Annotated in this window: 102 protein-coding genes and 3 pseudogenes (1 of these 105 running past the window's edge); 45 read left to right on the top strand and 60 right to left on the bottom strand. The window is 74.1% G+C overall.

All coding sequences use genetic code 11. The annotated features are described in order from the left end of the window. The 3 genes in view from AB0F71_RS22335 to AB0F71_RS22325 are tightly spaced (at most 27 nt apart) and all read left to right on the top strand, a layout consistent with a single transcriptional unit that may run on beyond the window. On the top strand, window positions 1–1,097 hold the 3' portion of the coding sequence (locus tag AB0F71_RS22335; RefSeq protein ID WP_360237189.1) for an extracellular solute-binding protein. Its footprint begins 214 nt before the window's first position; the window shows 1,097 of its 1,311 coding nt (coding positions 215–1,311); its start codon lies beyond the left edge, outside the window; the stop codon is at window positions 1,095–1,097. 27 nt (window positions 1,098–1,124) lie between these two features. Beyond that, complete coding sequence (locus AB0F71_RS22330) at window positions 1,125–2,105, top strand: sugar ABC transporter permease (protein ID WP_360237187.1); 981 nt, start codon at window positions 1,125–1,127, stop codon at window positions 2,103–2,105. After that, entirely contained in the window at window positions 2,102–2,962 is an 861-nt protein-coding gene (locus AB0F71_RS22325; RefSeq protein ID WP_360237185.1) for a carbohydrate ABC transporter permease, read from the top strand. Before AB0F71_RS22330 ends, AB0F71_RS22325 begins: the two co-directional genes overlap by 4 nt. Before the next feature lie 30 nt (window positions 2,963–2,992). Here AB0F71_RS22325 and AB0F71_RS22320 read toward each other — a convergent pair whose 3' ends face one another. Beyond that, complete coding sequence (locus AB0F71_RS22320) at window positions 2,993–3,628, bottom strand: alpha-ketoglutarate-dependent dioxygenase AlkB (RefSeq protein ID WP_360237183.1); 636 nt, start codon at window positions 3,626–3,628, stop codon at window positions 2,993–2,995. Between the two features lie 114 nt (window positions 3,629–3,742). Here AB0F71_RS22320 and AB0F71_RS22315 point away from each other — a divergent pair, with 114 nt between their 5' ends. The 4 genes from AB0F71_RS22315 to AB0F71_RS22300 all read left to right on the top strand — a co-directional run bounded on the left by AB0F71_RS22315 (window position 3,743) and on the right by AB0F71_RS22300 (window position 6,531). Beyond that, window positions 3,743–4,162 (top strand): ester cyclase, encoded by a 420-nt coding sequence (locus AB0F71_RS22315; RefSeq protein ID WP_360237181.1) that lies wholly within the window; start codon window positions 3,743–3,745, stop codon window positions 4,160–4,162. A gap of 36 nt (window positions 4,163–4,198) precedes the next feature. Beyond that, window positions 4,199–5,269 carry a LuxR C-terminal-related transcriptional regulator gene (locus AB0F71_RS22310; RefSeq protein WP_360237179.1) on the top strand — a complete coding sequence of 357 codons (1,071 nt, stop codon included), beginning with the start codon at window positions 4,199–4,201 and terminating at the stop codon, window positions 5,267–5,269. Between the two features lie 58 nt (window positions 5,270–5,327). Next, complete coding sequence (locus AB0F71_RS22305) at window positions 5,328–5,924, top strand: hypothetical protein (protein WP_360237177.1); 597 nt, start codon at window positions 5,328–5,330, stop codon at window positions 5,922–5,924. 85 nt (window positions 5,925–6,009) lie between these two features. Beyond that, window positions 6,010–6,531, top strand: a complete 522-nt coding sequence (locus AB0F71_RS22300) for a universal stress protein (RefSeq protein WP_360237175.1) — start codon at window positions 6,010–6,012, stop codon at window positions 6,529–6,531. A 32-nt stretch (window positions 6,532–6,563) separates the two neighbouring features. On the opposite strand, the gene AB0F71_RS22295 is transcribed toward AB0F71_RS22300, so the two are convergent. The 13 genes and pseudogenes from AB0F71_RS22295 to AB0F71_RS22235 all read right to left on the bottom strand — a co-directional run bounded on the left by AB0F71_RS22295 (window position 6,564) and on the right by AB0F71_RS22235 (window position 22,456). Continuing rightward, window positions 6,564–8,195 (bottom strand): amidohydrolase, encoded by a 1,632-nt coding sequence (locus AB0F71_RS22295; RefSeq protein ID WP_360237173.1) that lies wholly within the window; start codon window positions 8,193–8,195, stop codon window positions 6,564–6,566. Continuing rightward, on the bottom strand, window positions 8,192–9,034 hold the full coding sequence (locus AB0F71_RS22290) for a PaaX family transcriptional regulator C-terminal domain-containing protein (RefSeq protein WP_360237171.1): 843 nt from the start codon (window positions 9,032–9,034) through the stop codon (window positions 8,192–8,194). Before AB0F71_RS22290 ends, AB0F71_RS22295 begins: the two co-directional genes overlap by 4 nt. 288 nt (window positions 9,035–9,322) lie before the next feature. Next, complete coding sequence (locus AB0F71_RS22285; RefSeq protein WP_360237169.1) at window positions 9,323–10,075, bottom strand: Asp/Glu racemase; 753 nt, start codon at window positions 10,073–10,075, stop codon at window positions 9,323–9,325. A gap of 16 nt (window positions 10,076–10,091) precedes the next feature. Beyond that, a complete protein-coding gene (locus tag AB0F71_RS22280; protein ID WP_360237167.1) occupies window positions 10,092–10,985 on the bottom strand; it encodes a fumarylacetoacetate hydrolase family protein in 894 nt (297 codons plus the stop codon). Between the two features lie 16 nt (window positions 10,986–11,001). After that, on the bottom strand, window positions 11,002–12,135 hold the full coding sequence (locus AB0F71_RS22275) for a cupin domain-containing protein (protein WP_360237165.1): 1,134 nt from the start codon (window positions 12,133–12,135) through the stop codon (window positions 11,002–11,004). 13 nt (window positions 12,136–12,148) lie between these two features. After that, complete coding sequence (locus tag AB0F71_RS22270) at window positions 12,149–13,117, bottom strand: carbon-nitrogen hydrolase family protein (protein ID WP_360237163.1); 969 nt, start codon at window positions 13,115–13,117, stop codon at window positions 12,149–12,151. 9 nt (window positions 13,118–13,126) lie between these two features. Further along, window positions 13,127–15,532: an FAD-dependent monooxygenase gene (locus tag AB0F71_RS22265; RefSeq protein ID WP_360237161.1), complete on the bottom strand. Its 2,406-nt coding sequence runs from the start codon at window positions 15,530–15,532 to the stop codon at window positions 13,127–13,129. After that, window positions 15,529–16,071 carry a thioesterase family protein gene (locus tag AB0F71_RS22260; protein ID WP_360237219.1) on the bottom strand — a complete coding sequence of 181 codons (543 nt, stop codon included), beginning with the start codon at window positions 16,069–16,071 and terminating at the stop codon, window positions 15,529–15,531. Before AB0F71_RS22260 ends, AB0F71_RS22265 begins: the two co-directional genes overlap by 4 nt. Further along, window positions 16,051–17,649 (bottom strand): annotated as a pseudogene (locus AB0F71_RS22255) (AMP-binding protein); the annotation flags it as partial. The pseudogene AB0F71_RS22255 and the gene AB0F71_RS22260, both read right to left, overlap by 21 nt. A gap of 229 nt (window positions 17,650–17,878) precedes the next feature. After that, window positions 17,879–18,997, bottom strand: coding sequence for a hypothetical protein (locus AB0F71_RS22250; RefSeq protein WP_360237159.1), 1,119 nt, complete (start codon window positions 18,995–18,997; stop codon window positions 17,879–17,881). Window positions 18,998–19,139: 142 nt separating this feature from the next. After that, window positions 19,140–20,459 (bottom strand): hypothetical protein, encoded by a 1,320-nt coding sequence (locus tag AB0F71_RS22245; RefSeq protein ID WP_360237157.1) that lies wholly within the window; start codon window positions 20,457–20,459, stop codon window positions 19,140–19,142. 96 nt (window positions 20,460–20,555) lie between these two features. After that, complete coding sequence (locus AB0F71_RS22240; protein ID WP_360237155.1) at window positions 20,556–21,113, bottom strand: GNAT family N-acetyltransferase; 558 nt, start codon at window positions 21,111–21,113, stop codon at window positions 20,556–20,558. Further along, a complete protein-coding gene (locus AB0F71_RS22235; RefSeq protein WP_360237153.1) occupies window positions 21,110–22,456 on the bottom strand; it encodes a DUF6271 family protein in 1,347 nt (448 codons plus the stop codon). Before AB0F71_RS22235 ends, AB0F71_RS22240 begins: the two co-directional genes overlap by 4 nt. A gap of 392 nt (window positions 22,457–22,848) precedes the next feature. Here AB0F71_RS22235 and AB0F71_RS22230 point away from each other — a divergent pair, with 392 nt between their 5' ends. From AB0F71_RS22230 to AB0F71_RS22190, 9 genes are all read left to right on the top strand, one after another. Further along, window positions 22,849–24,048, top strand: a complete 1,200-nt coding sequence (locus tag AB0F71_RS22230; RefSeq protein WP_360237151.1) for a peptidoglycan-binding protein — start codon at window positions 22,849–22,851, stop codon at window positions 24,046–24,048. 212 nt (window positions 24,049–24,260) lie between these two features. Next, window positions 24,261–24,773 (top strand): DUF2269 domain-containing protein, encoded by a 513-nt coding sequence (locus AB0F71_RS22225; protein WP_360237149.1) that lies wholly within the window; start codon window positions 24,261–24,263, stop codon window positions 24,771–24,773. Between the two features lie 70 nt (window positions 24,774–24,843). Continuing rightward, a complete protein-coding gene (locus AB0F71_RS22220; protein ID WP_360237147.1) occupies window positions 24,844–26,028 on the top strand; it encodes an RNA-guided endonuclease TnpB family protein in 1,185 nt (394 codons plus the stop codon). A gap of 189 nt (window positions 26,029–26,217) precedes the next feature. After that, on the top strand, window positions 26,218–26,376 hold the full coding sequence (locus AB0F71_RS22215) for a hypothetical protein (RefSeq protein ID WP_360237145.1): 159 nt from the start codon (window positions 26,218–26,220) through the stop codon (window positions 26,374–26,376). A gap of 63 nt (window positions 26,377–26,439) precedes the next feature. After that, complete coding sequence (locus tag AB0F71_RS22210) at window positions 26,440–27,447, top strand: MsnO8 family LLM class oxidoreductase (RefSeq protein WP_360237143.1); 1,008 nt, start codon at window positions 26,440–26,442, stop codon at window positions 27,445–27,447. Window positions 27,448–28,082: 635 nt separating this feature from the next. Then, entirely contained in the window at window positions 28,083–28,466 is a 384-nt protein-coding gene (locus AB0F71_RS22205) for a hypothetical protein (RefSeq protein WP_360237141.1), read from the top strand. A gap of 79 nt (window positions 28,467–28,545) precedes the next feature. After that, window positions 28,546–29,592: a transcriptional regulator gene (locus tag AB0F71_RS22200; protein WP_360237139.1), complete on the top strand. Its 1,047-nt coding sequence runs from the start codon at window positions 28,546–28,548 to the stop codon at window positions 29,590–29,592. A gap of 82 nt (window positions 29,593–29,674) precedes the next feature. Continuing rightward, window positions 29,675–30,070 (top strand): roadblock/LC7 domain-containing protein, encoded by a 396-nt coding sequence (locus tag AB0F71_RS22195; RefSeq protein ID WP_360237138.1) that lies wholly within the window; start codon window positions 29,675–29,677, stop codon window positions 30,068–30,070. A gap of 123 nt (window positions 30,071–30,193) precedes the next feature. After that, window positions 30,194–30,568, top strand: coding sequence for a hypothetical protein (locus AB0F71_RS22190; protein ID WP_360237137.1), 375 nt, complete (start codon window positions 30,194–30,196; stop codon window positions 30,566–30,568). A 71-nt stretch (window positions 30,569–30,639) separates the two neighbouring features. Here AB0F71_RS22190 and AB0F71_RS22185 read toward each other — a convergent pair whose 3' ends face one another. From AB0F71_RS22185 to AB0F71_RS22155, 7 genes and pseudogenes are all read right to left on the bottom strand, one after another. Further along, complete coding sequence (locus AB0F71_RS22185) at window positions 30,640–31,056, bottom strand: DUF6188 family protein (protein WP_360237135.1); 417 nt, start codon at window positions 31,054–31,056, stop codon at window positions 30,640–30,642. Then, window positions 31,037–32,266: an NUDIX hydrolase gene (locus AB0F71_RS22180; protein ID WP_360237133.1), complete on the bottom strand. Its 1,230-nt coding sequence runs from the start codon at window positions 32,264–32,266 to the stop codon at window positions 31,037–31,039. Before AB0F71_RS22180 ends, AB0F71_RS22185 begins: the two co-directional genes overlap by 20 nt. A gap of 208 nt (window positions 32,267–32,474) precedes the next feature. Continuing rightward, a complete protein-coding gene (locus AB0F71_RS22175; RefSeq protein WP_360237131.1) occupies window positions 32,475–33,359 on the bottom strand; it encodes an SGNH/GDSL hydrolase family protein in 885 nt (294 codons plus the stop codon). Continuing rightward, window positions 33,334–34,530 (bottom strand): glycosyltransferase, encoded by a 1,197-nt coding sequence (locus AB0F71_RS22170; RefSeq protein ID WP_360237129.1) that lies wholly within the window; start codon window positions 34,528–34,530, stop codon window positions 33,334–33,336. The genes AB0F71_RS22175 and AB0F71_RS22170 overlap by 26 nt, the downstream gene beginning before the upstream one ends. Then, complete coding sequence (locus AB0F71_RS22165) at window positions 34,527–35,843, bottom strand: glycosyltransferase family 1 protein (RefSeq protein WP_360237127.1); 1,317 nt, start codon at window positions 35,841–35,843, stop codon at window positions 34,527–34,529. The genes AB0F71_RS22170 and AB0F71_RS22165 overlap by 4 nt, the downstream gene beginning before the upstream one ends. A 154-nt stretch (window positions 35,844–35,997) precedes the next feature. After that, a complete protein-coding gene (locus tag AB0F71_RS22160; protein ID WP_360237125.1) occupies window positions 35,998–36,186 on the bottom strand; it encodes a DUF1508 domain-containing protein in 189 nt (62 codons plus the stop codon). 177 nt (window positions 36,187–36,363) lie between these two features. After that, window positions 36,364–37,048: pseudogene (locus AB0F71_RS22155) on the bottom strand (helix-turn-helix transcriptional regulator); the annotation flags it as partial. Between AB0F71_RS22155 and AB0F71_RS22150 the strand changes: the two are divergent. From AB0F71_RS22150 to AB0F71_RS22140, 3 genes are all read left to right on the top strand, one after another. Further along, on the top strand, window positions 37,004–37,639 hold the full coding sequence (locus tag AB0F71_RS22150) for an SDR family oxidoreductase (protein WP_360237217.1): 636 nt from the start codon (window positions 37,004–37,006) through the stop codon (window positions 37,637–37,639). The pseudogene AB0F71_RS22155 and the gene AB0F71_RS22150 sit on opposite strands and share 45 nt — an antisense overlap. 241 nt (window positions 37,640–37,880) lie before the next feature. Next, on the top strand, window positions 37,881–39,293 hold the full coding sequence (locus AB0F71_RS22145) for a hypothetical protein (RefSeq protein WP_360237123.1): 1,413 nt from the start codon (window positions 37,881–37,883) through the stop codon (window positions 39,291–39,293). Window positions 39,294–39,388: 95 nt separating this feature from the next. Continuing rightward, window positions 39,389–40,738 (top strand): MFS transporter, encoded by a 1,350-nt coding sequence (locus AB0F71_RS22140; RefSeq protein ID WP_360237121.1) that lies wholly within the window; start codon window positions 39,389–39,391, stop codon window positions 40,736–40,738. On the opposite strand, the gene AB0F71_RS22135 is transcribed toward AB0F71_RS22140, so the two are convergent. Then, complete coding sequence (locus tag AB0F71_RS22135) at window positions 40,735–41,403, bottom strand: TetR family transcriptional regulator (protein ID WP_360237119.1); 669 nt, start codon at window positions 41,401–41,403, stop codon at window positions 40,735–40,737. The genes AB0F71_RS22140 and AB0F71_RS22135 overlap by 4 nt on opposite strands. A gap of 143 nt (window positions 41,404–41,546) precedes the next feature. Here AB0F71_RS22135 and AB0F71_RS22130 point away from each other — a divergent pair, with 143 nt between their 5' ends. Then, complete coding sequence (locus AB0F71_RS22130) at window positions 41,547–42,446, top strand: SDR family NAD(P)-dependent oxidoreductase (RefSeq protein ID WP_360237215.1); 900 nt, start codon at window positions 41,547–41,549, stop codon at window positions 42,444–42,446. 30 nt (window positions 42,447–42,476) lie between these two features. On the opposite strand, the gene AB0F71_RS22125 is transcribed toward AB0F71_RS22130, so the two are convergent. After that, window positions 42,477–43,982 carry an amino acid permease gene (locus AB0F71_RS22125; protein ID WP_360237117.1) on the bottom strand — a complete coding sequence of 502 codons (1,506 nt, stop codon included), beginning with the start codon at window positions 43,980–43,982 and terminating at the stop codon, window positions 42,477–42,479. Between the two features lie 349 nt (window positions 43,983–44,331). Here AB0F71_RS22125 and AB0F71_RS22120 point away from each other — a divergent pair, with 349 nt between their 5' ends. Next, a complete protein-coding gene (locus AB0F71_RS22120; protein ID WP_360237115.1) occupies window positions 44,332–44,556 on the top strand; it encodes a hypothetical protein in 225 nt (74 codons plus the stop codon). Between the two features lie 188 nt (window positions 44,557–44,744). Here the strand turns inward: AB0F71_RS22120 and AB0F71_RS22115 are convergent, their stop codons facing one another. Both AB0F71_RS22115 and AB0F71_RS22110 read right to left on the bottom strand, forming a co-directional pair. Beyond that, entirely contained in the window at window positions 44,745–46,835 is a 2,091-nt protein-coding gene (locus AB0F71_RS22115) for an MMPL family transporter (protein ID WP_360237113.1), read from the bottom strand. 169 nt (window positions 46,836–47,004) lie between these two features. Further along, window positions 47,005–47,946 (bottom strand): deoxyribonuclease IV, encoded by a 942-nt coding sequence (locus AB0F71_RS22110; protein WP_360237111.1) that lies wholly within the window; start codon window positions 47,944–47,946, stop codon window positions 47,005–47,007. Window positions 47,947–48,271: 325 nt separating this feature from the next. Between AB0F71_RS22110 and AB0F71_RS22105 the strand changes: the two genes are divergently transcribed. Together AB0F71_RS22105 and AB0F71_RS22100 are read left to right on the top strand one after the other, a co-directional pair. After that, a complete protein-coding gene (locus AB0F71_RS22105; RefSeq protein WP_360237109.1) occupies window positions 48,272–49,351 on the top strand; it encodes a right-handed parallel beta-helix repeat-containing protein in 1,080 nt (359 codons plus the stop codon). A 128-nt stretch (window positions 49,352–49,479) separates the two neighbouring features. Then, window positions 49,480–50,514 (top strand): methyltransferase, encoded by a 1,035-nt coding sequence (locus AB0F71_RS22100; protein WP_360237107.1) that lies wholly within the window; start codon window positions 49,480–49,482, stop codon window positions 50,512–50,514. Between the two features lie 63 nt (window positions 50,515–50,577). Here AB0F71_RS22100 and AB0F71_RS22095 read toward each other — a convergent pair whose 3' ends face one another. From AB0F71_RS22095 to AB0F71_RS22055, 9 genes are all read right to left on the bottom strand, one after another. Further along, complete coding sequence (locus AB0F71_RS22095; RefSeq protein WP_360237105.1) at window positions 50,578–51,279, bottom strand: class F sortase; 702 nt, start codon at window positions 51,277–51,279, stop codon at window positions 50,578–50,580. A 110-nt stretch (window positions 51,280–51,389) separates the two neighbouring features. Continuing rightward, window positions 51,390–51,854 (bottom strand): hypothetical protein, encoded by a 465-nt coding sequence (locus tag AB0F71_RS22090; RefSeq protein WP_360237103.1) that lies wholly within the window; start codon window positions 51,852–51,854, stop codon window positions 51,390–51,392. A 336-nt stretch (window positions 51,855–52,190) separates the two neighbouring features. Next, window positions 52,191–52,520: a TcmI family type II polyketide cyclase gene (locus tag AB0F71_RS22085; protein ID WP_223885896.1), complete on the bottom strand. Its 330-nt coding sequence runs from the start codon at window positions 52,518–52,520 to the stop codon at window positions 52,191–52,193. After that, on the bottom strand, window positions 52,517–52,972 hold the full coding sequence (locus tag AB0F71_RS22080; protein WP_360237101.1) for an SRPBCC family protein: 456 nt from the start codon (window positions 52,970–52,972) through the stop codon (window positions 52,517–52,519). Before AB0F71_RS22080 ends, AB0F71_RS22085 begins: the two co-directional genes overlap by 4 nt. Window position 52,973: 1 nt before the next feature. After that, the gene (locus AB0F71_RS22075; protein ID WP_360237099.1) at window positions 52,974–53,234 is read right to left on the bottom strand and encodes an acyl carrier protein; all 261 of its coding nucleotides are present in this window, start codon (window positions 53,232–53,234) and stop codon (window positions 52,974–52,976) included. 44 nt (window positions 53,235–53,278) lie between these two features. Next, window positions 53,279–54,520, bottom strand: coding sequence for a ketosynthase chain-length factor (locus AB0F71_RS22070; RefSeq protein WP_360237097.1), 1,242 nt, complete (start codon window positions 54,518–54,520; stop codon window positions 53,279–53,281). A 5-nt stretch (window positions 54,521–54,525) separates the two neighbouring features. Then, window positions 54,526–55,782, bottom strand: a complete 1,257-nt coding sequence (locus AB0F71_RS22065) for a beta-ketoacyl-[acyl-carrier-protein] synthase family protein (RefSeq protein ID WP_360237095.1) — start codon at window positions 55,780–55,782, stop codon at window positions 54,526–54,528. Further along, on the bottom strand, window positions 55,779–56,222 hold the full coding sequence (locus tag AB0F71_RS22060) for a cupin domain-containing protein (RefSeq protein WP_360237093.1): 444 nt from the start codon (window positions 56,220–56,222) through the stop codon (window positions 55,779–55,781). The genes AB0F71_RS22065 and AB0F71_RS22060 overlap by 4 nt, the downstream gene beginning before the upstream one ends. 32 nt (window positions 56,223–56,254) lie before the next feature. Next, the gene (locus AB0F71_RS22055) at window positions 56,255–57,421 is read right to left on the bottom strand and encodes a SchA/CurD-like domain-containing protein (RefSeq protein ID WP_360237091.1); all 1,167 of its coding nucleotides are present in this window, start codon (window positions 57,419–57,421) and stop codon (window positions 56,255–56,257) included. A 302-nt stretch (window positions 57,422–57,723) separates the two neighbouring features. On the opposite strand from AB0F71_RS22055, the gene AB0F71_RS22050 reads away from it, so the two are divergent. Continuing rightward, complete coding sequence (locus AB0F71_RS22050) at window positions 57,724–59,349, top strand: FAD-dependent monooxygenase (protein WP_360237089.1); 1,626 nt, start codon at window positions 57,724–57,726, stop codon at window positions 59,347–59,349. Between the two features lie 119 nt (window positions 59,350–59,468). Here the strand turns inward: AB0F71_RS22050 and AB0F71_RS22045 are convergent, their stop codons facing one another. Continuing rightward, window positions 59,469–61,127, bottom strand: coding sequence for an APC family permease (locus tag AB0F71_RS22045; RefSeq protein ID WP_360237087.1), 1,659 nt, complete (start codon window positions 61,125–61,127; stop codon window positions 59,469–59,471). Between the two features lie 455 nt (window positions 61,128–61,582). Between AB0F71_RS22045 and AB0F71_RS22040 the strand changes: the two genes are divergently transcribed. Together AB0F71_RS22040 and AB0F71_RS22035 are read left to right on the top strand one after the other, a co-directional pair. Continuing rightward, the gene (locus AB0F71_RS22040) at window positions 61,583–62,446 is read left to right on the top strand and encodes an EamA family transporter (protein WP_360237085.1); all 864 of its coding nucleotides are present in this window, start codon (window positions 61,583–61,585) and stop codon (window positions 62,444–62,446) included. A 78-nt stretch (window positions 62,447–62,524) separates the two neighbouring features. Continuing rightward, entirely contained in the window at window positions 62,525–62,776 is a 252-nt protein-coding gene (locus AB0F71_RS22035) for a hypothetical protein (RefSeq protein ID WP_360237083.1), read from the top strand. Window positions 62,777–62,800: 24 nt separating this feature from the next. Here the strand turns inward: AB0F71_RS22035 and AB0F71_RS22030 are convergent, their stop codons facing one another. Beyond that, on the bottom strand, window positions 62,801–63,130 hold the full coding sequence (locus AB0F71_RS22030) for a hypothetical protein (protein WP_360237081.1): 330 nt from the start codon (window positions 63,128–63,130) through the stop codon (window positions 62,801–62,803). Further along, the gene (locus AB0F71_RS22025; protein WP_360237078.1) at window positions 63,127–63,477 is read right to left on the bottom strand and encodes an SAV_915 family protein; all 351 of its coding nucleotides are present in this window, start codon (window positions 63,475–63,477) and stop codon (window positions 63,127–63,129) included. Before AB0F71_RS22025 ends, AB0F71_RS22030 begins: the two co-directional genes overlap by 4 nt. Before the next feature lie 413 nt (window positions 63,478–63,890). On the opposite strand from AB0F71_RS22025, the gene AB0F71_RS22020 reads away from it, so the two are divergent. Continuing rightward, window positions 63,891–66,110 (top strand): NADP-dependent isocitrate dehydrogenase, encoded by a 2,220-nt coding sequence (locus AB0F71_RS22020; protein ID WP_360237076.1) that lies wholly within the window; start codon window positions 63,891–63,893, stop codon window positions 66,108–66,110. Between the two features lie 69 nt (window positions 66,111–66,179). Here the strand turns inward: AB0F71_RS22020 and AB0F71_RS22015 are convergent, their stop codons facing one another. Both AB0F71_RS22015 and AB0F71_RS22010 read right to left on the bottom strand, forming a co-directional pair. Further along, entirely contained in the window at window positions 66,180–66,806 is a 627-nt protein-coding gene (locus AB0F71_RS22015; protein ID WP_360237073.1) for a YdcF family protein, read from the bottom strand. A 133-nt stretch (window positions 66,807–66,939) separates the two neighbouring features. Further along, window positions 66,940–67,956 carry a cytochrome c oxidase assembly protein gene (locus tag AB0F71_RS22010; RefSeq protein ID WP_360237070.1) on the bottom strand — a complete coding sequence of 339 codons (1,017 nt, stop codon included), beginning with the start codon at window positions 67,954–67,956 and terminating at the stop codon, window positions 66,940–66,942. Between the two features lie 208 nt (window positions 67,957–68,164). Between AB0F71_RS22010 and AB0F71_RS22005 the strand changes: the two genes are divergently transcribed. Beyond that, a complete protein-coding gene (locus AB0F71_RS22005; RefSeq protein ID WP_360237067.1) occupies window positions 68,165–69,118 on the top strand; it encodes an NAD-dependent epimerase/dehydratase family protein in 954 nt (317 codons plus the stop codon). A 16-nt stretch (window positions 69,119–69,134) separates the two neighbouring features. On the opposite strand, the gene AB0F71_RS22000 is transcribed toward AB0F71_RS22005, so the two are convergent. Together AB0F71_RS22000 and AB0F71_RS21995 are read right to left on the bottom strand one after the other, a co-directional pair. Beyond that, complete coding sequence (locus AB0F71_RS22000; protein WP_360237064.1) at window positions 69,135–70,349, bottom strand: sigma-70 family RNA polymerase sigma factor; 1,215 nt, start codon at window positions 70,347–70,349, stop codon at window positions 69,135–69,137. Then, window positions 70,346–70,717: a YciI family protein gene (locus AB0F71_RS21995; RefSeq protein ID WP_360237061.1), complete on the bottom strand. Its 372-nt coding sequence runs from the start codon at window positions 70,715–70,717 to the stop codon at window positions 70,346–70,348. The genes AB0F71_RS22000 and AB0F71_RS21995 overlap by 4 nt, the downstream gene beginning before the upstream one ends. 258 nt (window positions 70,718–70,975) lie before the next feature. Between AB0F71_RS21995 and AB0F71_RS21990 the strand changes: the two genes are divergently transcribed. Both AB0F71_RS21990 and AB0F71_RS21985 read left to right on the top strand, forming a co-directional pair. Beyond that, window positions 70,976–72,487, top strand: a complete 1,512-nt coding sequence (locus tag AB0F71_RS21990; RefSeq protein WP_360237058.1) for an MFS transporter — start codon at window positions 70,976–70,978, stop codon at window positions 72,485–72,487. Between the two features lie 134 nt (window positions 72,488–72,621). Then, on the top strand, window positions 72,622–73,524 hold the full coding sequence (locus AB0F71_RS21985) for a UTP--glucose-1-phosphate uridylyltransferase (protein WP_360237213.1): 903 nt from the start codon (window positions 72,622–72,624) through the stop codon (window positions 73,522–73,524). A 36-nt stretch (window positions 73,525–73,560) separates the two neighbouring features. Here AB0F71_RS21985 and AB0F71_RS21980 read toward each other — a convergent pair whose 3' ends face one another. The 6 genes from AB0F71_RS21980 to AB0F71_RS21955 form a co-directional block, all read right to left on the bottom strand. Continuing rightward, on the bottom strand, window positions 73,561–74,064 hold the full coding sequence (locus tag AB0F71_RS21980; protein WP_360237055.1) for a DinB family protein: 504 nt from the start codon (window positions 74,062–74,064) through the stop codon (window positions 73,561–73,563). 65 nt (window positions 74,065–74,129) lie between these two features. Continuing rightward, entirely contained in the window at window positions 74,130–75,125 is a 996-nt protein-coding gene (locus tag AB0F71_RS21975; protein ID WP_360237052.1) for a 2-hydroxyacid dehydrogenase, read from the bottom strand. 170 nt (window positions 75,126–75,295) lie between these two features. Then, on the bottom strand, window positions 75,296–76,321 hold the full coding sequence (locus tag AB0F71_RS21970; protein ID WP_360237049.1) for a 6-phosphofructokinase: 1,026 nt from the start codon (window positions 76,319–76,321) through the stop codon (window positions 75,296–75,298). A gap of 413 nt (window positions 76,322–76,734) precedes the next feature. Then, on the bottom strand, window positions 76,735–77,463 hold the full coding sequence (locus tag AB0F71_RS21965; protein WP_360237046.1) for a glutamine amidotransferase: 729 nt from the start codon (window positions 77,461–77,463) through the stop codon (window positions 76,735–76,737). Window positions 77,464–77,509: 46 nt separating this feature from the next. Beyond that, window positions 77,510–78,772 carry a MurT ligase domain-containing protein gene (locus tag AB0F71_RS21960; RefSeq protein ID WP_360237043.1) on the bottom strand — a complete coding sequence of 421 codons (1,263 nt, stop codon included), beginning with the start codon at window positions 78,770–78,772 and terminating at the stop codon, window positions 77,510–77,512. Window positions 78,773–79,034: 262 nt separating this feature from the next. After that, window positions 79,035–79,772 (bottom strand): GNAT family N-acetyltransferase, encoded by a 738-nt coding sequence (locus tag AB0F71_RS21955; RefSeq protein ID WP_360237040.1) that lies wholly within the window; start codon window positions 79,770–79,772, stop codon window positions 79,035–79,037. A 222-nt stretch (window positions 79,773–79,994) separates the two neighbouring features. Between AB0F71_RS21955 and AB0F71_RS21950 the strand changes: the two genes are divergently transcribed. From AB0F71_RS21950 to AB0F71_RS21940, 3 genes are all read left to right on the top strand, one after another. Next, window positions 79,995–83,945: an amino acid adenylation domain-containing protein gene (locus AB0F71_RS21950; protein WP_360237037.1), complete on the top strand. Its 3,951-nt coding sequence runs from the start codon at window positions 79,995–79,997 to the stop codon at window positions 83,943–83,945. A 121-nt stretch (window positions 83,946–84,066) separates the two neighbouring features. After that, window positions 84,067–84,330, top strand: a complete 264-nt coding sequence (locus tag AB0F71_RS21945) for a hypothetical protein (protein ID WP_360237034.1) — start codon at window positions 84,067–84,069, stop codon at window positions 84,328–84,330. A gap of 146 nt (window positions 84,331–84,476) precedes the next feature. After that, window positions 84,477–85,169: a hypothetical protein gene (locus AB0F71_RS21940; RefSeq protein ID WP_360237031.1), complete on the top strand. Its 693-nt coding sequence runs from the start codon at window positions 84,477–84,479 to the stop codon at window positions 85,167–85,169. Window positions 85,170–85,184: 15 nt separating this feature from the next. Here the strand turns inward: AB0F71_RS21940 and AB0F71_RS21935 are convergent, their stop codons facing one another. The 4 genes from AB0F71_RS21935 to asnB form a co-directional block, all read right to left on the bottom strand. Then, entirely contained in the window at window positions 85,185–85,610 is a 426-nt protein-coding gene (locus AB0F71_RS21935) for a hypothetical protein (protein WP_360237028.1), read from the bottom strand. A 77-nt stretch (window positions 85,611–85,687) separates the two neighbouring features. Continuing rightward, the gene (locus AB0F71_RS21930; RefSeq protein WP_360237025.1) at window positions 85,688–87,118 is read right to left on the bottom strand and encodes a pyridoxal-dependent decarboxylase; all 1,431 of its coding nucleotides are present in this window, start codon (window positions 87,116–87,118) and stop codon (window positions 85,688–85,690) included. Between the two features lie 140 nt (window positions 87,119–87,258). Next, window positions 87,259–88,377 (bottom strand): hypothetical protein, encoded by a 1,119-nt coding sequence (locus AB0F71_RS21925; protein WP_360237022.1) that lies wholly within the window; start codon window positions 88,375–88,377, stop codon window positions 87,259–87,261. 239 nt (window positions 88,378–88,616) lie between these two features. After that, window positions 88,617–90,473, bottom strand: coding sequence for an asparagine synthase (glutamine-hydrolyzing) (gene asnB, locus AB0F71_RS21920; RefSeq protein WP_360237019.1), 1,857 nt, complete (start codon window positions 90,471–90,473; stop codon window positions 88,617–88,619). Window positions 90,474–90,727: 254 nt separating this feature from the next. Between asnB and AB0F71_RS21915 the strand changes: the two genes are divergently transcribed. Together AB0F71_RS21915 and glmS are read left to right on the top strand one after the other, a co-directional pair. Beyond that, entirely contained in the window at window positions 90,728–91,003 is a 276-nt protein-coding gene (locus tag AB0F71_RS21915; RefSeq protein WP_360237016.1) for a hypothetical protein, read from the top strand. A 38-nt stretch (window positions 91,004–91,041) separates the two neighbouring features. Beyond that, a complete protein-coding gene (gene glmS / locus AB0F71_RS21910; protein ID WP_360237013.1) occupies window positions 91,042–92,868 on the top strand; it encodes a glutamine--fructose-6-phosphate transaminase (isomerizing) in 1,827 nt (608 codons plus the stop codon). 3 nt (window positions 92,869–92,871) lie between these two features. Here the strand turns inward: glmS and AB0F71_RS21905 are convergent, their stop codons facing one another. Further along, on the bottom strand, window positions 92,872–94,443 hold the full coding sequence (locus AB0F71_RS21905) for a serine/threonine-protein kinase (RefSeq protein ID WP_360237010.1): 1,572 nt from the start codon (window positions 94,441–94,443) through the stop codon (window positions 92,872–92,874). Window positions 94,444–94,880: 437 nt separating this feature from the next. Next, complete coding sequence (locus AB0F71_RS21900; protein WP_360237007.1) at window positions 94,881–96,227, bottom strand: DUF2254 domain-containing protein; 1,347 nt, start codon at window positions 96,225–96,227, stop codon at window positions 94,881–94,883. A gap of 196 nt (window positions 96,228–96,423) precedes the next feature. Here AB0F71_RS21900 and AB0F71_RS21895 point away from each other — a divergent pair, with 196 nt between their 5' ends. Both AB0F71_RS21895 and AB0F71_RS21890 read left to right on the top strand, forming a co-directional pair. Then, on the top strand, window positions 96,424–97,092 hold the full coding sequence (locus AB0F71_RS21895) for a HEAT repeat domain-containing protein (protein ID WP_360237004.1): 669 nt from the start codon (window positions 96,424–96,426) through the stop codon (window positions 97,090–97,092). 26 nt (window positions 97,093–97,118) lie between these two features. Beyond that, window positions 97,119–98,141 (top strand): MerR family transcriptional regulator, encoded by a 1,023-nt coding sequence (locus tag AB0F71_RS21890; protein WP_360237001.1) that lies wholly within the window; start codon window positions 97,119–97,121, stop codon window positions 98,139–98,141. Window positions 98,142–98,209: 68 nt separating this feature from the next. On the opposite strand, the gene AB0F71_RS21885 is transcribed toward AB0F71_RS21890, so the two are convergent. The 5 genes and pseudogenes from AB0F71_RS21885 to AB0F71_RS21865 all read right to left on the bottom strand — a co-directional run. Then, entirely contained in the window at window positions 98,210–99,685 is a 1,476-nt protein-coding gene (locus AB0F71_RS21885) for a hypothetical protein (RefSeq protein ID WP_360236998.1), read from the bottom strand. Window positions 99,686–99,972: 287 nt separating this feature from the next. After that, entirely contained in the window at window positions 99,973–100,878 is a 906-nt protein-coding gene (locus tag AB0F71_RS21880; RefSeq protein WP_360237211.1) for a glutaminase, read from the bottom strand. Window positions 100,879–101,144: 266 nt separating this feature from the next. After that, on the bottom strand, window positions 101,145–101,852 hold the full coding sequence (locus AB0F71_RS21875) for a DUF3152 domain-containing protein (RefSeq protein ID WP_360236995.1): 708 nt from the start codon (window positions 101,850–101,852) through the stop codon (window positions 101,145–101,147). Between the two features lie 159 nt (window positions 101,853–102,011). After that, window positions 102,012–102,644, bottom strand: coding sequence for an LLM class flavin-dependent oxidoreductase (locus AB0F71_RS21870; RefSeq protein WP_360237209.1), 633 nt, complete (start codon window positions 102,642–102,644; stop codon window positions 102,012–102,014). A 100-nt stretch (window positions 102,645–102,744) separates the two neighbouring features. Continuing rightward, window positions 102,745–102,963: pseudogene (locus tag AB0F71_RS21865) on the bottom strand (LLM class F420-dependent oxidoreductase); the annotation flags it as partial. 291 nt (window positions 102,964–103,254) lie between these two features. On the opposite strand from AB0F71_RS21865, the gene AB0F71_RS21860 reads away from it, so the two are divergent. After that, window positions 103,255–103,470: a heavy-metal-associated domain-containing protein gene (locus AB0F71_RS21860; protein ID WP_360236992.1), complete on the top strand. Its 216-nt coding sequence runs from the start codon at window positions 103,255–103,257 to the stop codon at window positions 103,468–103,470. 68 nt (window positions 103,471–103,538) lie between these two features. On the opposite strand, the gene AB0F71_RS21855 is transcribed toward AB0F71_RS21860, so the two are convergent. Further along, a complete protein-coding gene (locus AB0F71_RS21855) occupies window positions 103,539–104,102 on the bottom strand; it encodes a DinB family protein (protein ID WP_360236989.1) in 564 nt (187 codons plus the stop codon). 132 nt (window positions 104,103–104,234) lie between these two features. Between AB0F71_RS21855 and AB0F71_RS21850 the strand changes: the two genes are divergently transcribed. The 5 genes from AB0F71_RS21850 to AB0F71_RS21830 all read left to right on the top strand — a co-directional run bounded on the left by AB0F71_RS21850 (window position 104,235) and on the right by AB0F71_RS21830 (window position 108,811). After that, a complete protein-coding gene (locus AB0F71_RS21850) occupies window positions 104,235–105,209 on the top strand; it encodes a YafY family protein (protein WP_360236986.1) in 975 nt (324 codons plus the stop codon). Between the two features lie 350 nt (window positions 105,210–105,559). Then, on the top strand, window positions 105,560–105,997 hold the full coding sequence (locus AB0F71_RS21845; protein WP_360236983.1) for a DUF4240 domain-containing protein: 438 nt from the start codon (window positions 105,560–105,562) through the stop codon (window positions 105,995–105,997). A 355-nt stretch (window positions 105,998–106,352) separates the two neighbouring features. Next, a complete protein-coding gene (locus tag AB0F71_RS21840) occupies window positions 106,353–107,471 on the top strand; it encodes a hypothetical protein (protein ID WP_360236980.1) in 1,119 nt (372 codons plus the stop codon). A gap of 87 nt (window positions 107,472–107,558) precedes the next feature. Further along, entirely contained in the window at window positions 107,559–108,329 is a 771-nt protein-coding gene (locus tag AB0F71_RS21835; protein ID WP_360236977.1) for a GNAT family N-acetyltransferase, read from the top strand. A 77-nt stretch (window positions 108,330–108,406) separates the two neighbouring features. After that, complete coding sequence (locus AB0F71_RS21830) at window positions 108,407–108,811, top strand: hypothetical protein (protein ID WP_360236974.1); 405 nt, start codon at window positions 108,407–108,409, stop codon at window positions 108,809–108,811. 19 nt (window positions 108,812–108,830) lie between these two features. On the opposite strand, the gene AB0F71_RS21825 is transcribed toward AB0F71_RS21830, so the two are convergent. Continuing rightward, the gene (locus tag AB0F71_RS21825; protein ID WP_360236971.1) at window positions 108,831–109,763 is read right to left on the bottom strand and encodes a LysR family transcriptional regulator; all 933 of its coding nucleotides are present in this window, start codon (window positions 109,761–109,763) and stop codon (window positions 108,831–108,833) included. Window positions 109,764–110,074: 311 nt separating this feature from the next. Between AB0F71_RS21825 and AB0F71_RS21820 the strand changes: the two genes are divergently transcribed. Then, window positions 110,075–110,605, top strand: a complete 531-nt coding sequence (locus tag AB0F71_RS21820) for an SRPBCC family protein (protein WP_360236968.1) — start codon at window positions 110,075–110,077, stop codon at window positions 110,603–110,605. A gap of 1 nt (window position 110,606) precedes the next feature. Next, the gene (locus AB0F71_RS21815) at window positions 110,607–111,470 is read left to right on the top strand and encodes a maleylpyruvate isomerase family mycothiol-dependent enzyme (protein WP_360236965.1); all 864 of its coding nucleotides are present in this window, start codon (window positions 110,607–110,609) and stop codon (window positions 111,468–111,470) included. The last annotated feature ends 174 nt before the right edge of the window (window positions 111,471–111,644 follow it).

Here is a 111,644-nt window from a genome sequence, read left to right as displayed (position 1 = left end):
AGGGCGTCACCGTGAAGGTCGGCTACATCGACACCGACGCCTCGGCCCGCGCCGCCAAGATGAAGGGCGCCTTCAACGACCCCAACAGCGCCCCCGATCTGGTCGAGTTCGGCAACACCGACCTGCCCGGCTACGTCGCCGCCGGCGGACTGGCCGAGATCGGCGCCGAGTTGGACCGGTGGCAGGCCAAGGGTGACCTCGACCCGGCGATCGCCGGGACCGCGGTGGTCGACGGCAGGACCTACGGCCTGCCGTGGTGGGTCGGCGTGCGCGCCCTGTACTACCGCACCGACCTGTTCACCGAGGCCGGGCTCAACCCGCCCGCCTCGTACGCCGAACTGGTCGCGGCCGGGCAGCGGATCCACGCCGCGCACCCGGACACCTTCGGCATCGCGGTCGGCGGCAAGTACACCTACGGTGCGCTGCCCTTCGTCTGGGACGCGGGCGGCGACATCGCCGCGAAGGACGGCACGGCCTTCAAGGCCGCCATCGACTCGCCCGCCGCGCAGGCCGGGATCAAGCGCTACACCGACCTGTTCGGGCCGGACGGCTGCCCCGCCCAGCAGTGCGCGGACCTGACCGGCGGTAAGACCGTCGACCTGTTCGCGGCCGGGAAGGCGGCGATGGCGATCCTGGTCAACTCCAACCGCAGCAAGGTGGACGCGGGCGCGGTCAAGGGCAGGTACGGCGTGGTGCCGCTGCCCGGGGAGAAGGCCGGCTCGATCGCCCCCGCCTTCGCCGGCGGCAACCACCTCGGGGTGATGAAGGCGGCCAAGCACCGCACGCTGGCGGTGGAGTTCGCCGAGCTGCTGGCGAGCCCGGCGTACCAGGAGCAGATGTACGACGCGATGGGCAACCTGCCGACGCTCAGGTCGGTCAGCGCCGAGGTCGGGGCGAAGGACGCCTTCCTCAAGCCGTTCACCGACACCATCGCGGCCGGCACCCGCTTCGTGCCGCTGGACCAGGCGTGGGCGCAGATCGACGCCCAGGCGGTGATCCCGACCATGCTGCAGCAGGTGGTCACGGGCAAGGCGGACGTGGCCAAGGCCTCCGCCGACGCCGCGACGCAGATCAACTCGGCCTTCGCCGCGCACTGACCCGCCGACAGAGAGCAGGTCCCGCACGTGTCCGCATCCACCACGACCGCCCCGTCGGCGCCGGCCTCCCCGCAGCGGCGCCGTGGGGGCAGGGCGCCGGCCGCACCCCCGGGCGGCCGGCGCCGACGGCCCCCGCTGCTGCTGCTCCTGCCGGCCGCGGTCATCCTGGTCCCGCTGGTGGCCTACCCGATCTACCAGCTCGGGCTGTTGTCCGTGCTGGACTTCGGGCAGGCCCAGGCCTCCGGCGGCGCCCCGACCTCCTTCGTCGGCCTCGGCAACTACGCGAAGATCCTGGCGGACGGCCAGTTCTGGACGGTGCTGGTGCAGACCGTCGGCTTCGCCGCCTTCTGCGTGGTCGCCACCCTGGCCGTCGGCGCGACCCTCGCGGTGCTGCTGACCAGGGTCGGCCGCTGGCCGCGGCTGGTGCTGACCACGGCGGCGACGGCCGCCTGGGCGGCGCCCGCGATGACCGGTTCGACGGTGTGGAGCTTCCTGTTCGACACCAACCTGGGGCTGGTCAACCACACCCTGGTGAGGCTCGGGCTGAGCGGCTTCCACGAGTTCAACTGGTTCTACGACAAGTGGACGGCGTTCCTGATCGTCGGCGCCGTGGTGGTGTGGCACTCCTACCCGTTCGTGATGGTCACCCTCTACGCGGGCATCCGGGCCATCCCGGAGGAGGTGACGGAGGCCGCCGCCCTGGACGGCGCCGGCACCTGGACCACCTTCCGCCGGATCACCGCGCCGATGCTGCGGCCGATCCTGACCATCGTGGTGATCCAGTCGGTGATCTGGGACTTCAAGGTCTTCACCCAGATCTACGTGATGACCGAGGGCGGCGGCATCGCCGGCCAGAACCTGGTGCTCAACGTGTACGCGTACCAGAAGGCCTTCGCCTCCTCGCAGTACGGGCTGGGCGCGGCGATCGGCGTGATCATGCTGCTGATCCTGGCGGTCCCGACGGTCCTGTACATCCGCAGCCTGCGACGGACGGGGAACGAGCTGTGAACGCCCTGCGCAACCCCCGCGGCCGGTGGCGGCTCGCGGCGAACGGCGGTGCCGTGCTGCTGGCAGTGGTCACCGCCTTCCCGATCTTCTGGATGGTGCTCTCGGCCTTCAAGCCCAAGGGCGAGGTGCAGTCGCTGGACCCGCGGCCGTGGACCGCCCACCCGACGCTGGACAGCTTCCGGCAGGTGCTCAGCGTGGACGGCTTCGGCCGGTACTTCGTGAACAGCCTGGTGGTCGCGCTGTCGGTGGTGGTGCTGTCGGCGGTGGTGGTCTTCCTGGCCGCCGTGGCGGTGACCCGGTTCAGGTTCCGGTTCCGCACCACGATCATGGTGATGTTCCTGATCGCCCAGATGATCCCGGTCGAGGCGCTGACCATCCCGCTGTTCTTCATGTTCCGCGACGCCGGCCGGTTCGCGCCGGGCATCGGGCTGAACACCCTGGCCTCGCTGGTGCTGGTGCAGTTGGCGTTCTCGCTGCCGTTCGGGATCTGGATGATGCGCGGCTTCGTCGCGGCCGTGCCGGTCTCGATCGAGGAGGCCGCGCAGCTCGACGGCGCGAGCCGGACCCGCATCCTGTGGCGGATCCTGCTGCCGCTGGTGGCCCCGGGGCTCGCCGCGACCAGCGTGTTCTCCTTCATCGCGGCGTGGAACGACTTCGTCTTCGCGAAGACCTTCATCATCAGCGCCACCCAGAACCAGACGCTGCCCTCCGCGCTGCTGGTGTTCTTCAAGCCGGACGAGAACGACTGGGGCGGGATCATGGCGGCGTCCACGCTGATGACGGTGCCGGTGCTGGTGTTCTTCGTCGCGGTGCAGCGCAGGCTGGTGTCCGGGCTGGCGGGTGCGGTCAAGGACTGACGGGCGAGGGGTGGCTCGCCGGGGCGGTGCTCAGGCGACCCCGTACGGGCGGAACTGGATGCTGATCCGCGGGCCGACCGGGCGGGCGGTCTTCGGGATCGCGTGCTCCCAGGTGCGCTGGCAGGAGCCGCCCATCACCACCAGGTCCCCGTGGCCGAGCGGCCGGCGGACGACGGCGCCGCCTCCGTTGCGTGGCCGCAGCGCGAGGACGCGCGGCTCGCCCACGGAGAGGATCGCCACCATGGTGTCCTCCCGGGCGCCGCGCCCGATCCGGTCGCCGTGCCAGGCCACGCTGTCCCGGCCGTCCCGGTAGTAGCAGAGCCCGAGGGTGCGGAAGGGCTCGCCCAGCTCTGCCGCGTAGTGCCGGCTCAGCTCCGCCCGGGCCAGGCCGAGGACGGGGTGCGGCGGTTCGGCGTCGGCGCCGTAGGAGGCGAGCAGCCGGGGGACGTCGACGGTGCGCTCGTACATCTCGCGCCGCTCGGCCCGCCAGGGGACGTCCGCGGCCAGCTGTTCGAACAGCCGGTCGGCGCCGTGCAGCCAGCCGGGCAGCACGTCCAGCCAGGCGCCGGCGCCGAGGAGCAGGCGCTGGACGCCGTCGAGCGGGCCGAGCCGGGGGTCGGCGGCTTCTTCGAACAGCGAGGGCTGGAGGTGGACGGTGCCGTGCATGGGACCAGCGTACGCCGTGAATCGAACAGGTGCTCGAATATGTCGGGCGTGGTCTTCGGAGAACCCCAGGGTTCTGGGGTACCGGACGGCCCCGGCCGGTCGAAGACTGCCGGTATGGACACCATCGAACAGAACAAGAGCACGGTCACCGCGTTCATCGACGCGCTCTTCACCAAGGGTGACCTGGGGGCTGTCGACGAGTACCTCGCCGAGGACTTCGTCAACCACGACCCGCCGTTCGGCGGCGACGCCGGCCGGGAGGGGATGCGGAGGGCCGGAGCGCTGTTCCGGGCCGCCTGCCCCGACTGGCACAGCGATCAGGACCTGGTGCTCGGGGAGGGCGACCTCGTGGTCGAGCACTTCACCGCGACCGGCACCCACCGGGGCGAGCTGATGGGGGTGGCGCCCACCGGTCGGCCGCTCACGCTGCGCGGGATCAACATCTTCCGGCTCCGCGGCGGTCGGATCGTCGAGCGGTGGGGCCGCCTGGACGAGCTCGGGCTGCTCCGGCAGCTCGGGCTGGCACCGGTCTGACGGCAGGTTCACCGCCCGGGGAGTAGCGTCGGTCCCATGGCGGCATCGTTGGTGGAACGCCGGACGGCCGGACTCGTCGACCGCTGCTACGCCGGGTCCGACCCGGCCCGGCTGCGGGCGGACGTGGTCCCCCGGCTGCTGCGGCTGGTCCCCGCCGACGCGGTGTTCTTCGCCACCGCCGACCCCGCCTCCCTGCTGTTCACATCGGCTGCGGCGGACGAACCGCTGATCGGCCAGACCACCCGCTTCCTCGACAACGAGTTCGGCCGGGCGGACGTCAACAAGTTCGCCGAGCTGGCGCGGTCCGCCGATCCGGTGGCCACCCTCGGCCGGGCGACCCGGGGCGACCTCGCGGCCAGCCCCCGCTACCGGGAGATCATGGCGCCACTCGGGCTCGGCGACGAGCTCCGGGTGGCGCTTCGGGTCGGCGGGAACTGCTGGGGGTTCCTCTGCCTGCACCGGGAGCAGGCGGAAGCCGGCTTCGAGGAGGCGGATCTCGCGGTGCTGCGGGCCGTCGGTCCGCACCTGGCCGAGGGGCTCCGGCGCGCGGTCGCGCGCGGGCTGACCGGTGCCGCGTCCGGCCGGGTGGTGGCCCCCGGGGTGCTGGTGCTCGACGCCGAGTCCGTCCTGCTGTCCGCCAGCGAGGAGGCCCGTGACTGGCTCGCCCGGCTGGACCCGGCGGACTTCCCGGCCGGCTCCCGGCTTCCGGTCGCGGTCAGCGCGGTGGCCGCACGGCTGGGTCGGCTGGGCGGGCAGCCGGCCGACCGGGTGCCGCCGCCGACCGTGCGGGTGCGGGACCGGTTCGGCCAGTGGTGGAGCGTGCAGGCCACCCGGCTCACCGGGCCGCCCCGGCCGCAGACCGCGGTGATCATCGAGCCCGCGCCGCCACGGCAGCGGTCCTCGCTGCTGCTCAGCGCCTACGGCCTGAGCCCGGCACAGTCCAGGGTCGCCACCCTCGTGCTGCGCGGCCGCTCCACCCGCGAGATCTCGGCCGAGCTGTGTATCTCGGCCAATACCGTGCAGGAGCACCTCACCGCGGTCTTCGACCGGCTGGGCGTCCGCAGCCGCCGGGAGCTGGTCGCGCTGGCGCTGGCGGGGAACGGCTGAGCAACGCCGCCGGGGCCGGTCCCGTGTCGCGCGCGGCGGCGGGATCTAGCCTGTCGTCATGGCGATCAACGGGTTCGGGGTCACCGAGTTCCAGCTCTTCCTGCTGCGACGGATGGCCGACTACCACCCCGAGTTGGTCGAGGATGCGGTGCGGCGGCTCGGCGCCACCCGGGCCTCGATGCGGGAGGCGAACAAGCGCTGGCAGGCGATGGTCCGGGCGCCCCGGTTCCCACGCGGCGGCGCCCGGTACGCCGCCGTGCTGGGGCCGGCGGAGGCGAGCCTGCCCCGGCGGATCGGCGACCTCGCCTGCACGGCCCGGCAGTGGGTGCTGCCGCTCTGGCCGGAGCTGCGCTTCGAGGTGCTGCTCGGTCCGGCCGAGATCGGTGCGCCGGTGCTGAACGAGTGGCTGGTCCGCGCGCCGGGCGCTCCCGGGCCCGAACTGCGGACGGTGGCCGACCTGGCCCCCTGGGGCTGCGTGGTGGGCGATGTGGGGGAGGCGTTCCCGGGGGCCGTGCCGCGCGAGGGGAGTGCGCCGACCCGCTTCCGGCTGGACTTCGCGGCGCCGGGCGCGGACGGGCGGGCGGGCTCCTGGACGGCCGACTTCACCTGGGGGCTGCTCCAGGAAGTCCGAGCGATGCAAGGCGATATTCAGTGAATGCCTTTGATTTGCAGGTATGCGCGGCGATGTGGCAGCATAATCGCAGACACTGGATAGGCTTCACATCGGAAAGCGAAGGATCATGTCGGACGGCGCCCGCGTCATCGTCGGAGTCAGCGGCTCCCTGCACAGCCTGACCGCCCTGCACCGGGCGGCGGAGGAGGCCCGGGCCCGACAGGCCGTCCTGGTCCCGGTGCTGGCCTGGACCCCGGTCGGCGGCGAGCGCAGCTACCGCGCCCGGCCCTGCCCGCCGCTGCTCCGCGCCTGGCAGGACGCCGCCGGGGCCCGGCTGGAGAGCGCGCTCGGCCAGGCCTTCGGCGGCCTGCCGATCGGCCTGCCGGTGCAGCCGCTGGTGATGCGCGGCGAGGCCGGCCCGGTGCTGACCGCGCTGGCCGACCGGCCCGGCGACCTGCTGGTGGTCAGCACCGGCCGGCACGGCTCACTGCGCGGCCGCCTGCGCCGACTGCTGCGCGGCTCGGTCGCCCGCTACTGCCTCGACCATGCGCGCGGCGGCGTGCTCGTCGTCCCGCCGTCCACCCTGCACGACGACCTGCGCGCCCTGCACCGCGGCGACATCGACCTGCGGGAGCTCATCGCGGCCTGACGGTCCATCAACTACCGTGCACGGTCGGGCCGTCATCCCCCGTGCACGGTACAGCCGCCGACCACCGTACGCAGCGGCAGCAGCCCGCGCAGTTCCGCCGTCGGGCAGTGCAGCGGATCGACCGGCCACAGCGTCAGGTCAGCGAACGCCCCCGGCCGCAGGCTGCCGCGCTCGGCCTCCTCGCCGGTCAGCCGGGCGGCGTTCACGGTGTGCAGCGCGATCGCCTCGGCCCGTCCGATCGCGTGCTCGGGGCCGACCACCCCGGCCGTGGTGCCACGGGTCGTCATGCCCCACACCGACAGCATCGCGCCGTACGGGCCGACCGGGAAGTCCGAGCCGGCCGAGAGCTGCGCTCCCTCGTCCAGCCACTCGCGCAGCGGGAACAGCGCGGCGGTGCGCTCCGCGCCCCAGGCCCGCTGCTGGGTGAGCGCGCCGTCGTGCAGCAGCGGGTGCTGCACCGTCACCGGGATCCCCAGCGCGACCGCCCGGGCCCGCTGGTCGGCCCGGGCCAGCCCGCCGTGCTCGACCACGAGCGTTCCCGGCGGCAGCCCCGGGTGGCGCTTCACCGCCTGCTCGAAGACGTCCAGCAGCACCCGCAGCCCGCGGTCGCCCCAGGCGTGCACGCCCACCCGCCAGCCGCGCCCGACCACCCGCTCCACCGCGGCCAGCAGCTCGGCCGGCTCCCAGAGCAGCCGCCCGTGGTAGCAGGGCTGTCCCTGGTACGGCTGCTCCAGGGCGCCCGCCTCGAAGCCGCCGTCGATGCCGAACTTGACGCCCCACAGCCGCAGTCGGGCGTCGTCCCGGCCGTCCGCGCGCCAGTCGTCCATCCGGTCCAGTAGGGCGTCCACCTGCTCGGGGGTGCGGGCCGCGAAGCCGGAGACCAGGGCCCGGACCCGGACGGCGAGCGCCCCCGCGGCCCGGGCCGCGTCCAGTACGTCGAGGTCCTCGACCGGGACGAGGCAGTCGCGCACCGTCCCGATCCCGGTGGCCGCGTAGTCGGCGGCGGCCGCGCGCAGCCCCTCGATCCGCTCGGCGAGGGTCGGCCGCGGCAGTACCCGCTCGACCGCCTCGATCGCCCGGTTGATCAGCCGGCCGGTCAGCCGCCCCCGCTCGTCCCGCTCGATCACCCCGCCGTCCGGGGCCTCGGTGGACTCGTCGATCCCGGCCAGTCGCAGCGCGGCCGAGTTGAGCACCATGTTGTACGCGCCGCGGCGCACCAGCACCGGGTGGTCGGCGGTGGCGGCGTCCAACTCCTCGGTGGTGGGCAGCCGTTGCTCGGTGAGCAGCACCTCCTGCCAGTTGACCGTGGTGACGATCCACTCCCCGGCGGGGGTGCGGGCGGCCCGCTCGCGGATCAGCGCCAGGAAGCCGTCGAGGTCCCGGGCCCGGTGCACCGGGACGCCGTGGACGCTGTGCCCGGCCAGGATCAGATGGGTGTGGGTGTCGTCGAAGGCGGGCAGCACCGTCGCGCCCGGGGCGTCCACCACCTCGGTGTCCGGCCCGACCAGGCTGTCCAGGCCGGTCGGCTCGGCGGCGAGGGTGGTGATCCGGCCGCCGGTGACGGCGATCGCCTGCTGCGGCGCCTCGCCCGGGACGAGGGTGTGCACGGCGGCGGCGCGGATCAGCAGATCGGCGGGGGCGGGGGTCCGCTCCGGGGTGGTCATGGCAGCTCCTGAGGGTGGGACAGTCCGGTGACCTTCTCGACGTAGCGCAGGCTCGGCTCGGCGAGCAGCCCGTGCACCTCGCTGAACACCGCGCGGGCCGGCACGGCGTTCCAGTGCTCGGGCAGCAGCGGCGCGGGCAGCCCGGGGTCGAGGTACGGCAGCCGGCGCCACTGGGTGAGCATCGGCACGTAGTCCCGGAAGGCCTCGACCGGGTCGATTCGCTCCCGCCCGCGCACCTGCTCGGCGACCGGGCGCCAGGCGTCCGTGAACGCCGCGTACTGCGCCTCGATCGCCGGGAGGTCCCACCAAGTCGCCACCGCCGTACGGAGTTCGGCGAAGCCGGCGTACTCGGCGGAGAGGAAGAGGTGGACGTAGGCGCTCAGGCCGAGGCGTTCCAGCAGCCGGCGGGCGTCCGGCAGCAGCCGGGCGGGGGCCAGCCAGACGCCCGGGGCGGCGTTGCCGAAGCCGAGCCAGCTCAGCCGGGAGCGCAGCTGGTGGCGGTGGGCGCGCTCGGACTCCGGCACCGAGAAGACCGCCACCACCCAGCCGTCGGCGAGCTCGGCGGGCTCCAGGCTGTGGAAGATCCGGCGGTCGCCCTCGTCGAACACCGGGCCCATCGCGGGGGCCAGCCGGTAGCCGGTGCCCGAGCGGCGCTCCTGGAGCAGGGTGCCGGCCTTCTTCAGGCGGGAGATGGCCGAGCGGACGGCCGGGCCGTCGACGTCCAGCTCGGCCATCAGCGCGATCAGGTCGGCGATCGATATCCAGCCGCCGAGGCGGCGGACGAACTCGCCGTAGACGGTGTTGATCAGGGAGCTGGGCCGGGTCGTGCTCTCCGGCATCTGCGGGCCCTCCTCCCCGACGGCTGGTGGTGATCATAGCGACGCCACCGCGGGTCGGGTGGGCCGGTGGTGGGTCGGGCGTCCGGGTGGGGCGTGGGTGCGGGTGGGGCACGGGTGCGGTCGGGCTTAGGGCGTGTCTTGTGGATCAGGCCAGGCCCGCGACGCCAGGGCACGCACCTCGCCGCGTTGTCGTCGGTCGCCGATGCTCCGCATGGACTCCCTCCTCCGCCTTGCGATGCACGCACCCTGACGCCGCGGTCTGGTCCGACCTGATCCACAAGACGCGCCCTAGGCGTACGCGCCGGAGAGCAGGTGCCCGGCGCCGGGGGCGACGGCGGGCAGGCCGAGCGCCCGGAGCAACTGGTGGGTGGTGCAGATCGCCGCCGAGACCACCGGCTTGCCGAGCAGCTGCTCGGCCTCCTCGACGGCGGACAGCGAGGGCATCTGCACGCAGGCGGAGAGCACCACCGCGTCCGCGTCGCCGTGCGCCAGGCCCTTGGCGATCCCGGGCAGCCGGGCCGCGTCGTGGGCGGCCACGTCGAGGTTGTCGGCGATCTCCAGCGCGGCGTGGTCCAGCACCTCGATGCCCTCCCCGCCGAGGTAGTCGACCACTGTCGCGGCCAGCGGGCGCAGGTACGGGGTGACCATCGCGACCTTCCGCGCACCGAGCGCCCGCAGCCCGGCGACCAGGGCGCCGGCGCTGGTCACCACGGGCGCGGGCGCGCCGTTCTCGACGGTGCGGCGGTGCAGCCGCTGCTCGGCCTCGCGGTGGTAGCCGGGGCCGGTGGCCATCACCGCGACCAGGCAGGCGTAGCCGATCACGTCGACCCGGGCGTCCGAGAGCTCGGCGGCGCAGCGGTCGGACTCGCCGTCCATGGCGCGCAGTTGCTCGGGGGTGACCTTCGTCATCCGCATCCGGCTGGAGTGGAAGGTGAACCGTTCCGGGGCGACCGCCTCGCGGGCCCGCAGCAGGGCCGGGACTTCGGTCTCCATGGTGACGTTGGAGCTCGGGACGATCTGGCCGATCCGGTAGGTGGTCATCTGCGCCGGACTCCTCTCAGCGGGCGTCGATCACGGGGTTGGCGAGGGTGCCGATCCGCTCGATGGTGGCCTCGACCAGGTCGCCGGGCTGCAGGAACTGCGGCGGGACCATGCCGGCGCCGACCCCGGAGGGGGAGCCGGTGGCGATGACGTCGCCGGGTTCCAGGGTCATCCCGGCGGAGATGTCGGCGATCAGCCGGGCGATGCCGAACAGCATGTGGCGGGTGTTGGAGTCCTGCCGCAGTTCGCCGTTGACCCGCAGCGAGAGGTCGAGCTGCTGCGGGTCGGGGATCTCGTCGGCGGTGACCACGACCGGGCCGAACGGCGCGTAGCTGTCCTGGCCCTTGGAGAAGAACCACTGCCCGCTCCGGCGCTGGTCGCGGGCGCTGATGTCGTTGACGATGCTGTAGCCGAACACGTGCCGCCAGGCGTCCGCCTCGCTCACCCGGAACGCGGGTTCGCCGATCACCACGGCGAGTTCGCACTCCCAGTCGAGCTGCTTGGTGAGGTCGGCGTTGTGCAGGATGGGTTGGCCGGGGCCGGTGACGGCGGTGGCCGGCTTGCCGAACAGCACCGGGCGGTCCGGGAGTTCGCGCTCGGTGTCCAGGGTGCGGTGCGACTCGGCCACGTGCTCCACGTAGTTGAGGCCGACCCCGACGATCTTGCCGGGGCGCAGCGGGGCGCACAGCGAGACCTCGGCCAGCGGCCGGGTGGCCGGCGTCCCGGCGGTCAGGGCGCGGGCGGTGGCCAGGGCCGGTTCGCCCGCCCGGATCAACCCCAGGAGGTCGTCGGGGAGTTCGACGCCGGCGCCGGTGGCGAGGGCGGTCAGGTCGGCGACCCGGTCGCCGTCGGTGCGGGCGCCGAGCCGGGGGGTGGGGTCGCCGTCGGCGCGGTAGGTCAGCAGCTGCATCGGGTGGACTCTCCTGTTACGGGGTGGTGGGGTCGGTGGTGTCCTGGTGCCCGTCGTGGGCCGGGTGGGCCTCCTCGCGGTAGAGGCCGAGGGAGTGCATCACCGGGAAGTCGTTGAAGGAGAACAGGCAGGCGTCCTCGCCCTGGTCGAGGTTCTCGTGCTCGTGCCAGGCCCAGGACGGGACGACGAAGATGTCGCCCTGCTGCCACTCGAAGCGCTGCCCGGCGATCACCGAGACGCCCCGGCCCTTGGCGGCGGTGTAGACCACCGAGCCGGTGTGCCGGTGGGCGCGGGTGGCCTGGCCGGGGCGGAGCAGCTGGAGGTGGGCGGACATGGTGGGCATCACCGAGCCGCCGGTGACCGGGTTGGTGTACTCCATGATCACGCCGTCGTACGGGGATCCCTCGGTGGCACGGGCCAGTTGGCACAGCGCGTGGTAGCTGGGACCCCAGGGCCAGCCGAGCAGCGGCGAGTACGGGCGGGTCCACTTCTCCATGCCGTACGGGAGCAGGTTGCCGCCGTAGCTGAGCAGCGAGGAGTTCGGGACCGGGCCGGGGCGCTGGTAGAGGTCCGGGTGGACTTCGTAGAAGTTGGCGTCGAGGGTGTTGACCAGCGGGATGTCCAGGCCGTCCTGCCAGATCACCGGGTTGTCCTCGGCCTCGTTGCCGTGCTCGTGCCAGGTGCCGTTGGGGGTGATCGCGAAGTCGCGCGGGCCGACCCGGAGCTTCTGGCCGTCGACGATCGTCCAGGCGCCGAGGCCCTCGTGGACGAAGCGCAGGGCGGAGGCCTGGTGGCGGTGCGCGGTCATCGCCTCGCCGGGGCCCATGATCTGCAGGCCGGTGTACAACAGGCCGACGGCGGCGCTGAGTTCGCGGCGGCCGGGGTTGACCAGCATCACCACCCGGCGGCCCGCGTCGTCGGCCTTCACCAGCGGGAGGGCCTTGCGGACCAGCGGGCGCAGGTCGGCGTAGCGCCAGAGCACCGGGACGGACTTCGGCTGCGGGTACCAGGGTTCGATCTCGTTCGCCACCGTCCACAGGGCGCCGGCCTCGTGCTTGGCCAACTCCTCGTAGTAGGCCAGGAGTTCTGGGCTGTCGTGGACGCGGGCCCGGCCGATCCGGCCGTCGTCGTAGCTGCCTTCGGCGCTCATGGCTCCTCCTCGGTCAGGTGTCGTCGCGGGGGTACGTCAAGGGCCGCAGCGGGCGGTCGTTCACGTGCAGTTGAAAGACGTCGAAGCGGTTGTAGTGGCCGACGATGTCGTGCATCTGCTTGGGCTGGATGCAGCGGCCGAGGTCGATCTCGGCGTAGACGATGCCCTCCTCGTCCACCAGCGGCTCGGTGACCGCCCGGCCGTCCGGTCCGAAGATCCCGGACAACGCGCTGTGCGGGCGGGTGAGTTGTCTGCGCAGCTGCGGGTCGTCGCCGGCGATCAGGTCGACCATCTCCGGTGAGACGGTGGAGCAGGAGACCACGGTGAACAGCTTGCCCTCGAAGCAGTGGGCGGCGGCGCGCAGCGCGATCGCCTCCGCCATGTCGTAGTCCTCGGGGCCCACCGGCAGGGCGATGTAGGCCGCGGCGTGGACGAGTTCGCCCTGCGCCAGCAGGGTGAAGCGGGCCAGGGTGTTGGTGTTCTCCCCGCAGGCCAGGGCGCCGAGCGGGCCGACGGCGGTGTGGTGCACCTTCAACGAGCTGCCGTCGCCCTGGGTCCAGGTCAGCTTCTCGGCCCAGGTGGGCACCAGTTTGCGGTGCACACCGAGGAGTTCGCCGTCCGCGCCGATGATCAGCAGGGTGTTGTACAGCACCCCGAGGCTGTGCCGGCCGCGCTCGTTGACGCCGATCACCAGCACTACCCCGGCCTGCCGGGCGGCCGAGCACAGGGTTTCCACGTACGGCCCGGGGACGTCCACCGCGGCGCGGTACAGCCGTTCGTACCAGGGCGAGCCCTGCACCGGGGTCATCGTCCAGTTCCAGTACGGGTAGCCGGGTACGAAGACCTCGGGGAAGACCACGAGTTCCGCGCCGCGGCCGGCCGCCTCCCGGATCAGGGCGACGGCCTTGTCCACGGTGGCGGCCGGGTCCAGGTAGACCGGGGCGGCCTGGACGGCGGCGGCGGTGAAGCGCGGCAGGTCCATGGGTCTTCCTCACTCCTCGGTCGGAGTCGGCCGCCAGCGGCGGTGGACGGGCGGGGCGGCCTCCCGCAGCAGGTGCAGGCGCGGGGAGACCTTGTCGGCGCCCGGTCCCGGCGGCCTGCGGCGCCCGGCCAGCCAGGGCGCGGGCCAGGGGGCGCCCGGGCCGGTGTAGTCCTGGTCGGCGGCGGCGTGCAGGGTCCAGAACGGGTCGTGCAGCTGGGCCCGGCCGACCGCGACCAGGTCGGCGCGGCCCGCCAGCAGGACGGAGTTGGCGTCGTCGTGGCCGGAGATCGCGCCGACGGCGACGGTCGGCAGGCCGGTGGCGGCGCGGACCAGTTCGGCGAAGGGCGTCTGGAAGCCGCGCCCGTACGGCGGCCGCTGGTGCGCCACCACCTCGCCGGTGGAGACGTCCACCGCGTCCGCCCCGGCCTCGCCCAGCGCGCGGCAGATCGCCACCGCCTCGGCCTCGGTGGTCCCGCCGGGGGCCCAGTCGGCGGCCGAGATCCGGACCAGCAGCGGCCGCCCGGCGGGCCAGACGGCGCGGACGGCGGACAGCACCTCGACCGGCAGTCGCAGCCGGTGGGCGAGCGGCCCGCCGTAGCCGTCGGTGCGGTGGTTGGTGAGCGGGGAGAGGAAGGTGGAGAGCAGGTGCCCGTGGCCGAACTGGAGCTCCAGCACGTCGAACCCGGCCCGGGCGGCGCGTTCGGCGGCGGCCGCGAAGTCGGCGGTGACAGCGGCCAGTTGGACCTCGTTCGCCTCGTGCGGGACGGCACTGCCGGAATCCCAGGGCAGCGGCGAGGGGGCGAGCAGCGGCCAGCCGTCGGCGAGCGGGCGGCCGATGCCGTCCGGTCCGGGCGCGGCCGTGGCGCCCCGGCGACCGGCGTGGGTGAGCTGGATGCCGACCGGGGTGTCGCTCACCGCCGCGACGGCGCGCCGGAGTTCGGCCCAGGCGCCCTGCTGGCGGTCGGTCCACAGCCCGGGGCAGTGGTCGGTGGCCCGGCCCTCGGGGCCGACCGCCGTCATCCCGGCGATCACCAGCCCGGCGCCGCCGAGCGCGTGGGCGGTCAACTGGGCCCGGTCGAAGGCGCTGGGCAGCCCGTCGGGGGAGGTGAAGGTCGCCAGCGGGGGCACCACGATCCGGTTGCGCAGCTCCAGGGCGCCGAGTTTCAGCGGACGGAACATCGGCGGCACCCCGGGGGAGCCGCCGGTGGCGGCGTCCACGGCGGCGGTGAACTCCGGGTCGCGGGCCCGCAGGTTGCCGTAGGTGACCCGGCGGCTGCGGGTGAGCAGGTTGAAGGCGAACCGGTCCGGGTCCTGCCCGGTGCGGCGCCCCACCGTCTCGAACCACTCCAGGCTGGCCTGCGCGGCCCGCTGGGTGGACTCCACCACCGGCCGGCGTTCGGCCTCGTAGGCGGCCAGTGCGCCGTCCAGGGTGGGCTGTTCGCCCAGCGCGGCGGCCAGGGCGAGGGCGTCCTCCAGGGCCAGCTTGGTGCCCGAGCCGATTGAGAAGTGCGCGGAGTGCGCGGCGTCGCCGAGCAGCACGGTGTTGCCGTGGCGCCAACTGGCGTTGCGGACGGTGGTGAAGCGGATCCAACGGGAGGCGTTGGGGATCAGCCGGTGGCCGTCCAGGTGCCCGGCGAACAGCTCCGCGCAGCGCTCCACGCTCGCCAGATCGCTCTCGCCGCGTGCGAACTCCCGTGCCGCGAGGGCCTCGAAGCCCGCGCGGCGCCAGGCGTCGGCGGCGACCTCGACGATGAAGGTCGAGCGGGTGGCGCTGTACGGGTAGGCGTGCACCTGCACGGTGCCGAAGTCGAACTCCTCGACGATGAAGGTGAAGGCCTCGAAGACCTTGTCGGTGGCGAGCCAGATGTAGCGGCAGTGCCGCTCGTCCAGTTCGGTGCGGAAGGTCTCCGGATGGGCGGCCCGGGTGCCGGAGTTGATGCCGTCGGCGGCCACCACCAGGTCGTACTCGGCGGCGAGCCGGTCGGCCGGCGGGGCGGACGTGCGGTAGCGCACGTCCACCGCCAGCTCGGCGCAGCGGTCCTGGAGGACGGCGCGCAGCCGGTTGCGGTCCAGGGCGGCGAAGCCGTGCCCGCCGCTGGTGCGGACCTGGCCGGCGTAGCGGATGTCGATGTCGCTCCAGCGGGCGAACTCGGCGCTGATCGCGGCGAAGACCTTCGGGTCGGCCTGGGCGATGCCGTCCAGGGTCTCGTCGGAGAACACCACGCCGAAGCCGAACTCGTCCTCCCGGCCGTCCCGTTCGAACACGGTGATCTCGCGCTCGGGGTCCAACTGCTTGGCCAGGGCGGCGAAGTAGAGCCCGCCGGGGCCGGCGCCGATCACCGCGATCCGGCGCGGGCCGCCGGCCGTGTGCTGCTGCGGCGCGCCGGCCCCGGCGGGCTGCGGCTTGCCCGTCATGCGACCACCTCCGGCTGCTGCGGACCGGCCTCGGTGAGCGCCCGGCGGACCGGGGCGGGCCAGGGCTCGGCGCCCTTGACCCGCGGCGCCGCGTGCACCACCGACATCCGGCCGCTGGCGGCCAGTCCCTGCGGGCCGTGCACCTCGAAGGCGTAGTGCAGCGAGGAGCCGCCGACCCGGACCACCCGCAGCTCGGTGCGGACCACGTCCCCGAACCAGAGCCGCTCCCGGTAGTCGGCCTCGAAGTGCACCCGGGGGATCCGTCCGAACAGCTCGGCCAGTCCGAGCCGGCGCAGCAGCGCCGCCTCGGCGGCCTCGGCCCAGCGTTGCACGGCGGAGAAGTGGTAGTGCCCGGCGGCGTCGGTGTCCGACCACTCGACCCGGCGCTCGATGGTGATGGCGGCGGGGGCGGGCGCCGGTTCCGGTGTCGCGTGCTGCGGTGCGGCGCCCTGGGGCGCGGTGCCTTGCGGTGCCGCGTCCTGCGGTGCGGCGTTCTGAGGTGTCACGGCGGCCCTTCTGCGCAGCTCGGCGCGGAGCAGCTTGCCGGTCGCGGTGCGCGGCAGCTCGGGAACGAACTCGACGGCGCGCGGGTACTTGTACGGCGCGATGGTGCGTTTGACGTGCTCCTGGAGCTCCTTGACGGTCTCGGCGCCGCCCGAGGTGCCCCCGGTCAGCACCACGTACGCCTTGACCACCGTGCCGCGCCGCTCGTCCGGCGCGGCCACCACGGCGCAGTCGGCGACCGCCGGGTGGGCGGCCAGCGCCTGTTCCACCTCGGGGCCGGCGATGTTGTACCCGGCCGAGACGATCATGTCGTCGTTGCGGGCCTGGTACCAGAAGTAGCCGTCCCGGTCGCGCAGATAGGTGTCGCCGGTGAGGTTCCAGCCGCCGCGGACGTACTCGCGCTGGCGCTCGTCGTCCAGGTAGCGGCAGCCGGTGGGGCCCTTGACGGCGAGCAGTCCGGGTTGGCCGTCCGGTACCGGGTTGCCCTGCCGGTCGAGTATCGCCGCCCGGTAGCCGGGGACGGGGCGGCCGGTGGCACCGGGCCGGATGTCGTCGTCGGCGGCCGAGATGAACACGTGCAGCAGCTCGGTGGCGCCGATCCCGTCGATCAGCCGCTGGCCGGTGGCGGCGTGGAAGGCCCCCCAGACGGCGGCGGGCAGCGGCTCGCCGGCCGACACGCAGCGCCGTACGCCGGACAGCCGGTCGGCGAGCCCGGCGGCCAGGATCGCGCGGTAGGCGGTGGGCGCGGTGAACAGCACGCTCACCCCGTGCCGGGCGACCTCCTCGGCGAGCTGCTCGGGGGTGGCCTTCTCCAGCAGCAGGCTGGCGGCGCCGACCCGCAGCGGGAAGACCAGCAGGCCGCCGAGGCCGAAGGTGAAGCCGAGCGGCGGGGTGCCGGTGAAGAGGTCGTCGGGGGTGGGGCGGAGCAGGTGGCGGGAGAAGGTGTCGGCGTTGGCCAGCACGTCCCGGTGGAAGTGCAGGGTGGCCTTGGGCCGACCGGTGGTGCCGGAGGTGAAGGCGATCAGCGCGACGTCGTCGGCGGCGGTCGGTACGGCGGCGAAGCCGGGGCGCTGGGTGGCGCTGCGGGCGGTGAGGTCCTCGGGGCCGGGGCCGCCGAAGGAGAGGACCCGCAGCCCGGGGGTGTCGGCGAGGTCGAGCTCGGTGCGGAAGCGGTGGTCGCACAGGGCGACGGTGGGGCGGGCGATCCGGGCCAGTTCGGTCAGCTCGGCCGCGCGGAGCAGCGGCATGGTGGTGACGACCACACCGCCGGCTTTCAGCACCCCGAGCCAACAGGCTGCCAGCCAGGGGGTGTTGGGGCCGCGTAGCAGGACGCGGTTGCCGGGGACCAGGCCCAGTTCCTCGGTGAGCAGGCGGGCTGTCCGGTCGGCGTGGTCGCGCAGTTCGCCGTAGCTCCACCGGGTGGTGGGGGTGAGCAGGCAGCGCCGGTCGGGGCCCAGGCGGGTGATGGTGTCGTCGAGCAGGGCGGATGCGCAGTTCAGGCGGTCGGTGTAGGCCAACTCCGGTAGGTCGAAGAGGAGTTCTGGCCACTGGTCGAAGGGCGGGAGATGGTCTCGGCAGAACGTGTCCATGTGCGCCGAGGGGGAGAGCTCCATGGGCGGCACCTCGTCGGGCGAGCGGGAGTGAAGCCAGTATGGCGCGCTCGTGACGCCAGTCAAGAGAGCGATACATGCATTCGGGCGACGGGGGCGGTCGGCGCAGGTCGGGGGTGGGGCGGGGCACGCGTCACGCCCCGCGGGCCGGTGGGGCCCGCGGGGCGGATGGGGCGCATGGGTGTGGTGATGGGTGGTGGGGTTCCTGGGAGCAGCGGGCGGCGCCGGGCGTTCAGCCCCCGGTGGTGTGGAGGACGGCGTCCGGGGTCCGGCCGTCCTCGGCCTGCCGGGTGCGCTCGGCGAGCAGTCGGACGAACGGGGTGAGCCCGGGCAGTGCCACCGCGGCCCCCGGGCCGGCGTAGTGCACGTAGAGCAGCGCCGAGTCGACCCGGACCACCGTCTCCGCCGTCGAGTCGCCCCGGGTGCGGGCGGCGCTCTGGTCGCCGACCGCCTGGACCGCCGCCGGGGCCGCGTCGCCCCGGGCGTTGAGCAGGTCGAGCCGGGTGTCGAAGGCCCGGCCGGCCGCCTCGGCGGAGCTGAAGGTGACCACGGTGAACTGCACGGACGGCAGCGGAGGGGCACTGAACGAGACGGTCGCGTAGGCGAGTTGCTGGTCGCAGGCGCCCGGGAGCAGGCAGGGCGCGCCCGGCCCGCTGCCCGTGCCGGAGCGCGGTGCGCCCTGCTGCTGCCAGCCGCTCGGCATCGCGGCGGCGTCCGGCAGCACGCCCTGCACCCGCGCGGGATCGCGGATGGTCCGGGCGGCGTGGGCGAGGTCGGGCCCGGTGGGTTGCAGCAGCGGGCGCGAGCCGAGGTTGATCCCGAGGGCGACCAGCGCGGCGATCAGGACCAGGGCCAGGACGGTGAGGACGGCGGCGTTGCCGCGCCGGGCGGCCAGCGCCCGAGCGGCGCCGGCGGCCGCCGGGTCGACCCTCAGCTGGACGGTGCTCGGGCCGCCCGCGGGCGTGTCCGGGTCGACCCGGAGCTGGACGGTGGTCGGATCCGGACCCGGGCCGGTCCGCAGCTGGACGGTGCTCGGGCCCGGGTTCGGGTCCGTCCGCAGCTGGACGGTGTTCGGATCGGCCGTCCCGCCGAGGTCGGTGGTGGTCAGGTACTGCGCGAACCCCGGGTCGGTGGCGAGCAGTCGGGCGACGGCCGAGGCCAGCTCGGCCCGCGCAGCCGGAGCGTCCGGGTCCGCCTCGATCGCCGACAGCGCCCGGGCCCCCTCGGGCAGCAGCCGCAGCCGGGCCCGGACCACTTCGGCCACCGCCTGCCCCCGCCCGCCGGGCGTGCCCCGGGCCAGGCGCACCAGCGCTCCCACCGCACCCGCCACCAGCTCGCGGCCGTCCCCCATGGCAATTCCCCCCGCCGTACGAGTCGTTGCCTCCAGGCTCCCGGACCGGCCGTCGCGGCACACCCCCCTCCGGTCGAACGGAGACGCAACTGCAACCGGGTGCGGACCTGGCGGAAACCCGGCGGCCCGCCGGTCCCGCCCGTCATGGGTAGGCCAGCTCCGCCATCACCGCCACCGGCAGGGCGGGGTTGGCGGCCGCCGCCTCGGTGGCGCGGGGGTCCGGGGAGGTCAGGCAGGCGGCCAGGGCGGCGGGGGAGGCGTTGGGGTGGGCGGCGATGGCGCGCAGGGCCTTGACGGGGGTGGGCGAAGTGGTGGCGATCCGGTCCAGCAAAGCGGTGGGGGCGCCCGGGTTCCTGGCCACGGCGGTGGCCACCTTCGTTCCGAACCGGTCCAGCACGGTGGCGAGTTGGACACCGCCGAGGCCCGGATGCGGGGCCACCGACTTGACCACGCTCGCGTCCGCGTCCGCGGCGAGTCGGTCCCGGAGGTCCGTCGGCAGCGCCCGGTGCTCGGCGACCAGCATGCGGACCCTGGGCTCCGGCGCGGCCGCCAGGGCGCGGAGTTCGGCAGGAGCGGCGGCGGCGATCCGGGGGAGCAGGGTCGGGCCGATCCGGACGGCGGCCGCGAGCCGGGCGAGCAGGTCGAACGGGACGGCGGGGTGGTGGGCGAGCAAGCGCCGGACGTCGTGGCCGTCGTCCTCGGCCAGCCGGCTCATCAGTGCCGCGTCGATCCCCGGGTTCCGGGCCAGGTTGGACCGGACCCAGGGGATCTCGTCCCCGGCCAGCCGGTGGTACGTCCCGGCGGGTAGCCCGGGGTGGGTGGCGAGCGCCTGCCGGATCAGCATGTGGTCGGCCACCAGCCGGGCGGCGGCCGCCCCCGGGGTGGCCGGATTGGCTGCCGCCTGTTCGCGGACCGTCACCTCGGGATCGTCCAGCAGGGCCGTGAGCAGCTCCGCGGGCGTGGCCTCGTTGGCCGCGGCCGAGCGTCGGACCTGCGCCGCCGGGTGCGCGGCCAGCCGCGCCAGCAGGTCCGATCCGGTGGTGTGGAGGGCGAGTTCGGACACCACGTCGTCGGATCCGTCGGCCGCGAGGAGTGCCGCGACCTCCTCCGGCAGCCCGACCGCGGAGGCGAGCCGTGCCCGCACCGGCTCGTCCGGGTCGCGGGCGAACAGCGGGGCCCAGGCCGGGTCCCCGCGTCCCTCGTCCAGCAGGATGAGCGCGACCCGCGGCCGGGCGAGCGGGTCGACGTCCCCGACGGGCAGCAGGCCGCGCTCGGCCAGCCGTACGGCGGCGTCCTCGAACCGTTCGGCCAGCAGCCGTACCTGCCGCAGGTCGAGGTCCGTCCGCTCCGCGAGTGCGCACGCCAACTCCTCGTCGGTGTCGGTGAGTCGGGCGATCATCCGCCCGAGCAGCTCGGGCGGCAGGGCGGGGTTGCGGGCGACGGCGTGCAGCAGGGCGGGCATCCGCGCATTCTGCCCGCCGCCCGCCGGGGCCCGCCGCCGGTTTTCGTGCGAGCCCGGCCGGCTGCCGTCGTCCGCCCGCCGGGGCGTCGGGCCGGGTCAGCGCACGGGTGCCGACATCACGGGTGCCGACATGTAGACGGCCCGCCGCCCGTAGTACTCCGGCACCGTGACCTCCCGGTGCGCCCGGTAGCCGAGCAGCCGCAGCAGGATGTCCGCGCCGCGCACCGCGACCATCGAGATCCGCTCGAAGCCCTGCTCCTCGGCCCGTTCGCGGAAGTGCCGCATGAACCCCAGGGCGACCTCCCGGCCGCGCAGGTCCTCGGCGATCACCAGGTCGTGCACGTGCAGGTTGGCCGAGGCGTACGCGGTCCGCTCCGGCTGGGTGAGGTCCGGGCAGCGCAGCGGTGGGTACGGCAGGCTCAGCAGGTAGCCGCGGACGGCGCCCTGCTGCTCCAGCACGTAGCAGGTGTCCGGCGAGCTGCGGGCCCGGGACTGCAGCGCCTCCCGGCCCTCGGACAGGCCGTCGGCGGCGTAGGCGTCGTGTTCGAGCGCGACCACGGCGTCCCAGTCGCCGTCGGTCAGCGGCCGGATCCGGAGGTCCTCGCTCACCGGGTCGCCGCTTGCCGGGTTGCCGCTTGCCGGGTTGCCGCTCACCGGGCCGTCCCCTCCGCACCGGCGTCCGGGCCTTCCGGGCCGGTGCCCAGCCCCTGGGCGCGGGCGGCGGCCACCAGCGGCGCCCAGGCCTCGACCAGTACCGCCCAGCGCTCGGCGTCCTGCCGGGCCTCGTCCAGGAGCTGCCCGCGCCGCGCGGCCACCACGTCCGCCAGCTCGGCGTACTTGCCGCCCAGCTTGCGGTAGGAGCGGTCCAGGACGTCCAGGCAGTGCTCGTTCCCGGCCCGGTCCCAGTCGACGCTGCCGCGCACCAGGTCGATGATCGGCTCGACCCGCAGCCCGTGCCGCTCGTCCAGCAGCTCGCGGCCCAGGTCGATCATGCCGCCGTAGACCGGGTACAGGTACAGCATCGAGAGCAGGAACTTGACGAACCGCAGCTGGTAGTTGACGAAGCCGGTGCCGGTGCGGCGCTCGGGCGTGTAGTAGTTGACGATGTGCCGGTTGTGGACGACGCCGGGCAGCCGGGAGTGGACCAGGGCGTGCAGCAGGGCGTAGTCGCTGCCGATGGTCTCGATCGAGGGCAGCAGCGGGAGCACCTCGTAGGCCCGGTGGTCCAGGGCGATGTTGCACATGTAGACGTCCCAGATGTCGGGCACGCCGAGGACGGACTCGTCGGTGGTGAACGGCTCCGAGCCGGCGCCCTTGAACGAGACGTCGACCATCGCGTCCCGCTCCTCCTCCGGCCACACCGGCGGGGTCCACAGGCGCACCACGTCGCGGTAGACGGCCGGGTCCAGCTCGTGGATCTCGCTGATGTCCACGTTGAGTTCGCCGATGAAGGAGCCGCTGACCAGCATCACCGGCTTGTCCGCGTCGGCCGGGTCGAGTTCGGAGCGGGTCACCCCGGCCACCGCCTCGCCGGCCGGTCGGCCGATCGAGAGCAGTTCGTGGTGGATCGGGAAGACCTTTCGGCCGTCGACGACCTGGAAGTCGGCGTCGTCGTTGCGCAGGTGCGCCGAGGTGCAGCCGAGGGCGGCCGCGCCCAGGAAGAGCCGGTTGACGCAGGAGCCGTACGCGACGGCCGGCGGGAGCATCAGGTCGAGCAGCAGGTCGGGGTCGGCGGCGCCGGAGCGCTCGGCCACCCGGCGCAGGAACTCCCGCTGCCGCGCCTCGCCCAGGTGGTGGACGACCACGCCGGGGGTCGGCTCCAGCGCGGCCACGGCGCCCGCGTTCTGCGCGAAGGTGGCGGCGTCGGTGGTGTCGAGGATGAGCAGGTGCACCTCGGCCCCGAAGTTCGCGACGGCGTAGGCCGCCTCCTCGGCGAGTTCCGCGATGGTCTCGGGGCAGGAACGCATGGTGGGCAGGGCGAGGCAGACTCTCTGCATGGCGGTGGCTCTCCGTCGGTTCGTCAGAACGGTTGCGGCAGTGGCGCCGTGAGGGCTTGGAGCGCACCACCGTGGACTAGACCACTTCCCAAGTCAACGATTGACAGCGGGGCTGCGGCGGGGTGGAATGCGCCCCCGCCCGGCGATTCCGGGGGCCCTTCGGGGCCGTGTGGACCGAGCCCGGACCCGCTTCCGGACAGGGCGGAGTACGGACCCGGCGGCGCGCCCTGTCGCCGCCGGGTCCGCACGTGCGGACGAATTCCCCTCGTTGATCCGAACGGCCGTGCGGCATCGGGCGGTTCAAGCCCGTCGATTCCGCCGCTAGGGTCAATTCGTGACCGGTACCTGCCGATACCGGCAATGACGTCATTACGCCGTTCGGAGGAGCCAGCATGCCCGAACAGTGGCTGCCCGGTGCCGAGATCCACGACCTCGGCGACCACGCGCCGACCGACCACCAGTACCCCCCGAAGGCCATCGCGCACATCACCTGGGACCGCAACGCCACCGCCGCGGCGCCGCAGGACTGGTGCTCCTACGAGGACCTCGTCGGGTACTTCACCGGCGCCGGTGCCGGCAACGCCCCGCACCTGGTCTGGGACCCGTTCAGCGGCCGCACGGCCCAGCTCTTCCCCGCCGACTCCCGCTCCAAGAGCCTGCTCAGCCCCGACCGGAGCCCCACCCGCACCAACCGGGCCGGGCTGGTCGTGATCCAGATCGAGGCGGTGTTCTTCCCCTACTGCCGCTACCAGGGCACCGTCTACCCCCGGCTGGTCGACACCCCGTGCGCGGGCTGGGACCGGATCCACGCCTGGATCTCCTCCTGGGGCGTGCCCGACGTCTGGCCGATGGGGCGGCCGACCGACTTCACCGAGCACCGCGACGAGCGGGTCTGGGAGACCGCGGGCGGCTGGTACGCGCACGCCCACGTGCCGTACAACGACCACGTCGACCCCGGCTCCTGGCCCGCCTTCACCGCCGGCCCCGGCTCGCCCACCGGCCCGCCCTCCCAGCAGCACCCCGTCCCGCCCGCCGACCCGACCCCCGCCCGGTACCAGGTCACCGTCAACGGCCTGGCGTACGGCTACGGCGCCCAGGGCTACCAGGTGACCACCGTCGGACGGGCGCTGGTCGCGGCCGGCTTCGGCACCCACTACCACTCCGGGCCCGGACCGAACTGGACGGACGCCGACACCGAGAACTACGCCGACTACCAGGCGAGCCTGGGGTACTCCGGGCAGGCGGCGGACGGCGTCCCGGGCGAGGCCTCGCTGCGCCGGCTGCTCGGCTACCTGCCCGGCCCGCGGACCGTCTCGCTCGCCCACGTCGTCGCGGCGGCGCGCAGCGACCCGGGGGCGGAGCAGGGGCACCGGACGTACGGGGCGGAGGTGGCGATCGTCGAACAGGCGCTGGCGGACGAGGGGTTGCTCGAACAGCGCTGGGTGGACGGGTCGTACGGCAGCCTCACGGTGACGGCGTACGCGGGCTGGCAGCGTCGCTGCGGGTACTCGGCGGGCGCAGCGGACGGGATCCCTGGGCGGGACTCGCTGCACCGGCTCGGTGCGGCGCGGGGGTTCGCGGTGACGGACTGACGGGCTGACGGGCTGCCGGGCCGAGGGGCTGCCGGCCGACGGGTCGTCGGGGTCGGCGTGGGTACTCCCCGGGGAGGCGGTCGGCCGCGGCGACGCCGGGGCACGTACTCGCCAGGGAGTAGCCGAGGTTACTTCCGCCGTCAGATGCCCGATGAGGGGCGGGCGGGGGAGTCTGGGCGCGTCATCGTGACCCAGACTCGAAGGAGGTACCCGTGCCCCCGTCCACCGAAGCCGTCGCGGCCCCCGGCGCTGGGCGGCGGTCCGCCGGCCGCCGGCTGTCGCCGGGAGCGCGCAAGCGCCTGGTGGTGCTGCACGTCGTCGTCTCGGTGAGCTGGCTGGCCCTGATGCTCTGCCTGCTCACCCTGGCGGTGACGGCCCTCACCACCGACGACGCCGACCGGCTGAGAACGGCCTACCGGGCGATGGGCCTGCTCGGCGACGCGCTCGTCCTGCCGCTGAGCCTGCTCACCTTCCTGAGCGGGGTGGCGCTGGGGCTCGGCACGTCCTGGGGCCTGTTCCGGTACTACTGGGTGAGTACCAAGTTCTGGCTGACGCTCGGTGCGATGGTGGCCTCGGTCTTCGCCCTCACCGCCCGGCTGCACGACGCGGTCCGGGTGGCGGACGCCCACCCGACCGGCCCCGTCCCGGTGGCGGAGCTCGGGTCGTCCGCTACCGGATCGAATCGCAGTGCGCCGGGCTTCAGCCCGGTGGTGAAGCGATTCTGAACCCTGATCTGACCTGGGCGTTCGCTCCTTCCCGCACTGTTGTCAGTGCCACCCGATAGGTTGATCCATCGTGCAGCTCAGGTACCGGTTCCGGATTGACCCGACGACGGGTCAGCGCATCGCGCTGGCCCGCGCGTTCGGGTGTGCCCGGACCGTGTACAACGACGGGCTCAGGCTGTGTCTGGACGCGGACGAACGCGGGGAGAGGATCCCGAGCGTCGCGGCGCTGTCCAGGATGGTCGTGACCGAGGCGAAGAGGACACCGGGGCGCGTCTGGCTCGGTCAGGTGTCCGCGGTGGTGCTCCAGCAGGCCGTGCGGGACCTTGGTACCGCCTGGTCCAACCACTTCGCGTCCCGCAAGGGCACCCGCAAGGGGCCGAAGATCGAGCAGCCGTCGTTCAAGTCGAAGAAGGACCGGCGCGATGCGATCCGGTTCACCGCGAACGCCCGCTTCAAGATCACCGACGACGGTCGGCTGCGGCTCCCTGCGATCGGCGACGTGAAGGTGGTCTGGTCGCGTCGGCTCCCGTCGGATCCGTCGTCGGTCACCGTCATCAAGGACCTCGCCGGACGGTACTGGGCCAGCTTCGTCGTGGTCACCGATCCCGCCGCCGACCTCCTTCCCGAGGCCGACACGGACTGCGGGATCGATCTCGGACTCAAGCACTTCGCCGTCCTGGACGACGGCCGGAAGATCGACCACCCGAAGTGGCTGCGCCGCGCCGAGAAGAAACTCAAGAAGGCGCAGCGTCAGCTGTCCCGCAAGGTCAAGGGCAGCAGCAACCGCGACAAGGCCCGCATCAAGGTCGCCCGGCAGCACGCCCGCGTTGCGGACGCCCGCCGGGACTGGCAGCACAAGCTGAGCACTCGACTGATCGGCGAGAACCAAGCCGTGTACGTCGAAACGCTCGGCATCCACGCCATGGCCAGGACGAACAAGGCCAAGTCCGTCCACGACAGCGGCTGGGCGCAGTTCGTCAGCATGCTGGAGTACAAGGCCGCCAAGGCCGGACGGCTGCTGATCAAGGTGGACCGGGACTTCCCCTCCACCCAGCGCTGCTGCGCCTGCGGACACAGGACCGGACCCAAGGGGCTGCCCGGTCTCAGGATCCGCGAATGGACCTGCAGCAACTGTCAGGTCCACCACGACCGCGACACCAACGCGGGCATCAACATCAGGACCGAAGGCCGCCGCATCCGGGCGTCCCTGACCCAGCACCACATACCGGGGGACGTACCGGCCCTCACCGGGTAACCGAGTGAGGTAAACGCCTGCGGAGCCCTGGAAGACCACCGGTCGGTCATCGGCGGCATGGGCACAACCCCACCCCGAACGGGCGGGAGGAACCAGGAACCGACCGCCACACCCCGCGCAGCGATGCCGCGCGGAGCGTGGCAGGCAATCCCCGGCATTCATGCCGGGGAGATCGGGAGTCAAAACGCGGTGATCGTCCCGGCGGTGGCCCTGGCGCTCTACCTGTTCAACGTGATCCTCTCGGTGTACAAGCCCTGGGGCCGCCGCAAGGCCGCGGGCGCGCGTCCGGGCCGAATACCCGGCGCCTCGGGCGCGGCCGGGCCCGGCCCGGGGTCCGAGGGCCGGTGACGGCGTGCCCGGGCACACCGGCCCGGGGAATGCCCGTACGGCGGGTGGGCGTTGTCCACCCACGTGACCAGCGCTACGCCCGCGACCAGGCTCTCCGTCCTCGACCGCTCCCGGACCAGGCAGGGCGAGGAGCCGGCGCAGGCGCTGCGCGACACCGTGGCCTTCGCCCGTGAGATCGAGCGGCTGGGCTACCACCGCTTCTGGGTCTCCGAGCACCACGGCGTGCCCGGGGTGGCCGGGTCGGCGCCCACGGTCCTCGCGGCGGCGGTCGCGGCGGCCACCCGCCGGATCCGGGTCGGGACCGGCGGGGTGATGCTGCCCAATCACCAGCCCATGGTGGTGGCCGAGCAGTTCGGGGTGCTGGCGGCGCTGTTCCCGGGCCGGATCGACATGGGGCTCGGCCGCTCGGTGGGCTTCACCGACGGCGTCCGGCGGGCGCTCGGGCGGGAGAAGGACGCGGCCGACGACTTCGGCGGCCAGCTGACCGAGCTGCTCGGGTACTTCGACGGCACCCAGCAGGTGCACCGCGGCGTTCACGCCCGCCCGGCCGAGGGCCTGCACGTGCCGGCCTTCGTACTGGCCACCGGCGCGGGTGCCGAGCTGGCCGCCGAGGCCGGGCTGCCGCTGGTGATCGCCGCCGCGCGCGGGGAGGAGCGGATGCTCGCCGCCCTCGACGGCTACCGCAGCCGCTTCCGCCCCTCCGCGCAGTCCGCCGAACCGTATGTGGTGGTCTCGGGCACGGTCGCGGTGGCCGAGACCGAGGAGCAGGCCCGTGACCTCCTCCTCCCGGAGGCCTGGGCCGGCGCCTACTCCCGCACCCACGGGGAGTTCCCGCCGCTGGCCCCGGCCGCCGAGATCCGGGCGCGCACGATGAGCCCGCGTGAACGGGCGGCCTTCGAGCAGTCGCTCAAGGGCCACATCGCGGGCACCCCGGAGCAGGCGGCCGCCGAGCTGTCCGCCCTGGTGGCGCGCACCGGTGCGGACGAGGTCCTGATCGCCACCAGTACCTACGACCGGACCGCCCTGCTCGACTCGTACCGACTGCTCGCCGAGGCCGTCGGTCAGCTCTGACCCGCTGCGGCCCGGCGCCCGCCCCACCGTTGTCCGGGCGTCCGGGCGGATTTCTGACCAGCCCTGCTGACCTGCTACTGTTCTTCTCGTCGAGGGGAAATGATCTTCCGAAGCGGAGGATCCCAGGAACCCTCGAACATGCGTCAGCGGTGCTACCAGAGCACGTCCTACTTTCAGTAGGAAGAGTCCGTGCGACCCGGGCCTGGCGCTCCATCCGAAGGGGCCCGTTCCGTCAAGGAACGGGCCCCTTCGTCATGTACGGCTGCGCCCCGCTCGCCCGCACCCCGCCCGGCCGTACCCCGCCCTCGGCGCCGGCGTGCGCCGAGGCCTCTTATCGCACTTTCGCTTTCGAAACTCCGGGCCCCGATCCGGTATCGGTCAAGGTCCCGTGCCAGGTGGCCGACGAGTGACGGTCGGTGGCGGCTGACCGGCCAGCAGTTTTGCCGCTCCGGTAGGGGCGGCGCATCGTCGCACCTTGGCCGGAAGTCGCTGTAGCTGGTGTGAATATGCCATTGGAATGTTCGTCAGATGGAATCCGGCAGTAGCCTTCCGTGTCGAACCTGCCACTGCTGGTGGCGATCCGGCCGGATCTGCGCTGCGCCCGGCCACCCAGACCCCCCCTCGAAGGAGCCGGTGTGCCGGGTATCGACGAATGTCTCTCCGGAGCGATGGCGATCGCCGGAGCCCGCTCGGCGAGCCTGGTCGACTGGAGCAGCGGACTCGCCCTCGGCAGCCTGGGCGAAAGCCCGGTCGGCGAACACGAGACCGCCGCCGCCGAGGCAACCGACCTGGTGCGCGCGGCTGTTGAGAGCCAGACCTTCACCGCGGCGGAGGACCGGCGCTCGCCGTTGGAGGACATCATCGTCACCGCGGGCCGCAGCTACCATCTGATCCGCTTCATCGACACCGCCTTCGACAGCCGGCTCGTCCTGCACCTCTGGCTCGACCGCGAGTCGGGCAATCTCGCCGTCGCCCGGTTCCGCCTCCAGGCCCTCGTCGAGGACCTGGTGCTGGGGTGAACACGGGGCCAGCACCGAGCGTCGCATTCCGGCCAGCCCTCCGGCCAGCCCTCCGGCCAGCCCTCCGGCGGTGGCCCGCGTGACCGCCGCGCCGCCCCTGGCGGAACCCGCCGACCACCACGTCCAGCCCACCGCGCCGAGGTCCCCGGGCGAGGCCGTCGCCCTGCTCGCCGCCCGCCGCGCCACCGGGGCCCTGCGCGGCCCGCTCGGCATCCTGTGGCTGGTCGACGGGAAGGTGACCGCCGCGGAGTCCCCCCGCGCGCCCGGCCTGGCCGACCTGCTCACCGGCTGCGGTCGGCTCACCCCCGAGGCGTGGGCCGACCTCCTGCACCGCCACGGCCCGCACGGGCGGGTCGGCGAGGTACTGGTCGACCGGCAGCTGCTCACCCGCGGTGAACTCGAACTCGGCCAGCTGGGAACGCTGTTCGACGCCGCCTACTTCGTCCTCGCCGACCGGACCGGCGGCACCTGGTGGTTCGAGTCCGAGGCCCGGCACTGGCTGGGCACGGTGACGCCGGTCGACCCGGCGCGGCTCGGCCGCGAGGTCGAGCGCCGGCGCCAACTCCTCGACCGGATCTGGCCCTGGCCACAGCTCGACACCGCGCCGGTACGGCCGGTCGAGCACAGCAGGCGCCCCTCCCACCGCCCGCCCGGGCGTCGGCGGCGCGAACTGCTGGACCACGCCGACGGCCGAAGAACCCCGGCGGACCTGGCCCGGCTGCTCGGCCGCTCCGGCTTCGGCGTGACGGCGGACATCCGCCGCCTGGCCGCCGCCGGACTGCTCGACACCCCTCGGCACGCCGCTCCGATCGCCGAACCCGTCCCGTCGGCCGCCGAACCCGCCCGACCGGCCGCCGAACCGGGCCCGTCGGCCGCCGTGCCCGCCAGACCTGGCGGCGGCCTGCACCGCAGGGTCCCCGGCGCCACCCTCCGCGGCCTCCCGGGCCCCGGCCCCGTAGCCGCCGGAGACCTCGCGGTCCCCGTAGCCCCCGCCGTCCCCGTAGCCCCCGCCCCCACGCGCTCCGACCGACCGCCCACCACGGCAGCGGCCCACCCGCTGACCGTCCCCGACCCGGACATCGCGCTGCTGACCCGGGTCCGAGACCTTCTGGAGGCCCGACTTTGAGTCACTCCCCGCCCGCGACCCCGCCGTACCGGCCATGAGGCGGGCACTCAAGCAGCGTGTCGGAAGGAGACAACTGATCGCCTTGGAGACCGAGCTGCTCGCCGAACTCCGCGCCGTCAAACGTCGCGTCCCGCACCTCGCGGGCGGGCTGGTGGCCAGCGTGGACGGCCTGTTGGTCGCGCACGACACCCACGGGACCGAACCCTCGGGCCTGGCCGCGATGACGGCGGCCTCGCTCTCGCTCGCCCAGCGGCTCGCCGACACCACCGGGCAGGGGGAGTTCCGCGAGTCCGTGGTGCGCGGTGAGCACGGCTACGTCGCCACCTACGCGGCCGGCGGCAGCTGCGTGCTGACCCTGCTGGCACTTCCGGACGTCAACGTCGGCCGGCTCCACCTGGAGGCCCGCCGCAGCGCCCGGCACATCGCCGAACTGCTCAACGACGCCCTGGTGCCGAAGGATCCGCGCGACGCGCTCTGAGCTGTCCCGGACCGTCCCGGACCGTCCGGTCCCGGACCGGACCGGACCCTCGCCCACCCCTGTACCAGCCAACCGACCTACCCACCGACCCACCGACTCACCGACCCACAGGAGTTGATCAGAATGACCGACGCAGCCGGCGCGCTCAAGCAGGCCATGACCGTCATCGAGGGCGCCATCGGCGCGGCCCTGGTGGACTACAACAGCGGCATGGCGCTCGCCACCCTCGACGGCCCCGGCGGCCTGGACCTCAACGTCGCCGCGGCCGGGAACACCGACGTGGTGCGCGCCAAGATGCGCACCATGGACATGCTCGGCCTCCAGGACGGCATCGAGGACATCCTCATCACGCTGAGTAGCCAGTACCACCTGATCCGCCCGCTCACCGGTCGCACCGGCAAGGGCCTGTTCCTCTACCTGGCGCTGGACAGGAGCCGCGCCAACCTGGCGATGGCCCGCCACCAGCTGGTCAGGATCGAGGCCGACCTGGAGGTCTGACCGGGCACCGGCACGGCACCGGCACGGCCCCGGCGGCGGCTCACACCCCGCCGGGCCCCGCCCCGTCCGGCTCACACTTCGCCGGGCCCCGCTTCATCCTGCTCAGCCCACTGGACCTCCCCGCCGGCCAGCCCCGCGCAGACCGCCCCCTCGGCGGTCAGCACGCTCCACGGCGCGAGCACCGCGTGCGGCGGGACGGACAGTTCACCGCCCTCCGTGAAGCCCAGCTCCAGGCCGCCGGCCAGGGTGATCCGGGCGGTGCCGACGGTCCGGCCGACCAAGGCCTGCAGGGTGGGCGTCGGCCGGAAGGTGAGCTCGGGGAAGAAGTGCCCGACCTCCTCCGGCCTGGTGAAGGACGGCGCCGCGAAGCGGAACTCGTGCACCACCCGTACGGTCACCGGCCCGTCGAGCCGCAGGTCCAGCCGGTCGCCCCCGCTGACCGCCTCGACCGTCCGGCCGGCCAGCACCTCAGTGATCGTGTTCTGCATGCTCCCAGTCTTCACCCGCCGACGCGTTCCCAACCACGGGACCGACCGGCCGCCCGCGCACCAGCTCGACCGGCCCGCCCGCCCGCTCCCGGGCGGCGAGGGAGGCGGCCACCCGGTCCCAGGACGGTCCGGAGAGCAGCGTCCGCGCCTCGGCCGGGTCGCACAGCCGCCACTCCACCAGCTCCTGCTCCTGGAGTGCGATCGTGCCGAGCAGTTCCTCCGTCACCGCTCCGCCGTCGTAGACGTACACCAGCACGGCGGTGTCCAGGCCGGTCGCCGGATCGGCCCCGGGATCGGCCGTCGTCCCCGGCTGCCAGTCCAACGCCAGCAGCCGCCCGGGCTCGACCTCCCAGCCCAGTTCCTCGCGGATCTCCCGCTCCGCCGCCGTGCGGGGCGTCTCCCGGTCCGCCTCCACCCCGCCGCCCGGCAGCGTCCAGTACGGCACCATCCCGCGCGGCCCGTCCCACGGCCGCAGCCGCACCAGCAGCACCCGCCCGTCGCCGTCCGTGAACAGTGCCCGCGCCTTCGCCCGGATCCGGGGCCGGGTGGCGTAGTAGGTGTCCCGGTCCATCGGCGGTTCCGGCGGCTCCGGCGATTCAGGTGACTCCGGCGGCCCCGCCGACTCCGACGGCTGCCCCGCGCCCGGTACCAGCCCCGGCGCGGCGGCCAGCCCGGTGTACTCCGGTACGGGCCCCTCGGCGGGCAGCACCCCCAGGGTGTGCCCCACCGGCCGGCTGTCCTCCAGCTCCAGCGGCCCGGCCTCCCGCGGCGCCCGCAGGCAGGCCGCCACCCGGCGGGACAACCGCGGCGGCAGGGCGTGCCCGGCCTCCTCCGCCGTCAGCCAGACCCAACCGCCGACCTCCGCCGCGTCCGGCCGGATCGCCGACACCTGTTCCGGTGTCAAGGCCTCGGCCCAGTACAGGTACGCCACGATGGGCGGCCGACTCGGGGACATCGCCCAGTCGACGCACGCCAACGGTCCCAGTCGGGGTGTGAACCCCAGTTCCTCGGCGATCTCCCGCACGGCCGTCTCCCGCGGCGACCGGTCCGCGGGCTCCCACCCGCCACCCGGGATCGCCACCGGATGCTTCCGGTCGTACGGCAGCCGCACCACCAGCACCCGCCCCCGCCCGTCCGGGAACAGCACCCCGGCCGCCGCCATCGCCTCCCGCCCCGTCACACCCGACGCCTCCACCCCGACACCCTCCACCCCGACTCCCTTCACCCGCTCGTCTCCCGGGGGACGACATCCCCACGCGCCCGATGGTTCCCACCCACCCCCCACCTCGATCACCACCCAGGAGTGACACACCCCCCGTCGGGGCCGCACCGGCGAGCAGCCACCCAACCCCGTGTCCCGCCCGGCATCAGCGCCCCCGCGCCCCCGACGCCGACCAGCCACCCCGCCCGCTGGACCATCACCCCAGCGAGGCCAGGGCCTGGGCCGCCGCTCGGGCCATCTGCTCGTCGTGGCGGGCGCTCGATCCGCGGAGGCGGGCGGCGCCCTCGACCGCCGCGAGGGCGAGCAGTCCCGGGAGGAGGTCGGTGCTGCGGGCGGCGAGCCAGCGGGTGCCGCGGGTGGCCATCCACCACAGGTCGGCGGCGAGGCCGGGCGGGGGTTCGGCGGGGTCGGCGCCGGGTGGTGGGCCGAGCGGGTGGCCCCGGGTGTGGAGCAGTTCGTGGAAGCGGCGGGCGATCAGGTGGTGTCCTTCGGCACTGGGGTGGAGGCGGTCGACGCTGAGCAGGCCGCGTTGCTCGCACCAGGGCAGTTCGGCGATGTGCAGGTGGACGGCCCGGTGCCTGGCGGTGAGGGCGTGGACGACGGTGTTGACGGCGCGCATCCGCCGGGCCAGCGGTCGGGCGAGCGGGGCGGGGAGCCGGAGGAGGGTGCCGGGGTCGGGCAGGCAGGCGGTGAGCAGTACGGCGCCGTGGCCGGAGAGTTCGCCGAGGGTGGCGTCGAGTTCCCGGGTGGTGCGGTGGATGTCGAAGCCGGCCCGTAGGGTGTCGTTGCCGCCGACCAGGACGGCCGCCAGTTGGGGCCGCAGGGCGAGTGCTGCCGGTAGTTGACGGCTCGTCAGATCGGCGGTCAGTGCGCCGCTGTACGCCAGGTTGGTGAACTCGACGTCCTGCCCCTCGGGTGCCAGTGACCGGGCGAGGACGGCGGCCCAGCCGCGCCACTGTTCGCCGACCTGGTCCCCGACGCCCTCCGTGAGCGAGTCGCCGAGCGCGACGAAGCGCAGCAGTTCGCCTGCCGTGGGCCGGTCGTCGGCGGTCCGGTCAGGCCCCGCGTCGAGCACGCTCATCCCAACTCCTCTCCGTGGCCTCGGAGTTGCGGACTCCGTGCGCGGCCAGGAAGGCGGCCACCGCGGCCGGCCAGCCGTACCGTTCGGCCTGGGCCCGGGCGGCGGCCCGCCGGGCCTGCTCCGGGCGGCGGAGCAACTCCGTGACGGCGGCGGCGAATCCGGCCCCGGTGTCGGCGGCGGCCGCCCCGGCGAGCCCGATCAGGCCGGGCAGGGCGGAGGAGCGGCTGACCGCGACCGGGGTGCCGCAGGCCAGTGCCTCCAGCGCGGCCAGCCCGAAGGTCTCCACCGGTCCGGGGGCCAGCACCACGTCCGCGCAGCCCAGCAGCGCGGCCAGCTCGGCCCGCCCGTTCAGGTGCCCGAGGAAGCGTACGGGCAGCCGCAGTCGGGCGGCCCGGGCGGCGAGCCGTGGCCGCAGCGGTCCGGTCCCGGCCACCACCAGGACGGCGGGGAGCCCCCGCGCCCGCAGCCGGGCCAGTGCCTCGACGGCGCGTTCGGGGCGCTTCTCGGCGGAGAGCCGGGAGCAGAGCACCAGCAGGACGTCCTCGGGCGCCGCGTACCGGGCCCGTTCCACCACCCGTACGGCCGTGGGCAGCGGGCGCATCGCCGCCAGGTCGACCCCGAGCGGGGCCCGGACCAGGTTGGGCACGCCGATCCGGCGGAACTCCGCCGCCGCCCAGTCGGTGGTGCACAGCACCGAGTCGTAGCCGCGGGCGGTGGCCGCGTTGAGCCGGTCGGCGGCCGCCGCGGCGAGCGGGCCGGGCAGGCCCCAGGTCCGCAGCACCCCGGTGGCGCTCTCGTGCGAGACCATCACCGAGCGGACCCCGTGCCGACGGGCCCAGGCGCCGGTCCAGCGCAGGGTGGTGCGGTCGGAGACCTCCAGTCGGTCGGGGCCGAGCCGGGTCAGTTCGGCGGCGACCGCCCGTCGGTCGGCGAGCAGCCGGTAGCCGCCGCTGGCGGGGAGCACCGGGCCCGGCAGGGTGATCACCAGGCCCTGTTCGGTGTCCTCCTCGGTGCGCCGTTCGCCGGGCACGATCAGTACGGGCCGGTGTCCGGCGGCCCGGTACCCGGCGCCCAGGTGGCGCAGCGCGGTGCGCAGGCCGCCGGAGACCGGGGTGACGAAGTTGGCGAGCCGCACGATGGTCAGCGGCCCGCCGCGGGGCGGCGGGGTCATGCGGGCAGCTCCTCCGGCAGGACCGGCACCACCGTCCCGGCCGGTGTCCCCAGTGACCCGGGCCCGACCTCGGCCTCGGCCCCGGCTCCGCCTCCGCCGCCGACCCCGCCGCCGGCCCCGGCCCCGACTCCGATTCCCGCAGGCGAAGGCGAAGGAGCCACCCCCACCCCCCGGTGCTCCGCCAGCACCTCGGCGTAGTGCCGCAGCAGCAGGTCCCCGACCGCCTCCCAGGTCCGGGCGGTCACCTCGGCCCGCCCGGCCTGCCCGTACGCGGCCCGCCGGGCCGGGTCGGCGGCCAGTTCGGCGACGGCCCGGGCGACCGCCGCGCCGTCGCGGGGCGGCACCAGCAGTCCGGTCCGGTGATGGGCCACGAGGTCGAGCGGGCCACCGGCGGCCGGGCCGATCACGGGGACACCGCTGGCCATCGCCTCCTGGATGGTCTGGCAGAAGGTCTCCAGCGGCCCGGTGTGGACGAACACGTCGAGGGTGGCGAAACATCGCGCGAGTTCCTCGCCGGTGCGGCGCCCGAGGAACACCGCGCCGGGCATGGCGGCCCTGAGGCCGGGCGCCGAGGGGCCGTCCCCGACCACCACCACCCGCACCCCGGGCAGGGCGGACGCGGCGGCCAGCAGATCGACCCGCTTCTCGGGCGCGAGCCGCCCGACGTACCCGACCAGCACCTCCCCGCCGGGGGCGAGGGCCCGGTGCAGCGCCTCGTCCCGGTGCCGGGGGTGGAAGCGCGCCGAGTCCACGCCGCGCGGCCACAGCTGGACCCGGGGCACCCCGTGCGCGGTGAGGTCCTGGGCGGCGGGGGTGGACGGCGCCAGCGTGCGGGCGGCGGCCCGGTGCACGGCCCGGATGCGTCGCCAGGCGGCGGCCTCGCCGAGCCCGCGCCCGGCCCGGTAGGCGTGGGCGTACCCGGCGAGGTCGGTCTGGTAGACGGCGACGGCGGGTACGCCGAGCCGGGCCGCGACCTGCATGCCGCGCGCGCCCAGCACGAACGGGCTGGCCAGGTGGACGATGTCGGGCCGGTGCCCGGCCAGGGCGGCGGCCAGCTGCCGGCTCGGCAGGGCGATCCGCACCTGCGGGTACCCGGGCAGCGGCACCGACGGGATCCGCACGACGGGGATCCGCTCCGCGTCGGCGCCGGAGCCGAAGGTCTGCGGCGGGCACTGGGCGCCCCGAGCCGGTGCGGGGGTGACGACGAGGGGCCGGTGGCCCCGGCGGAGCAGGTGCTCGGCCGTCCGCAGCACGCTGTGGGCGACTCCGTTGACCTCGGGAGGGAAGGATTCGGTGACGATGGCGACGCGCATGCCTGTGTTGTGTCCGCGCACGGCGTGCACCCGGCCAAAGGGATCTGTCGTACAAGCGAACGCGGGTCGGCGATTTGCACCGCCGACCCGCGGGTCGTCCTACCGTGGTCCCTCGGCCGGCCCTCCGGGGTCCGCCGCGGACCCCGCCGCCGCCTCAGGCGGACCCGGCCGTCTCCTTGAGCTCCGCGTACGGCGCGAGCTTGCGGATCGACTCGATGCTCTTCAAGCAGTCGTCCTTGCTCTCCTGCGGGTCACTGGTCACCACGACGGACCCGTTGCTCGCCTTGAGCCGGAACCGGTGCATCCCGCTCTCGTCCGTGTACAGCTCGAACTTCCCAGCCATGCCGTCAACAGCCTTTCGCTCGACAACCCCCTGGCACCGCACCGTAGGCCCAAATCCATTGGAGCGCTCGCCAGTTGACCCAGCCGGGTGGCGACCGTTCGAGTCGCGGAGCCGGGTGCCGTCCGGCCGCCGGATGAGCTGGACGAGACGCCGATGCCGATGGAGCCGGCTTCCGGCCTACCCGGCGCCCCGGTCCGTGGTGGCGCGCAGGGACCCGAGCAGGCCGAGGGCCTGGGCGCTGGAACTGCCGGGCTCCGCCTGGTACACGACCAGCTGCTGGCCGGGGGGCGTCGCGCACGTCGAAGGCCTGGTAGGTGAGGGTCAGCCGGCCGACGTCCGGGTGGAGGAAGTGTTTGGCCTCCTGGGTCTTGCCGCGCACCGCGTGGGCGTTCCACAGCCGGGTGAACTCGGTGCTGCGGTCGGTGAGGGTGCGGACGAGCTCCCGCAGCCGGGGGCTGTCCGGGTCGAGCCCGGCGGCCTGCCGCAGGTGGCCGACGACGGCTTGGGCCGTGTGGCCCCACCGTTCGTGGAACTGCCGGCCCGCCGGGTCGAGGAAGGCCATCCGGGCGAGGTTGTCCATCCGCCCGAAGGGTGAGTGCAGGGCCTGGGCCAGGGCGTTGGCGGCCAGGACGTCCAACGTCCGGTTGATGACGAACGCCGGGGCGGTCGGGTAGCCGTCCAGCAGCTGCCGCAGGGCGGGGCCGACCAGGTCGGTGGTGTGGGCGAACCGGTTGCCCGGCACCGTCCCCGCCAGCTGGTGCAGGTGCGCGTGCCCGTCCGGGTCGAGCCGCAGGGCCCGGCCGAGCGCGTCGAGGACCTGGGCCGACGGGTGGCGTTCGCGCCCCTGTTCCAGGCGGGTGTATTCACCGCCGCGGGCGGCACCGCGGCGTTCCGGCGTCTCGACGTCACGGACGCCGCCGACGTCCGGGCCTTCGTGTCCGCCGCCCGTGAGCGCTACGGCCGGGTCGACGTCCTGGTCAACAACGCCGGCGTGATGCCGCTCTCGCCCCTGGCGGCGCTGAGGACGGACGAGTGGGACCGCATGATCGACGTGAACCTGCGGGGAGTCCTGCACGGCATCGCCGCCGCGCTGCCCGTGATGCGGGCCCAGGGCGGCGGGCACGTCGTGAACATCGCGTCCGTCGGCGCGTACGAGGTCTCGCCCACCGCCGCCGTCTACTGCGCCACCAAGTTCGCTGTCCGCGCGATCTCCGAAGGGCTGCGCCAGGAGTCGGCCGGAGACGTCCGGGTCACCCTCGTCTCTCCCGGTGTGACCGAGTCCGAACTCGCCGAAGGCATCTCCGACCCCGCCGCGAGGGAGGCCATGAAGGCGTACCGCGCGGTGGCCATCCCGGCCTCCGCGGTGGCGGAGGCCATCGCCTACGCCGTGTCCCAGCCCCGGCAGGTCGACGTCAACGAGCTCGTCGTCCGGCCTGCGGCGAGCGCCCAGTGACCCGAGTGACCGTGCACGTCGGCGGGCGGGCCGACGCAGAGGGACCGCCGCGGACGGACCGTTGCAGGCGGATCGGTGCAGGCGGACCCGTGCGCGTTCGGCCCCTCACTCGATCTGACGAACCGCGCGCTGCGCTCCACCGAGTCGTCCGCAGGGGGCTGGATACTCCGGGATCACGTGTGTGCACCGGCCGTGGCGGGGCGCGGGCACACGTCTCCCATCTGCGGAAGGACACCGGATCATGCAGTCGATTCCCGGCCCCGGCAGCCCCGGCGGCGAACAGGGCACGGTCGGCGGGCCGACCGGCGCGACCACCACCACGGTCATGCCGGCCCGCCCCCACGTGCCGTCCCCGGACGGGCCCAGGACCGGCGGGTACACCTGGCCCGGGCTGGACGAGGAGTTCACCCGGAAGGTCGTCGAGATCGCGCGGACGGCCGAGGGGCGCGAGCTGGCCGAGTCGCAGGTCTTCGAGATCGTCCGGGCGCAGCCGCAGCCGCAGGGACTGCCGCTGCGGGTGCGCCCGCAGCTGCGCCACGAGCTGGACGCGTTCGTCGCCTCGTACCACCGGGTGATCGAGGCGGTGGTGGCCGCCTGGGAGCACGACCGCCACCTGCGCGAGGTGCTGACGCTTCCCCAGGTGCTGCACGACCACGTGGCCGCCGCCCGCGATACCCGGGTGCACCTGCTGCGGATCGACCTGCTGCCCCAGGCCGACGGCACGCTGCGGGTGCTGGAGACCAACGCCAACTGCCCCGGCGGCCTGCCCGGGGCCGGCCGGGGCCGTTCGGCCTGGCGGCCGCTGCTGGCCCGGCACGGCGTCGAGGTGCCGGGCCCGCTGCCGGCCGACGACCCGCTCTGGCCGGGGAGTTGGCTGCTGCGCCTGGCGGAGCAGCACACCGGCACCCGTCCGGAGACGGTGGCCCTGCTCTGCCCGGACGGCAGCTACCGCGCCGACACCCGTGACTACGACACCGCCCTGACGGCCCTGGGCGTCCGGGTCCTGCACGCGGACCCGCGCGAACTCTCGCTCGACGGGCGCCAGGGCGTCGCCGTACGCGGGGAACCGGTGCGGCACGCGTTCGCCAAGGTCGGCATCCAGGACCTGCTGCGGATGGGCGACGACGCGGCGCCCTACCTGGAGGCCGTACGGGAGGGGCGGCTGTTCGTGCAGAACGGGCTGCGCGGGCGCCTGATCGGCGACAACAAGCTGTGCCTCGCCGTGCTCTCCGACCCGCACTTCGCCCACCTCTTCGACGCCGCCGACTACCGCCGGGTCCGCCCGGCGATCCCGTGGTCGCGCAACCTCGCGCACTGCGACGCCGCGACGCTGCGCGCCGTCCTCCGCGACCGCGACCGCTACGTCCTCAAGCGCCCGCTGGACACCCGCGGCAACGGCGTGGTGATCGGCCGGGAGGCCGCCGACGCACCGGCCTGGGAGGCCGCCGTCGACCTCGCGGGCACCGAGGGCTGGCTCGTCCAGGAGTACGTGACCAGCCCCCACCTCCTCGGTGTCGTGGACGGGCCGGCTCCCCGCCACGACGTGGCCCTGGGCGCCGTCGACGGCCGTCTGGTCTCGGCCTTCTCCCGCGCCGGCCACGGGGAGCGCCACAACGTCGCGGGCTCCGGACGGCCGCACCCGCTGTACCTGTGAACCGGCCGGGCGAGGTGGTGCCACCCACGGGTTCGCAGCGGGAGCTCCCCGCGCCCGGGCGGCCGGTGCCCGACCGGAGGCGAGGGAGCGTGGACGTGGACCTCGACGTGGGCGGGGCGATCGTAGGCTCCGACTCGGGCCCGGCCCCGGCTGCTCCCGCCCGGCGGCCCCGGCCCCGGCCCCGCCCGCCGGTCGGCGTCAGCGTCTGGCGGCAACGGAACTTCCAGGTCCTGTGGTCGGCGCACACCGTCAGCGAGTTCGGGACGCGGATCACGTTCTTCGTCATTCCCGTGCTCGCCCTGACGACCCTGTCCGCCTCGACCGGCCAGCTGGGGCTCGTCTCGGCGATGGAGTCCCTGCCGTTCCTCCTGGTCGGCCTGCCGGCGGGCGCGCTGCTCGACCGGTGGGACCGCCGGCGCGTGATGGTCGTGGCGGACGTCGGCCGGGCCGCGGCCATCGCCCTGCTGCCGGTCGCCCACCTGGCGCGGGTGCTGAGCGTGCCGCTGCTCTGCGCGGTCGGGTTCGCCATCGGGCTGTGCACGGTGTTCTTCGACATCGCCGACCAGGCGTTCCTGCCGACGGTCGTGGCGCGGCAGCAGACCCCGGACGGCAACAGCCGGCTCGAGTTCTCCCGCTCGACGGCGGAGCTGGCGGGCCCCAGCATCGGCGGCCTGCTGTTGCAGAGCGTCGCGGCGCCCCTGGTCCTGGTCGTCAACTCGGTGAGCTACCTGGTGTCCGCGCTGCTCCTCTGCCTCATCCGGACGCCCCGGGTGCCGCTGCCGCGGACGAGCACCAGGATGCGCACCCGGATCGCCGAGGGGCTGCGGTTCGTCTTCCGCCACCGGACCCTGCGCTCGCTGACCCTGGCCACGGGCATCAGCAACCTCGTCGGCCTGAGCGGCGCGCTGGGGGCCGTCCTGACCGCGTACGCGCTGCGCGACCTGCGGCTCTCGCCGGGGGAGCTCGGGCTGGCCCTGAGCGTGGGCAACTGCGGGGCGCTGCTGGGGGCCGCGCTCAGCGGCCGGGTCATCAGGCGCGTCGGCCTCGGCCCCGTCCTGGTCGCGGCCAAGTCCATGTCGGGGATCGCCGCGCTGGTGCTCGCGACCGCGGCGCCGGCCCGTGCCGTGCCGACCTTGGGCGTCGCGACCGGCATCATGGCCTGCGGCATCACCGTCTACAACATCGGCCAGGTGAGCCTGCGCCAGGCCATCACCCCCACCGGTCTGCAGGGCCGGATGAACGCCTCCGTCCGGTTCGCCATCTGGGGCACCCGCCCGCTCGGGGCACTGGCCGGCGGCTACCTCGGTTCGGTTCTCGGCACCCGCCCCACGCTGTGGACGATCGCCGGGATCGGCCTGCTCTCCTGCCTGCCCCTGATCGCGACCGAGGACCTCCGGAGGCTGCGGGTCTTCCCGTCCCGGCCCGAGCTACCGGACACTCCCTAGCCCTCGGACTTCCCGGCCAGCCCGGTGATCGTCGCGGTGAGGATGCGGGCGAGCCGGGGTTCGACCTCGACGACGGCGTGGGCGAGGCGGGGGTCGCTGCGGTAGAGGGCGGCGACCTCGGGGCCCGGGTTGGCGATCTGCCACATGGCGCCGGCGAGGGAGACGGCGGTGGCGATCAGGTCGAGGACGTCCTGGTCGTCCAGGGCGGGCAGCTGTTCCTGGACCGCCGCGGTGATCGGCTCGCGGGCGGCGACGGTGGCGAGTTTGAAGTCGCGGACGGCGGCGACGGAGACATGGCGTTCGAGGTTGAGCGGCGCGTGGGCGAGCAGGTCGCAGAAGCTTCCGCGGTCCGCGAGGGTGCCCGCGAACGCTTGGGCGACGGTCGCCGGGCTCGGGTCCCGGGTCTCCCGCAGCCGTGCGGTGAGGGCCTGCGACCACTCGGCCCAGCCCTCGGCGGTCAGCCGCAGGAAGATCTCCTCGCGGGTCTCGAAGTACCGCAGCAGCGCCGACTTGTGCATCCCGACGGCGGAGGCGATGTCGGTCAGGGTGATCTCCCTGATGCCGCGCTCACGGCCGAGTGCCGCGGCCGCCTCCAGGATCGACGCCTCGCGTCGGCGCTTGGCCTCGGGCGAGCGTGCGCGCTGGAACTCCGGTGCGTCTGCCATCCACCCATGGTAGAGCAACGCTGTTGCCGTAATACCGCAACGGCGTTGCACTATTAACGCAACAGTGTTCTACTAATGGCACGGAGCGGAACGCGACGGAGGGCGGGATGAGCGACATGAGCGAGATGAGCGACATGACCCACATGGAGAGCACAGACACCGTGGAGCACGGCAAGGAGCAGGTCTGGTTCATCACCGGCAGCTCGCGCGGCTTCGGCCGGAGCCTGGTGCGCGCGGCGCTGGCGGCCGGCGACCTGGTGGTCGCGACGGCCCGACGGCCGGAGCAGCTGGCCGACCTCGTCGAGGAGTTCGGCGAGCGCGTCCGCCCGGTGGCGCTCGACGTGACCGATCCGGCGGCGGCCCGGGCGGCCGTCGCGCAGGCGCGGGCCGCCTTCGGCCGGATCGACGTACTGGTCAACAACGCCGGGTACGCCAACGTCTCGCCGATCGAGACCACCGAGGACGCCGACTTCCGGGCCCAGTTCGAGACCAACTTCTGGGGCGTCTACCACGTCACCAAGGCCGCGCTGCCGTTGCTGCGCGAGCAGAAGGGCGGCCTGGTGATGCAGTTCTCCTCGGTGGGCGGCCGGGTCGGCGGTTCGCCGGGCATCGCCTCGTACCAGGCGGCGAAGTTCGCCATCGACGGGTTCAGCCGCGTCCTGCGGGCCGAGCTCGCGCCGTTCGGCGTCAAGGTGCTGGTCGTCGAGCCCAGCGGCTTCCGGACCGACTGGGCCGGCTCCTCGATGGTCGTCCACGACGTCCCGGAGGCCTACGCGGAGACGGTCGGCGCGATCAACGAGCGGCTGCGGCAGGGCGGCGACGGCGCCGCCGGGGATCCGGACCGGGCCGCCGGGATCCTGGTGCGGATGGCCAGGCGCCACGACGTCCCCGATCACCTGCCCCTCGGGGTGAACGCGGCCGAGGCCTCGATCGCGCAGGACCGCCGGCTCCTGGAGCAGGACACCAGGTGGCGCGAGGTCTCCCGCTCGGCCGACTTCTCGGAGCCCTACCCGGTCGCCTTCCCGCCGGACTCCGAGCGGTGAACCCCGAGCGGTGAACCCCGACGTCGGCGGTCAGTTCACCTGCTCCTGCTCCTGCTCCTGCCCCTGCCCCTGCCCCTGGCGGTGGCGGCGGCCGGCCAGCCAGACGTAGACCAGGATCCCGGCGAACAGGAACAGCACGCCCTGGTAGACGGCGGCGTAGCCGGCCCCGGCCAGCAGCCAGATCGAGAAGGCGAAGGCGCCGAGGCCGAGCACCGCGTCGCGGACCAGGCGGGTGCCGTCGACCTTGTCGGTGGCGCCGCGGACCAGCCAGTACAGCTGGGCCGCGGTGGACAGCAGGTAGGGCACCACGGCGGTGAAGGTGGTGATCAGGACCAGTACGTCGAACGCGCCCTTGGCGCCGCTGGCGAAGTTGACCACGGTCAGCACCGAGGCGAGCGCCACGCTGACCAGCACGCCGAAGGTCGGCACGCCGCGCTTCTCCTTGCCGAAGGCGGCCGGGAACAGTCCGTCCCCGGCGGCCGCGTACGGCGCCTGGGCGGCCAGCAGGGTCCAGCCGTTGAGTGCGCCGGTCATCGAGACCAGCGCGGCGACGGCGATCACCGTGCCGCCCCAGGTGCCGCCGAACATGGCGTTCACGGCGTCCGAGAACGGCGCGCTGGAGTCGACCAGTTGCCGGTGCGCGACGGTGCCGAACACCGCGAGGGTGCCCAGCAGGTAGACCACCGCGGCGCCGCTGGTGCCGAGCACGCTGGCCCGGCCGACGTTGCGCTCCGGGTCGCGGACCTGTCCGGCGCTCATCGCGGCCGACTCGACGCCGACGTAGCTGAACATCAGGATCGCCGCGGCGGCCGTCATGCCGCCCATCCAGCCCTGGCCGCTGGCCTCGAAGGGCCCGACGTTCTTCGGGTCGAAGAAGAACAGTCCACCCACCGAGATCAGCAGCAGCGGGATGAACTTCAGTACGGTGGAGACGAGTTGGACCGCCCCGACGTACCGGGTGCCGGCCAGGTTGGCCAGTGCGGGCAGCCACTGCAGCGCCAGCGCGGCGGTGATCTCCAGCACGACGTCGTGGTGGATCGGCAGCAGTACGTCCAGGTAGCCGACGGCGGCCACGGCGAGCGCGGCGTTGCTGACCACGGCGGTGATCCAGTACGACCACGCCGACAGGAAGCCGGCGAAGTCGCCGAAGGCCTCGCGGGCGTAGACGTACGGCCCGCCGGTGCGCGGGTTGCGGCGGGCCAGCTGCCCGAAGACCAGCGCCAGCGCGATCGAGCCCACGGTGATGACGGCGAAGGCGAGCAGGCTGACCGTCCCGAAGGGCGCCACGGCGGCCGGGATCATGAAGATGCCGCCGCCGATGATGTTGCCCATCACCAGGGCGGTGGCGACGGGCAGCCCGAAGCGGCCGTTCTTCGACGGTCCCGCATCGACGTGGTCCGGGGTCTCCGGGCTGTTCGGTGACGTCGTCTGCCGGGTCGTCTGCGGGCTCGCCTGCCGGGTTGCGGCGGGGCTGGTCTGCATGAGGGTGGTGCGCCTTTCGTGGTCCTGCCTGCGCTCGGTGGAGCGACCGTTCATGCTCGGACCGGGCGGTACCTTGCGCCAAATCGACGGGATTTGTTCATTTCGCCCGGCGGAACACCGCAAGACTTGCGGTCGCGCGCCCGTCGGACCGGCACTCGTCCGGTGCGCCCCCGCGAGCGCGTTCGACCCGGAACGCGGGCGTACGAGCGCGTTCGTCCGGCCGGGGGAGATGTGTCACCCGAATGCCTCAGCGCGGTTGCGGCGCGCGCGCCGCCTGCGGGTTCGTGTGCCAACCTTGGCCCGGCGCCTCCCCGGTGGAGCGCCGCCCGGCCCGTCGGACCGGCTCGAACTGGCCGTTCGGGGGCGTGGGTTGACGACCAGAGACCAACCAAGAGGACATCAGATGTCGCTTCGTGGGAACATCCGCAAGTTCGCCGTGATCACCGTCGTGACGGGCGCTGCCGCCCTCGCCGCGCCGGCTCCGGCGATGGCGGCGTGGCACGCGTCGGACTCCTCGTCCAGCGCGAGCCTGGAGTCGGGCTCGGCCGGTGTCGGCCTCTTCGGCCCGCACGCCAGCTGGCTGAACGCCCACTCGCACAGCGAGGACGCCTGCATCGGCGACTGCTGACCGGCAGATCCGCAGCTGAGCCCGGGGACCGCCCACAGCGGTCCCCGGGCTCACGGCCGTCCGGTCCCCGGGCTCACGGCCGTCCGGACACCGGGCTCACGGCCGTCCGGACACCGGGCTCACGGCCGTCCGGACACCGGGCTCACGGCCGTCCGGGCGCCAGGCTCACGGCCGTCCGGAGACCGAGCTCACGGCCGTCCGGACACCGGGGGTGGAGCCGTTGCGCGGGACAGCCGCCCCGGCCACCACAGGTGCCGGTCCAGGTCCATGGTCAGCGCGGTGACCAGCACCGAGCGCACCACCAGGGTGTCCAGCAGCACCCCCAGCGCCACCGCGAACCCGATCTCGGCCAGCCCCACCACCGGCAGCGTCCCGAGCACCGCGAAGGTGCCGGCCAGGATCAGCCCGGCCGAGGTGATCACCCCGCCGGTCGCGGACAGCCCGATCAGCGCGCCCTGCCGGGTGCCGTGCCGGGCGGACTCCTCTCGCACCCGGGTCATCAGGAAGATGTTGTAGTCGATCCCCAGCGCGACCAGGAAGACGAAGACGAACAGCGGGAACGCGTTGTCCTCACCCTGGAAGTGGAAGACGTGCGCGAAGAACAGCGCGCTGATCCCGAGCGCCGCCGCGTACGACAGCACCACGGTCGCGATCAGCACCAGCGGCGCGGTGACGGCCCGCAGCAGCACGGCCAGGACCAGCAGCACCACGCCGAGCACCAGCGGGATGATCGCCCGGTTGTCGTCCCCGGCGGCCCGCCCGGCGTCCAGGACGACGGCGGTGTTCCCGCCGACCTTGGCGTCCGCCCCCGGTACGGCGTGCACGGCGGCGCGCACCCGGTCGACGGTGGCCTTGGCGGCCCGGCTGTCCGGCGGGTCGGCCAGGGTGGCCCGGAACAGTGCCCGCCCGTCCCGCACCACCGGCGGCGAGGTGGCCGCGACCCCGGCGGTGGACTGCGCGGCGGCCCGTACGGCCGGGGCGCCGGCCGCGGCGGAGACCACGGTGAGCGGGGCGCCCGTCCCGCCCGGGAAGTGCTGCTCCAGCACCTGCTGGCCGACCACCGAGTCCGGCTTGCCGGTGAAGGAGGCGGCCGTGCCGAGCCCGTTGGCGTTCAGCGAGACCAGCCCCACGCAGCAGGCCGCGAGCGCCAGCGCCGTCCCGACCCACACCTTGCGCGGCCGCCGTCCGATCCAGGCGCCGACGTGCGCCCAGCGGCCGGTCCGGGTCGGCTCCGGGGTGCCGTAGGCCGGGCTGACCGGCCAGAACACCCAGCGGCCGACGATCACCAGCAGCGCGGGCAACAGGGTCAGCATCGCGGCCAGGGCCACCACGACACCGATCGCCAGGACCGGGCCGAGGCCGCGGGTGGAGTTCATCCGGGCGATCAGCAGGCACAGCATCGAGGCGACCACGGTCGCCGAGGAGGCCAGCACGGCGGGCCCGGCCCGGTGCAGGGCGTACGCCATCGCCTCGTGCCGGTCCTGGTGCCGGCGCAGTTCCTCCCGGTAGCGGGCGGTGAGCAGCAGGGCGTAGTCGGTGCCCGCGCCCAGCACCAGGACGATCAGGATCCCGGCGCTCTGCGCGTTGACGGTCAGCCCGGCGTGCTTCGCCAGCAGGTAGATGAAGGCCTGGGCGACGGTCAGCGCACCGGCGGCGGAGAGCAGCGGCAGCAGCCACAGCACCGGGCTGCGGTAGGTGAGCAGCAGCAGGACGATCACCACGCCGACGGTGGCGGCGAGCAGCGAGCCGTCGATGCCCGCGAAGGCCTTGGCCTGGTCGGCGGCGATCCCGCCGGGGCCGGTGACATGGGTGGTCATACCGGGGCTGTCGGCGGCCGCGGTCCGCCGCAGGGTGTCCACGGCGGGTTTGAGGTCGTTCCAGCCGTTGGTGCCGACGTCGATCGGCACGATGGTCTGCATCGCCTGCCCGTCGGCGGACACCACCGGGCCGATCACCGGCCCGACCACGTGCGGGACGGCGGCGAACCCGACGGCCTGCCGGGCGGCCTCGGCCCGGTCGGCGGGGGTGATGCCGGTGGTCCGCTGGTAGACGACGACGGCCTGGGCGGTGTCCACCGGCTGGAAGGCCCGCTGCTCGTTCAGCACCTGGGTGGACTCGGCGCTGCCCGGCAGCCAACTGGACGCCTGGTTGTCCTCGGCGCCCATCAGCTTCCCGGCCGGCGGGCCCAGCACGATCAGCAGCACCAGCCACAGGGCCAGCACCACCCACTTGCCCCGACGCCCGCAGGGCAGCGCGGCCAGCTTCCGAGTCGTGGACATCCGCCCACCCCCAGGTGGCGATGGATCGTGCAGGTGGCGTGAACCGTTCCAGCCTGCCACCGCCCCGCCCGACCGGCAGCTCCGGAGGTCGGGCACTGAGACGGGGACCGTCGGACGCGGGCCGCCACGACGGGCACGGTCAGGACGGACACGGTCAGGACCAGGACGGTCAGACGGGCACGGCCGCCCGCTCGCGCAGCTCCCGCAGCACCGCGATGTCCATCGCGTGCCCGGTGCCGTCCCCGCCGTGCTTGCGGTCCGGGGTCTCCACCAGCAGCGGAACCCCGGCCGTCTCCGGGTGCTCGAACAGCTCGCGGAACGGCTCCGCGCCGATCATCCCGGCGCCGATGTTGGCGTGCCGGTCCTTGCGGGCGCCGACCACGTCCTCCGAGTCGTTGGCGTGGATCAGCCGGAGCCGGCCCGGACCGGCGGCCGAGGCCAGGGCGTCCAGTGCGGCCGTCACCCCGCCGGGGGCGGCCAGGTCGTGCCCGGCGGCGAAGGCGTGGCAGGTGTCCAGGCAGACGCCGACCTTGGGGTGCCCGTCCAGCGCCTCCACGTACTCGGCCAGCTGCTCCAGCCGTGAGCAGAGCGAGCTGCCCTGGCCGGCGGTCGGCTCCAGCAGCAGCCAGGGCGCGTCGTCGCCGAGCGCGTCCAGCTCGTCCAGCAGCGGCCGGACGTCGGCGCGCACCTGCGCCATCGCCTCGGCCCGGCGCGAACCGCCGCCGGGCGCGGTGCCGACCGCCGAGCCGGTGTGCAGCACGACGCCGAGCGCGCCGATCGCGTGGCCGCGGTGCAGCGAGTGCCGCAGCGAGTCGGCCGAGCGCTCCCGGGTGGCCGGGTTGTCCGAGCCGAAGTTGATCAGGTACGGCGCGTGCACCCAGGCCGGGATGCCCTGCTCGGCGCAGGCCGTACGGAACTCCTCGTCCTGGGCCGGGTTGCCCGCGGGCGTGGCCCAGCCGCGCGGGTTGGCCACGAACACCTGCACCGTCTCGGCCCCGACCCGGCTCGCGTACGCCAGGCCCGTCCCGGCCAGGCCCCGGCCGGCCACCGGGACGTGGGCGCCGATCGGGTTCCGGCGGGCGGCGGGGGTCGGTCCGGTCGTGGTGCTCATGCCCCCGAGGATGTCACGGGCCCGGGTGGCGACGGCGCGCGGGCCCGTCCCCGCGCCGGGTGCGCACGACACGCCGGGTGCGCACGACACGCCGGGGCGCGCCCGGCGGGAACGGTCGGACCCGTCCCAATGGCCGACGGCCCGTCAGTCCGGCAGCCCAGCCCTGGTGGCGGGCCCCCGGGGGCGACCGTACCGTCGACTCGGCCCTACTCACCGAACGTCACCACCCGCACACGCCGGGTCGGACCGTCCCCTCAGCCCTCCCGCAGCCGACCAGCGCGCCCACCGTCCCACGGCGCGCGCGCCGAAAGACAGGTCACCACTGATGCCCACGCGCCGGGTCCACCACCTCGCCGCGGCCACCGCCGCCGCCACCGCCCTGACCACCGCTCTCGCCACCCTGGCCGCCGCCCCCGCGGCCCGCGCCGCCGACGGCGCCCTCCACCTCGTCCACCCCGGAGAATCGATCCAGCGGGCCGTCGACGCCGCCGCCCCCGGCGACACCGTCCAGGTGCTGCCCGGCAGCTACCGCGGCAGCGTCCGCATCACCACCCCCGGCCTCACCCTGCGCGGCGCCGGAGCGGCCACCGAGATCATCCCCGGGGACGGCACCGAGAACGCCTGCGCCACCGCCGGGCACGGCGTCTGCGTGGTCGGCACCGAGCAGGCCCCGCTGCCCGGCGTCACCGTCGAGGCCCTCGCCGTCACCGGCTTCCGCAAGAACGGCATCGACGCCAGCGGCACCACCGGCCTGACCGTCCGCGCCACCTACGTCCACGACAACGCCCAGCAGGGCATCAGCCAGGAGATGTCCACCAAGGCCACCATCGTGGGCAACCGCTCCGTCGACAACGGCCAGTCCGGCGTCTTCCTCGCCAACTACGCCTACCGCGAGGGCGGCGCGCCCGACACCGGGGGCACCCTCGTCGACGGCAATGTGCTCACCGGGAACCGGGTCGGCGTCACCGTGCGCCGGCTGCGCGTGCTCACCGTCCAGGGCAACGAGATCAGCGGCAACTGCAGCGGCGTCTTCGTGGTCGGCGACGAGGGCGTGCCCCGCGCCGGGGACCTCGACGTCCGGCGGAACCGGGTGGTCGCCAACAACCGGTTCTGCCCGGCCAATCCGCGCCTCGGCGCCATCCAGGGCGCGGGCATCGTGCTCACCGGCACCGAGAACACCCGGGTGACCGACAACGAGGTCCGCGACAACGTCGGATCCACCGACTTCTCCGGTGGCATCGTCCTGGTCAAGAGCGCCGTCGGCATCCCCAACACCCGGGCCACCGTCGCCGACAACCGGCTGAGCGGCAACGGCCCGGCCGACCTGGCCGACCGGGACACCGGCGCGGACAACTCCTTCACCCGCAACACCTGCGCGGTCTCCCAGCCGTCCGGCCGCTGCTGACCCGCCCGTCGACGCCCCGCCGAGCCGCCCGCCGACCCGCGCCCCGCCGACCCGCGCCCCGCCAAGCCGCGCGCCGACGCCCCCGCGCCCGACGCCCCGCCGAGCCCCCGACCGACAAGGACCAGCCCATGACCACCGCCCCCGTCAACCCCACCCCCCAGCCCGCGATGCGCCTGCGCGAACTCGTCTTCGGTGCCGCCTGCGCCGCCGCCGTCCGCGCCGCCGCCCGGCTCGGTGTCGCCGACGTGCTCGGCGACACCCCGACCGCCGTCACCGAGCTCGCCGCGCAGCTGGACACCGAACCCCGCCAGCTGCGCCGCCTGCTGCGCGCGCTCACCTGCTACGGGATCTTCGCGGAGACCGGCGACGACCGCTTCGAGCACACCGAGATGTCCCGTCTGCTGCGCGACGACGCCCCCAACTCCCTGCGCCACATCGCCCTCTGGTGCACCGAGCCGTGGACGTGGGAGGCCTGGCCGAAGCTCGACGAGGCGGTGCGCTCCGGCCGCAACGTGTTCCCCGAACTGTTCGGCAAGGAGTTCTTCGACTACCTGCACAGCGACGCCGGCGACTCGGCGAAGGTCTTCGACAAGGCGATGACCACCTCCAGCCGGCAGTCCGCCCGGGACTTCGCCGACTACCTGGACCTCACCGGCATCGACTCGGTCGCCGACATCGGCGGCGGCCAGGGCCACGTCCTCGCCAGCCTGCTGGAGAAGCACCCGGCCCTCCACGGCACCCTGCTCGACCTGCCCAAGGTGGTCGCCGGCGCCGACCCCCGCCTCCAGGACGGCGGCGCCTTCTCGGCCCGCGCCCGCCTCGTCCCCGGCGACTGCCGGGTGGAGATCCCGGTGCGCGCCGACCTCTACATCATCAAGAACATCCTGGAGTGGGACGACGACAGCACCCGCCGCACCCTCGCCAACGTGGTCGCCGTGGCCCGCCCCGGCGCCCGGGTCGTGGTGGTCGAGAACCTCGTCGACAACAGCCCCTCGATGCGCTTCACCACCGCGATGGACCTGATGCTGATGCTCAACGTCGGCGGCGCCAAGCACTCCGAGGAGAGCATGGTCCACCTCATGGAGGAGGCCGGCCTCGACGTCGCCGCGGTCCGCCCCGTCAACCCCTACCTCCACGCTTTCGAGTCCACCGTCCGCGGCTGACCCCCCGTAGACGCCCGACGGCCGCTGCTCCCCGACCCGGGGGAGCAGCGGCCGTCGGGGTGTTCAGGCCTTGTGGGAGGACTCCAGGTGGGCGAAGACCACCACGTTGTCCAGGTAGTCCCGGCGCTTCTTGTCGTAGGTGCCGCCGCAGGTGATCAGCCGGAGCTGGGCGTCCGGGGTCTTGCCGTAGACCTTCTGGTCGGGGAAGGCGTTCTTGGCGAAGGTCTCCACGTTGTCGACCGAGAAGACGGCGACGGTGCCGTCGGCGCGGCTCACCTCGACCTTGTTGCCGGGTAGCAGCAGGCTCAGCAGCAGGAAGACCGCCGGGCCCTTGGTGGTGTCGACGTGGCCGGCGACGACGGAGCTGCCGCGCTCGCCCGGGGTGACGCCGTCGCGGTACCAGCCGACCAGGTTCTTGTCGTCCGGCGGGGGCGCGTTGAGCTGTCCGGCCGGGCCCAGGGTGAGCTCCGTGAACGGGGCGTCGACGGCGATCTGCGGGATCCGCAGCCGGGTCGGCTTGGACCGCTTGAGCGCCGGTGCGCCCGGTGCGCCTGCTGCGCTGGGCGGTGCCGTGGCGCTGTTGGTGGCCGCCGCCGGGCCGGGGACGGCGGGGGCGGCCGCGGCCGGGGGAGCGGCCTGCCCGGCCGCCTGGCCCTCGCCGGGCCCGGTGTCCACCGAGTTGTAGATCAGCAGCAGGCCGACCGCTGCCGCGCCCATCCCGCCGCGCAGCAGCCGGGGCATTCCGTACCCGGGACCGCCGGTCATTCCTGTCCTCCGCTCGAAGTCCTTCGTCGGGAGCCTGTTCCGCAACGGTCCGCCGCCCCCGTGCGCCCCGCCCGGGAAGGGGGAGCGCCCAGAGGCGGCGGTGGCGGACGTCAGACGGCTGCGGCGCCGGAGGTGCGACGGCCGCGGCGCAGCGCGAACGCGCCGGCCCCGAGACCGCCGAGCAGCAGCACCGCGCCGGAGGCGAGGCCGCCGCCGGACAGGGCCAGGCCGCCGCCGCCGGTGTGCACGCCGCCGTGCGGGGTGTGCTCCTCCTCCCGGCCCTCGGAGCCCTTGCCCTCGTAGCCCTTGTGCTCGTCGGAGCCCTTGCTATCGGAGCCCTTGCTGTCGGAGCCCTTGTGCTCGCTGGAGCCCTTGTGCTCCTCGGAGGAGCCGCCGGACTTCTTGTCGTCGTAACCCTTCGAGCTGTCGGAGCCGCCCTTCTCGGGCTGCTTCTCCTGCCAGGTGAGGTTCTTGCCCTGGTCCGAGGAGGAGCCGTCGGCGAAGGCCATGGGGGTGCCGACGGTGAGGACGGCGGCGACGGCCGCTCCGGCGAGCAGCGTGCGTGCAGAACGCATGAGGATGATCCTTTCGGCGCGGGCCGCGACCGCCGGCACGGTGCCGGTCAGGGGACTCGCGAACAAGTGGCGCCTGATCCACCGTCAACCACGGTGGAGCCGCCTGCCACCCGAGCGTGGCAGCGCGGGTACGGAGAGTGCGCTCTTCGGGTGGAGTCCGGGGCGTGTTCACCCGGGTGGCCCGGCGATCCGGGTGATTCGGATTCGGGACGGGGTGGTAGGGGCCGCGCGCACGGGCCCGCCCCGGGCGCCGCGCACGGGCCCGCCCCCGATGCGCGCATGGGCCCGCCCCCGGCGCGGTGCCGGGGGCGGGCCCAGACGGAGCGGGGACGCGGCTCAGCGGTCCCAGCGGTAGAACTCGCGCGCCATGGCGTCCTTCGGCTCGCGCCAGGTGGCCGGATCGTAGGCCTGGACGAAGGCGGTCAGGCGGTCGCTGACGGTCCGGAACTCCGGGTGGCCGAGGACCTTGGCGACGGCCGGGCCCGGCGGGCGGTCGGCCTCGATCAGGTGCAGGTAGACGTCGCCGAACTGGAAGAGGCTGCGCCCGGTGACGCCGATCAGGTGCGGCAGCTCGCCGCGGTCGGAGTCGGCGAACACCTCGGCGATGTCCGGGGCGGCCTCGGGCTTCATCCGCGCCACGATCAGTGCGCGGTGGGTGCCGGTCACTGCTCCGCCGCCCGCTTCTCGACCTTCTCGCGGATCAGCTGCATCTGGATCCGCGAGTTCTTGTTGATGTGGTTGACCATGCCGTCGTCGTCGACCGGCGCGGTGGGCTTCATCGCGAAGTCCTGGATCCAGCGCATCCGGGTGCCGGCCGGGACCTCGGCGTACTCCCAGCGGATCTCCATGAACTCGAACGGTCCGGGCTCGACCCGGCGGGCGTTGACCTCCAGCGACGACCGGTCGGTGGTGCGCTCGGAGACCCAGCTCCACACCTGGCCGTTCTCGTCCGGGTGCATGGTGAGCCGGAACTGCACCCGGTCGCCGTCGCGCTCCAGCACCTCGACCGAGGCGTACTCGCTGAAGAGGTCCGGCCAGTTCTCCAGGTCGTTGGTCATCTCCCAGACCAGGTCGAGCGGGGCGTTGATGACGATCTCGTTGTCGGTGTGTCCGGGCATCTCAGGCACCGGCCTTCGCGGCGAGGGAGGTGTTGACCAGCTCCAGGAACTCGGCCGGGGTCTTGGCGGACTCGGCGCCGGAGGTGACCTTGAGGCTGTGCCGGTTCTCCAACTCGCCGACGACGCCGAGGAGTCCGAGCGAGTCGACGCCGAAGTCGTCGAACTGAGCGCCCGGCTGCTCCAGGTCGCCCGGGGTGACGGTGACGCCGGCCCGGGCCTGGAGCAGGGCGGCCAGTTCGGGATAGCTGAGGGTGTTGCTCACGGGGTTCCCTTCGAAGGAGGTCCAGTGGATCGGGGGTGCGGGGGTCAGGTCGGCTCCCCGCGGCGGAGCACCAGCGCGGAGTTGGAGCCCATCAGCCCGCGGCTGAGCACCAGGGCGGTGCGCAGTTCGGCCGGGCGGGCGCGGTCGGTCACCAGGGCGAGGTCGTGGCAGACCTCGGTGACGTTGGGGGTGGGCGGCAGCACGCCGTCCTCCATGGCGAGCACGGCGGCCGTGACGTCCAGCATCGGGGCGCCGCAGTAGGCCCGTCCGGTGCCGGACTTGGGGGCGGTGACCGGGACGCGCTCGGCGGCCGGGCCGAGCGCGTCGGCCAGCGCCAGGGCCTCGGCCCGGTCGGCGGCGGGGACACCGAGCGCGTCCGCGAAGACCACGTCGACCTCCTCGGGCGCGATCCGGGCCTCGTCCAGTGCGATCCGGATCGCCGCGGCCAGTCCCTCCCGGGACTCCTCCCAGCGGGAGGCCCCGGTGAAGGTGGCGCCGTGTCCGGCCAGGTGGGCCCGGACGCTGGCGCCGCGCCGGCGGGCCGCCGACTCCTCCTCCAGCAGCAGCATCGCGCCGCCCTCGGCGGGGGAGAAGCCGCAGGCCCGCGCGGTGAACGGCAGGTAGGCGGCGTCCGGCCGGTCGGCCAGGCTCAGCTCGGGGTAGCCGAGCTGGCAGACCATGGAGTACGGCGCGAGCGGGGCCTCGGCGGCGCCGACCACCACGGCGTCGGTGCCGCGCTCGACCGAGCGGGCGGCGTGCGCGAGCGCGTCCAGGCCGCCGGCCTCGTCGCTGGCGACCACCCCGCACGGGCCCTTGTAGCCGCCGCGGATCGAGATCTGGCCGGTGCTGGCCGCGTAGAACCAGGCGATGGACTGGTACGGGCCGACGAACCGCGGCCCCTGGCCCCAGAGTTGCTGGAGCTCGCGCTGGCCGAACTCGCCGCCGCCGGAGCCGGCCGCGGTCACCACGCCGACCGCGAAGGGCCGTTCGGGGTCGGGCCGGAACCCCGCGTCCTCCACCGCCAGGTCGGCGGCGGCCATCGCGTAGTGGGTGAAGCGGTCGGTCTGCACGAGGTAGCGGCTGTCGATCAGCGACTGCGGCTCGAAGTCCCGCACCTCGCCCGCGACCTTGAGCGGCAGCTCCGTGCAGCCCTCACGGGATATCCGGTCGAGGACGCTCACGCCCTGCCTGGTGGCCTTCCAGAAGGCGTCGGCCCCGACACCGTTCGGCGCCACCACGCCGAGACCGGTGATGACCGCCCGGCGGCCCTGCTGACGTGACGTCATGGAACTCACCCCGTTCTGTTGAGCACGACGGCGGACTGGAATCCGCCGAATCCGCTGCCGACCGAGAGGATGTGGCTCAGCGGCAGCTCGCGCGCGGTGCGCGGCACGTAGTCGAGGTCGCACTCCGGGTCCGGAGTCTCGTAGTTGGCGGTCGGCGGCACCACGCCGTGGGCCAGTGCCAGGGTGCAGGCGACCACCTCGATCGCGCCGATCGCGCCCAGCGAGTGGCCGACCATCGACTTGATCGAGCTCATCGGCGTCTCGAAGGCGTGGCTGCCCAGCGAGCGCTTGACCGCGGCGGTCTCGTGCCGGTCGTTCTGCTTGGTGCCCGAGCCGTGCGCGTTGACGTAGTCGACGTCGCCGCGGTCGACCTTGGCGTGGTCGAGCGCGTGGTCGATCGCCCGGGACATCTCCAGCCCCTCCTTGGTGAGGCCGGTCATGTGGTAGGCGTTGCCGAAGGTGGCGAAGCCGCCGATCTCGCCGTAGATCCGGGCGCCGCGGCGGCGGGCGTGCTCCAGCTCCTCCAGCACCAGGACGGCGCCGCCCTCGCCGAGGACGAAGCCGTCCCGGTGGGCGTCGAAGGGGCGGGAGGCGTGCTCCGGGTCGTCGTTGCGCTCGCTGGTGGCCTTGATGGCGTCGAAGCAGGCGACGGTGATCGGCGAGATCGGGGAGTCGGAGGCGCCGGCGACGCAGATGTCGGCGCGTCCCTCCTCGACCGCCTGGAAGCCGTAGCCGATCGCGTCCAGGCCGGAGGTGCAGCCGGTGGAGACGGTCTGCACCGGGCCGTGCGCGCCGACCCGCTCGGCCACCGCGGAGGCCAGGGTGCTGGGCGCGAAGGCCCGGTGCAGCTGGGGCTCGGCGTGCCGGTGGTCCACGTCCCAGCGCGCGCCGGAGGCGCTGACCAGGGCGTAGTCGTGCTCCAGCCGGGTGGTGCCGCCGACGGCGGTGCCGAGCGAGACGGCGATCCGCCACGGGTCCTCGGCGGCCAGGTCCAGTCCGGCGTCGGCGACCGCCTCGGCGGCCGCGACCATCGCGAACTGCACGTAGCGGTCGGCCCGTTGGACCTCCTCGGGGCTCAGCCCGTGGGCGGCCGGGTCGAAGTCGCACTCGGCCGCGATCCGGGAGCGGAACCCGGCCGGGTCGAAGAGCGTGATGCCCCGGGTGGCGGTGCGGCCGGCCGTCAGGAGGTCCCAGAACGCGGGGATCCCGATTCCTCCGGGCGCGACCACACCGATCCCCGTGACGGCGACGCGCCGTGTCACGAGGCCACCTTGGCGTGTTCCGGGGGGCCGGCGGCGGCGGACTCCCCGGCGCCGGCGGTCTCCTCGGTGCTCACGTGGCCCAGGTCGGGGCGCGGCGCGAGCGGGCCGCAGTGGAAGACCATCCGGGCCTCGGTGTCGCCGACGTTGCGGAAGCGGTGGCGCATGTTGATCGGGATCATCAGGCCCTGGTCGGGCTTGAGCGGCCGGGTCTCCCCGTCCAGGTCGACCTCCAGGTCGCCGGAGACGACGAACACGAACTCCTCGGAGTACGGGTGGTAGTGCTCGTTGATCCGTTCCCCGGGCTTGATGATGGCCAGGCCCATGAAGCCGCTGGTCGCCCCGCAGCTGGGAGGGGTGAGCATGGTGCGCAACAGGGCGCCGTGGCGGCGGTTCTCCGGGGCGTCGTCGACGTTGATGATCGGCGGGAACTGCGTGGTCATGATGGCTTTCCTCCGGGAGGGCTGGCCGGGTGTCAGTCGTTCTGCGAGCTGCGGTCGGTGACCGGGCTCATGGCGCGGGCGGCGAGGAACGCGCCCAGGCCCGCGGCGGTGCGCAGGTCCCCGGCGGGGCCGAGGTCCAGCAGGGCGGCCAGCTCGGCGGCCTCCTGGTCGCCGGCCACGCCGAGCGCGGCGGCGGGCTCGGCCTCGGCCGGTACCCGCAGGTCCACCAGGCGCACCACGGTGTCCTCGCGCTGGAAGACGATGGCCGCGGCGACCGGGCCGGTCGGGTCGGCGGTGGCGAGGTTGTCGTGGTCGAAGAGCAGCTCGGCGACGGCCGGCCCCCGGCCCGGACGCACCGGGTAGAGCACGGCGTGCCGGTGCAGCCGCCCGGAGGACGGGGCGCTGGCGATCGCCTGGTGCCGGGCGGGCAGCGCGGCCTTGGCGAAGAAGGCCCGGGCCGACTGCGGGTCGCCCAGCTGCCGGGCCTCCTCCAGGTGCGGGTTGAGCTCCTCCTCGACCGCCCGCACCTCGGGCTGCATCGCCACGTGGCGCAGCGCGTCGCCGAGGTTGCCGACCACCTCGACCGCGCGCACCACCCGGTTGCCGTGCATGAACAGCGAGGTGCGGCGCAGCCGGGTGTGCTCGTCCACCTCGGCCCGGGGCGAGGCGTAGCCGGACAGGATGCGGGCCACCTCGGCCTCGCTGCCGGGCTTGACGGTGAAGGTCAGCGCGTGGCGCACCACGCCGTCCGGGCCCGGGTCGGCCCGGGGCGGGCCGACGTGCCCGGCGGGCTCGCTGCGCGGCAGGCCGGGCGGCACCTCCATCGGGGCCCTGGTGCCGGTGGACCCGGCCGCCGAGGTCTCGCGCAGCACCGCGTAGCGCAGCGAGCGGAAGTTGTCGCTGACGCAGCCGTGCATCGGCTTGACCATCTCGCGGTGGGCGGGGCTGTCGACCCACTGCAGGAAGGTCTCCTGGTCCTGCCACTCGCTGGTGATCAGCCACTGGCGGGGGTCGTTGATGGACTGGCACAGCTGGTCGCTGACATGGCCGGGTACCGAGGCCACCTGGTGGCGCAGTTGCTCGTAGACGTCGAGGAAACGCTGCTGGGCGCCGTCCTGGATCTCCAGCATCAGCACCACCCTCAGCCGGGTGTCGGATTCCTCGTGCTGCTTCGGCTGCGGTTCGGACAGAGTCGTCATGATCCACTTTCTGCTCTTGGCCGCACGCGGCGGGCCGTGGCGGCCGCGTCCGGCGGGTGCTCCCGGCTGGGGGGAGGGCGGTGCGGTGGCGGGCGGCCCGGGCGCTCGGCGCCAGGCCTGAGGTCGATCGTGAGCGGGCGACCGGGCGCGGCGCGAGATTTGCGGGCCATCCGGGCGAAGGGGCGGCACAGACCCCCTCGGGCGGGGGATGGAAGAGCGGGGCCCGGCTGAGCGGGCCCGCCCAGGGCGGCGCCGAGTCCAGTCGCCGGGCCGCGGAATCCCCTTACAGGGTGGAGCAATTGATGAATCCGAAGGTGGACGAACGGGTGCCGGTCCTGATCGTGGGCGGCTCCCTGGTCGGGCTGTCGGCCTCGCTGTTCCTCGGTCGGCTGGGTGTCCGGCACCTGCTGGTCGAGAAGCACGCCGACACCTCGCACCATCCGCGCGGGCGCGGCAACAACGTCCGCACGATGGAGCTGTACCGGGTGGCCGGGATCGAGCCGGCGATCCGCGAGGCGGCCTCGGTGCTGGCCCCGAACCACGGCATCCTGCAGGCGCCCTCGCTGACCGGCGAGGAGCAGGAGTGGCTGTTCCGGGAGATCGACCCGGGCGGGCGGCTGGCCCGGTTCAGCCCCAGCTCCTGGTGCCTGTGCAGCCAGAACGACCTGGAGCCGGTGCTGCTGCGCTCGGCCCGCGACCTCGGCGCGGACCTGCGGTTCAGCACCGAGCTGATGTCCTTCGAGCAGGACGCCGACGGCGTCACCTCGGTGCTGCGCAGCCGGGAGACCGGCGAGGAGCGGGTGGTGCGCTCGGAGTACCTGGTCGCCGCGGACGGCCCGCGCAGCCCGGTCCGGACCGGCCTGGGCATCGGCCAGACCGGCAAGGGCGAGCTGTTCCACAACGTCAGCATCACCTTCCGGTCCAAGCGGCTGGCCGACGTGGTCGGCGACCGGCACTTCATCGCGTGCTACCTGACCGACCCGGAGGCGGACGGCGCGCTGCTGCCGGTGGACAACCAGTCCGAGTGGGTCTTCCACGCGCCCTGGCACCCCGAGCACGGCGAGCCCCTGGAGGCCTTCACCGACGAGCGCTGCGAGCGGCACATCCGCACCGCCGTCGGCCTGCCCGAACTGGACGTCGAGGTGACCGGCAAGGCGCCCTGGCACGCCGCCGAACGGGTCGCCGAGCGGTACGGCGTCGGCCGGGTCCTGCTCGCCGGGGACTCCGCCCACGAGATGTCCCCGACCGGCGCGTTCGGCTCCAACACCGGCATCCAGGACGCCCACAACCTGGCCTGGAAGCTGGCCGCGGTGCTCTGCGGCTGGGCCGGGCCCGGCCTGCTGGAGACGTACGGGCAGGAGCGCCGACCGGTCGCCCAGGTCACCGGCGAGCGCGCCTCGGCCCGCTCCGCCGAGCACAGCCACCCCGGCTACGCGGTCGTCCCGGGCGTCGGGCGGCAGGCCGGGGTGCTGGCGGTGGCGCTCGGCTACCGCTACCCGCGGGGCGCGGTGGTCGGCACCGACCCGCAGGGCCCGGTCGTCCCGGAGCAGTTCGAGTCGGCGGGCGAGCCGGGCAGCCGGGCCCCGCACCAGTGGCTGCTGTGCGCGGGCGTGCGGCTGTCCACGCTGGACCTGTACGAGCAGGCGATGGTGCTGCTCACCGGCCCCGAGGGCGCGGCCTGGCAGCAGGGCGCCCGGCGGGCCGCGGACCGGCTGGCCGTCCCGCTGGACGCGTACCGGATCGGCGACGGCGCCGAGGACGACCTGGCGCCGGAGCCGGGTGGCGACTTCGCCGCCCTGCACGGGGTGGGCCCGGGCGGTGCGCTGCTGGTGCGCCCGGACGGCTTCGTCGCCTGGCGCTCGCCGGGGCCGGCGGCGGACCCGGAGGCCGAGGTGGAGGCCGTGCTGCGGGCGGTGCTGGACCTCTGACGCACGCGGACGGGCCCGCCGGTCGTCACGACCGGCGGGCCCGTTCTGTCAAGTCCCGGGTGTCAGGTCCCGGGTGTCATGCGTCAGGAGTCTCGGGGGTCAGGGGGGTGCTCAGGCGGTCAGTGACCGCCCGCGTCGACCACCTCGACGTCGGCCACCTCCCGTTCGATCTCCTCGGCGGGCAGCGCCACCCGGATCGCCCAGTAGTAGATGACCAGCGAGAACGCCGTGACCAGCCCGATGTCGTACCACATCGGGATCCGGCCGGTGCCGTTGCCGAAGCCGCCCTGCCAGGAGATCAGGCCGAGGCCCAGCAGGTAGACCGGCAGCCACTGGGCGGCCTTCCAGTTGAGCCGCGGGGCGTTGGGCAGGCGGTTCTTGATCGCGTACGCCGCGTAGCCGCCGAGCAGGGCGTAGCCGAGCACGATGGCGATGCCCAGGCGGGACAGGGTCTGCCAGCCGGCCCAGTAGATGATCAGGCTGGCGACCACGAAGGCGGCCGGGGAGACCACGCCGCCGAGCGGCAGCCGGTAGGAGCGCTCACGGTCGGGCAGCCGGCGGCGCAGGGCGCCGAAGGCCAGCGGTGCGCCGGCGTACATCAGCACGCTGGCGGAGGTGATGAAGCCGACCAGCTGCTGCCAGCTCGGGAAGGGCAGGAAGCAGATCACGCCGGTCACGAAGGACAGGATCAGGCCGAACCAGGGCACGCCGTTGCGGTCCAGCTGCTCGAACTTCTGCGGTGCGTAGCCGTTGCGGCTCAGGCCGTAGGAGATGCGCGAGGTGGAGGTGGTGTAGATCAGGCCGGTGCCGGCGGGGGAGATCACCGCGTCGACCTTGAGCACGTAGTAGAGCCAGCCGAGGCCGACCAGGGTGGCCAGGCCGGCGAACGGGCCGTCGATGCCGGGGAAGTCCAGCTTCGCCCAGCCGTTGGCGAAGGCGGTGACCGGCAGGGCGCCGATGAAGACGACCTGCAGCAGGGTGTAGATCAGGGTGCCGATGGCGACCGAGCCCAGCACGGCGCGGGGGATGTCGCGCTTGGGGTTGCGGCTCTCGCCGGCGATCTGGATGGCCTGCTCGAAGCCGAGCAGGGCGAAGATGATGCCGCTGGTGCTGATCGCGGCGAGCACGCCCTTGGCACCGAAGGGGGCGAATCCGTGCGAGGTGAAGTTGGAGGCGTGGAAGCTGGTGATCGCCAGCATGAAGATCGTGAGCAGAGGAACGAAGATCTTCAACCAGGTGGCGATGCTGTTGGTCCGGGCGAGGACCTTCACACCGAGGAAGTTGACCGCGACGAATACCGCCATCAGCAGGGTCGCGACAATGAATCCGCTGGTGGTCAGGGTGCCGTTGGCGTTCTGCAGTCCGCTGGCCCAGGGCACGTCCTTGGCGTACCCGATCATGGCCTCCACCTCGATCGGTGCCACGGTGGCCGCCTGGAGCCAGGAGAACCAGCCGAAGGACATGCCGGCCAGGCCGCCGAAGGCGTAGTGCGGGTAGCGCGCGGTGCCGCCCGAGACCGGGAAGAGCCCGCCGAGCTCGGCGTGCACGAGTGCGAGCAGCACGATCCCGACGGCGCCGATGCCCCAGGAGATGACGGCCGCCGGTCCGGCGGCGGTGACGGCGCTCTTCGCGCCGAAGAGCCAGCCGGAGCCGATGATCGAGCCGACCGAGGCCCACATGAGGCCGACGAGTCCGACGTGGCGCTTGAGCGACCGGTGTGCGGTCCCGGTGGTGCCGGAGCTCTGGCCGGGCGGCGAGATCTGGTTGAGGGAAGCCATGGATGATCTCTCTGTGTGTGGGGGCTCCGGGGTGGGCGGAGCGCGAGAGTTGCCACACAGTAGGGCTATTCATAGACCTCTGCACAGATTCCATTGCTGAATGTTTACTTTCTTTGCCAGATATCCGTGCAGGTAGGGGGCCATCTGTTCATGAGCGTGTTACGTGACTCGCGAGTAGGTTCAGTATTTGAGCGTGAATTGAGCTACGCCGTCCGGTCCGGCAATATGGACCGCCCCACTCATTCATGGGAATGACCTGAACCGCATAGCCATGCCGCTGGAGGCGCGGCGTAGGCTGGCTCCGTGCGTTTCGTGATCCTGCCGCCGCCGGTCCGCTAGCGGGCGGCGCACCGATCGGACCCGGCCCGGCGGGAGAGCCCTCCGCGCCGGGGCGATGACCGCCGTCCGCGTACCCCGTGGACCTGAACCGGCGAGCCATCGTGGAGTACCGACGCATGACCTCCTACGCCGCCGTGCCGTTCCGGCACGGCCTGTTGTCCATTTCCGCCGCCGCCGTCGCCTGGGGGGTGGGCGGAGCCGTGGCCGCGCTGCTGATGCGGACCAGCGGACTCGGCCCGGTGGCCGTCTCCTGCTGGCGCTTCGGCGTCGCGGCGCTCTGCCTGGCCCTGCTGCCCTCGGGGGCCCGGCGGGCCTCCGGCGGCGGGCGCGGCGCCGCCGTGCTGACCGGCCTCGGGCTGGCCGTCAGCCAGTGCGCCTACTTCGCCTCCGTGCACTACGCCGGACTGGGGCTGGGCACCCTGGTCACCATCGGGGCGGGGCCGGTGCTCACCGGCCTCGGCGGGCACCTGCTGCTCGGCGAACGCCTCACCGGGCGGGCGGTGGCCGCCGTCGCGCTCGCCCTCGGCGGGCTGGCCCTGCTGGTGGCGGCCCCGGCCGCCGGGCTGCGGCCGGTGCTGGGCGTCGGCCTGGCGGTGCTCGCGGGCGCGGGCCAGAGCGGGCTGACCCTCTGGGCCCGGGCCGGTGGTTCGGCCCGGGCCGGGCGGGGCGCCTTCGCCACCGGCCTGCTCTGCCTGCTGCCGTTCGCGGCGCTCCAGGGCGTGCTGCCCAGCACCGGGCAGCCGGCGCTGACCGGGGGAGCCCTGCTGTTCCTCGGGACGGTGCCCACGCTGCTCGCCTACCGGTGGTACTTCTCCGGGCTGACGGCCGTACCGGGCACCACCGCCTCGGTGCTGGTGCTGCTGGAGCCGGCCACGGCGGCGGCGATCGGCGTGCTCTTCCTCGGCGAGCCGGTCACCGCGGGCCTGGTGGCCGGTTCGGCGCTGCTGCTGGCCGCGATCGCGGCCCTGGCCCGGACGTAGGGCGTCGGCGCGGCGGCGTGCACCCGGGCGGGCGAGCTGTGGTCGCCGGGGGCGCGCCGCCGTGCTGTCGTGGGCCGCATGATGACCTCACGCGCGGCCCGGGTGGCCGTCACGACCGCGACCGCCGTCCTGCTCGCCGCCGGGGCCGCGGCCCCCACCGCCTCGGCGGCGGGGGCCGCTCGGCGCGACGTCACCGCCGCCACCTGCCGGGCCGCGGGCGGGCACGTCGAGGGCAGCGGCTACTGCGTGGACGCCGGCGGGGTGGACGCCTGGGGGGCGGAGATCGACGGCCAGGCGGTCAACCCGAACCCGCGCCCCGGGTTCGAGTGAGCCGGTCCGCCGCTGCCGCAGCTCTCAGGGCACCGGCCGGAGCGCCACCGGTGCCGGGGTGAGCGACCGCAGCACCAGGTCGATCCGGACCTTGGCGGCGCCCGACCGGTGCAGCGCGGCGGCCACCGCCCGCAGCTCCTCCGGGCCCGTGCAGGCGAGCCGCAGCTCCAGGTCGGCGTCCCCGGCGAGGGCGAGGCCGCTCTGGACCGCCGGGAACTCCGCCGCCAGCCGGTCGAAGTCCAGCGGTACCGGCCCGTGGCTGATCCGGGCGATGGCGTGCAGTGCCCGGGCCTGCTCCGGGTGGCCCGGAGCGGGGTCGAAGCCGTCCGGGACGAGTTGGAGCGGGGCCGTCACCGGTGCTGGAGGCGGGCGGTCGGGGTCGGGGACGGAGCCGTGGCGGTGGCGGCCCCGAGGGGGGCGGGGGTGGCGGCCCCGACGGTGGCGGGGGTGGTGACCGGCGGCGCGACCAGTCCCGGGTCGAGCACCAGGGTGTCGACGCCGAGCGGCCTGGTGAGGTTGCGCAGCGCGGCCTCACCGAGTTCGGTGTAGGCCTGGTCCGGCCCCAGGAGGGCGGCGAGGGCCTCGGGGCTGGAGAAGCCGACGGCGCAGCGGACGCCGTTGCGCATGCGGAAGAGGCGGAGGGCGGCGGTGCTTCCGGTGCCGGTGGTGGTGACCGGAACGTGCCAGACGACGCAGGCCATGCGGATGCTCCCGAGTGGGGTGGTGGTGACTGCCGGAACTGCTCGTCCCGACGCTAGGCCGGGTCCGGCCGGACGGCGCCGGTCCTGACGCAGCGTTGACCGAATGGGGTGGTGCGTTGACGCACTCCTGACACCCGGCTCACCCGATTGGACTACACCAGTTCCGCATCGGCCCGAATTCGGCCCGAACGGTGTCGTACGACCGCCCCAACCCCGCCCGTCCCGTACGGCTCCGGAGCGCTCCGCTTGCCGTGCGCCGCGCACCGGACCACGGTGGATCGGGCCCCCGGTCGCGCCCCGCGCGGGCTCCCCGATCCGACCGGCGCGCGCTCCGGAGCGGGGGGAGGTGGAGAGCGGGGCCCGGGACGAGATATCTTGACGTCAAGACGTTGGAGACGTGAAGCGGAGTTTCGATGACTGACTCGACCATCATCTATACGCACACCGACGAGGCTCCGGCCCTGGCGACCTACTCGTTCCTGCCGGTGGTCCAGGCGTACGCCTCGACGGCGGGCGTCCGGGTGGAGACCCGTGACATCTCCCTGGCCGGGCGGATCATCGCCAGCTTCCCGGAGCGTCTGACCGAGGCCCAGCGGATCGGCGACGCCCTGGCCGAGCTCGGCGAGCTCGCCAAGACCCCGAGCGCCAACATCATCAAGCTGCCGAACATCTCGGCCTCCGTGCCGCAGCTCAAGGCCGCCATCGCCGAGCTCCAGGCCCAGGGCTACGCCCTGCCGGACTACCCGGACGAGCCCCGCACGGCCGAGGACGAGGACGTCCGCGCCCGCTACGACAAGATCAAGGGCAGCGCCGTCAACCCGGTCCTGCGCGAGGGCAACTCGGACCGCCGGGCCCCGCTGTCGGTCAAGAACTACGCCAAGACCCACCCGCACCGGATGGGCGCCTGGACCGCCGAGTCCAGGACCAACGTCGCCACCATGGGCGAGAACGACTTCCGCTCCACCGAGAAGTCCACCGTGATCGCCGCCGACGGCGCCCTGCGCATCGAGCTGCTCGGCCAGGACGGCACCACCACGGTGCTGCGCGAGAAGGTCCCGGTGCTGGCCGGCGAGGTCGTCGACGCCTCGGTGATGCGCGCCGCCGCCCTGAACGACTTCCTGGCCGCCCAGGTCGCCCGCGCCAAGGCCGAGGGCGTGCTGTTCTCGGTGCACCTCAAGGCCACCATGATGAAGGTCTCCGACCCGATCATCTTCGGCCACGTCGTCCGCGTCTTCTTCCCGCAGACCTTCGCCCGCTTCGGCGACGCGCTGGCCGCCGCGGGCCTGAACCCGAACAACGGCCTCGGCGGCATCCTGGCCGGCCTGGACGCGCTGGAGAACGGCGCCGAGATCAAGGCCTCCTTCGAGGCCGAGCTGGCCGAGGGCCCGGCCCTGGCCATGGTCGACTCCGACAAGGGCATCACCAACCTGCACGTGCCGAGCGACGTCATCGTCGACGCCTCGATGCCGGCCATGATCCGCACCTCCGGCCACATGTGGGGCCCGGACGGCCAGGAGGCCGACACCCTCGCGGTGCTGCCGGACAGCAGCTACTCCGGCGTGTACCAGGCCGTCATCGACGACTGCCGCGCCCATGGCGCCCTGGACCCGGCCACCATCGGCTCGGTCCCGAACGTCGGCCTGATGGCCCAGAAGGCCGAGGAGTACGGCTCCCACGACAAGACCTTCGAGATCGCGGCCGCCGGCACCGTCCGCCTGGTCGACGCCGAGGGCAACGTGGTGCTGGAGCAGGCCGTCCAGCCCGGCGACATCTTCCGCGCCTGCCAGACCAAGGACCTGCCGATCCAGGACTGGGTCAAGCTGGCCGTCACCCGCGCCCGCGCCACCGGCGACCCGGCCGTGTTCTGGCTGGACGCCGAGCGCGCCCACGACGCCGTGCTGATCGAGAAGATCAAGGCGTACCTGCCGCAGCACGACACCACCGGCCTGCAGATCGAGATCATGTCCCCGGTCGAGGCCACCAAGTTCTCGCTGGAGCGCATCCGCCGCGGCGAGAACACCATCTCGGTCACCGGCAACGTGCTGCGCGACTACCTGACCGACCTGTTCCCGATCCTGGAGCTGGGCACCAGCGCCAAGATGCTGTCGGTCGTCCCGCTGATGGCGGGCGGCGGCCTGTTCGAGACCGGCGCCGGCGGCTCCGCCCCGAAGCACGTCCAGCAGCTGGTCAAGGAGAACTACCTGCGCTGGGACAGCCTGGGCGAGTTCTTCGCGCTGGCCGCCAGCTTCGAGCACCTGGCCACCAGCACCGGCAACGCCCGCGCGAAGGTGCTGGCCGACACCCTGGACCGCGCCACCGGCACCTTCCTCAACGAGGACAAGTCGCCGAGCCGCCGCCTCGGTGGCATCGACAACCGCGGCAGCCACTTCTACCTGGCCATGTACTGGGCCCAGGAGCTGGCCAAGCAGACCGCCGACGCCGAGCTGGCCCAGGCCTTCGACGCGCTGGCCAAGGCGCTCACCGAGCAGGAGAAGGCCATCGTGGACGAGCTGATCGCCGTCCAGGGCTCGGCCGTCGACCTCGGTGGCTACTACCAGCCGGACCCGGCCAAGGCCGCGGCCGTGATGCGCCCGTCGAAGACCTTCAACGAGGCGATCGCCAACCTCGGCTGACACCGGCCGGGTTGAGGCACCGGGAGGCCCCCGGGACCGCTGCGGCGGGCCCGGGGGCCTCCTCGCGTCTCAGGCCAGGCCGAGCACCACTCCCGCCCCGGTCAGCAGCAGGAGGGCGGCGCCGTTGGCCCGCGGCAGGGCGAGCGCGGTGCCGACCGCCTCGCGCAGCAGCTGGTACGGGCCGTGGGCGAGCGGGCCGTCCGCGCCGAGCACCCGGGCGGGGGCGCCGGCCCGGCGGGCCGCCAGGGCGGAGCGGACGGTGTGGAAGCCGCTGGTGATGACGGCGCAGCGGTAGCCGGGGCGCTCGGCGGCCATCAGGGCGGCGCTGAACCGCAGGTTCTCGGCGGTGTTCACGGCCCGCTCCTCGCGCCGGATCCGCTCGGCCGGGACGCCCCGGGCGAGCAGGTAGCGGGCCATCGCACCGGCCTCGGTGCACTCCTCGTGCGGGCCCTTGCCGCCCGTCACCAGCAGCAGCGGCGCGTGCCCGGCGGCCTCCTCGGCGGCGAATCGTTCCAGCGCGGCGTCCAGCCGGGCCGCCAGGGTCGGCGCGGGCTCGCAGCCGTCCAGCGCGGCCCCCAGGACCACCAGGTAGTCGGCCCCGGCGGGCACCGGGCGGCGGCACTGGAACAGCGCGCAGCCGAGGAAGCCGAGCAGCCAGAGCAGGACGTACCCGCCGAGCAGGACGGCGGGGAGCAACAGGGCGTGCATACCCCTCGAACGCGCCCGGTCGAACGGCCGTTCCACGACATGACGGAGCCCACGTCCTCCGGGGGCGTGGGCTCCGGGGAGGGCGTGGGCTCCGGGTGCTCCGGGCGGGCGGGCCGGGGGCTCAGCCGGCGTCGGCCGCCGGGGTGGGGGCCGGGGTGGCGGTGGGCGCGGCGGCCGGGGCGGCGGCCGGGCGCTGGCCCTTCCTGTGCAGCGAGGCCAGGTAGGCGTTGTACGCCTCCAGCTCGGCGTCGCCGGTGCGCTCCTCGGAGCGGTCCCGGCGGCGGGCCTGCCGCTGCTCGGAGCCCATCCACTGGTAGACCAGCGCGATCAGCACGAGCGCGGTCGGGATCTCGCCGAACGCCCAGGTGATGCCGCCGGCCAGCTTCTGGTCCTCCAGCAGGTCCGTCCCGGGTGGTGCGCCCTGGACGGTGAAGGTGGTCACCAGCGGGTGGCCGGCCATCATCACCGCCACGCCGAAGAAGGCGTGGAACGGCATCCCCATGAACAGCTCGATGATCCGCATCACGTGGCCGGGGCGGTGCGGGCCCGGGTCGACGCCCATGATCGGCCAGAAGAAGGTCAGACCGGTCATGAGGAAGTGCACCATCATGAAGATGTGCCCGAGGCGGTACTGCATCAGGAAGTCGAACGCGGGGGTGAAGTAGACCCCGTACAGGCTGGCGATGAACATCGGGATGGTGAACGCCGGGTGCGAGATCACCCGGACGTACCGGCTGTGCAGCAGTGCCACCAGCAGCTCGCGCGGACCGCGCGGCCGGCCCTTGCCCGCCGGGCGCAGCGCGCGCAGCGAGAGCGTGATCGGGGCGCCGAGCAGCAGCAGGATCGGCGTCAGCATGGACAGCACCATGTGCTGGATCATGTGCGCGCTGAACAGCACCATGCCGTAGTCGTTCAGCCCGCTGCAGGTGACCAGCAGCATGCTGGCGACGCCCGCGACCCAGCCGACGACCCGGGCGATCGGCCAGCGGTCGCCGCGCCGGTACAGCCGGACCACGCCGGTCAGGTACAGCGCCAGCGCAACCAGGCCGCCGAGCAGGAACACCCAGTCGGGGGACCAGGTCCAGACGTTGGAGAGGGTGAACGGGCCTAGCGGGGTCATCCCGCCGTGGTGGTGCATTCCTGACATTCCGTCGCCCATCGGCGGGTCCCGCTTTCCGTCATTGTGGTCCCCGCTGGGGGTCCGGTTCGCCCGTTTTGCTTGGCATACAGCCTAGGTGGGCCTTACCCCGGGCGTGCCGCCGCCCCCTCCGTACGGGTGGGCGGGCGGCCGGTGAGGGGTGGGGCATCGCTAGACTGACCGGCCGGTCGGCAGGGAGGAGCCAGGCATGGCGGCGGCACAGCGGCCCGGGGCGCGGCCCGTGGTCGCGCTCACCGGGGCCACCGGGTTCATCGGCTCGGCCGTACGGGAGGCCCTCGCGGCCCGCGGTGTGGAGGTGCGGGCCCTGGTGCGCGGGGAGCCCGTCGCGGACGGGCACACCGCCTGGGTGCCCGGCGACCTCGCCGACCGCTCCGCACTGGACGGGCTGTGCGCGGGCGCGGGGGTGCTGCTCCACCTCGCCTCCAGGGTCGCCGGCGGCGAGGAGGAGTGCGCGGCCGTGAACGACCGGGGCACGGCGGCCGTGATGGCGGCGGCCACCCGGGCCGGGGTCGGGCGGATCGTCCACCTGTCGACCACGGCGGTGTACGGCGAGGGCCCGCACACGGACCTCGGGGTCGGCGGGGTACCGGCCGCGCCGCTGTCGGCGGCCAGCCGCACCCGGCTGCTCGGCGAGGGGCACGCCCTGGCCGCCGGTGCCGCGGTGCTGCGCCCGGCCCTGGTCACCGGGACGGGCGACCGCTGGGTGGTGCCCGCCCTGGCCGAGCTGGCCCGCAGGGTCCCGGGCCGCTGGGCGGGCGGCACGGCCCGGCTCTCCCTGGTGGACCGGACCGACCTGGCCCGGCTGGTCACCGGGCTCGCCCTGGACGCCCCGGACCGGGTGACGGGCGTCCACCACGCGGCCCACCCGGAGCCGGTCCGCAGCGGCGACCTGCTCGACGCCCTCGCCGGGCTCGGCCTGCTGCCCGCCCAGGACGGCCCGGCGCTGCCCTGGGCGGAGTGCCGCCGACGGCTCGCCGCCGCGCCCGGCCTGGTCTCCGAACGGCAGTTCGCCATGGTCGCCCGGGACCACTGGTACCGCAGCGACGCGATCTGGCGCCTCGCCGCCTGCCCGCCCGGCCCGGGCCCGCTGGCCCGCCTCGCCGGGGCGGCGCCCTGGTACCGGACGGCGCTGGGGCTGTAGGGCCGCGTAGGGCCCGTCAGGGCTGCAGCCGGCGGGCCCGGGCTTCCAGGAAGCGCTGCTCGGCGAGGCTCGCGGTGGCCCTGGCCGCGCGGCGGTAGTGGTCGTAGGCGGCCGTCCGGTCGCCGGCGCGTTCCAGCAGGTGGGCCCGGACGGAGAGCAGCCGGTGGTGGTCGGCCAGGCGCCGGTCGGCGTCCAGGGTGGCGAGCAGGTCGAGGCCGGCCCGTGGGCCGTTCAGCTCGGCGAGGGCGACGGCGCGGTTGAGGGTGACCACCGGGTTGGGGGCGATCCGCTCCAGGATCAGGTAGAGCGCGTGCACCTGGGCCCAGTCGGTCCGGTCCGCGGTGGCGGCGTCGGCGTGGGTGGCGGCGATGGCGGCCTGGAGCTGGTACGGGCCCAGGGCCGGGCCGGCCAGGGCGGCCTTGGCGAGGTCGGTGCCCTCGTCGAGCAGCGGGCGGTCCCAGGCGGTGCGGTCCTGTTCGGCCAGCGGGACCAGGTCGCCGGTGGCGGTGGTGCGGGCGGCCCGGCGGGCGTGGGTGAGCAGCATCAGGGCGAGCAGCCCGGTCACCTCGGAGTCCCCGGGCAGCTGGGCGTGCACGATCCGGGCCAGCCGGACGGCCTCCTGGGCGAGGTCGGTGCGGTGCAGTTCGCTGCCCGAGGAGGCGGTGTACCCCTCGTTGAAGATCAGGTAGAGCACGTGCAGGACGACCCGCAGCCGTTCCTCACGCTCGGTGCCCTCGGGGAGGGCGAAGGAGCTGCCGGCGGCCCGGATCTTCTGCTTGGCCCGGCTGATCCGGGCCGCCATGGTGGCTTCCGGCACCAGGAAGGCGCGCGCGATCTCGGCGGTGGTCAGGCCGCCGACGGCGCGCAGGGTGAGCGCGGTCTGGGAGGCGGCGGTCAGCGCCGGGTGGCAGCACAGGAACAGCAGGACCAGGGTGTCGTCGGTGTCCGGCACGTCCTCGGGCAGCACCTCGGTGGCCGTGGTCGCGTACTCGCGCTCGCGGCGGGCGCGGTCGCTGCGGATCCGGTCGACCAGCCGCCGGGAGGCGACCGTCACCAGCCAGCCGCGCGGGTTGTCCGGTACGCCCTCCTCGGGCCACTGCACGGCGGCGGCGAGGACGGCCTCCTGAACGGCGTCCTCACAGCCCTCGAAGCGCTCGTACCGTCGTACCAAGGTGCCGAGGACCTGCGGCGTGAGCTCCCGCAGCAGGTCCTCGAAGTCCGGTGCTGTCATGCCTCCAAGTGTCCGTCGGAGAACATCACCTGGCGCACCTCGACGCCCAGCCCCTCGATCGCGGCGTCCGGGATCCGCGCGGCCAGCTCGATGGCCCGCTCCTTGTCCTCGCAGTCGAGCAGGTAGAAGCCGCCCAGGAACTCCTTGGCCTCCAGGAACGGGCCGTCGGTCACCACCGGCTGGCCGTCCCGGACGGTGACCACGGCCGCCTGCGACGGGTCCACCAGCGCCTGGGTGACGATCAGTTCGCCGGAGGCCTTCAACTCCTCGATGAACGCGCCGTGCCCGGCGCCGATCGCCGCCTTCTCCTCGTCGGTCAGCGCGTCCAGCACGGCCGGGTTGATGTGCAGGCTGATCAGGAACTTCATCGCGTACTCCTCGTGGTGGGCGGGCCCCGTGGGGGCCCCTCGACCGGGTGGTCGGAGCCGGGGCCGCCGTCTTGACATCCCCGTCGGAGAAATCTTCCACGGGTTTCGTCCCGGCCCTCGGGTTTCGTCGCAGCCCTTGGGTCTCCTCCGGTCCCTTGGGTCTCATCAGGTCCTCGGTGCTCCGATGTCGAGAAGTCCCCGGCCGCTCCGACCGACCGGTGTGCGGAACCCGATCCGAGAGACGATGAGGAGCACGCGATGAGAGCGAACCGGGCCCGGCTGGGGCTGGCCCTGCTGATGCTGCCGACCCTGGTGGTCGCGATGGACGTGACGGCGCTGCTGCTCGCCCTGCCGAGGCTGAGCGCCGACCTGGGCGCCTCCGCCGTCGAACAGCTGTGGATCAGCGACGGCTACGGGCTGATGGTGGCCGGGCTGGTGATCACCATGGGCACGCTGGGCGACCGGATCGGCCGTCGACGCCTGCTGCTGACCGGCGCGGCGGCCTTCGCGGTGCTGTCGGTGGTCGCCGCCCTCGCGGTCGACCCGCTGATGCTGATCGTGGTCCGGGCCCTGCTGGGCGTGGCCGGGGCGACGCTGGCGCCGTCCACGCTGGCGCTGATCACCAACATGTTCCGGGACGAGCGCGAACGCGGGCGGGCCGTCGCCGTCTGGGCGACCTGCCAGTTCGCCGGCGGCGCGCTGGGGCCCGTGCTGGCCGGGCTGCTGCTCCAGCACTTCTGGTGGGGGTCGGTGTTCCTGGCCGCCGTCCCGGCGATGGCGCTGCTGCTGGCGGCCGGGCCGTGGCTGCTGCCCGAGTTCCGCGGCGGGGCGGCCGGGCGGCCGGACCTGGCCGGGGTCGGGTTGTCGCTGGCGGCGGTGCTGCTGGTGCTGTACGGGGTCAAGCAGCTGCCGGTCGGGGGCGCGACCGGCATCCCGGTGGCCGCCCTGCTGCTCGGCGCCGGCCTCGGCTACCTCTTCGTCCGGCGTCAACTGGGTATGGAGCAGCCGTTGTTGGACCTGCGGCTGCTGCGCAACCGGCCGTTCGCGGCGGTGCTGGTCTCGCTGGTCCTGGCCGGGACGGCGATGGCCGGCACCGGGCTGCTGGTCACCCAGTACCTGCAGAGCGTGCTGGGCCACTCGCCGTTCGCCTCGGCCGTGCTGTTCGCGCCGATGGGCCTGGCGGTGGCGGCCGGCACCCTGGCCGCGCCGCGGCTGGTCGGCCGGGTGCGGCCGAACAGCGCGATCGCCGGCGGGCTGGCGCTCTCGGCGCTGGGCGCCCTGCTGCTGGTCGCCGTGGACGGGGACGCGGGCTCGCTGCCGCTGGTGATGACCGGCATCGCGCTGCTGGCGCTGGGCACCGGGCCGCTGTTCGCCCTGGGAACCGGGCTGGTCCTCGACGCGGTGCCGCCGGAGCGGGCGGGCTCGGCGGCGGCGATGTCGGAGACCGGCAACTACTTCGGCGGCTCGCTCGGCTTCGCGGTGCTCGGCACCGTCGCCGCGGCGGTCTACCACGACCGTACCGGCGGCGGCTCCGACTCGCCGGCCGCCGCGGTCGAGGCGGCCCGGCACCTGCCCGCCGAGCAGGGCGCCGAGCTGCTGCGCGGCGCGCGTTCGGCGTTCACGGCCGGGCTGCAGGTCAACGGGCTGATCGCCGCCGCGCTGTTCGCCGGGCTCGCGCTGCTGACCCTGGCGGTGCGGCGGACCGGGGGAGCGGCCGGGGAGACGGTCGCGGAAACGACCGGAGAGGCGGCCTTTACCCGGTCCGGGTGAACGGCCGGTGCGGGGGGCGGCGGTGGCGTCCGCCGCCCCCGACGGGCGGTGATGATCATGGCGTGATCCTTGGTAGCGTCGGTCGCGGTGCCGCTCAACTGCGGCTCAGCACCATCGACATGAGAGAGCATCACATGGCCCCCAGGACCATCCGCCGTGCCGTCATCCCCGCCGCCGGGCTGGGCTCCCGCCTGCTGCCGCTGACCAAGGCCACCCCGAAGGAGATGCTGCCGGTCGGCGACAAGCCGGTGATCGAGCACACCGTGCGCGAGCTGATCGAGAGCGGCATCACCGACATCACCATCGTCGTCAACGGCGACAAGGGCCTGATCCAGGAGCACTTCCGTCCCAACCCGGTGCTGGTCGAGCAGCTGCGCCGGGACGGCAAGGCGGCGTTCGCGGACGCGGTCGAGGAGGTCGGGGAGCTGTCCCGCAAGGGGCACATCAGCTACCTCTACCAGCACGGCCCGTACGGCAACGGCACCCCGGTGCTCAACGCCGCCCGGCACTTCGGCGACGAGCCCTGCCTGGTGCTGTGGCCGGACGACGTGTTCGTCGCCGAGGTGCCCCGCGCGCAGCAGCTGATCCGGGCCTTCGAGCAGACCAACGCGCCGGTGCTCGCGCTGATGCCGATGGCGCCCGAGGACTCCTACCGTTACGGCGTCCCGGTGGTGAAGGAGGACCTCGGCGGCGGCTCGCTGCGGATCACCGGCCTGGTCGAGAAGCCCAAGCCGGTCGACGCCCCCTCCGGGTACGCCGCCATCGGCGGGTACGTCATCACCCCCGGCATCGTCGACGAGCTGCGCGAACTCACCCGCCGCTGGCACGAGAAGCCCGAGGACGAGGTCTACCTGACCGACGCCATCAACGCCTACGCGGCCCGCCGGGCCGTCTACGGGCAGGTCATCGCCGGCACCTGGTACGACACCGGCAACCCCGCCGCCTACCTGCGGGCGCAGTTCGCGGCGGCCCTCGCCAACCCGGAGTACGGGCCCGAACTGCGGCAGCTGGCGGCGGAGTTGGCCCCGACCGAGTAGCCGTCGGCCGAGTAGCCGTCGGCCGAGGCCCCCGGGTCAGCTCCGGTCGTGGTCCCCGGTGGCGCCGTCGGTGAGTTCGCGCAGGATGTCCAGGTGCCCGGCGTGCCGGGCGGTCTCGGTGGCCATGTGGATGAGCACCCAGCGCAGCGAGACCGTCCGGCCCGACCAGGAGGTGCCGGTGGACTCCAGGTCGAGTTCCTCGATCACCTCGTCGGCGGCGGCCCGGGCGCGGGCGTAGAAGGCCAGCACCTCCGCCGTCGACTCGTGCGGCTCGATCCGCATGTCGGAGCTCTCGTCCGCGTCGAGGTCGAACGGCAGCGGCCCGGTCTCCCGGCCGAAGGTCTCCCGGAACCAGCCGAGTTCGGCGCCGGCCAGGTGCTTGACCAGGCCCAGCAGACTCGTCCCCGAGGGCGTCATCGGCCGCCGCAACTGCTCGTCGTCCAGGCCCTGGACCTTCCACACCACCACGTCACGGTGCCGGTCCAGGGCCGTGTGCAGGCTTTCCTTCTCGCCGCCGGTGAACGGCACGGTCTTGATCATGTGCGGGACGCTAGCAGATCGCCGGGCCGACGGTCCCGGCCCGGCGAACGACCTCGTCCGCCGGGTCAGCCGCGCGGGACGAGGGTGTTCTCGTTGGTACGGCCGGCGGCGAAGTCGTCGATGTTGCGGGCGGTTGCGTCGATGATCTGGCCGACGGCGGTCCGGGTGAAGTAGGCCTGGTGGCTGGTGACCAGGACCTGGGGGAAGGTGACGAGGCGGGCGAGGACGTCGTCGGTGATGCCCTGGATGGAGCGGTCGGTGAAGAAGACGCCGGTCTCCTCCTCGTAGACGTCCAGGCCGACGCCGGAGAGGCGGCCGGAGCGCAGGGTCTCGACCAGGGCGGCGCTGTCGACGAGGCCGCCGCGGCTGGAGTTGACGAGGATGGCGTCGTCCTTCATCCGGGCGAGGGCGGCGGTGTCGATCAGGTGGTGGGTGGCCGGGACCAGCGGGACGTGCAGGCTGATCAGGTCGGCGCGGGTGAGGAGTTCGGGCAACTCGGTGTAGTGCATGCCGAGTTCGCGGCAGGCCGGGTTCTCGGCGATGTCCCAGCCGAGGAGTTCGGTGCCGAAGCCGGCCGCGATCCGGGCGAAGCACTCGCCGATCTTGCCGGTGCCGATCACGCCGACGGTCATGCCGTGGACGTCCCGGCCGAGCAGTCCGTCGAGGCGGAAGTCGAACTCGCGGGTCCGGCCGGCGGCGCGGACGATCCGCCGGTTGACGGCCATCGCCAGGGCCCAGGCGTGTTCGGCGACGGCGTACGGGCTGTAGTGGGAGACCCGGGCGACGGTGAGGCCGAGGTCGGCGGCGGCGTCGAGGTCGATGTTGTTGAAGCCGGTGGAGCGCTGGGCGATCAGCCGGGTGCCGCCGGCGGCGAGGACGGCCAGGGTCTCGGCGTCGAGGACGGCGTTGACGCTGCTGCTGACGGCGGGGTGGCCGGCGGCGAGCGGGGCGGTGTCGCGGTTGAGGAACACGTCCAGGCAGCGCAGTTCGTGCCGGCCGGCGAAGGCCCGTTCCAGCAGCGGCCGTTCGTCGGCCTGCACTCCGTACGCCAGGATCTCCATGCGACGTCCTTCCGGGGAGGGCTCCTGCGGCCCACGCTAACGGGGCCGCCGCGGATGTGCCCGTCAGCTGCACGACGGCTGCCCGAAGGCCGCACGACGGCCCCCGGAGCCGCGGGGTGCGGTCCGGGGGCCGGGGGTCCGGTGTCGAGCCGGGGGAGGGGCGGCGGCGGTCAGAGGACCGTCTCGGCCTCCTGGTAGCGCTCCTGCGGGACGGTCTTGAGCTCGGCGACGGCCTCGGCCAGCGGCACCAGGTTGATGTTGGTGCCCTGGAGCGCGGTGATGTGCCCGAAGGCGCCCTTGTGGACGGCCTCGACGGCGTGCCAGCCGAAGCGGGTGGCGAGCACCCGGTCGTAGGCGGTGGGGGTGCCACCGCGCTGGGTGTGGCCGAGGATGACCGGGCGGGCCTCCTTGCCGAGGCGGTGCTCCAGTTCGCGGGAGAGCTGGGTGGCGATGCCGGTGAAGCGCTCGTGGCCGTAGATGTCCTTGGTGCCCTCCTCCCAGTGCATGGTGCCGGGCTCGGGCTTGGCGCCCTCGGCGCAGACCACGATGGCGAACTTCTTCTGCCGGTCGAAGCGCTCGCGGACCACGGCGGTGAGCTTCTCGATGTGGAACGGGCGTTCCGGGACGACGATGGCGTGCGCGCCGGCCGCCATGCCCGCGTTCAGCGCGATCCAGCCGGTGTGCCGGCCCATGACCTCGACGACCATGACCCGCTGGTGGGACTCGGCGGTGGTCTTCAAGCGGTCGAGGGCCTCGGTGGCGACCGAGACGGCGGTGTCGAAGCCGAAGGTCACGTCGGTGGCGGCGATGTCGTTGTCGATGGTCTTGGGCACGCCGACGATCGGCAGGCCCGCGTCGCTCATCAGCTTGGCGGCCTTGAGGGTGCCCTCGCCGCCGATCGGGATCACGGCGTCCAGGCCGAGGTCGGAGCAGTACTTCTTGGCCCGCTCGACGCCGTCCCGCAGGTGGCTCGGCTGCACCCGGGAGGACCCGAGGATGGTGCCGCCCTGGGCCAGGATGCCGCTCACCGAGTCGAGGGTCAGGGGGCGGTGGTGCCCTTCGAGGAAACCGCGCCAACCGTCCTCGAACCCGATGATCTCGTCGCCGTGGTCGACCACCCCCCGGTGGACCACGGAACGGATCACCGCGTTCAGGCCGGGGCAGTCACCGCCGCTGGTCAGCACTCCGATACGCATTAGCTTTGCAACTCCCGAGCAGAACCGAGGAAACGGCCGGACTACAGGCTGGGACGACGAGCCGTCACCGCGACGAGGCCTTCCCCACCGGGGTGACGGGGAGGTTGCCTCGGGGTGAAGCACCGGCCGGATCCGGACAGAGCATCCGAAAACGGCCGTGAAGTCGAGCATACGGCCCCTGGTCCGGCCGGGCAGGAGCCGACGCGGGAGCGGCGCCGTCGGCGCCCCCGCGCGGAATTGCAGCCTGCTGCCGAGGAGGGTGTGCAGCCGGCAGCCCCATTGTCGTACGTCCGGGGCCGCCCGCGGGCCGGGTGACCGCATCGCGGGCACCCGGGCGGGGCGTTCGGTCGTACGACGCGGGGTGCGTCGTGAGGGTGGGTACTACGGGGGTACTACGTGGGCACTACGGGGTACTACGCGGGGCGCGCCGTGGCGGCGATGCGCTCGGCGCGCAGCGCGTCGTACCAGGTGGTGTCGGCCGGCGGCAGGGCGTTGACGTCCAGGGCCAGCCTGATCAGCATGTCGGCGACGGCGGGGTTGCGGGCCAGCACCGGGCCGTGCAGGTAGGTGCCGAAGACGGTGTCCCGCCAGGCGCCCTCGGTGCCGTCGCCGGTGCCGTTGCCGCGGCCGACGGTGACGGTCGCGAACGGCTGGACGCCCTGGCCGAGGTGGGTGACGCCCTGGTGGTTCTCGAAGCCGGTCAGCTGCGGCAGGCCGAGCCGCGGGTCCACGTCGGCGAGCACGTCGCCGACGCAGCGGGCGCCCTCGCCCCGGGTGGTCCAGACGTCCAGCAGGCCGAGGCCGGGCTCGCGCTCGCCGAGGTCGTTGACGAACTCGTGGCCCATGATCTGGAAACCGGCGCAGACGCCGAAGATGATCGCGCCGTTCTCGGCGGCCCGCACCAGGCCGCTGTCGGCGCGCAGCCGCTCGGCGGCCAGTCGCTGCGGGCGGTCCTCGCCGCCGCCGATCAGGTAGATGTCCCCGCTGGTGGGGATCGCCTGGTCGGAGCGGACGTCGATCCGGGTCACGTTGAGATGGCGCTGGCGGGCCCGGCGCTCCACGACCAGGGCGTTGCCGCGGTCGCCGTAGGTGCTGAGCAGGTCCGGGTAGACCCAGACCACGCGCAGGCTGCTCTCACTCATCCTCGAAGGCCTTCCGTCACGAAAAGACTGGTGTGCGGGCGCGGCATCAGCCGGCCACGACCTTCCGCAGCTGCTGGAAGGCGGTGTAGTTGGCGATGGCCTCGATCCGGCCGGGCGGGGCCATCCGGACGGCCTGCTCCAGGGTGTCCACGACGTGGAACTGCAGCCCGGCGACCTCCAGGCGGACGGCCAGGTCCAGCTTGCGCTGGCCCATCACGAAGATCGGGTGCCCGGCGAGGCGCTCGTAGTCGACGTCCCACAGCCAGGAGGTGTCGGTGCCGTCGGCGTCGAGGGCGTTGACCGAGAGGATCACCGGGGCCGGCGGGCCGTCGATCAGCGAGAAGGTCTCCAGCCAGCCGGCCGGGTTCTTGGCGAGCAGCAGCCGGATGTCCCGGCCCTGGTACTGCACCACGTCGTAGCGGCCGGCCACGGCGGACACCGAGCGCATCCGCTCCAGGGCGACCTGCGGGGAGACGCCGAACACGGCGGCGACGGCGGCCGAGCTGGTGGCGTTGGCCAGGTTGGCCCGGCCGGGCAGCTGCAGCTGGATCGGCCAGGCGCCGCGCTGCGGGTCGATCACGTGGGTGCCCTGGAGCGCCCAGTGCGGGTTGGGGCGCCGGAAGCCGCAGTCCTGGCAGAACCAGTCGTCGCCGGGGCGCTGCATCACACCGCCGCACGCGGGGCAGGACCAGGCGTCCTCCTTCCAGGCCTGTCCGGCGGCCACCCAGACCACCTTCTTGCAGGAGGAGGCGGCCCAGGTCACCAGCGGGTCGTCGGCGTTGGCGATGACCACGGCCTCGGTGTCCTGGAGGCCCTCGCGCCACTTCTCCGCCATCATGCGGGTCTCGGCGGCGCGGTCGAGCTGGTCGCGGGAGAGGTTGAGCAGGGCGATCGCCTTGGGGTGGGTGTCGCGGGCGACCGTCGCCAGGTACTTCTCGTCGACCTCGATCACGCCGAAGCGGGCCTCCGTGCCACCGGCCAGGGCGGAGGTGATGCCGGCCGGCATGTTGGCGCCCAGGGCGTTGGAGACCACCGGGCCGGCGGCGCGCAGCGCCTCGGCGATCAGGCGGGTGGTGGTGGTCTTGCCGTTGGTGGCGCTGACCAGGACGACGTCGAGGTGGTCGGCGAGGGTGGCGAGCAGGTCGGGGTCGAGCCTGAGGGCGACCTTGCCGCCGATCACCGAGCCGCTCCCGCGACCGGCCTTGCGGGACACGGCGGCGGCGACCTTACCGGCCGTGACCGCGATCTTGGCGCGGGCCGGCAGCGAGGCGTCGCGTGCGCCTGTGGGCTCCGATTCGGTGCCTGCCATGCTCAGTGGTTCCTCCTTGCTGCGGCACCGCCTGTCGGCCGGATAACGGGCCGTCGGGCGGCGGGGACGGGGCCAGCCTACCGACTCCGTAGCCCGGCCGGACGATCCGGACCCCACGCCGCCAGCTGCGACGCCGCCGCCAGGGCTGCTGACGGCCCGTCAAGGAGGGCGGTGTACGGAGGGACCGCTGCCGCGGGGAAGGACGCTCCGTCGGCTGCCCCGGGTTCCCGGGACAGCCGGTAAGGATGTGGTGAAGAAATGATCAGCGGCCCGGAGCGGGTGCGGAGGCGGCGGCGGGCGCGGCTCCGGCGGCCAGGGTGGCGGTGATCACCAGGGTGCCGTCCTCGCAGTGGAAGTCCAGCGGCGCCGCCAGCCGGCGCATCGCGGTGATCAGCCCGGTGTTGGCGGCCTGGGTCACCGCGTACACCGTGCCGATCCCGGCCGCCCGGGCCACCGCGGTCAGCCGCCGGAGCAGCGCCAGGCCGAGCCCGTGCCGCTGCCAGGCGTCCTCGACCAGCACGGCCAGCTCCGCTTCGTCCCCGTCCCACATCAGGTGCCCGAGGGCGAGGACCCGCCCGTCGGGGGCGGCCACCACCAGGCTGCGGCCGTGCCGGGGGTCCAGCAGGTGCTCCAGGTAGCGGTCGGCGTCGCGGACCGGGCCGTGGTAGCGCAGCCGCAGCGCGGCGGGGGAGCAGCGCTCGTGCATCGCCAGGGCCGCCGCCTTGTCGGCCGGGCCGGCCGGGCGCAGCAGCAGCTCGGTCCCGTCCGGCAGGGACAGCCGGGACACGTCCAGGGCCGATGCGGCCGGTGTGGCCTGGGTGGCCTGGGTGGCTGAGGCGCCCGGTGCGGCCGGGGCGGAGTGGCCGCGGGGTGGCCGGTGCGGGCCGCCGGGGTGCGCGGGCGGCCGGTTGGACTGGGCTTCGGGCGCCGCGCACCTGCGGTTCGACCTGCGGAAGGGCCGGTGCCAGAGCCGTTCGAGGCGGGTGCGGGGTGCCGTCATGGGTCCGACGCTACCGAGGGCTCGCTTCCGGCCGGTTACGTGATCGTGAACGCACGAATGCCCGGCCGAGCACCGGCCTCCGGCCGGGACGGACCCGGCACAGGTCCAGACCGGTGCCTCATGCGGCCGGGACGGCGGGCGGCCGACGGTGGAGTCCGTACCCGGCGCTCCTGGTGAGCAGGGCCGCCGGGGTCCGTACGTCCACGCACCGAAGGCTCTCCCATGCGCAACACCGACCTCGCCGCCACCACCGCCGCCACCAGCGGCACCCACGTCACCCACCTCCCGCACGCCCGCCGGGCCCCGGTCGGCACCTCCCTCACCGGCCTGCTGGACCGGCAGGTCCGCACCCGGCCGGTGTCCCCGGCCGTCGTCGGCGAGCACGGCCACCTCACCTTCCTGGAGCTGTCCGAACGCGCCCGCGGGCTGGCCGCGCGGCTGCGCGCGCTGGGCGCGGGCGCGGGCCCGGACGACTGCGTGGGCCTGTACGTCGAGCCCTCGGTGGAACTGGTCGCCGGGGCCTGGGGCGTCCTGTACGCCGGGGCCGGCTACCTGCCGCTGTCGCCCGAGTACCCGGAGGACCGGCTGCGCTACATGATCGAGGACAGCGGCACCCGGATCGTCCTCACCCAGGAGCACCTGCGCGAGCGGCTGGCCGCGCTGCTGCCGGCCGGCACCGCGGTCCTCACCGTCGAGGAGGCGCCGGCGGCGCACGGGCGGCCCGAGGAGTGGGCGCGGCCGGAGTCGACGGCCTACGTGATCTACACCTCCGGCAGCACCGGCCGCCCCAAGGGCGTGCAGATCGAGCACCGGGCGGTGGTCTCCCAACTGCGCTGGCTGCACACCGCCGGGCACCTCGACCCCGGGGTCACCGTGCTGCAGAAGACCCCGATGAGCTTCGACGCCGCCCAGTGGGAGATCCTCGCCCCGGCCGTCGGCGCCCGGGTGGTGGCCGGCACGCCCGGGCTCTACCGGGACCCGGAGGCGCTGGTGGCCGCCGTGCGCCGGTACGGCGTGACCGCCCTGCAGTGCGTGCCGACCCTGCTGCAGGCCCTGCTGGACACCGAGGGCTTCACCGACTGCACCGGCCTGACCGGCCTGTTCTCCGGCGGCGAGGCGCTCTCGCTGCGGCTGGCCCGCGACCTGGCCGCCGCCCTGCCGGGGGCCGCGCTGGTCAACCTGTACGGCCCGACCGAGTGCACCATCAACGCCACCGCCCATCTGGTCGACCCGGCCGCGCTGGGCGACGGCCCCGGCTCGGTGCCGATCGGCCGGCCGGTCGACAACACCCAGTGCTACGTCCTGGACGAACGGATGGCCCCGGTCGGCCTCGGGGACGTCGGCGAGCTGTACATCGGCGGCGTCCAGCTGGCCCGCGGCTACCTGCACCGGCCGGAGCTGACCGCCGAGCGGTTCGTGCCCTCCCCGTTCGCCCCGGCCGAGAAGCTCTACCGCACCGGCGACCTGGTGCACTGGAACCCGGACGGCACCCTCCAGTTCGCCGGCCGGGTCGACAACCAGGTCAAGCTGCGCGGCTACCGGGTCGAGCTGGACGAGATCGCCCGGGCGATCGAGGAGCACACCTGGGTCCGCCGCTCGGCCGCCGTGGTCACCGCCGACGGGCGCACCGGCCACCAGAACCTGGTCGCCTGCGTCGAACTGAACCCGCGCGAGGCCGCCCTGATGGACCAGGGCGACCACGGCGGCCACCACCAGTCCAAGGCCAGCCGGCTCCAGGTCAGGGCCCAGCTGTCCGACCCCGGGCTGCGGCCCCCGGCCCGGCTGGCCGGCCGGGAGAAGGTGGAACTGCCCGGCCGGCGCGAGACCGAGAGCCAGCGGCGGGCCGTCTTCGCCCGCAAGACCTACCGCTTCTACGACGGCGGCCCGGTCACCCGGGACGACCTCACCGCGCTGCTCGCCCCCCGCCCGGCCGGCCCCTTCGGCCGTGCGCTCGGCCTGCTGAGCCTCCCCGAACTCGGACGGATCCTGCGCTGGTTCGGCCAGTTCCACAGCGAGGAGCGGCTGCTGCCCAAGTACGCCTACGCCTCGCCCGGCGCGCTCTACGCGACCCAGCTGTACCTGGAGACCGGCGGCCTGGACGGGCTGGCCGCCGGGCTGTACTACTACCACCCGGTCGAGCACGCCCTGATCAGGGTCGGCGCCGCCGACGCCCGCCCGGAGCCGTACCTGACGCTGCACTTCTCCGGGAGGACCGGGGCGATCGAGCCGGTGTACAAGAACAACATCCGCGAGGTGCTGGAGTTCGAGACCGGGCACATGCTGGGCGTGCTGGAGGAGGTGCTGCCCGAGTACGGGCTGGAGGTGCGCCCGCAGGGCTTCGACCCGGCCGTCCGGCGGCGGCTGGACGTCGCCGAGGAGGACCACTACCTGGGCAGCTTCACCGTCGACCGCAACCGCGGCCTCGCCCCCGAGGAGCACACCGAGCTGTACGTCCAGGCCCACGCCGACCGGGTGGACGGCCTGCCGGCCGGCCTCTACCGCTACGCCGAGGGCGAGTTGACCAGGGTCGCGGACGAGGTGGTGGAGTCCCGGCAGGTGATCGCGATCAACCAGGCCGTGTACGCCCGGGCCGCGTTCGGCATCACCGCGGTCAGCCGGGCCGCCGAGGACTGGCTGGAGTACGTCGCGCTCGGCACGAAGCTGCACCACCTCCAGCGCAACGGCCTGGGCCTGGGCTTCATGTCCTCCGGCTACAGCTCCAAGTCCGGCCACCCGCTGCCGGCTTCGCGCCGGATCGACGAGATCCTCGACGCGGCGGGCATCGCCACCGGCGCCTCGTACTTCTTCCTCGGCGGGAAGGTGAGCGAGGAGCAGATCCGCAGCGAGGGCATGCACGAGGACACCGTGCACATGAAGGGCCCGGCCGAAATCATCAAGGACGAACTCGCCACCCTGCTGCCCGACTACATGCTGCCCAACCGGGTGCTGATCGTCGACGCCCTGCCGCTCACTGCGAACGGCAAGGTCGACCTCAAGGCGCTGGCCGACTCCGAGGCCGTCCGCGCGGACGGCGGGCGCGGCGAGTTCGTCGCCCCGCGCACCGCGCGGGAACGGTGGCTGGCCGAGGCCTGGGGGCAGGCCCTCAAGTACGAGGAGGTGTCGGTGACCGACGAGTTCTTCGCCGTCGGCGGCAACTCGCTGACCGCCGTGGCGCTGGTCCACCGGATCAACCGGGAGTTCGGGACCTCGCTGCCGCTCCAGGTGGTGTTCGAGTGCCCGAAGCTGGCGGACCTGGCGGCCCGGATCTCGGCCTCGGACGGCGGGCCGGCCTCGCGGCTGGTCCCGCTGGCGCCGGGGGAGCCGGGCGAGCACGGGGAGCCGGGTGAGCAGGGGCAGCCGGGCGGGCAGGGGCAGCCGGGCGAGCAGGGGGAGCAGCGTCGGCCGGTGTTCTGCTGGCCCGGGCTGGGCGGCTACCCGATGAACCTGCGGCTGCTCGGCCGGGAGGCGAGCGACGGCCGCCCGTTCTACGGCGTCCAGGCGCACGGCATCAACGAGGGCGAGACGCCGTACGCCACCATCCGGGAGACGGCGGCCGCCGACCTCGCCGAGCTGCGCCAGGTGCAGCCCGAGGGCCCGTACACCCTGTGGGGCTACTCCTTCGGCGCCCGGGTCGCCTTCGAGGCGGCCTGGCAGCTGGAGCAGGCCGGCGAGCGGGTGGAGCAGCTGCTGCTGATCTGCCCGGGCAACCCGGAGGTCCGGCAGGCCGACGGCCGGGAGTACGGCCGGAAGTCCTCGTACGCCAACCCGGCGTACGTGACCATCCTGTTCTCGGTGTTCGCCGGGGCGATCAGCGGGCCCGAGCTGGAGCGCTGCCTGGCCCGGACGGTCGACGAGTCCTCGTTCGTCGCCGAGGTGCACCGGATGCTGCCCGCGCTGGACGAGGAGGTGATCCGCCGGATCACCCGGATCGTCGGGGAGACCTACGAGTTCGAGTACAGCTTCCGCGAGCTGGCCGAGCGGCGGCTGGCGGCGCCGGTCACCGTCTTCAAGGCCTCGGGCGACGACTACTCCTTCATCGAGGGCAGCACCGGCTGGTCGGCCGCCCCGCCCACCGTGGTGGAGCTGGCCGGGGACCACTACGGGGTGCTCAAGGAGCACGGGGTGCTCGAACTCGCCGCCGCCATCCGGGCGGTGGAGCGGCTCACCCCGTGACGCCCGGGCGCTGACGCGGACACGCTCACGGATGGCCCAGGATCCGTGACCGCGGGAGCCCCTTCGGATAGGGATGGCTCGGCTTTCCGCCGAACCCGTCTCGATCCGAAGGGGCTCCATCATGCTTGCGAAGAACTCCGCACTGGCCACGGCCTGTTGCGCCCTGCTGCTGGCCGTGCCGCTCGCCCTCGCCCAGACGGCGGCCGCCGCCGGCAGCAACAACAACACCAGCAGCAACAACACCAGCATCAACACCAGCAGCAACAACGGCCCGAAGACCCCCCAGGAGGCGGCCGCCTGCAAGAGCGTCACCGGTGCGCTGCTCGGCGGCTTCGGCAGCATGCTGGGCAACGCGGTGTGCGTGGTGCAGCCCTCCCAGGGCTGACCCCCGGCCGCAGGACCGGCGGGCGCCCGATCGGGCGCCCGCCGCCGCCATTGACGTCGGCCCGGTTCCGAAAGGCGAGTGCGGGCCCTTCGCGTGCTGACGTATCATCCGGCGACCTGTTGAGCAGTTGATACAAGTGGGATGACATGGCGGACACGGCGGACACGGAGCACGAAGAACCGACCGGGAGACCCACCGGTCTCCAGGCGATCTGGGCCAACACCCTGGAGCCGGTGGCCCCGCTGCCCTGGTACCGCAGGATGTCCCGCGGCGTCTGGATCGGCGGCGCGGTGGTCGTCGCCCTGTTCGCCGGGCTCACCGTGGCCGCCGTCACCGGTGCGGGTGCCCCGCCCGCGCACCGGATCGTGCTGGCGGACCGGATCGGTGACCAGGAGCGGATGCCGGACACCAGCGAGGTCACCGCGGAGCGCAACCGCCTGCATCGGAACCTGACCGCGCTGAGCCGCTACCGGGACGTGTCGGTGGCGGGCTACGGCCCCGCGGGCTCGGGCCGCACCACCCTGCTGGTCGCCGCGATGACGGGGGGCTTCCCGGACGCCCGGGGGGAGTTGGACGCACAGTTCGGAGCGGTCTGGGGCGCCGATTCGACCAGTGACACCCAGGAGCCGGTGCGCAGCCGCCGGGACTACCCGGCCGGGCCGCTCGGCGGAGCGATGGACTGCGCGGTCCTGGGCGATTCCACCGACGCCCGGACCCTCTGCATCTGGGCGGACGGAACGACGGTCGGCGCCGTGATCGACACGTCAGGCACGGCCCGGCCGGACGACCTGGCGAAGCGGGCCCTGGAGATCCGGACCGCCGTCGAGGTCGAGGACTGAGCGGATCCGCGCCGCTCAGGCGATCCGGGTCGGGGTGTCCTCGACGGTGTGACCGGTGGTGGTGAGCAGGGCGGTGAGGGCCGCCGGGTCCAGGGAGTGGGGGGTTTGGAGGAAGAGCTCGTCCGCCGTGGGGTGGCGGTGGAGCGAGAGCAGGGTGATCCGGTGGTCGGCGAGCGTGCTGTGGGTGTGGGCGAGGGTGGTGGTGCGGACCCGCCAGACCGTCGTCGGGGGCGGGGCGTGCGGGGACCACCAGGCGTGCAGCAGGGTGACGGCGAGCAGTGCGAGGGCCGAGGTGGCGAGGACGAGCGCGCCGTCGGAGCCGTGCAGGACGACCTTCGCGATCAGGTCGGCCGCGGTGACGGAGAGGAAGGCGGCGGCCAGCTCGACGGTGTCGCGGCGCCAGCGGCGGGCACGGTGGGCGGAAGGCTGCGAGTTCTCCATGGCCTCCACCGTGCCCGACCGGTGTTTCCTGATCGCGACCCGTCCGTGACTCGGTGGTTAAGGTCGGCGCCGGTGTGTTACGACAACAGCGTGCGGGCGGCGGCCCGGACCTCGTCGACCAGCAGGCGCAGGTCCTCCTCGGTGGTCGCGGCGTTGAGCAGGCAGGCCCGGAGCATCTCGTGCCCGCCGAGCCGGGCGCCGGTGACGAAGACCCGGCCGCGCCGCTGGACGGCGGCCGGCAGCTCGCGGTTGAGGGCGTCGCGGGCCGCCGCGTCCAGCCCGGGCGCCCGGTGGCGGAACGCCACGATGGACGTCTGCACCTCCGCGAGCAGCTCCAACTCCCCGTCGGCCGCGACGAGTTCACCGAGCCGGCGGGCGAGTGCGGTGCACCGGGCGATGTCCTGGGCGAGGCCGGTGCGGCCGCGGTGGGCGATGGTGGCCCAGACCTTGAGGGCGCGGAACGGGCGGGTCTGCTCGGTGCCGTACTCGGAGAACCAGCCGAGCTCCCCGGCCGTCTCGTCGCGCAGGTAGGACGGGACGAGGCTGAACGTGCCGCGCAGTTCGCCGGTGTCCCGGACCAGGGCGCAGCCGCAGTCCACCGGGACGCCGAGCCACTTGTGCGGGTCGAGGGCGAGCGAGTCGGCGCGCTCCAGGCCCGCGTAGCGGTGGGCGATGGCGGGGTCGAGCCGGCCGAAGGCGCCGTACGCGCCGTCGACGTGCAGCCACAGGCCCTGCTCCTGGCAGAGGTCGGCGATCGGGTCGAAGGCGTCCACCGCGCCGGTGCCGACGGTGCCGGCCGAGGCGACCACCAGGAAGGGGAGCAGTCCGGCGGCGCGGTCGCGTTCGACGGCGGCGCGCAGTTCGGCGGGGTCGAGCAGCCCGTCGGGGCCGGTGGCGACGGTACGCAGGTGGCGGCTGCCGAGGCCGAGGAGCTCGGCGGCCTTGCGGACGCAGGAGTGGGTCTCGCCGGTGACGTAGCCGACCAGCGGCGGCAGCCCGGCCAGGCCCTCCTCGCGGAGGTCGTGGCCGGCCCGGCGGGCGGCCCGGTTGCGGGCGGCGGCCAGGCAGACGATGGTCGCCATCGAGGTGCCGGAGGTGAGCAGTCCGCCGCCGGCCGGGTGCGGGAAGCCGACCAGTTCGGCGATCCAGCGGACCACGGCGCGCTCCAGGTGGACATCGGCGTGGTCGCCGCCGGCCGAGCTGGGGTTCATCGCGGCGGCGGCGAGGGTGGCGAGCACCCCGGCGGGGGCGGGCGCGGAGTTCACCCAGCCGAAGAAGCGCGGGTTGCCGTTGCCCATGGGGTGGGGCAGGACGTCCCGGCCGATGGCCTCGACGAGTTCGGCGAGCGGGCGGCCCTCGGCGGGCAGCGGGGCGTCGAGCAGGGCGCCGCGTGCCGCGTCGTCCATGGGCTGCCAGACGGGACGGCCGGGGAGTTCGGCGAGGTAGTCGGAGACGAGGTCGGCGGTGGCGTGGGCGGCGGCGCGGAAGTCGGTCCTGCGGGTGTCCATCGGGCGTGCTCCGGCGGTGTGGGGGAGGCGCGGCGTCCTCGGCGCACCGGGTGGTCAGCCGATGGTACGGAACGGGCCCGCGCCGTGCGGCGCGGGCCCGGGGAGCGGGACGAGGCGGGAGCGGGACCGGTCGGTCGAGGTCAGTCGAGGGAGGAGGAGAGTCCGCCCGCGGAGCGGCAGTAGCCCTGCATCTCCTTGTTGGTGATCTTCGCGCAGAGCCGCCCGGCCGCGCCGCCGTCCGTGTAGTTGACCGTGTAGTAGCTGACCAGCCCCTCCGCGCAGGCCTTGCGCTGCCAGCCGTCGGCGGCGGTGGCGCACTGCTGGGCGGCCCAGTCCTCGCGGTCCAGGTTGTACTTCATGGTCCGGGAGCCGACCCCGCGGCTGCAGTCCACCGCCCCGCCGCTGGCCTTGCCGTTGAGGCACCACTTGAGGGCGTCGGCGTAGACCTCGGGGTGGTTCGGGTAGTCGTGCGAGGACAGGTAGAAGGTCGGGGCGTAGAAGTAGCAGGCGGACTGGAACAGCGAGGGCTGGTCCTTGCACGGGTACAGCGGGTCCTGGGCGAGCTTGTCGGCGGGCAGGTTGGCCTTGGCCTGCTCGTCCTCCTCGTCCGGGCCGAAGAGCTGCATGAAGAGGCCCTCGGAGCAGCGGATCCGGTTCTGGTCGGAGGTGAACTTGTTGCACAGGTCGCGCGCCTTGGCGACGTCCTGCTTGGCGACGAACATGGTGCCGTGGCCGACGCCGTGGATGCAGGGGCCGCTGTTCTTGGGGGCGCACAGCTTGAGCAGGTCCACCTCGGGCTGGGTGGAGGCGTTGAGCATCTCCTCGACCGCGCCGTGCAGGTAGCCGGCCGCGCAGGTCTCGTGCGGGAAGGAGATGACCTTCTGGAAGTCGGCGTTGAAGCGCTTGACCGCCGCGTGGCCGAGCTCGTGCGCGATCGGGTGGCAGAAGCGCACGGTGTACGGCTTCTCCTTGGTGATCCGGTCGAGGTCGGCGAGGGCGACACCGGGGTCGGTGGCGTCCATCTCGGCCATCATCTTGTTGCGCAGCGTCGAGCGGGTCCACACCGCCGGGTCGCCGGTGGGGGTGGCGCTCGCGGCGCCGACCGTGACCGGCTGGGCACCGGCACCAGCACCGGCGCCGCCACCCGCGCCCGGACCGGCGACGGCCGTGGCGGGCTTCCAGTCGGTGACGGCCACCGAGCCCAGGCCCAGGACGCCCAGGAGCACGGCGGTGAGAATCGCGAAGACTCGCGGCTGCATGACGGGATCCCCCGGCGGATCGAGGTGAACGGTTCGCTCCCATCCTGACGGCACCGGGAGCGCGATCCCGCGTTTTCGCCCGCCATTCGGGAGGTGTCGGCGACGCTACCGCATGGCCGGGAGGCCCCGGCGGGCCGGGACGGCTCCCGGCGGGCGGGGGCTCCCGGCGGACCACCCGTTCGGGGTGGTGCGCCGTGGGCCGGGTGCGCCTCGCGCCCTCCGTGCGGGGGGACGGTGCGTCAGAGCTCCAGCGTCACCCGGTACTCCGTCAGCCAGACGTCGAGGTCCAGCGCCAGGTCGACGCCCAGCCGCACCGACCCGGGGTCGGTGTCGGGGGCGAGCGCGTCGGCCAGCCGCCGCCGGTCCAGCAGCTCCAGCGCCGGGGAGGTCCGTTCGGCGGCGAGCCGGGCGAGGTCGGCGCGCAGCAGCTGCGGGTAGCGCGGGTCGGCGGTGATCGGGTACGGGCTCTTCACCCGGTCGGCGACCTCGGCCGGCAGCAGGTCCCGGACGGCGGCGCGCAGCAGGCTCTTCTGCTGCCCGTCGAAGGTCTTCACCGCCCACGGCGTGTTGAAGACGTACTGCACCAGCCGGTGGTCGCAGAACGGCACCCGCACCTCCAGTCCGTTGGCCCGGCTCATCCGCTCGTTGCGGTCGAGCAGCACGCCGGAGAAGCGGGTGAGGTTGAGGTACGACACCTCGCGCATCCGCCGTTCCACCGGGTCGGCGGAGGGCAGGTGCGGGACTTCGGCGAGCGCCGTCCGGTACTGGGCCCGGCGGTGGCCGGCCAGGTCGAGCTTGCGCAGCAGGTCGGCGTCGAGCAGCTGCTCGCGCGGGGCGGAGCCAGGTCCGGCCAGGCCGCCGTCGAGCCGGGCGGCCCAGGGGAAGTCGTCGGCGGCGATCGCGGCCGGGTCGTGGAACCAGGGGTAGCCGCCGAACAGCTCGTCCGCGGCCTCGCCGGACAGGGCGACGGCGGCCCGCTCCCGGACGCGGCGGAAGAGCAGCAGCAGGGCGGCGTCCAGGTCGGCGAGCCCGCCCGGGAGGTCCCGGGCGCGCAGCACGGCGTGGCCGCGGCGCAGCTCGGTGAGCTCGGCGGCGTCCAGCGCGATCACGTCGTGCTCGGCGCCGACGTGCCGGGCGAGCATCCGGGCGTACGGGCCGTCCGGCGTCGAGCGGGCCGGGTCGGGGTGGAGGTCCTCGTCCCGGCCGGTGAAGTCCACCGCGAGGGTGCGCAGCGGGCCGGCCCCCGTCCGGCGCAGCGCCGCCGCGGCGAGGGCGGTGAGGGCGCTGGAGTCCAGGCCGCCGGAGAGCAGCGAGCAGAGCGGCAGGTCCGAATCGAGCTGGCGGTGGACGATGTCCTCCAGCAGGGCCCGGACGGTGGCGATCGTGGACTCCAGGGAGTCGACGTGCTCGCGCGCCTCCAGCCCCCAGTAGCGGCGCTCCGTGACGCCGCCGCGGCGCACCCGGACCAGGTGCCCGGGACGGACCTCGTGGACGCCCCGGTACGGGGTGGCGCCCGGCGTGCGGGTGAGCGAGAGCAGTTCGCGCAGCCCGTCCAGGTCGACCACCGCGCGGACCGCGGGGTGGGCCAGCACCGCCCCGGCGCCGGAGCCGAACACCACGCCGTCCGGGGTGGGGTGGTAGTGCAGCGGTTTGACGCCCAGCCGGTCGCGGACCAGCAGCAGCTCCTCGTGCCGGGAGTCCCAGATCGCGAAGGCGTAGGCGCCGTTGAGCCGCTCGGCCAGGCCCTCGCCCCACTCCAGGTAGCCGAGCAGTACGACCTCGGCGGCGTCCCGGGTGCGGAAGCGGTGACCGGCCGCCTCCAGTTCCGCGCGCAGCTCGCGGTGGTTGTGGACCTCGCCGCCGAAGGCGAGCACGGCCAGTGGGCGGCCGTCGTGTTCGACGGACAGCGGCCGCGCCCCGCCGTCGGCGGCTCCGGCCGCTCCGGGGCGGCGGTGGCCGAGCGCGGCGTGCGGCTCCAGGTGGACGCCGCCGGCCTCCGGGCCGCGGCAGACCTGGGTGGCCGTCATGGCTTCGAGGACGTCGCGCTCGGCGGTGAGGTCGCGGTCGAAGGCGACCCATCCGGTGATCCCGCACATCAGCAAGCCCTCCGGTCTTCGGGTTGGTGTGCTTCGGGTTCGTGTGCCTCGGGTTCGTGTGCCTCGGGTTCGTGTGTTTCGGGCACGTGTGGCGGGGGTCACGGTACGGGCGCCCTCGGCGCGGCATCAAGAGCCTGTCCGGAAGGTGACGGCAGGGGGTCCGCGCGGTTACCCGGGCCGAAAGTCGCGAAGCCTGCCCGAATTCGGGCAAGATCTTTGGCTTCGGCGAGCCGGTCCACCTAGAGTTCTCATTCGTGCCGAGCTCACCCCACCCTCACGAAGACCTCCTCGCCCACCTCTCCCGGACCAGCCCGCTCGGGCCCCGGGAAGCGGCGCGGGTCGTGGCGGAGGTGCTGGCGTACTTCTCCGAGACCACCGAGGAGTACGTCCGTCGCCGCCACGGCGAGCTGCAGGCACGCGGCCTCACCAACGAACGGATCTTCGCCCGGCTCGCCGAGGAGCTGCCCGCCCGCCGCGTCGCGGCGCCGGAGCTCTCGGCCCGTCAGCTGCGCCGGATCGTCTACGGCTGAGCCCCGGGTTCATTCGCTATTTCTGGAGGAGTCCACGCATGTGCGGAATCGTGGCCTACATCGGCCCCAAGGACGCGACCCCCTTCCTGCTGGAAGGACTGGCCCGGCTGGAGTACCGCGGCTACGACTCGGCCGGCGTCGCCGTCGCCGGGCGCACCGGCGGCATCAAGCTCCGCAAGGTGAAGGGCCGGGTCGCCGACCTCGCCGCCGCCGTGCCGGCCCGCTTCAAGGGCGGCACCGGCATCGGCCACACCCGCTGGGCCACCCACGGCGTGCCCAGCGACGCCAACGCGCACCCGCACCTGGACAACGCCGAGCGGATCGCCGTCGTGCACAACGGCATCATCGAGAACGCCGACGAACTGCGCGCCAAGCTCACCGCCGACGGCGCGGTCTTCCGCTCCGAGACCGACACCGAGGTGCTCTCCCACCTGATCGCCGCGCACACCGCCGAGGGCGTCGAGCTGGAGGACGCCGTCCGCGCCGCGCTCGGCCGGGTCGTCGGCACCTACGGCATCGCGGTGCTCGACGCCGAGCAGCCCGACCGCATCGTGGTCGCCCGCAACGGCAGCCCGATCGTGCTCGGCATCGGCGAGAAGGAGATGTTCGCCGCCTCCGACGTCTCCGCCCTGGTCCGCTACACCCGCCAGGTGGTGCACCTGGAGGACGGCGAGCTCGCCACCGTCCGCGCCGACGGCTTCCGCACCTTCACCGCGGACGCCCGTACCACCCACCGCCAGCCGTCCACCGTCGACTGGGAGATCGACTCCTTCGACACCGGCGGCTACGACCACTACCTGCTCAAGGAGATCCACGAGCAGCCCACCTCCGTCGAGCGCACCCTCAGCGGCCGGCTCGACGAGCGGTTCAGCACCGCCCACCTCGGCGGCCTCAACCTGGACGCCCGGGAGCTGCGCGAGATCCGCCGGGTGAAGATCCTCGGCTGCGGATCCGCCTACTACGCGGGCGAGATGGGTGCCCAGCTGATCGAGGAGCTGGCCCGCATCCCCGCCCACAGCGAGCCCGCCTCGGAGTTCCGCTACCGCAACCCGGTGATCGAGGCCGACACCCTGTACGTCGCGGTCAGCCAGTCCGGCGAGACCTACGACACCCTCGCCGCCGTCCAGGAGATCAAGCGCAAGGGCGGCCGGGTCCTCGGCGTCGTGAACACCGTGGGCAGCGCGATCGCCCGCGAGTGCGACGGCGGCATCTACCTGCACGCCGGGCCCGAGGTCTCCGTCGCCTCCACCAAGGCGTTCACCTCCACCGTGGTCGCCTTCGCCCTGCTCGCCCTGCACTTCGGCCGGATCCACGACCTCTCGCCGGCCGACGGCCGCCGGATTGTCTCCGCCCTCCAGGCGCTGCCCGACCAGATCCGCGAGGTGCTCGACCAGTCCGACGCGATCGCGAAGCTGGCGGCCGAGTACGCCGACTCCGTCGGGATGATGTTCATCGGCCGGGTCCGCGGCTACCCGGTGGCCCGGGAAGGCGCGCAGAAGCTCAAGGAGATCTCCTACGTCCACGCCGAGGCCTACCCGGCGAGCGAGCTCAAGCACGGGCCGCTGGCCCTGATCAGCCCCGAGCTGCCGACCGTGGCCCTCGTCCCGGACGACGAGCTGCTGGACAAGAACCTCACCACCCTCGGCGAGATCAAGGCCCGCTCCGGCCGGGTCATCGCGGTCGCCCACCGCCGGCCCGAGGACAAGCTGGCCGACCACTGCATCCTGGTCCCCAAGAGCGAGCCCGAGCTGGACCCGCTGCTCCTCAACATCCCGCTCCAGCTGCTCGCCTACCACGCGGCGGTCGCCCTCGGCCGGGACGTGGACAAGCCGCGCAACCTGGCGAAGAGCGTGACGGTGGAGTAGCCGTCAGCTGTCGGATCCCCGGGCCCCGGTCGCTGTGCGGACGACCGGGGCCCGGTCCGCGCGCGCCGTCCGGACGTGCTGCCTGATCAGGGCGGCCAGGGTCAGCACGGCGGCGGCGTGCAGCAGCCACCAGCCGGCCCCGAAGGTCAGCGCGAGGTTCGCCTGCAGCGTGGGCGGCAGCCTGCGGGCGAGGTCGTCGGGGCCCACGGTGAAGTCCACGCCGATGAGAGCGCAGGGCAGCGGCAGGGCGCAGACGTACCCGAGGCGCCGCAGGGCCGGGTACGGGCGATGCGGCAGGGCGGCCGCGCAGACCAGGGCGAGCAGGGCGGGCACCAGCCACACCCAGGACAGGAAGCCGATGGCCCGCTCCGTGTCGGCGATCCCGAGCGCGGAGTACAGCGGGAAGCCCGATCCGGACGCGTGATTGATGGCGGCGACCGTCTGCGGGGTCACGTTCCCGCCGGCCTCGAGGCTGACGGTGCCGCCGGTCAGCAGTAGCGAGACGCCGTACACGGCGAGCAGCCCGGCCGGCACCAGGACGGACGCGAGCAGGCGCCCCCGGCGGCCGGTCGGTGCGGGCAGGCCCGGTTCTCCCGGCCGGCCCGGGAGGGTCGGCGGGGCGACCAGTGGTGCGACCGGCTGGGTGACCGCTGGGGAGACCGGTTGGGTGGCGAGCGCGGTCGGCGGGTGCGCGGGCCGGGCCGGCGGCAGCGGCTGGTGCGGTAGTGGTGGCCGGTGCTCGGCGAGCAGGGCGGCCGCCTGCGCGCCGCTGAGGCGGGCGTTCGGGTCCTTCGCCAGCAGGCCGTCGATCAGCGGGGCCAGCGGGCCGGCCAGGGCCATCGGCGGCGCCTGTTCGAACAGCACGGCGGTGAGCGTCGCCACCGGGGTGTCCCGGCGGAACGGCGGCCGGCCCTCGACGGCCTGGTAGAGCGTGGCACCGAGCGAGAACAGGTCGCCCGCCGGGGCCGCGGGGCTGCCGTGGGCGCGCTCGGGCGCGAGGTAGTCGACCGAGCCGATGAAGGCGCCCGAGGCGGTGAGAGCGGTCTGGTCCTGCTGCACGGCGATCCCGAAGTCGGCGAGCAGCACGCCGCCGTCGTCGGCCAGCATGATGTTCGCCGGCTTCACGTCGCGGTGCACGATCCCCGCCTGGTGCGCGGCGCCGAGCGCGGCGAGCACGGCCTCGGCGACCGTCACCGCTTCGGCGGTCGGGAGCGGGCCCTCCCGGGCGATCCGCTCCTCCAGGGACCGGCCGACGACCAGTTGCATCACCGTCCACGGCACGCCGCCGTCGATCACCACGTCGTGGACGCCGACGACGTTCGGGTGGTCGCGCAGCCGGGCCGCGTGCCGGGCCTCCCGCTGGGCGCGCAGCAGCCGCTCGGAGTGCTCCTCGGGCGAGGCGGCTGGCGGCAGTTGGACCTCCTTGACGGCCACGTCCACGCCGAGCACCTCGTCGTGGGCCTGCCAGACGCTGCCGAAACCGCCCGCCCCGAGCTGCCGCGCCAGCCGGTACCGGCCGCCGACCAGCCGCCCCGCCGAGGTCACGGCCGCAACGCCGTCCCCGCTGTCCGTCACCGTCGGTTCCCCCGTTCCCCGGCCTGTACGTCCGCCACAGTCTGGCAGAGCCGGTACGGCCGACGGAGGGGGAGGGTGGGGGAGGGTGGCGCGGTGGTGGTGCGGTTTTGAGATGCCGACGGGTTGTCATGACTGAAACACCGTCAGGCTGGGCATAACGACGTGGACCCACCGAAGGGCCCGGCTGACGCTCCCCCACGAGCGCAACCGGGCCCCGGGCCGGCGATCGGGCCTGGGCGTGACTCCCCCCACGGAGTGGCGACCAGGCCCGCAGCGTGTTCAACCAGCGATACGCAGAGTACATGTCATATCCACTTAGCGCTACCGAGTTCCGTGCTTCCGTTCCGGGCCCCCGGGCGGGCCCCCGGGCGGGCCCCCGGGCGGGCCCCCGGGCGGGCCCTGGGGCAGGGGTCAGGGGCAGGGCCCAGGGGCAGGGGTCAGCCCGACCGGCCGGCCCGGGCGTAGGCGGCCAGGACCGAGAGGTAGCGGCGTCGGACGTCGTCGCGGTCGGCGGCCTCCGGGACGGACTCCAGGTTGAGGCGTTCGATCATCTCCGCCTGTTCGAGCAGGACCCGGCGCTGCTGTTCGGTCCGGGTCTCCGCCATGATCTCGGCCAGCGCGTCCAGCTGGCGGATCAGCACGGCGGGCATGCCGTGGGCGGCCTGGCGGATCTTCTCGAACGACCGCTGGACCAGCCGCTCGTAGCTCACCGGGACGGTCATCACCCGGATGTACCCGGCCTCGTCGCGGTGGACGGGGTTCGGGTCCCAGCGGGCGGCGATCCGGCACAGGCCCTCGCCCAGCCAGTCGATGCAGGTCAGGGCGGTGAAGGTGTCGTTGACGGCGGTGGACAGGGCCCGGATGGCGATCTCCACCAACTGGTCGACGGCGAAGGCGATGTCCTGGGCGAGGGTGCGGGTCGAGCCGACGACATGGGCGCGGGCGAAGCTGCGGGCCACCTCGGGCGCGGCCGCGGGCGGCCAGACGGTGGCCAGCTGGTGGCCCTGGACGAGGAAGTGCCCCGGCCGGTGGTCCAGCCGGATGACGGCGTCGAGCTCCGTGGCCATCCGGACCAGCGTGCGGTGCCGGACGAACTGGAGGTAGCCGCTGGCGGGGGCCGGGACCGTCGCCCCCGAGGTGTCCAGCCGGACGTTCAGCTCCGCGGCCGTCGGCCCCGCGCCGCCCCCGGTCGGCCGGTCCGACCTGCCCGCGCCCGCTTCGATCGCCTCCGACAGCTCCGCCGCGATGCTCGCGATCACCCGGGGCAGCTGGATGGAGGTGGCGATGTGGTGGATGAAGTAGATCAGTACGGCGAGGTCGAGCATGACCAGCACCATGCACGCGGTGATCGACAGATGGGGGACGAAGTCACCCCTCGGGCCCGGTCCGATGACGACCAGCGAGAGGATCGCGAAGACGAACGTCCCGACGAAGGTGCCCAGGGTCATCTGGGTGGTCCGGTCCCGGATGAAGGTGCGCAGCATCCGCGGCCCGAACTGGGTGGAGGCCAGGGTGAGCGTCACGATCATGATCGAGAACACCACGCCGACCACGGTGATCAGCGCCGCCGCGATCGCCGCCAGGATCTGCCGCGCCGAGTCCGCCGTCCCGCTGATCACCCAGGACGGCAGGCCCAGCGTCCCGTCGTAGGCGCCCCGGTCCAGCGCGACCGTGACCGCGAACAGGGCCGCGGCGAACCCGACCTCCAGCACCGGGACGACCCACAGGTTGGTCCGCAGCGCCTCGCGCCGCCACTGTGCCTCCAGGTGGACACCGCGGATCACCTCGCCCACCTCCGTACGCCCGGCCCGTCGGCACACCCCCCTCGCTCACTCCCCGGACCCACCCTAGGTTCCCGGCGGCCTCCCGGCTCGGCGCCCGCTCGGCGGTGCCGGCCCGCTCGGCCCTGGCCGCTCAACCTCGTCCGCTTGACCTTGACACCGTGACAAGCCCTTCACTGGCGTCCAGGAGGTGGTCCTGATGACGACGACGTCGACCGAGGACGCGAACACGGTGCGGGTGCTGCGGGGGCTGGCGCACGACGACCCGTCGGTACGGCTGCGGGCCGCGCTGGCCGTCGGTACGAACCCCGACCCGGGGTTCGTCGACGGGCTGGTCGAGCGGTGCGCCGTCGAGCCCGACTTCCCGGTGCGGGAGATGCTCACCTGGGCGCTCACCCGCCATCCGGCGGCGGTGGCCGTCCCGCCGCTGCTCGAGGAGGTCCGCTCGGAGCGCGCCCAGGCGCGGAGCCAGGCGCTGCACACCCTGTCCAAGATCGGGGACCCCCTGGCGTGGCCGGCCGTCACCCCGGCGCTGCTGTCCGACCCCGACGAGGAGGTGGCCCGCAGCGCCTGGCGGGCCGCGGTCGTGCTGGCGCCCGAGGACGAGCGGCCCGCCCTGGCCGTAGGGTTGGCGACGCAGTTCGGGCGCGGCGGCCGGGAGGCGCAGCTGAGCCTCAGCCGGGCGCTGGTCGCGCTCGGGGAGGCGGCGGCGCCGGTCCTGACGGCCGCGACGGCGGATCCCGATCCCCGGGTGCGCGCCCACGCGCTCGCCACGGAGGCGCTGCGCCGCGACCCGGACGCCGGCTTCGAGTCGGCGATCGAGGAGGCGAAGCGGATCGCCGTCCTCGGGACCGACCGGGAGGGGTAGCAGGGCATGTCGATCGGTGGTGGACGGTGTTGATCGGTGAGGTCGCCCGGCGGTCCGGGGTCAGTGCCCGGATGCTCAGGCACTACGAGTCGCTCGGCCTGGTACGGCCGTCGGGCCGCACCGGCTCCGGCTACCGGGAGTACTCCGACGCGGACATCCGGCGGATCTTCCACATCGAGAGCCTGCGCTCCCTCGGCCTGTCGCTGCACGACGTCGGGCGGGCGCTGGACGACCCGGGCTTCACGCCCTCGGGGCTGGTCGACGACCTCGTCGCCCGCACGCTGGAGCGCATCGCGGCGGAGACCGAACTGCTGACGCGGCTGCGCCGGATCGGTGCGGCCGAGCCCGCCGGCTGGGAGGACGTCCTGCGGACCGTCGCGCTGCTCCACGGGCTGGAGTCGAAGAGCGCGGGGGCGCGCCAGCGCGCGGCCCTTGCCGCGGCCGAGGACGCCCCCGTCCCCTTGGAGGCGCTGGCCGAGGCGGTGCTGGCCGAGTCGGACCCGAACGCCGCCGGGGCCCTGCGGTGGGCGTTGGCGCAGGCCGGCGAGGCGGCGGTGGCCGTGTTGGCGCCGGGCCTCGGCTCGCCCTCGGCCGAGGTGCGGGAACGCGCCGTCCGGTCCGTCGCCGAGATCCCGGCCGACGCGGCGACTGCGCTGCTGCGGGACGCCCTGGCCGGCCCCGATCCGGTGGTCCGCCGGTACGCGGCCCTGGCGCTCGGGGCCAGGCGGGTGGCCGACGCCGTCCCGACGCTCATCGACATGATCGTCGAGGAGCGCAACGACGCCGACGCGGCGGATGCGCTGGCCGAGCTGGCCAACGGCGCCGCCGACGCCGGTGACCCCGCCCTGGCGGACCGGATCGCCGGGCGGCTCGTCGAGCGCCTGGCCCGGGACGGGGTCGACCAGCCCGCCCGGCGGCGGCTGACCCAGGCGCTCGCGGACATCCCGGGGAGCACGGCGGCGGGCGCGCTCGCCGGGCTGGCGCGGGACGGCGACCGGGTGGTCGCGCTCACGGCGGCGTACGTGCTCACGCTGCGCGGCGCGCGGTAGCGGCCTGCCGCGCGCCGCGTAGCCGCGTAACCGCATAGCCGCGCGGCCGAGCGGTGGCGGTGGGCCGGTCAGCCGGCGCTGCTGATCCGCAGGACGCCGGTGGTGGTGCCCTGGTAGACCACGCCGCCGGGGGCGATGGAGCCGACCATCTGGAGGGTGTCGAAGAGGAAGCCCGCGCCGAGGTAGTGGGTGCGGGTGACGCTGCCGGTGCGGGGGTCGATCTCGGCGTAGTCGTACGGATCGAGGATCGAGGTGGCGTCGGTGCCCGGGATGACCGGCCGGCGCAGCACGGTGTGGATCAGGCCGTCGCCGGTGGACAGCCTCGGCACGGCGGCGGAGCGCACGGTGGTGTCCCAGACGAGGTCGCAGCCGGAGCCGTCGGCGCGGACGTCGACCCGGCTGAGGCCGCCGGAGAAGCGGCCGGACGCGGGCACGCTGGGCCCGGCGTCGGCGGGCAGCTTGGGGTACGGGTAGCCGTAGGTGCTCGCGACGAAGACGGCGTTCCCGGCGCCGACCGGGGAGTTCTCGCTGCCGCTGCCGCCCGCCCTGAGGACCGGGACGGAGCAGACCTCGGAGCCGTCGGCGGTGCGCTGGACCAGCAGGTGCACGGTCGGCGCGGCGTTGTCGACGACGGTGACGTACTCGGTGCCGGTGCGCGGGCCGAAGAAGGTCGGCGTGGAGCCGGTGCCCCAGCTGAGCTGTCCGGGCTTGCGGCCCGGTCCGCGGTCGTACGGCCGGCGCCAGGCGATGCGCGGAGTGCCGTCGGCCTCGGCGGTCAGCAGGTAGGTGGCGTGGGTGGTGGCCACCAGGGTGCCGGCCGGGGCGGTGGAGATGGAGTTGGCGACCTTCTCCCCGGCCGGGAGGGCGAGGGTGCGGACGGTCCCGGTGCGGTCGTCGGCGGTGCCCACCACCCCGCCGCCGGTGGCGAACCAGACCCGGCCCTGCCAGTCCGGGGACAGGCCGGTCACGGCGTCGCCCTCGGGCACGGCGCCGGCCAGCGACAGCCGGCTGTCCACGGTCAGCGCCCAGGCGCCGGTGGCGGTGCGGTGGTGGCCGATCCGCAGCAGGTCGCGGTTGCCGTCCACCACGACCAGGCGGTCGTCCTGGTCCAGGTAGGCGTACACGCCGCCGAGCAACGAGCCCTTGGCGATGGGGAGTTCGGCGACGGAACCGCCGTCGGCCGGGTCGAGCAGGTGGACCGTCGGGACGAGGCCGAAGATCGTGGTGCAGAGCGCGACCGGGCGTCCGTCCGAGCCGACCAGCACCGTCGGGCAGGCGGACTGGAGGGCCACCCGCTCCGAGTCGAGCGGGCCGGGCCCCGGGCCGGGCAGCGGGGTGGCGTCGGAGGAGCCGGTGTCGCCGTGCATGGTGGCGGTACCGTCGGGCCCCGCGTACGGGTTGTGCGGGGGGAGCGGACCGAACGGTCCGGTGGCGGACGGGTCGGTGGCGGACGGGCCGGTGGCCTGGGTCGGGCCGGTGGCGTGGGCCGGGACGGCGAGGGTCAGCAGGGTGGCGGTCACGAGTGCGGGCAGCGCGAGGCGCATGGGAGTCCCCATCGGGAGGAGGAGTGGGCGGCGTGGTGGTGCACGTGATCGCCCGGATGGGGTTCCCGACGGCGCCGGGGGCGCCGGGCTGATCACCGCGTCAGAGCGCGCGGTGACAGATCGCCGAGCACGCGTGCCCGAGGTCGACGTCGAGTCGACGGCTCAGGTGCGTGTGGCGGTTCATGCGGCCAGCATGGACCACTGACGCTTTGTCGTACAAGCACCCGTCCGGCCCGTGGACCCCGCCGGGGTGGCGGGGTCGGGGCGGTGCGGACCCGCCCTGGTGGTCAGAACACCGAGCAGCCGGAGAGGGTGGTGAGGGTGTCCAGCGCGGTCACGGCAGCGACCGAGTTGCCGGCCTGGTCGAGGCGGGGGCCCCAGGCACAGACGGCCGCGCGGCCGGGGAGTATGGCGAGGACGCCGCCGCCGACGCCGCTCTTGCCGGGCAGGCCGACGCGGAAGGCGAACTCACCGGCGGCGTCGTAGGTGCCGCAGGTGAGCAGGACGGCGTTGAGGCGCTTGGCCTCGCCACGGCTCATCAGCCGGGTGCCGTCGGTGCGCACGCCGTAGCGGGCGAGGAAGGCGCCCGCGAGCACCAGGTCGCGGCAGCTGGCGGCGATGGCGCAGTGCGCGTAGTAGTGGTCCAGCACGGTGTCGACCGGGTTCCGCAGGTTGCCGTGGCTGGCGATGAAGTGGGCGAGCGCCGCGTTGCGGTGGCCGTGCTCGGCCTCGGAGACGGCGACCACCGGGTCGGTGTCCAGCAGCCGGTTGCCGGACTCGCGGCGCAGGAACTGCCGTACGGCGCCGGAGGCGTCGCCGGTCAGGGACTGCAGGCGGTCGGTGACCACCAGGGCGCCCGCGTTGATGAACGGATTGCGCGGAATGCCGTGCTCGGTCTCCAGCTGGACCAGCGAGTTGAAGGGGTTGCCGGAGGGCTCCCGGCCGACGCCCCGCCAGAGGTCCTCGCCGCCGTCGGTGCTGTAGGCGAGGGCGAGCGCGAGCGAGAACAGCTTGGAGACGCTCTGGATCGAGAACGGCTGCTCCCAGTCGCCGACGCCGTGCAGCTCGCCGTCGACGGTGGCCACGGCCATGCCGAAGGCCTCCGGGTCGGCCTCGGCGAGGGCCGGGATGTAGTCGGCGACGTGGCCCCGGCCCGTGGTCGCCCGGGCGGCCGCCTCGGCGGCGGCCAGCAGGACCGGGTAGTCCAGGTTCTCCACATCGAACAAGGTTCTTCACTCCACGCACGGACGGGTACGGACACGATCCGGCCGGGGGCGCCGTGCGGCGCCCCCCGGTCCGACCTGTGATTATCCGTGCTCGGGGGAGTGCTGTGCGCCAGGCGGGGGTGCCGGTGCGTGGCGTGCCGGGGGGAGGGCGGAAGGGGGGCGGGTGCGGGCTACGGCGCGTCGGTGGCGGGCTACGGCGCGTCGGTCGCAGGCTGCGGTGCGTCGGTCGCGGGCTACGGCGCGTCGGTCGGGGCCTGGACCGGCGGGCCGGTCAGCAGGGTGCCGGAGTCCGTGTAGGGCCAGCCGTTCGGGACGCAACCGTGCAGGCCCTTGATCTGCTGCATCATCACCGGCGCCGGGGCGCCCGGGCCCGGGCAGTCGACGTGGCCGTTGCCGAGGATGTGCCCGACCTCGTGGTTGATCGCCAGCGCGTGGTACAGCTCCGGCTGGTTCCGGTAGAAATCGGACAGCTCGGTCCAGCGCCGGAGGTTGATCACCACCTGGTGCTGGACGCCGCAGTTGACCCAGCCGCCGGTGTCCAGCCCGTACTGGCCGCAGATCCGGTCGGTGGAGCCCGGGGTCGCCAGGTAGACCGTGAAGTCCACCGGGTCGGCGGCCATCCGCTGGAAGGACGCGGTGTTCCCGGCCGCCCAGCCGCGCCGGGTGTTGCCGAGGACGGCGTCCACCTCGGCGGCGAACTGCGCCGGGCTCTCCGCGATCCCGTCCTCCACCCGCACCTTGTAGCGGTACAGGTGCGCCCCGGTGCCGAAGCGGGCGGAGCCGCCGGGGGCGGTGGTGAAGGCCAGCGGCGCGGGCTCGCTGCGCCAGGGCTGCCACCACAGCAGGCCGGCGGTCACCGCCGCGACCAGCGCCACGGCGAGTATGGCGTGCCAGGGCCGCCAGTGCTGCCAGCGGCGCGGGCGGGCGGCAGCCGCCGTCATCGGCCGCCGCCCGCCGCCGTACGGCCGTGCGGTCGGCGTATTCGGTGGGGCGGGGGCGCGGTGGTGTCGGCCATGGCGGTGGTGCAACTCCTGGGCGGGCTCAAAACGGGGTACATCAGGAGGAACGGTCCGGCTGCGGCGGCGGGTTCAGTCCGTCGCTCAGTCCGTCGCCGGGGGGCGGGCCGGAAGCGGCGGAACGGCCAGGGCGTCACGGAACTCCCGGGCGAGGGACAGGAATTCCTCCGGGGACCGCGCCGCGTGGTGCAGGTCGATCAGCGGCTCCGCGCCCAACTCCCGTACGGCGGCGGCCAGGTAGTCGGCGATCTGGGCGACCGTGCCGCGCTGGGGGACGTCCCCCGCGGGCGCCGGGGCGGCGGTGACCGCCGGGTTGACCCGCAGCACCAGGCGCAGCGCCGCCGGGTCCCGGCCGGCGGCCCGGGCGGAGTCCCGGACGCGCTCCCAGAGCGGGCGCAGGGCGGGTAGTGGCAGGCCGACGCCCAGCCAGCCGTCGGCGCGCCGCCCGACCCGCTCCAGCGCGGCCGGGCTCACCCCGCCCAACAGGACCGGCGGGCGCGGCCGTTGGGCCGGGCGGGCCAGGACGGTCGACGGCGGGACGGTCCAGAGCTCACCGGTGTGCCGGACGTCGGTGCCCCCGGTCCAGAACGCCTCCAGCACGTCCAGGGTCTCCTCCAGCCGGGCCGCCCGGCCCCGCCACGGGACACCGACCGCCTGGTACTCGTCCTCGGACCAGCCGAGCCCGAAGCCGACGTCGAGGCGGCCGGCGCTGAGCAGGTCGATCGTCGTCAGGGTGCGGGCGAGCAGGGCCGGGGGGGTACCAGGGCGCGTTGAGCGTGCTGGTACCCAGCCGGGCCCGACTGGTCGCGCCGGCGGCGGCGGTCAGCAGGGTGAGCGGGTCGAGGAAGGTCCGGTGGCTCTCCGGGAGGGCGCCGCTGCCGCCGGGGTACGGGGTCCGCGGGGCGTTGGCGACCAGGAGCCGGTCGGCCGTCCAGAGCCGGTCGTAGCCGAGCGCCTCGGCCGCGGCGGCGATCCGGACGGCCAGGGCGGGGTCGGCGAAGCGGCCGTACTGGGGGAGGGCGAGTCCGAGGGGCATGGGGTCCTTGCGCCTTCCGTGCGGGGGGCCGGAGCACCCAGTGTCGGCCGACGGGTGCCCGGAGCGCCAGGCGTCGGGGCTCCTGTCGGGGCTCCCGTCGGGCGGGCGGCGCCGCCGGTTCCCGGAACCACTCGATGGTGCCACCTGTGCGGCGTGTTCCTGGGGATCGCCGTCGGAATCGGCTGTTGTGGTGCGGGTCGATCACGATGCCCCGCACCACGGTCCGCATCATGATCCGCAGTGCAGCCCGCGCTGCAACCCGCACCACGACCCGTAACCGGAGGCACCGTCATGTCCATCACCACCGTCCTCACCGTCGACGGCATGAGCTGCGGCCACTGCGAGAGGACCGTCAGCGCCGGGCTCGCCGCCATCCCCGGGGTCACCGAGGTCGTCGCGGACGCGCCCAGCGGACGGGTCACCGTGGCCTCCGCCCAGCCGCTGGAGACCACTGCGGTGCGCAGCGCGGTCGACGCGGCCGGCTTCACCCTCGTCGACGAGGTCTGACCCCGGACGGAGGTCTGACCCCGGACGGGCCGGGGGCCCGTCGCCCGGGACGGCGGGCCCCACCCGGCTCAGCCCATGCTCTTCGCGCCGTCCAGGGACTCGCGAATGATGTCGGCGTGGCCCGCGTGCTGGGCGGTCTCGGCGATGATGTGCAGCAGCACCCGGCGGGCCGACCACTCGGCGTCCGCCTCGAACCAGGGCGCCTTCGGCAGCGGCTGGGTCGCGTCGAGGTCCGGCAGGGTGGCCACCAGCTCGTCCGTCCGGCGGGCCACCTCGGCGTACGCGGCGAGCACCCCGGCCAGGGTCTCGCCCGGCAGCAGCCGGAACTCGTCGGCGCGGCGGGCGAAGTCGGCCTCGGTCATGGCGGAGAAGTCGGGCATCGCGGACGGGCCCTGCACGATGAACTCCGCCCACAGCCGCTCCACCGTGCTCACGTGCTTGACCAGGCCGCCCAGGCACAGCTCGCTCGCACAGGTCCGCAGGCCGGCCTGCTCGTCGGTGAGGCCGCGGGTGGTGAAGCGCAGGAAGTGCCGCTGCTTCTCCAGTGCGATCAGGAGGTCGGCGCGCTCGCCGGTGACGGGGGCGGGGGTGCTGGGGGTGGTGGTGCTGCTGGGGGTGGTGGTCGCGGTCATGGCTCTGGCCTTCCGTTCGGGTCCTGATCGGTGCCTGCTCGGTGGTGGTCCGGGGCTCGCTCCCCCTGACGAGAACCACATTACGGAGCATTGCGGCCACTTCCTGTCCTGAATAGCGGCCAGAATCGGGACATGGCGAACACCAGCACCCGGACCCTGCGACTGCTCTCCCTGCTCCAGACCCACCGGTACTGGCCGGGCGAGGAACTCGCCGACCGGCTCGGCGTCTCCGTCCGCACCCTGCGCCGTGACATCGACCGGCTGCGCGAGCTCGGCTACCCCGTCGAGGCCCAGCGCGGCGTCGACGGCGGCTACCAGCTGGCCGCCGGCGCGGCCCTGCCCCCGCTGGTCATCGACGACGAGGAGGCGGTCGCCCTCGCGGTCGGGCTCCAGGCGGCCGCCGACAGCCCGGTGGAGGGGGTCGCCGAGGCCTCCGTCCGGGTCCTGGCCAAGGTCGTGCACGTGATGCCGGGCCGGCTGCGCCGCCGGGTCGAGGCGCTGCGCGCCGTCACCGTCCCGGTCGACTGGGGCACCGCCCCCGCCTCCCGCGTCGACCCGGACGCCCTCACCGCCGTCGCCCTGGCCTGCCGGGACGACGAACGGCTCCGCTTCTCGTACACCACCGCGTCCGCGCGGCGCACCGAGCGGCACGTCGAACCGCACCGGCTGGTCTGCCTTGACCGGCGCTGGTACCTGGTCGCCTACGACCTCGACCGCGGCGACTGGCGGACCTTCCGCCTGGACCGCCTCACCGCCGCCGAGGCCACCGGCGCCCGCTTCGCGCCCCGCACCCTCCCGGCCAGCGACGCCGCCGAGTTCGTCCGCGCGGGCCTCAGCGCCATGCCCCGCCCCAACCGGATCGAGGCCCTGGTGGAGGCCCCCGCCGAGCGCGTCCGCGCCCTCGTCGGCCGCTGGGGCGACGTCGAGGCGGTGGACGCCACCCGCTGCCGCCTGCGGATGACCGCCGACTCGCTGGACTGGCCCGCCATGGCCCTGGGCTCCCTGGGCGCCGAGTTCCGGATCGTCCACCCGCCGGAGCTGCGGGCACTGATCGCGGAGTGGTCCACCCGCTTCGGCCGGGCGGCGGAAGGCGGCGCGGAGGCGTAGGAAGTCGGCCGGCCGACTTCTGGTGCGGGGAGTCGTCCGCGCCGCGTCAGCTGTGGGTGGTTCTTGAGCGCCGGGGGCTGGGGCGCCCGTTGAGCCGGGCGAGGCTGGAGGCCGGGCGGCGTAGGAAGTCGGCCTGGTCGACTTCTGGTGCGGGGGTGATTTCTGGGGGCTCACGGCGCCAGGCATGGGGGAGTGGTCCGCGCGCCTCAGCTGTGGGCCGTTCTCGAACGCCGGGGGTCAGGGTGCCCGTTGAGCCGGGCGAGGCTGGGGGCTGGGCGGCGCAGGAAGTCGGCCCGGTCGACTTCTGGTGCGGGGTGGGGTTGTCGGCGTGGTGGTCCATGCTGCCGGGCATGAACGAGGACGATTTCTGGCGGCTCATCGACGAGTGCCGATTGGCCGGGCCCGACTCGGACCCCGATGCGGAACGGCTCGCCGTCGCTCTGGCGGCGCGGCTGACAGCGGCCGGGCTGCCCGCTGTCATCGGGTTCGCCGAACACCTGGCCGCCGCCCTGTTCCAGCTCGACCGCTGGGAGTACGGCGCCGACCTGTCGGGTGACGCGTTCCTGTACACCCGCGCGGCCGTCGTCGCAGCGGGCCGGGCCGAGTACGGGGCCGTGCTCGGCGATCCGACCCAGTTCCGCCCGTACGCCCGCGACCTGGTCTGGGCCGAAGCCCTGCTGTACGTCCCGGACCGGGCCTACCGGCGCCTCACCGGGCGCGAGTGGGAGCACCCCACTCGCCACAGCTATGAGTCGTTCTCGAATGCCGAAGGCTGGGCCGGCCGTTGAGCTGCGCGGCATAGGAAGTCGGCCTGGTCGACTTCCTATGGGGGTCTGTCGCTGTGGCGGTGGGCATGTCGCGGTTGGCCGGGGCTGTCCGGGGCCTTGATGCGGAACGGTTTGCTGCCCCCTTGGGGGCGTGGGCTTCGTTGATGTGGGCTGAGCTGGGAGGTCCGGGGGCACAGGAAGTCGGCCCGGTCGACTTCTGGTGTGGGGGTGTTGCTGTGGCGGCTCGGCGATCCGTGGTCGTGGTGGGCCCGGTTTTGGTGGGCTGGTGGTGGGGGGAGTGGGGGGCGCCGTAGGGGGTGGGGCCGGAACGGCCGGGCTTCGTAGGGGCGTTACGTTGGGAAGAGGAGGGATGGGGGTGGGTGTGGCACTGGTCAGGGTGTGGCGGATCAAGGGGCTGTTCCGGCAGGCGGACCGCAGGTACCGGGGGGCGGCCCTGAGGCTGGAGGGGGTGTCCCAACTCCTCGCCCTGCCCGGGCGGCGTCGGGTTCGGAGGCTGCGGCTCGCGCGTGCGCAGTGGCTGCGGGCGGTGGAGGAGGATCCGGACCGGGCGCTGAAGGCGCTCGCCGACGCCGTGGTGAACGGACTGGACGTGGCGACCGACGAGTTCGTCGAGGGTGCGCTGGCCCGGTGGATCCGTTCCGGTCGGTGGGGCCGCCTGGAGCAGGACACCTACGAGCGGTTGCGGGAGGCCCTGGCCACGACCGGCCGGTCCCTGGCCGTGCGGCTGACCGACCTGTACCGGGGGGAGCCGGGGCTGCGGGAGCACCGCAGTGCCCGGGAGGTGCGCGACATGCTGATGGAGTACCACCCGGAGCACCCGCCGATGGAACTGCTGATGGCGGTGGGCCCGCTGGGTTCGGAGGCGGACTGGTGGTGCGACCTCGGCTACCGGGCGATCCAGGACGGCGACCTGGAGCTGGCCGACCGGCACTTCACCCGGGCGCACGACCTCGGCTGTCAGCACGTGCGGAAGTGGGTGGTGTACCTCGCTCTGCTGCGGGTGGCGGAGGTCGGCGACCGGGTGCAGGTGCACGATGCCCTCAGGACGGCCCGTGAGCTGCATCCCGCCCTCGACCACGAGCAGTTGTTCTACCTCGGCTGTCGGGGCGTCCTCGCCGGTGTGGAGCCGGACGTGGAGGCGATGGTGCGGTTGCGGGTGGACCGGCCGGACCTGCGCCAGTTGTGGCTGGCCCAGCACTTCCTCCGGGTCGGGAACCCCGTCCTGGCCCGTGCCAGGCTGCGGTCGTGCGTGCGGAAGGCCAAGAAGCTGACCCAGGACCGGTACGGGTACCTGGACAGGCACGACGACGATCCCGATCCGTCCGACGTCCTGCGCATGGCCAAGGCCCAACTGGCCCAGCAGGACGGGCGTGTGCAGGACGGGCGTGAGTCGGCGCGCCCGGACGCGCGCCTGCTGCCTTCGGTGGACCGCTTCGACCCGGGCTATCTGCACGAGGCGCTGCCGAGCCCGTAGCAGCGAGCGGATCCGGCGGTTCCTCGGCCGTGCCTGAGGCTGGATATTCGCTTGGCCGACGGCCGCGCGCCGGGCGATCATGGCGGGATGTCCGATCTGCTCGAGCGGGTAGCCGCCTTCCACGTCGCCTTCGCCCGCCGCCAGGCGGCCGAGGTCGTCGAACTGCCCGAGTTCCCCGGGGTCTTCGCCGTGCGGAACCCGGAGTTCGTGCTCTCCCACGAGCACAACCACCTGATCGTCACCGGACCGGGCACCGACCCGGCGGCGCTGCCGGGGCTGGCGGTGCGCTGGCTCGGGCAGCGCTCGCAGTACGCGATCACCGTGCTGGACGAGGCGTGGGGCGAGCGGGCCGCGCCGGTGCTGGCCGGGGCCGGGTACGAGCGCAGCGCCGTGGTGGTCATGGCCAGGGACACGGCGGGTTGCACGCTGCCCGAACCGGTTGCTCTGCCGACGGAGTTCGCCGAACTGCGGGAGGCCGTCCTGCGGCAGCAGCGGGAGTGGTACGAGGACGCGGAACTGCTCCGGCAGCTCGCCGACCGTCGGCCGACCAGGCGGCGCGGTGCCGAGCAGGTGCACTTCCTGGCCGCCCGGGCGGCGGACGGCGAGGTCGCCGCCTGGGTCGACCTCTACCTCGAACCGGCGCTCGGGCTGGCCCAGTTGGAGGACCTGGTCACCGCGATCCCGTACCGCGGGGCCGGTCACGGTGACACCCTGCTGGCCAGTGGCCTGGCCCTGGCGGCGGCGGCCGGGATCCCGCAGCTGTTCCTGCTCGCGGACGCGGTCGACTGGCCGCGCACGTGGTACGCGCGCCGGGGCTTCGTGGAGATCGGCCGCAGCCTGTCCTTCCAGACGCGCTGACGGCCCGCCGACCGCCCTTTGACGGCCCTTTGACGGCCCGGGCGTTGGCGGTCGTACGGGTGCGCCAGGATGGGGGCATGAACACGGAACGGGCCCTGCCCCGTGACCTGATGGCCGTCGACACCCCGGCGCTGCTGCGACTGGAGGAGCGGGCCGCCGGCCTCGGCCTCTCCCAGCGGCTGGACCCGGCGTGGCTGACGGCGCACGCGGCGCCCGAGGGGCGGCACTACCTGCGGGCGGTGCTGTGGCACGGGCTGCCCCACCGCCCGGAGCTGCCGGCCCAGTTGCGCTGCGAACTGGTGCTGGAGCTGCGGACCGGCGAGCAGGTGCTGAGCCTGCTGGACGTCCTGGCCGAGGACTTCGAGCGACTGACGGCGGTGACGTCCCGGGACGAGGGACTGCCGGTGGCCAGGCTCCTGGGCGGTGGCGGGCTGCGGTCGGTCAGGGATTACGAGGCCGGGGAGTACTCGGCCGGGGGATAGTCGGCCGGGGAATGCTCGGTCAGGGGGCGCGACGAGGGGCTGCGGGGCTGACCGGCCCTGCCGCCGCCCGCCCGCAGTGGTCGGCGACGGTGTCCGCGAAGGCCCGGGCGAGCGGTCCCAGGGTGAGCCACTCGCGCGCGGCCCAGCCGACGGTGAGGCCCGGGAGGTCGGGCAGCGGCACCAGCCGGAGCCCGGGGTGGCCGGGGCCCTGCCACTCGGGGAGCGCGGGGACGACGGCGTGCCCGAGGCCGAGTTCGGCGAGCAGGATCGCGGTGTCCCAGTCGGTGACGCTGGTGTCGAAGACCGGGCGGATGCCCGACTTGCCGAGCCAGTCGTCCAGTTGGGAGCGGGAGACGGAGTTCTGCGGCAGTCCGATGAGCCGGGCGTCCTGGAGGTCGACGGGTTCGATGCGCTCCCGGGCGGCGAGCGGGTCGGCGGCCGCCACGGCGAGCACCCACGGCAGGTCGGCGACGGGACGCTGCTCGATGCCGCGGACGGGCGTGCCCAGGGTGATCCAGGCCAGGTCGACCTGGCCGGCGGTGAGCGCGTCCAGACAGCTACGGCTGGATACACCGGTCTGGAACTCCAGGCTGACCTGCGGGAACCGTTCGCGGAAGTCGACCACGGCGGCGGACATGAAGTGCCGGATGCTGGTGGCGCCGGTGGTGATCCGCACCGATCCGCCCTCGCCGCGGGCGAGTTCGGCGATGGTGCGCAGCGCGTGGTCGATGCCGCCCAGCCCGTTGGCCACGGCGGTCTGCAGCTGGCGTCCGGCCTGGGTGGGCACCACGCCGCGCGGGTGTCGCTCGATCAGGGCGAGGCCCAGTTCGCGCTCCAGCCGCTTCACGTGCTGGCTGACGGCGGACTGGCTGCACGCCAGGTCGCGGGCGACGGCGCTGAGCGAGCCGGCCCGGCAGACGGCGGCGAAGACGCGGAGGTCGTCGAGGGTCACGAACGCCCAGGGTACTGCCGGATCCGGGCCGGTAGGAGAAGGGGCCCGATCCAAGCCTTACCTTGGAAGTTCCCCAGGAAATCGGCGGATTGACTTGGAAGTCCGACAGCCTCGATCATCGATGCCAGGGCCCGCAGGAGGGCGGCAACCCGCCCGCTGCCTTCGCGGCGCTCCGGACGCGTAGAGGCGGGGGCGGGGCGGGTGCCGACCCGTTTGCATCAGCTGCACAAGCTGCATCCGCGCGTGCCCGTGCGCCCGTGTGCTCATGCGTACGGGCAGGACGGACAGTCGGGCAGTGGAGGGGGAACGGAATGCGGTACGCCGATGGTCCCGGCGCGGACTGCGAGGTGTTCGTCGGGGCGACGGTGGAGCGGCTCTGGGCGCTGGTGACGGACATCGCACTGCCCGCGCGGCACAGCCCGGAGCTCCAGCGGGTCGCCTGGCTGGACGGTGCGGACGGCCCCGCGCCGGGCGCCCGCTTCGAGGGGTACAACCGGCGGGCGGGGATGCCCGACTGGCGGACGGTCTCCGAGGTGGTGGAGGTGGTCGAGCACCGTGCCTTCGCCTGGGCCGTCCTGGACGCGGACGGCCGCTTCGGCGCCCCGGTGACGGATGCGACCGGCGCGTTGGCCCGGTGGCGCTTCGAGCTGCGCCCCGAGGACGGCGGGACCCTGCTGCGGCACTCGGTGGTGCTCGGCCCGGGCCGTAGCGGCGTCACCCGGGCCATCGACGCCCGGCCGGAGGCGGAGGAGAAGATCGTCGCCTTCCGTCTGGGGGAGCTGCGGACCGGGATGACGGCGACCCTTGAGGGCATCAAGTCGATGGCGGAGAGCGGGGGTTGAGGTGCCAGAGCCGACCCGTTCCGAGCTCGACTGCTCCGAGCTCGACTGGTCAGAGCTCGACTGTTCGGAGCCGGCCCGTTCCGGGCTCGACTGGCCGGGGCTCGCGGAGCCCGACCGTCCGGTGGACTTCGACTGGCTGCTCGTGGAGGTCCGGGCGTCGGCGGCACGCCTGTGCGCGGACCTCGCGTCGCTGACCGACCGGCAGGCCCGTGAGCCCTCGCTGCTCCCCGGCTGGAGCCGGGGCCATGTGCTCACCCACCTCGCCCGCAGCGCCGACGCGTACCGCTGGATGCTCGCCCTGGCCCGTACCGGCAGCGCGCCCGGGCCGCGCGCTGACGCCGCCGAGCTGGACCGGCGGCTGCGCGAGGGCGCGGGGCGCGCTGCCGGGGCGCTGGTCGACGACCTGCGGGACGGGCTGGACGGGCTGCTGCGGGACGCGGCTCAGTTGCCGGCCGGGCGCCGGAACGTCCTGGTCCCGGCACTGGCGGGCTGGCGGCACCCGGCCTGGTACCTGCTGTGGCGGGCCTGGCGGGAGCTGGAGGTGCACGCGGTCGACCTGGGCCTCGGCCGCGGGCCGGCCGACTGGCCCGCGGCGTTCGTCCGGGCGGCCCTGGCCGAGACGGCCGCGGCGTCGGCCGTACGGTCGGTGCCGCTGGCCCGGGTGGAGGCCGAGGACCTCGGCCGCAGCTGGGAGATCGGCGGGGCGGGCCCGGTGGTGAGCGGCCCCGGGCACGCGCTGCTCGCCTGGTTGGCCGGGCGCGGCCCGCTGACGGGCCTGCTGACGGGCCTGCGGGTGGACGGCGGGTTGCCGGCGCCGGAGGTGCTGCCGGCCTGGCCGTTGCCGCCGGTGCCCGGCTGGGGGTGAGGTCCGCTCAGGAGGCGGGCGGGTGCTCCTCCGCCTGCCGGAACAGGGCCGCCAGGTCGTGGAAGCCCCGCCGTTCGGCCGGCGGTTTCTAGGGGTCGTTGCAACACGTGGTCGGTTTGCTCAGGCCGCGATGAGTTTATGCAGGCGCTCGGCTGGGGTCTCCCAGCCGAGCGT

Origin of the sequence: Kitasatospora sp. NPDC028055 (assembly GCF_040637885.1) — a bacterium.
Taxonomy (GTDB): domain Bacteria; phylum Actinomycetota; class Actinomycetes; order Streptomycetales; family Streptomycetaceae; genus Kitasatospora.
Note: the sequence above shows the minus strand (reverse complement) of the source record. Positions and strands in the feature narration are given on the sequence as shown.

Bases quoted from the DNA above. Each gene is read 5' to 3' on its own strand.
- AB0F71_RS22320 (WP_360237183.1), bottom strand. From the start codon at position 3,628: ATGCACGGCACCGTCCACCTCCAGCCCTCGCTGTTCGAAGAAGCCGCC.
- AB0F71_RS22315 (WP_360237181.1), top strand. From the start codon at position 3,743: ATGGACACCATCGAACAGAACAAGAGCACGGTCACCGCGTTCATCGAC.
- AB0F71_RS22310 (WP_360237179.1), top strand. From the start codon at position 4,199: ATGGCGGCATCGTTGGTGGAACGCCGGACGGCCGGACTCGTCGACCGC.
- AB0F71_RS22305 (WP_360237177.1), top strand. From the start codon at position 5,328: ATGGCGATCAACGGGTTCGGGGTCACCGAGTTCCAGCTCTTCCTGCTG.
- AB0F71_RS22300 (WP_360237175.1), top strand. From the start codon at position 6,010: ATGTCGGACGGCGCCCGCGTCATCGTCGGAGTCAGCGGCTCCCTGCAC.
- AB0F71_RS22295 (WP_360237173.1), bottom strand. From the start codon at position 8,195: ATGACCACCCCGGAGCGGACCCCCGCCCCCGCCGATCTGCTGATCCGC.
- AB0F71_RS22290 (WP_360237171.1), bottom strand. From the start codon at position 9,034: ATGCCGGAGAGCACGACCCGGCCCAGCTCCCTGATCAACACCGTCTAC.
- AB0F71_RS22285 (WP_360237169.1), bottom strand. From the start codon at position 10,075: ATGACCACCTACCGGATCGGCCAGATCGTCCCGAGCTCCAACGTCACC.
- AB0F71_RS22280 (WP_360237167.1), bottom strand. From the start codon at position 10,985: ATGCAGCTGCTGACCTACCGCGCCGACGGCGACCCCACCCCCCGGCTC.
- AB0F71_RS22275 (WP_360237165.1), bottom strand. From the start codon at position 12,135: ATGAGCGCCGAAGGCAGCTACGACGACGGCCGGATCGGCCGGGCCCGC.
- AB0F71_RS22270 (WP_360237163.1), bottom strand. From the start codon at position 13,117: ATGGACCTGCCGCGCTTCACCGCCGCCGCCGTCCAGGCCGCCCCGGTC.
- AB0F71_RS22265 (WP_360237161.1), bottom strand. From the start codon at position 15,532: ATGACGGGCAAGCCGCAGCCCGCCGGGGCCGGCGCGCCGCAGCAGCAC.
- AB0F71_RS22250 (WP_360237159.1), bottom strand. From the start codon at position 18,997: ATGGGGGACGGCCGCGAGCTGGTGGCGGGTGCGGTGGGAGCGCTGGTG.
- AB0F71_RS22245 (WP_360237157.1), bottom strand. From the start codon at position 20,459: ATGCCCGCCCTGCTGCACGCCGTCGCCCGCAACCCCGCCCTGCCGCCC.
- AB0F71_RS22235 (WP_360237153.1), bottom strand. From the start codon at position 22,456: ATGCAGAGAGTCTGCCTCGCCCTGCCCACCATGCGTTCCTGCCCCGAG.
- AB0F71_RS22230 (WP_360237151.1), top strand. From the start codon at position 22,849: ATGCCCGAACAGTGGCTGCCCGGTGCCGAGATCCACGACCTCGGCGAC.
- AB0F71_RS22190 (WP_360237137.1), top strand. From the start codon at position 30,194: ATGACCGACGCAGCCGGCGCGCTCAAGCAGGCCATGACCGTCATCGAG.
- AB0F71_RS22185 (WP_360237135.1), bottom strand. From the start codon at position 31,056: ATGCAGAACACGATCACTGAGGTGCTGGCCGGCCGGACGGTCGAGGCG.
- AB0F71_RS22175 (WP_360237131.1), bottom strand. From the start codon at position 33,359: ATGAGCGTGCTCGACGCGGGGCCTGACCGGACCGCCGACGACCGGCCC.
- AB0F71_RS22170 (WP_360237129.1), bottom strand. From the start codon at position 34,530: ATGACCCCGCCGCCCCGCGGCGGGCCGCTGACCATCGTGCGGCTCGCC.
- AB0F71_RS22165 (WP_360237127.1), bottom strand. From the start codon at position 35,843: ATGCGCGTCGCCATCGTCACCGAATCCTTCCCTCCCGAGGTCAACGGA.
- AB0F71_RS22160 (WP_360237125.1), bottom strand. From the start codon at position 36,186: ATGGCTGGGAAGTTCGAGCTGTACACGGACGAGAGCGGGATGCACCGG.
- AB0F71_RS22145 (WP_360237123.1), top strand. From the start codon at position 37,881: ATGCAGTCGATTCCCGGCCCCGGCAGCCCCGGCGGCGAACAGGGCACG.
- AB0F71_RS22135 (WP_360237119.1), bottom strand. From the start codon at position 41,403: ATGGCAGACGCACCGGAGTTCCAGCGCGCACGCTCGCCCGAGGCCAAG.
- AB0F71_RS22130 (WP_360237215.1), top strand. From the start codon at position 41,547: ATGGAGAGCACAGACACCGTGGAGCACGGCAAGGAGCAGGTCTGGTTC.
- AB0F71_RS22125 (WP_360237117.1), bottom strand. From the start codon at position 43,982: ATGAACGGTCGCTCCACCGAGCGCAGGCAGGACCACGAAAGGCGCACC.
- AB0F71_RS22120 (WP_360237115.1), top strand. From the start codon at position 44,332: ATGTCGCTTCGTGGGAACATCCGCAAGTTCGCCGTGATCACCGTCGTG.
- AB0F71_RS22115 (WP_360237113.1), bottom strand. From the start codon at position 46,835: ATGTCCACGACTCGGAAGCTGGCCGCGCTGCCCTGCGGGCGTCGGGGC.
- AB0F71_RS22110 (WP_360237111.1), bottom strand. From the start codon at position 47,946: ATGAGCACCACGACCGGACCGACCCCCGCCGCCCGCCGGAACCCGATC.
- AB0F71_RS22105 (WP_360237109.1), top strand. From the start codon at position 48,272: ATGCCCACGCGCCGGGTCCACCACCTCGCCGCGGCCACCGCCGCCGCC.
- AB0F71_RS22100 (WP_360237107.1), top strand. From the start codon at position 49,480: ATGACCACCGCCCCCGTCAACCCCACCCCCCAGCCCGCGATGCGCCTG.
- AB0F71_RS22095 (WP_360237105.1), bottom strand. From the start codon at position 51,279: ATGACCGGCGGTCCCGGGTACGGAATGCCCCGGCTGCTGCGCGGCGGG.
- AB0F71_RS22090 (WP_360237103.1), bottom strand. From the start codon at position 51,854: ATGCGTTCTGCACGCACGCTGCTCGCCGGAGCGGCCGTCGCCGCCGTC.
- AB0F71_RS22080 (WP_360237101.1), bottom strand. From the start codon at position 52,972: ATGCCCGGACACACCGACAACGAGATCGTCATCAACGCCCCGCTCGAC.
- AB0F71_RS22070 (WP_360237097.1), bottom strand. From the start codon at position 54,520: ATGACGTCACGTCAGCAGGGCCGCCGGGCGGTCATCACCGGTCTCGGC.
- AB0F71_RS22060 (WP_360237093.1), bottom strand. From the start codon at position 56,222: ATGACCACGCAGTTCCCGCCGATCATCAACGTCGACGACGCCCCGGAG.
- AB0F71_RS22055 (WP_360237091.1), bottom strand. From the start codon at position 57,421: ATGACGACTCTGTCCGAACCGCAGCCGAAGCAGCACGAGGAATCCGAC.
- AB0F71_RS22050 (WP_360237089.1), top strand. From the start codon at position 57,724: ATGAATCCGAAGGTGGACGAACGGGTGCCGGTCCTGATCGTGGGCGGC.
- AB0F71_RS22045 (WP_360237087.1), bottom strand. From the start codon at position 61,127: ATGGCTTCCCTCAACCAGATCTCGCCGCCCGGCCAGAGCTCCGGCACC.
- AB0F71_RS22040 (WP_360237085.1), top strand. From the start codon at position 61,583: ATGACCTCCTACGCCGCCGTGCCGTTCCGGCACGGCCTGTTGTCCATT.
- AB0F71_RS22035 (WP_360237083.1), top strand. From the start codon at position 62,525: ATGATGACCTCACGCGCGGCCCGGGTGGCCGTCACGACCGCGACCGCC.
- AB0F71_RS22025 (WP_360237078.1), bottom strand. From the start codon at position 63,477: ATGGCCTGCGTCGTCTGGCACGTTCCGGTCACCACCACCGGCACCGGA.
- AB0F71_RS22020 (WP_360237076.1), top strand. From the start codon at position 63,891: ATGACTGACTCGACCATCATCTATACGCACACCGACGAGGCTCCGGCC.
- AB0F71_RS22010 (WP_360237070.1), bottom strand. From the start codon at position 67,956: ATGCACCACCACGGCGGGATGACCCCGCTAGGCCCGTTCACCCTCTCC.
- AB0F71_RS22005 (WP_360237067.1), top strand. From the start codon at position 68,165: ATGGCGGCGGCACAGCGGCCCGGGGCGCGGCCCGTGGTCGCGCTCACC.
- AB0F71_RS22000 (WP_360237064.1), bottom strand. From the start codon at position 70,349: ATGACAGCACCGGACTTCGAGGACCTGCTGCGGGAGCTCACGCCGCAG.
- AB0F71_RS21995 (WP_360237061.1), bottom strand. From the start codon at position 70,717: ATGAAGTTCCTGATCAGCCTGCACATCAACCCGGCCGTGCTGGACGCG.
- AB0F71_RS21990 (WP_360237058.1), top strand. From the start codon at position 70,976: ATGAGAGCGAACCGGGCCCGGCTGGGGCTGGCCCTGCTGATGCTGCCG.
- AB0F71_RS21985 (WP_360237213.1), top strand. From the start codon at position 72,622: ATGGCCCCCAGGACCATCCGCCGTGCCGTCATCCCCGCCGCCGGGCTG.
- AB0F71_RS21980 (WP_360237055.1), bottom strand. From the start codon at position 74,064: ATGATCAAGACCGTGCCGTTCACCGGCGGCGAGAAGGAAAGCCTGCAC.
- AB0F71_RS21975 (WP_360237052.1), bottom strand. From the start codon at position 75,125: ATGGAGATCCTGGCGTACGGAGTGCAGGCCGACGAACGGCCGCTGCTG.
- AB0F71_RS21970 (WP_360237049.1), bottom strand. From the start codon at position 76,321: ATGCGTATCGGAGTGCTGACCAGCGGCGGTGACTGCCCCGGCCTGAAC.
- AB0F71_RS21965 (WP_360237046.1), bottom strand. From the start codon at position 77,463: ATGAGTGAGAGCAGCCTGCGCGTGGTCTGGGTCTACCCGGACCTGCTC.
- AB0F71_RS21960 (WP_360237043.1), bottom strand. From the start codon at position 78,772: ATGGCAGGCACCGAATCGGAGCCCACAGGCGCACGCGACGCCTCGCTG.
- AB0F71_RS21955 (WP_360237040.1), bottom strand. From the start codon at position 79,772: ATGACGGCACCCCGCACCCGCCTCGAACGGCTCTGGCACCGGCCCTTC.
- AB0F71_RS21950 (WP_360237037.1), top strand. From the start codon at position 79,995: ATGCGCAACACCGACCTCGCCGCCACCACCGCCGCCACCAGCGGCACC.
- AB0F71_RS21945 (WP_360237034.1), top strand. From the start codon at position 84,067: ATGCTTGCGAAGAACTCCGCACTGGCCACGGCCTGTTGCGCCCTGCTG.
- AB0F71_RS21940 (WP_360237031.1), top strand. From the start codon at position 84,477: ATGGCGGACACGGCGGACACGGAGCACGAAGAACCGACCGGGAGACCC.
- AB0F71_RS21935 (WP_360237028.1), bottom strand. From the start codon at position 85,610: ATGGAGAACTCGCAGCCTTCCGCCCACCGTGCCCGCCGCTGGCGCCGC.
- AB0F71_RS21930 (WP_360237025.1), bottom strand. From the start codon at position 87,118: ATGGACACCCGCAGGACCGACTTCCGCGCCGCCGCCCACGCCACCGCC.
- AB0F71_RS21925 (WP_360237022.1), bottom strand. From the start codon at position 88,377: ATGCAGCCGCGAGTCTTCGCGATTCTCACCGCCGTGCTCCTGGGCGTC.
- asnB (WP_360237019.1), bottom strand. From the start codon at position 90,473: ATGTGCGGGATCACCGGATGGGTCGCCTTCGACCGCGACCTCACCGCC.
- glmS (WP_360237013.1), top strand. From the start codon at position 91,042: ATGTGCGGAATCGTGGCCTACATCGGCCCCAAGGACGCGACCCCCTTC.
- AB0F71_RS21895 (WP_360237004.1), top strand. From the start codon at position 96,424: ATGACGACGACGTCGACCGAGGACGCGAACACGGTGCGGGTGCTGCGG.
- AB0F71_RS21885 (WP_360236998.1), bottom strand. From the start codon at position 99,685: ATGCGCCTCGCGCTGCCCGCACTCGTGACCGCCACCCTGCTGACCCTC.
- AB0F71_RS21875 (WP_360236995.1), bottom strand. From the start codon at position 101,852: ATGACGGCGGCTGCCGCCCGCCCGCGCCGCTGGCAGCACTGGCGGCCC.
- AB0F71_RS21860 (WP_360236992.1), top strand. From the start codon at position 103,255: ATGTCCATCACCACCGTCCTCACCGTCGACGGCATGAGCTGCGGCCAC.
- AB0F71_RS21855 (WP_360236989.1), bottom strand. From the start codon at position 104,102: ATGACCGCGACCACCACCCCCAGCAGCACCACCACCCCCAGCACCCCC.
- AB0F71_RS21850 (WP_360236986.1), top strand. From the start codon at position 104,235: ATGGCGAACACCAGCACCCGGACCCTGCGACTGCTCTCCCTGCTCCAG.
- AB0F71_RS21845 (WP_360236983.1), top strand. From the start codon at position 105,560: ATGAACGAGGACGATTTCTGGCGGCTCATCGACGAGTGCCGATTGGCC.
- AB0F71_RS21835 (WP_360236977.1), top strand. From the start codon at position 107,559: ATGTCCGATCTGCTCGAGCGGGTAGCCGCCTTCCACGTCGCCTTCGCC.
- AB0F71_RS21830 (WP_360236974.1), top strand. From the start codon at position 108,407: ATGAACACGGAACGGGCCCTGCCCCGTGACCTGATGGCCGTCGACACC.
- AB0F71_RS21820 (WP_360236968.1), top strand. From the start codon at position 110,075: ATGCGGTACGCCGATGGTCCCGGCGCGGACTGCGAGGTGTTCGTCGGG.